102 protein-coding genes (2 of these 102 only partly in view) are annotated in these 115,343 nt (G+C 63.4%); 58 read left to right on the top strand and 44 right to left on the bottom strand.

Annotated features, from left to right (window positions below):
• Both V1283_RS24280 and V1283_RS24275 read left to right on the top strand, forming a co-directional pair.
• Positions 1-188, top strand: the 3' end of a protein-coding gene (locus tag V1283_RS24280; protein WP_334389025.1) for a bifunctional salicylyl-CoA 5-hydroxylase/oxidoreductase. 2,161 nt of this gene lie to the left of the window's left edge; 188 of the gene's 2,349 nt are visible here — the last part of the coding sequence; its start codon lies off the left edge, out of view; the stop codon is at positions 186-188.
• A gap of 208 nt (positions 189-396) precedes the next feature.
• The gene (locus V1283_RS24275) at positions 397-1,647 is read left to right on the top strand and encodes a flavin-dependent oxidoreductase (protein WP_334389024.1); all 1,251 of its coding nucleotides are present in this window, start codon (positions 397-399) and stop codon (positions 1,645-1,647) included.
• 102 nt (positions 1,648-1,749) lie between these two features.
• Here the strand turns inward: V1283_RS24275 and V1283_RS24270 are convergent, their stop codons facing one another.
• Complete coding sequence (locus V1283_RS24270) at positions 1,750-2,205, bottom strand: cupin domain-containing protein (protein ID WP_334389021.1); 456 nt, start codon at positions 2,203-2,205, stop codon at positions 1,750-1,752.
• 20 nt (positions 2,206-2,225) lie between these two features.
• Positions 2,226-3,401 carry an ABC transporter substrate-binding protein gene (locus V1283_RS24265; RefSeq protein WP_334389020.1) on the bottom strand — a complete coding sequence of 392 codons (1,176 nt, stop codon included), beginning with the start codon at positions 3,399-3,401 and terminating at the stop codon, positions 2,226-2,228.
• 226 nt (positions 3,402-3,627) lie between these two features.
• Between V1283_RS24265 and V1283_RS24260 the strand changes: the two genes are divergently transcribed.
• Positions 3,628-4,122 (top strand): MarR family winged helix-turn-helix transcriptional regulator, encoded by a 495-nt coding sequence (locus V1283_RS24260; protein WP_334389019.1) that lies wholly within the window; start codon positions 3,628-3,630, stop codon positions 4,120-4,122.
• 33 nt (positions 4,123-4,155) lie between these two features.
• Here V1283_RS24260 and V1283_RS24255 read toward each other — a convergent pair whose 3' ends face one another.
• Positions 4,156-5,175 (bottom strand): AraC family transcriptional regulator, encoded by a 1,020-nt coding sequence (locus V1283_RS24255; RefSeq protein ID WP_334389018.1) that lies wholly within the window; start codon positions 5,173-5,175, stop codon positions 4,156-4,158.
• A 253-nt stretch (positions 5,176-5,428) separates the two neighbouring features.
• On the opposite strand from V1283_RS24255, the gene V1283_RS24250 reads away from it, so the two are divergent.
• The 4 genes from V1283_RS24250 to V1283_RS24235 all read left to right on the top strand — a co-directional run bounded on the left by V1283_RS24250 (position 5,429) and on the right by V1283_RS24235 (position 9,805).
• The gene (locus V1283_RS24250) at positions 5,429-5,878 is read left to right on the top strand and encodes a cupin domain-containing protein (protein ID WP_334389017.1); all 450 of its coding nucleotides are present in this window, start codon (positions 5,429-5,431) and stop codon (positions 5,876-5,878) included.
• 78 nt (positions 5,879-5,956) lie between these two features.
• The gene (locus V1283_RS24245) at positions 5,957-7,447 is read left to right on the top strand and encodes a flavin-containing monooxygenase (RefSeq protein WP_334389015.1); all 1,491 of its coding nucleotides are present in this window, start codon (positions 5,957-5,959) and stop codon (positions 7,445-7,447) included.
• 185 nt (positions 7,448-7,632) lie between these two features.
• A complete protein-coding gene (locus V1283_RS24240) occupies positions 7,633-9,321 on the top strand; it encodes a benzoate-CoA ligase family protein (RefSeq protein ID WP_334389014.1) in 1,689 nt (562 codons plus the stop codon).
• A gap of 25 nt (positions 9,322-9,346) precedes the next feature.
• Complete coding sequence (locus V1283_RS24235; RefSeq protein WP_334389013.1) at positions 9,347-9,805, top strand: RidA family protein; 459 nt, start codon at positions 9,347-9,349, stop codon at positions 9,803-9,805.
• Positions 9,806-9,827: 22 nt separating this feature from the next.
• Here the strand turns inward: V1283_RS24235 and kynA are convergent, their stop codons facing one another.
• Both kynA and kynU read right to left on the bottom strand, forming a co-directional pair.
• Positions 9,828-10,667, bottom strand: coding sequence for a tryptophan 2,3-dioxygenase (gene kynA, locus V1283_RS24230; RefSeq protein WP_334389012.1), 840 nt, complete (start codon positions 10,665-10,667; stop codon positions 9,828-9,830).
• Entirely contained in the window at positions 10,664-11,857 is a 1,194-nt protein-coding gene (gene kynU / locus V1283_RS24225; RefSeq protein ID WP_334389011.1) for a kynureninase, read from the bottom strand. The genes kynA and kynU overlap by 4 nt, the downstream gene beginning before the upstream one ends.
• 164 nt (positions 11,858-12,021) lie before the next feature.
• Between kynU and V1283_RS24220 the strand changes: the two genes are divergently transcribed.
• Positions 12,022-12,852, top strand: coding sequence for an alpha/beta hydrolase (locus V1283_RS24220; RefSeq protein ID WP_334389010.1), 831 nt, complete (start codon positions 12,022-12,024; stop codon positions 12,850-12,852).
• A 60-nt stretch (positions 12,853-12,912) separates the two neighbouring features.
• Here V1283_RS24220 and V1283_RS24215 read toward each other — a convergent pair whose 3' ends face one another.
• Positions 12,913-14,433 carry a mannitol dehydrogenase family protein gene (locus V1283_RS24215; protein ID WP_334389009.1) on the bottom strand — a complete coding sequence of 507 codons (1,521 nt, stop codon included), beginning with the start codon at positions 14,431-14,433 and terminating at the stop codon, positions 12,913-12,915.
• A gap of 122 nt (positions 14,434-14,555) precedes the next feature.
• Between V1283_RS24215 and V1283_RS24210 the strand changes: the two genes are divergently transcribed.
• From V1283_RS24210 to uxuA, 6 genes are all read left to right on the top strand, one after another.
• Complete coding sequence (locus V1283_RS24210; RefSeq protein WP_334389008.1) at positions 14,556-15,293, top strand: FadR/GntR family transcriptional regulator; 738 nt, start codon at positions 14,556-14,558, stop codon at positions 15,291-15,293.
• Between the two features lie 162 nt (positions 15,294-15,455).
• Positions 15,456-16,364: a sialic acid TRAP transporter substrate-binding protein SiaP gene (locus V1283_RS24205; RefSeq protein ID WP_442895880.1), complete on the top strand. Its 909-nt coding sequence runs from the start codon at positions 15,456-15,458 to the stop codon at positions 16,362-16,364.
• A gap of 128 nt (positions 16,365-16,492) precedes the next feature.
• Positions 16,493-17,071 carry a TRAP transporter small permease gene (locus V1283_RS24200; RefSeq protein WP_334389006.1) on the top strand — a complete coding sequence of 193 codons (579 nt, stop codon included), beginning with the start codon at positions 16,493-16,495 and terminating at the stop codon, positions 17,069-17,071.
• A 4-nt stretch (positions 17,072-17,075) separates the two neighbouring features.
• Entirely contained in the window at positions 17,076-18,482 is a 1,407-nt protein-coding gene (locus V1283_RS24195) for a TRAP transporter large permease (protein WP_334389005.1), read from the top strand.
• Positions 18,479-19,525 carry an L-idonate 5-dehydrogenase gene (locus V1283_RS24190; protein WP_334389004.1) on the top strand — a complete coding sequence of 349 codons (1,047 nt, stop codon included), beginning with the start codon at positions 18,479-18,481 and terminating at the stop codon, positions 19,523-19,525. Before V1283_RS24195 ends, V1283_RS24190 begins: the two co-directional genes overlap by 4 nt.
• Positions 19,526-19,556: 31 nt before the next feature.
• Positions 19,557-20,747 carry a mannonate dehydratase gene (gene uxuA, locus V1283_RS24185; protein ID WP_334393155.1) on the top strand — a complete coding sequence of 397 codons (1,191 nt, stop codon included), beginning with the start codon at positions 19,557-19,559 and terminating at the stop codon, positions 20,745-20,747.
• Here the strand turns inward: uxuA and V1283_RS24180 are convergent.
• The 7 genes from V1283_RS24180 to V1283_RS24150 form a co-directional block, all read right to left on the bottom strand.
• Positions 20,700-21,833, bottom strand: a complete 1,134-nt coding sequence (locus V1283_RS24180; RefSeq protein WP_334389002.1) for an ABC transporter ATP-binding protein — start codon at positions 21,831-21,833, stop codon at positions 20,700-20,702. The two genes, uxuA and V1283_RS24180, sit on opposite strands and share 48 nt — an antisense overlap.
• Entirely contained in the window at positions 21,830-22,810 is a 981-nt protein-coding gene (locus V1283_RS24175) for an ABC transporter ATP-binding protein (protein ID WP_334389001.1), read from the bottom strand. Before V1283_RS24175 ends, V1283_RS24180 begins: the two co-directional genes overlap by 4 nt.
• Positions 22,810-24,381 carry an ABC transporter substrate-binding protein gene (locus V1283_RS24170; protein ID WP_334389000.1) on the bottom strand — a complete coding sequence of 524 codons (1,572 nt, stop codon included), beginning with the start codon at positions 24,379-24,381 and terminating at the stop codon, positions 22,810-22,812. Before V1283_RS24170 ends, V1283_RS24175 begins: the two co-directional genes overlap by 1 nt.
• Before the next feature lie 21 nt (positions 24,382-24,402).
• On the bottom strand, positions 24,403-25,965 hold the full coding sequence (locus V1283_RS24165; protein WP_334388999.1) for an ABC transporter substrate-binding protein: 1,563 nt from the start codon (positions 25,963-25,965) through the stop codon (positions 24,403-24,405).
• On the bottom strand, positions 25,962-26,849 hold the full coding sequence (locus tag V1283_RS24160; protein WP_334388998.1) for an ABC transporter permease: 888 nt from the start codon (positions 26,847-26,849) through the stop codon (positions 25,962-25,964). Before V1283_RS24160 ends, V1283_RS24165 begins: the two co-directional genes overlap by 4 nt.
• Positions 26,846-27,784, bottom strand: a complete 939-nt coding sequence (locus V1283_RS24155; protein WP_334388997.1) for an ABC transporter permease — start codon at positions 27,782-27,784, stop codon at positions 26,846-26,848. Before V1283_RS24155 ends, V1283_RS24160 begins: the two co-directional genes overlap by 4 nt.
• A 330-nt stretch (positions 27,785-28,114) precedes the next feature.
• Positions 28,115-28,861, bottom strand: coding sequence for a class I SAM-dependent methyltransferase (locus V1283_RS24150; RefSeq protein WP_334388996.1), 747 nt, complete (start codon positions 28,859-28,861; stop codon positions 28,115-28,117).
• A 185-nt stretch (positions 28,862-29,046) separates the two neighbouring features.
• Between V1283_RS24150 and V1283_RS24145 the strand changes: the two genes are divergently transcribed.
• Positions 29,047-29,373 (top strand): helix-turn-helix transcriptional regulator, encoded by a 327-nt coding sequence (locus V1283_RS24145; RefSeq protein WP_334388995.1) that lies wholly within the window; start codon positions 29,047-29,049, stop codon positions 29,371-29,373.
• Positions 29,374-29,379: 6 nt separating this feature from the next.
• On the opposite strand, the gene V1283_RS24140 is transcribed toward V1283_RS24145, so the two are convergent.
• The 11 genes from V1283_RS24140 to V1283_RS24090 form a co-directional block, all read right to left on the bottom strand.
• Positions 29,380-29,913, bottom strand: coding sequence for an NADH-quinone oxidoreductase subunit B family protein (locus tag V1283_RS24140; protein ID WP_334388993.1), 534 nt, complete (start codon positions 29,911-29,913; stop codon positions 29,380-29,382).
• Between the two features lie 11 nt (positions 29,914-29,924).
• Positions 29,925-31,436, bottom strand: a complete 1,512-nt coding sequence (locus V1283_RS24135) for a hydrogenase large subunit (protein WP_334388992.1) — start codon at positions 31,434-31,436, stop codon at positions 29,925-29,927.
• Positions 31,437-31,448: 12 nt separating this feature from the next.
• Positions 31,449-32,900, bottom strand: coding sequence for a hydrogenase 4 subunit F (locus tag V1283_RS24130; protein WP_334388991.1), 1,452 nt, complete (start codon positions 32,898-32,900; stop codon positions 31,449-31,451).
• On the bottom strand, positions 32,897-33,559 hold the full coding sequence (locus V1283_RS24125) for a hydrogenase-4 component E (protein ID WP_334393154.1): 663 nt from the start codon (positions 33,557-33,559) through the stop codon (positions 32,897-32,899). Before V1283_RS24125 ends, V1283_RS24130 begins: the two co-directional genes overlap by 4 nt.
• 5 nt (positions 33,560-33,564) lie before the next feature.
• Entirely contained in the window at positions 33,565-34,521 is a 957-nt protein-coding gene (locus V1283_RS24120) for a respiratory chain complex I subunit 1 family protein (RefSeq protein ID WP_334388990.1), read from the bottom strand.
• Positions 34,512-36,527 carry a hydrogenase 4 subunit B gene (gene hyfB, locus V1283_RS24115; RefSeq protein ID WP_334388989.1) on the bottom strand — a complete coding sequence of 672 codons (2,016 nt, stop codon included), beginning with the start codon at positions 36,525-36,527 and terminating at the stop codon, positions 34,512-34,514. Before hyfB ends, V1283_RS24120 begins: the two co-directional genes overlap by 10 nt.
• Positions 36,527-36,826, bottom strand: coding sequence for a helix-turn-helix domain-containing protein (locus tag V1283_RS24110; protein ID WP_334388988.1), 300 nt, complete (start codon positions 36,824-36,826; stop codon positions 36,527-36,529). The genes hyfB and V1283_RS24110 overlap by 1 nt, the downstream gene beginning before the upstream one ends.
• Positions 36,827-37,141: 315 nt before the next feature.
• A complete protein-coding gene (locus V1283_RS24105; protein WP_334388987.1) occupies positions 37,142-37,723 on the bottom strand; it encodes a DUF2889 domain-containing protein in 582 nt (193 codons plus the stop codon).
• A gap of 28 nt (positions 37,724-37,751) precedes the next feature.
• A complete protein-coding gene (locus V1283_RS24100; protein ID WP_334388986.1) occupies positions 37,752-38,729 on the bottom strand; it encodes an NADPH:quinone oxidoreductase family protein in 978 nt (325 codons plus the stop codon).
• 84 nt (positions 38,730-38,813) lie between these two features.
• Positions 38,814-39,887 carry an LLM class flavin-dependent oxidoreductase gene (locus V1283_RS24095; protein ID WP_334388984.1) on the bottom strand — a complete coding sequence of 358 codons (1,074 nt, stop codon included), beginning with the start codon at positions 39,885-39,887 and terminating at the stop codon, positions 38,814-38,816.
• 80 nt (positions 39,888-39,967) lie between these two features.
• Positions 39,968-40,726, bottom strand: coding sequence for a FadR/GntR family transcriptional regulator (locus V1283_RS24090; protein WP_334388983.1), 759 nt, complete (start codon positions 40,724-40,726; stop codon positions 39,968-39,970).
• Between the two features lie 154 nt (positions 40,727-40,880).
• Between V1283_RS24090 and V1283_RS24085 the strand changes: the two genes are divergently transcribed.
• The 11 genes from V1283_RS24085 to V1283_RS24035 all read left to right on the top strand — a co-directional run bounded on the left by V1283_RS24085 (position 40,881) and on the right by V1283_RS24035 (position 52,525).
• Complete coding sequence (locus V1283_RS24085) at positions 40,881-42,245, top strand: ABC transporter substrate-binding protein (RefSeq protein WP_334388982.1); 1,365 nt, start codon at positions 40,881-40,883, stop codon at positions 42,243-42,245.
• Positions 42,242-43,135 (top strand): carbohydrate ABC transporter permease, encoded by an 894-nt coding sequence (locus tag V1283_RS24080; RefSeq protein WP_334388980.1) that lies wholly within the window; start codon positions 42,242-42,244, stop codon positions 43,133-43,135. Before V1283_RS24085 ends, V1283_RS24080 begins: the two co-directional genes overlap by 4 nt.
• Positions 43,132-43,959 (top strand): carbohydrate ABC transporter permease, encoded by an 828-nt coding sequence (locus V1283_RS24075; RefSeq protein ID WP_334388979.1) that lies wholly within the window; start codon positions 43,132-43,134, stop codon positions 43,957-43,959. Before V1283_RS24080 ends, V1283_RS24075 begins: the two co-directional genes overlap by 4 nt.
• A 5-nt stretch (positions 43,960-43,964) precedes the next feature.
• Positions 43,965-44,756: a shikimate dehydrogenase family protein gene (locus tag V1283_RS24070; protein WP_334388978.1), complete on the top strand. Its 792-nt coding sequence runs from the start codon at positions 43,965-43,967 to the stop codon at positions 44,754-44,756.
• Positions 44,753-45,625, top strand: coding sequence for an aldose 1-epimerase family protein (locus tag V1283_RS24065; protein WP_442895776.1), 873 nt, complete (start codon positions 44,753-44,755; stop codon positions 45,623-45,625). Before V1283_RS24070 ends, V1283_RS24065 begins: the two co-directional genes overlap by 4 nt.
• Before the next feature lie 97 nt (positions 45,626-45,722).
• Positions 45,723-46,136 carry a DUF3830 family protein gene (locus V1283_RS24060; protein ID WP_334388975.1) on the top strand — a complete coding sequence of 138 codons (414 nt, stop codon included), beginning with the start codon at positions 45,723-45,725 and terminating at the stop codon, positions 46,134-46,136.
• A 2-nt stretch (positions 46,137-46,138) separates the two neighbouring features.
• Positions 46,139-47,077 (top strand): allantoinase PuuE, encoded by a 939-nt coding sequence (puuE, locus tag V1283_RS24055; RefSeq protein ID WP_334388974.1) that lies wholly within the window; start codon positions 46,139-46,141, stop codon positions 47,075-47,077.
• A 3-nt stretch (positions 47,078-47,080) separates the two neighbouring features.
• Entirely contained in the window at positions 47,081-48,322 is a 1,242-nt protein-coding gene (locus V1283_RS24050) for an allantoate amidohydrolase (RefSeq protein WP_334388973.1), read from the top strand.
• A gap of 135 nt (positions 48,323-48,457) precedes the next feature.
• Entirely contained in the window at positions 48,458-49,825 is a 1,368-nt protein-coding gene (locus V1283_RS24045) for a hypothetical protein (protein WP_334388972.1), read from the top strand.
• A 334-nt stretch (positions 49,826-50,159) separates the two neighbouring features.
• Entirely contained in the window at positions 50,160-50,861 is a 702-nt protein-coding gene (locus V1283_RS24040) for a cysteine hydrolase family protein (RefSeq protein WP_334388971.1), read from the top strand.
• Between the two features lie 5 nt (positions 50,862-50,866).
• On the top strand, positions 50,867-52,525 hold the full coding sequence (locus V1283_RS24035) for a regulator (protein ID WP_334388970.1): 1,659 nt from the start codon (positions 50,867-50,869) through the stop codon (positions 52,523-52,525).
• A gap of 5 nt (positions 52,526-52,530) precedes the next feature.
• On the opposite strand, the gene V1283_RS24030 is transcribed toward V1283_RS24035, so the two are convergent.
• Genes V1283_RS24030 through V1283_RS24020 form a run of 3 tightly spaced genes read right to left on the bottom strand, consistent with a single transcriptional unit; the run spans position 52,531 to position 55,606 of the window.
• Positions 52,531-53,355, bottom strand: coding sequence for a carbohydrate ABC transporter permease (locus V1283_RS24030; RefSeq protein ID WP_334388969.1), 825 nt, complete (start codon positions 53,353-53,355; stop codon positions 52,531-52,533).
• Positions 53,352-54,284 (bottom strand): carbohydrate ABC transporter permease, encoded by a 933-nt coding sequence (locus tag V1283_RS24025; protein WP_334388968.1) that lies wholly within the window; start codon positions 54,282-54,284, stop codon positions 53,352-53,354. The genes V1283_RS24030 and V1283_RS24025 overlap by 4 nt, the downstream gene beginning before the upstream one ends.
• The gene (locus tag V1283_RS24020; RefSeq protein ID WP_334388967.1) at positions 54,281-55,606 is read right to left on the bottom strand and encodes an ABC transporter substrate-binding protein; all 1,326 of its coding nucleotides are present in this window, start codon (positions 55,604-55,606) and stop codon (positions 54,281-54,283) included. The genes V1283_RS24025 and V1283_RS24020 overlap by 4 nt, the downstream gene beginning before the upstream one ends.
• 250 nt (positions 55,607-55,856) lie before the next feature.
• Here V1283_RS24020 and V1283_RS24015 point away from each other — a divergent pair, with 250 nt between their 5' ends.
• Positions 55,857-57,182 carry an LVIVD repeat-containing protein gene (locus V1283_RS24015; protein ID WP_334388966.1) on the top strand — a complete coding sequence of 442 codons (1,326 nt, stop codon included), beginning with the start codon at positions 55,857-55,859 and terminating at the stop codon, positions 57,180-57,182.
• A gap of 57 nt (positions 57,183-57,239) precedes the next feature.
• Here the strand turns inward: V1283_RS24015 and V1283_RS24010 are convergent, their stop codons facing one another.
• The gene (locus V1283_RS24010) at positions 57,240-58,094 is read right to left on the bottom strand and encodes a VOC family protein (RefSeq protein ID WP_334388965.1); all 855 of its coding nucleotides are present in this window, start codon (positions 58,092-58,094) and stop codon (positions 57,240-57,242) included.
• 74 nt (positions 58,095-58,168) lie between these two features.
• On the opposite strand from V1283_RS24010, the gene V1283_RS24005 reads away from it, so the two are divergent.
• Positions 58,169-59,473, top strand: a complete 1,305-nt coding sequence (locus V1283_RS24005) for an NAD(P)/FAD-dependent oxidoreductase (protein ID WP_334388964.1) — start codon at positions 58,169-58,171, stop codon at positions 59,471-59,473.
• Positions 59,474-59,537: 64 nt separating this feature from the next.
• Here V1283_RS24005 and V1283_RS24000 read toward each other — a convergent pair whose 3' ends face one another.
• Genes V1283_RS24000 through V1283_RS23985 form a run of 4 tightly spaced genes read right to left on the bottom strand, consistent with a single transcriptional unit; the run spans position 59,538 to position 64,616 of the window.
• A complete protein-coding gene (locus V1283_RS24000; protein WP_334388963.1) occupies positions 59,538-61,169 on the bottom strand; it encodes an ABC transporter ATP-binding protein in 1,632 nt (543 codons plus the stop codon).
• Positions 61,166-61,996, bottom strand: a complete 831-nt coding sequence (locus V1283_RS23995; protein WP_334388962.1) for an ABC transporter permease — start codon at positions 61,994-61,996, stop codon at positions 61,166-61,168. The genes V1283_RS24000 and V1283_RS23995 overlap by 4 nt, the downstream gene beginning before the upstream one ends.
• 4 nt (positions 61,997-62,000) lie before the next feature.
• Positions 62,001-62,975, bottom strand: a complete 975-nt coding sequence (locus V1283_RS23990; protein ID WP_334388961.1) for an ABC transporter permease — start codon at positions 62,973-62,975, stop codon at positions 62,001-62,003.
• Between the two features lie 24 nt (positions 62,976-62,999).
• On the bottom strand, positions 63,000-64,616 hold the full coding sequence (locus V1283_RS23985; protein ID WP_334388959.1) for an ABC transporter substrate-binding protein: 1,617 nt from the start codon (positions 64,614-64,616) through the stop codon (positions 63,000-63,002).
• 415 nt (positions 64,617-65,031) lie between these two features.
• On the opposite strand from V1283_RS23985, the gene V1283_RS23980 reads away from it, so the two are divergent.
• Complete coding sequence (locus V1283_RS23980; RefSeq protein ID WP_334388958.1) at positions 65,032-65,331, top strand: HU family DNA-binding protein; 300 nt, start codon at positions 65,032-65,034, stop codon at positions 65,329-65,331.
• A gap of 190 nt (positions 65,332-65,521) precedes the next feature.
• Here the strand turns inward: V1283_RS23980 and V1283_RS23975 are convergent, their stop codons facing one another.
• Entirely contained in the window at positions 65,522-66,289 is a 768-nt protein-coding gene (locus tag V1283_RS23975; protein WP_334388957.1) for an SDR family oxidoreductase, read from the bottom strand.
• 297 nt (positions 66,290-66,586) lie between these two features.
• On the opposite strand from V1283_RS23975, the gene V1283_RS23970 reads away from it, so the two are divergent.
• The 8 genes from V1283_RS23970 (at position 66,587) to V1283_RS23935 (ending at position 75,085) form a co-directional block, all read left to right on the top strand.
• Positions 66,587-67,687 (top strand): ABC transporter substrate-binding protein, encoded by a 1,101-nt coding sequence (locus V1283_RS23970; protein ID WP_334388956.1) that lies wholly within the window; start codon positions 66,587-66,589, stop codon positions 67,685-67,687.
• Entirely contained in the window at positions 67,665-68,693 is a 1,029-nt protein-coding gene (locus V1283_RS23965) for an ABC transporter permease (RefSeq protein ID WP_334388955.1), read from the top strand. Before V1283_RS23970 ends, V1283_RS23965 begins: the two co-directional genes overlap by 23 nt.
• The gene (locus tag V1283_RS23960; protein WP_334388954.1) at positions 68,687-69,484 is read left to right on the top strand and encodes an ABC transporter ATP-binding protein; all 798 of its coding nucleotides are present in this window, start codon (positions 68,687-68,689) and stop codon (positions 69,482-69,484) included. Before V1283_RS23965 ends, V1283_RS23960 begins: the two co-directional genes overlap by 7 nt.
• The gene (locus V1283_RS23955) at positions 69,478-70,662 is read left to right on the top strand and encodes an acyl-CoA dehydrogenase family protein (RefSeq protein ID WP_334388953.1); all 1,185 of its coding nucleotides are present in this window, start codon (positions 69,478-69,480) and stop codon (positions 70,660-70,662) included. Before V1283_RS23960 ends, V1283_RS23955 begins: the two co-directional genes overlap by 7 nt.
• A 25-nt stretch (positions 70,663-70,687) precedes the next feature.
• Positions 70,688-71,788, top strand: a complete 1,101-nt coding sequence (locus V1283_RS23950; protein ID WP_334388952.1) for an LLM class flavin-dependent oxidoreductase — start codon at positions 70,688-70,690, stop codon at positions 71,786-71,788.
• On the top strand, positions 71,785-72,726 hold the full coding sequence (locus V1283_RS23945; protein ID WP_334388951.1) for an ABC transporter substrate-binding protein: 942 nt from the start codon (positions 71,785-71,787) through the stop codon (positions 72,724-72,726). Before V1283_RS23950 ends, V1283_RS23945 begins: the two co-directional genes overlap by 4 nt.
• A gap of 186 nt (positions 72,727-72,912) precedes the next feature.
• Positions 72,913-73,758 carry a CmcJ/NvfI family oxidoreductase gene (locus V1283_RS23940; protein ID WP_334388949.1) on the top strand — a complete coding sequence of 282 codons (846 nt, stop codon included), beginning with the start codon at positions 72,913-72,915 and terminating at the stop codon, positions 73,756-73,758.
• Positions 73,759-73,837: 79 nt separating this feature from the next.
• Entirely contained in the window at positions 73,838-75,085 is a 1,248-nt protein-coding gene (locus V1283_RS23935; RefSeq protein WP_334388948.1) for an MFS transporter, read from the top strand.
• 125 nt (positions 75,086-75,210) lie between these two features.
• On the opposite strand, the gene V1283_RS23930 is transcribed toward V1283_RS23935, so the two are convergent.
• Genes V1283_RS23930 through V1283_RS23915 form a run of 4 tightly spaced genes read right to left on the bottom strand, consistent with a single transcriptional unit; the run spans position 75,211 to position 78,463 of the window.
• Positions 75,211-75,981 (bottom strand): anti-sigma factor family protein, encoded by a 771-nt coding sequence (locus V1283_RS23930; RefSeq protein ID WP_334388947.1) that lies wholly within the window; start codon positions 75,979-75,981, stop codon positions 75,211-75,213.
• Positions 75,978-76,505 carry an RNA polymerase sigma factor gene (locus V1283_RS23925; RefSeq protein WP_334388946.1) on the bottom strand — a complete coding sequence of 176 codons (528 nt, stop codon included), beginning with the start codon at positions 76,503-76,505 and terminating at the stop codon, positions 75,978-75,980. Before V1283_RS23925 ends, V1283_RS23930 begins: the two co-directional genes overlap by 4 nt.
• Positions 76,502-77,983, bottom strand: a complete 1,482-nt coding sequence (locus V1283_RS23920; protein ID WP_334388945.1) for a YncE family protein — start codon at positions 77,981-77,983, stop codon at positions 76,502-76,504. The genes V1283_RS23925 and V1283_RS23920 overlap by 4 nt, the downstream gene beginning before the upstream one ends.
• Positions 77,984-77,992: 9 nt before the next feature.
• Complete coding sequence (locus tag V1283_RS23915) at positions 77,993-78,463, bottom strand: DUF305 domain-containing protein (protein ID WP_334388944.1); 471 nt, start codon at positions 78,461-78,463, stop codon at positions 77,993-77,995.
• Between the two features lie 241 nt (positions 78,464-78,704).
• Here V1283_RS23915 and V1283_RS23910 point away from each other — a divergent pair, with 241 nt between their 5' ends.
• The 5 genes from V1283_RS23910 (at position 78,705) to V1283_RS23890 (ending at position 85,653) form a co-directional block, all read left to right on the top strand.
• A complete protein-coding gene (locus V1283_RS23910; protein ID WP_334388943.1) occupies positions 78,705-80,021 on the top strand; it encodes an aspartate aminotransferase family protein in 1,317 nt (438 codons plus the stop codon).
• A 23-nt stretch (positions 80,022-80,044) separates the two neighbouring features.
• Positions 80,045-81,712, top strand: coding sequence for a hydantoinase B/oxoprolinase family protein (locus V1283_RS23905; RefSeq protein WP_334388942.1), 1,668 nt, complete (start codon positions 80,045-80,047; stop codon positions 81,710-81,712).
• Positions 81,709-83,754: a hydantoinase/oxoprolinase family protein gene (locus V1283_RS23900; RefSeq protein ID WP_334388941.1), complete on the top strand. Its 2,046-nt coding sequence runs from the start codon at positions 81,709-81,711 to the stop codon at positions 83,752-83,754. Before V1283_RS23905 ends, V1283_RS23900 begins: the two co-directional genes overlap by 4 nt.
• Positions 83,755-83,860: 106 nt before the next feature.
• Entirely contained in the window at positions 83,861-85,093 is a 1,233-nt protein-coding gene (locus tag V1283_RS23895) for an ABC transporter substrate-binding protein (protein ID WP_442895775.1), read from the top strand.
• Positions 85,094-85,323: 230 nt separating this feature from the next.
• Complete coding sequence (locus V1283_RS23890) at positions 85,324-85,653, top strand: GIY-YIG nuclease family protein (RefSeq protein WP_334388939.1); 330 nt, start codon at positions 85,324-85,326, stop codon at positions 85,651-85,653.
• A 178-nt stretch (positions 85,654-85,831) separates the two neighbouring features.
• Here V1283_RS23890 and V1283_RS23885 read toward each other — a convergent pair whose 3' ends face one another.
• Both V1283_RS23885 and V1283_RS23880 read right to left on the bottom strand, forming a co-directional pair.
• Positions 85,832-87,052: a mandelate racemase/muconate lactonizing enzyme family protein gene (locus tag V1283_RS23885; RefSeq protein ID WP_334388938.1), complete on the bottom strand. Its 1,221-nt coding sequence runs from the start codon at positions 87,050-87,052 to the stop codon at positions 85,832-85,834.
• A gap of 177 nt (positions 87,053-87,229) precedes the next feature.
• The gene (locus tag V1283_RS23880; RefSeq protein ID WP_334388937.1) at positions 87,230-88,471 is read right to left on the bottom strand and encodes an amidohydrolase family protein; all 1,242 of its coding nucleotides are present in this window, start codon (positions 88,469-88,471) and stop codon (positions 87,230-87,232) included.
• Positions 88,472-88,623: 152 nt separating this feature from the next.
• Here V1283_RS23880 and V1283_RS23875 point away from each other — a divergent pair, with 152 nt between their 5' ends.
• Entirely contained in the window at positions 88,624-89,055 is a 432-nt protein-coding gene (locus V1283_RS23875) for a nuclear transport factor 2 family protein (protein ID WP_334388936.1), read from the top strand.
• Between the two features lie 147 nt (positions 89,056-89,202).
• On the opposite strand, the gene V1283_RS23870 is transcribed toward V1283_RS23875, so the two are convergent.
• Positions 89,203-89,964 (bottom strand): GntR family transcriptional regulator, encoded by a 762-nt coding sequence (locus V1283_RS23870; RefSeq protein WP_334388935.1) that lies wholly within the window; start codon positions 89,962-89,964, stop codon positions 89,203-89,205.
• A 201-nt stretch (positions 89,965-90,165) separates the two neighbouring features.
• On the opposite strand from V1283_RS23870, the gene V1283_RS23865 reads away from it, so the two are divergent.
• From V1283_RS23865 to V1283_RS23815, 11 genes are all read left to right on the top strand, one after another.
• Positions 90,166-91,023: an ABC transporter ATP-binding protein gene (locus V1283_RS23865; RefSeq protein ID WP_334388934.1), complete on the top strand. Its 858-nt coding sequence runs from the start codon at positions 90,166-90,168 to the stop codon at positions 91,021-91,023.
• 2 nt (positions 91,024-91,025) lie between these two features.
• Entirely contained in the window at positions 91,026-91,802 is a 777-nt protein-coding gene (locus V1283_RS23860; protein ID WP_334388933.1) for an ABC transporter permease, read from the top strand.
• Between the two features lie 45 nt (positions 91,803-91,847).
• Positions 91,848-92,873 carry an ABC transporter substrate-binding protein gene (locus V1283_RS23855; protein ID WP_334388932.1) on the top strand — a complete coding sequence of 342 codons (1,026 nt, stop codon included), beginning with the start codon at positions 91,848-91,850 and terminating at the stop codon, positions 92,871-92,873.
• Between the two features lie 106 nt (positions 92,874-92,979).
• Positions 92,980-94,422: an amidohydrolase family protein gene (locus V1283_RS23850; protein ID WP_334388930.1), complete on the top strand. Its 1,443-nt coding sequence runs from the start codon at positions 92,980-92,982 to the stop codon at positions 94,420-94,422.
• 136 nt (positions 94,423-94,558) lie between these two features.
• Entirely contained in the window at positions 94,559-97,003 is a 2,445-nt protein-coding gene (locus V1283_RS23845; RefSeq protein WP_334388929.1) for a CaiB/BaiF CoA transferase family protein, read from the top strand.
• Positions 97,003-98,082 (top strand): ABC transporter ATP-binding protein, encoded by a 1,080-nt coding sequence (locus V1283_RS23840; protein ID WP_334388928.1) that lies wholly within the window; start codon positions 97,003-97,005, stop codon positions 98,080-98,082. The genes V1283_RS23845 and V1283_RS23840 overlap by 1 nt, the downstream gene beginning before the upstream one ends.
• Positions 98,079-99,083: an ABC transporter ATP-binding protein gene (locus tag V1283_RS23835; RefSeq protein WP_334388927.1), complete on the top strand. Its 1,005-nt coding sequence runs from the start codon at positions 98,079-98,081 to the stop codon at positions 99,081-99,083. The genes V1283_RS23840 and V1283_RS23835 overlap by 4 nt, the downstream gene beginning before the upstream one ends.
• Before the next feature lie 25 nt (positions 99,084-99,108).
• A complete protein-coding gene (locus tag V1283_RS23830) occupies positions 99,109-100,656 on the top strand; it encodes an ABC transporter substrate-binding protein (RefSeq protein ID WP_334388926.1) in 1,548 nt (515 codons plus the stop codon).
• A gap of 5 nt (positions 100,657-100,661) precedes the next feature.
• The gene (locus V1283_RS23825) at positions 100,662-101,618 is read left to right on the top strand and encodes an ABC transporter permease (RefSeq protein WP_334388925.1); all 957 of its coding nucleotides are present in this window, start codon (positions 100,662-100,664) and stop codon (positions 101,616-101,618) included.
• Positions 101,615-102,499: an ABC transporter permease gene (locus tag V1283_RS23820; RefSeq protein WP_334388924.1), complete on the top strand. Its 885-nt coding sequence runs from the start codon at positions 101,615-101,617 to the stop codon at positions 102,497-102,499. The genes V1283_RS23825 and V1283_RS23820 overlap by 4 nt, the downstream gene beginning before the upstream one ends.
• A 12-nt stretch (positions 102,500-102,511) precedes the next feature.
• Positions 102,512-105,832 (top strand): carboxyl transferase domain-containing protein, encoded by a 3,321-nt coding sequence (locus tag V1283_RS23815; protein ID WP_334388923.1) that lies wholly within the window; start codon positions 102,512-102,514, stop codon positions 105,830-105,832.
• An 814-nt stretch (positions 105,833-106,646) separates the two neighbouring features.
• Here the strand turns inward: V1283_RS23815 and V1283_RS23810 are convergent.
• On the bottom strand, positions 106,647-108,275 hold the full coding sequence (locus V1283_RS23810; RefSeq protein WP_334388922.1) for a flavin-containing monooxygenase: 1,629 nt from the start codon (positions 108,273-108,275) through the stop codon (positions 106,647-106,649).
• A 165-nt stretch (positions 108,276-108,440) separates the two neighbouring features.
• Here V1283_RS23810 and V1283_RS23805 point away from each other — a divergent pair, with 165 nt between their 5' ends.
• From V1283_RS23805 to V1283_RS23790, 4 genes are all read left to right on the top strand, one after another.
• Positions 108,441-109,667 (top strand): cytochrome P450, encoded by a 1,227-nt coding sequence (locus V1283_RS23805; protein ID WP_334388921.1) that lies wholly within the window; start codon positions 108,441-108,443, stop codon positions 109,665-109,667.
• A 107-nt stretch (positions 109,668-109,774) separates the two neighbouring features.
• Positions 109,775-111,376, top strand: coding sequence for a GMC family oxidoreductase (locus tag V1283_RS23800; protein WP_334388920.1), 1,602 nt, complete (start codon positions 109,775-109,777; stop codon positions 111,374-111,376).
• 7 nt (positions 111,377-111,383) lie between these two features.
• Positions 111,384-111,830, top strand: coding sequence for a hypothetical protein (locus V1283_RS23795; RefSeq protein WP_334388919.1), 447 nt, complete (start codon positions 111,384-111,386; stop codon positions 111,828-111,830).
• A gap of 81 nt (positions 111,831-111,911) precedes the next feature.
• Positions 111,912-112,934, top strand: a complete 1,023-nt coding sequence (locus tag V1283_RS23790) for a S1C family serine protease (RefSeq protein ID WP_334388918.1) — start codon at positions 111,912-111,914, stop codon at positions 112,932-112,934.
• Between the two features lie 133 nt (positions 112,935-113,067).
• On the opposite strand, the gene V1283_RS23785 is transcribed toward V1283_RS23790, so the two are convergent.
• The 3 genes in view from V1283_RS23785 to pncB are tightly spaced (at most 45 nt apart) and all read right to left on the bottom strand, a layout consistent with a single transcriptional unit that may run on beyond the window.
• Complete coding sequence (locus tag V1283_RS23785; RefSeq protein WP_334388916.1) at positions 113,068-113,847, bottom strand: alpha/beta fold hydrolase; 780 nt, start codon at positions 113,845-113,847, stop codon at positions 113,068-113,070.
• Positions 113,848-113,850: 3 nt separating this feature from the next.
• Positions 113,851-115,146 (bottom strand): O-acetylhomoserine aminocarboxypropyltransferase, encoded by a 1,296-nt coding sequence (locus tag V1283_RS23780; RefSeq protein ID WP_334388914.1) that lies wholly within the window; start codon positions 115,144-115,146, stop codon positions 113,851-113,853.
• 45 nt (positions 115,147-115,191) lie between these two features.
• Positions 115,192-115,343 carry the final stretch of a nicotinate phosphoribosyltransferase gene (gene pncB, locus V1283_RS23775; protein ID WP_334388913.1) on the bottom strand. Its footprint extends 1,153 nt past the window's final position, so 152 of the gene's 1,305 nt are visible here — the last part of the coding sequence; the start codon falls outside the window, past its right edge — the gene reads right to left on this strand; its stop codon occupies positions 115,192-115,194.

Below are 115,343 nucleotides of genomic sequence, written 5' to 3'. Positions count from 1 at the left end.
CGATGCGAGCCGCGGCCTGGTACGGCGCGGACATTGCCTGCCCGCCACAATATCTGCCCGGCAAGGAACAAATCTTCCGCAATAGCGTGCGCGACCGGCAGGATTTCGAAGACCTCAAAATTAAGGGTAAGCCGAAAACCCGGGCCGAGCTCAAAGCGGAGGCGACAAAGCCACTTGCGGCCGAATAGGGTGAATGGCAGGCTCTCTCCGTCACCTCCCTCTCCCCGCCCTTCGCGGGGTCGAGACGGGCGAAGCTCGCTCTTGGAGGGCAGGGGTGAGGGGCTCTCTCCGCGAACTGTAACGTGGTGAGTCCGGTACCCCCTCACCCGGATCGCAAGGGCGATCGACCTCTCCCCGCAAGCGGGGCGAGGTTGAAGAAGAGAGTTGGAGTAGCGCATGAAGGCAATCATCGTCGGAGGCGGCATCGGAGGCCTCACCACCGCGCTGATGTTGCGCGCACGCGGCATCGACTGCGAATTGTTCGAACAGTCCGACACCATCCGTGAACTCGGCGTCGGCATCAACACGCTGCCACATGCCATCAGGGAATTGACCGGCCTCGGCCTGCTGGACCGGCTGGATGCCGCCGCCGTTCGCACCGATCAATTATATTATCTCAACCGCCACGGCCAGGAAGTCTGGCGCGAGCCGCGCGGCCTCGATGCCGGCCACGACGTGCCGCAATTCTCTGTTCATCGCGGCCGCCTGCAAAGCGTGATCCATCGCGCCGTCGAGGAGCGGCTCGGGCCTGAGGCGATCCACACCGGCTGCCGTCTCGGCGCATTCGCGCAGCATGAGGGCGGCGTGGTCGCGCATTTTTTCGATCGCACCGGAGCCCATGTCAAAACCGCGCGCGGCGACATCTTGATCGGCGCCGACGGCATTCACTCGCACGTGCGCGAGATGCTGTTTCCGGACGAGGGGCCGCCGTGCTGGAACGGGTTGATGCTGTGGCGCGGCGCACGCGACTGGCCGGCGTTCCTGACCGGGCGCTCGATGATCGTGGCCGGCGGGCTGAATGCCAAGGTGGTGATCTATCCGATTGCGGAAGGATCGAGCCCCACGAGCCGGCTGACCAACTGGGCGGTGATGGTGAGGATCGGCGACGGCAACGCGCCGCCGCCGCGCCGCGAGGACTGGTCGCGGCCCGGCAAGCGCGAGGAGCTGATGCCGCATGTCGAGCGGTTCTCGGTGCCTCATGTCGATGTGCGCAGCCTGATCTCGGCGACGCCGGAATTTTACGAGTATCCGTGCTGCGACCGCGATCCGCTGCCGTACTGGACCTGGGGGCGGGTGACGCTGCTCGGCGACGCAGCGCATCCGATGTATCCGGTCGGATCGAACGGCGCGTCGCAGGCGATCCTCGACGCGCGCACGCTGGCCGATGAACTGGCGCGAGCTGAGCATCCACGTCAGGCGCTGGTGGCCTATGAGAAGAAGCGGCTGCCGATGACGGCGGAGGTCGTGCGCTCGAACCGCCGCGGCGGCCCCGAGGGCGTGATCGACGCGGTCGAGCAACTCGCGCCGGATGGTTTCACTGATATCGAGAAGGTGCTGAGCCACGCCCAGCGCGAGGCGATCGTGCGCGGCTATGCCTCCAAGGCCGGCTTTGCGCCACCGCCGCTCGGGTTGGCGGCGGTGCGGTGAAGGTCCCGTAGCCCGGATGGAGCGAAGCGCAATCCGGGACGGTGGTAGCCGCATTCCGAAGGCCCCGGATTTCGCTGCGCTCCATCCGGGCTACGGGCGCCGTCACGCCCCCGGAGGCGGGGGCAGGAAATGGATGTTGTGCTCCGCCGCCAGCGCCACCACCGCGTCCGGCGTTTGCTCCTTCATGTTGTGGATCGCCCAGAACAGGTCGTAGAGCCGCCGCGTCGGCGACACCCAGAACAGCGTCTTTGCAGTACGGCCGGATTTGTTGAAGATGCCGTGCGGCTTGCCCATCGGCAGCCGCACCAGATCGCCCGGCGTGGCCTGTGTCTCGGCGCCGTCGAGGAAGAAATCGAGCTGGCCCTCCAGGATGTAGAGGTATTCGTCCTGGTCGGGATGGATGTGCGGTGGCACGAAGGTCTCGGGCGGAAACGTCGCATGCCATGAGAAGGAATGCTCGCTCACGCTCTTCGGCACATAGGTCTGGCCGAGGATGCTCCAGGAAATTCCCTGGATGCCTTCATTGGCGCGGGTGATGCCGGCGATTTCGGTCTTCATTGTATGCTCCCTCCTGATGCTTATTTGGCCGGCGCGCAATCCTTGGCGTAGCGGTCGCCGTAATTCGAAAACACCTTCTCGACGATCTCGGTCTGGAATTTCCCGTCTGGACGCTTGGCAACCTTGGTCAGGTAGAAATTCTGGATCGGATAGCCGTTGACGTTGAACTTGAAATCGCCGCGCAGCGAGGTGAACTCAGCCTTCCGGATCGCGGCCGAGACGGCTTCCTTGTTCTTGAGGTCGCCCTTGACCGCCTTCACCGCGCTGTCGATCAGCATGGCCGTGTCATAGCCCTGCATGGCGTAGGTGCCGGGCACGCTGTTGTAGGCAGCTTCGTAAGCCGCGACAAACTTCTTGCTCTGGGGATTGTCCATGTCCGGCGCCCAGTTGGCGCCGCCGAACATGCCGACGGCGGCGTCTTGCTGCGCGGGCAGGGTGGATTCATCGACGGTGAATGCCGACAGCACCGGGATTTTGTCGGCAAGGCCGGCCTGCCGGTACTGCTTGACGAGGCCGACGCCCATGCCGCCCGGCATGAAGGTGAACAGCGCATCGACCTTGGAAGAGGAAATCTTGGTCAGCTCGACCTGGAAATCCAGCGTGCCGAGCGGCGTGTAGCTTTCCTCTGCTATCTCCCCCTTGTAGTCGAGCTTGAATCCGGCCGCCGAATCCTTGCCGGCCTGATAGTTCGGTACCAGCACATACATGCGCTTGTAACCGCGATCCTGCGCGACCTTGCCGAGGATCTCGTGAACCTGATCGTTCTGATAGGAGGTTACGTAGAAGAACGGGCTGCACTCCTTGCCGGCATAGCTCGATGGCCCCGCGTTCGGGCTGATCAGGAACGTCTTGTTCTCGGTCACCGGCCGGTGAATCGCCTGCAGGATGTTGGAGAAGATCGGTCCGACCACGAAATCGACCTTCTCGCGTTCGAGCAGGCCCTTCGCCTTGGTCACGGCGCCATCGGGCTTGAGTTCGTCGTCGACGACAATGACCTCGACGTCCTTGCCGGCCATCTTGCCGCCGAGGTCCTTGATTCCGAGTTGCAGGCCGTCGCGCGATTGCTGGCCGAGGACGGCCGCCGGGCCGGACAAGGTCGTGATCACGCCGATCTTGATCTTCTCCTGCGCTGCGGCCGGAGTGGCGGCAACACCCAGCACAACCGCAAGTCCGGTCAGCGTCAACGACTGCTTCATGATTATTCCTCCATTCGGCCTCTGCCGCCGAAAAACTTAACGCCACACAAAATGCTCGGATTGCAGCTTATTCTGACCGTGACGGCACCTGCAAGCACAACGCGTCCATGCAAGCTACCATGCAAGCCATGCGCCAATTACTTGAAACCTAAAGAAATCTGGGCAATGATCGTAAGCTGCGCTCTGTTCGGATCACCGAACGCCCAAGCCGGACAATATTTGCATCATGATCCTCGATTCAGAGACCAAGGCCGTCGAACTCCCGGAACATCATGGCGATGAACTCAGGCTGTGGCTTCGCCTGCTGACCTGCACGACCCTGATCGAGGGCGAGGTGCGCAGCCGGTTGCGCGAGCGCTTCGACGTCACGCTACCGCGGTTCGACCTGATGGCCCAGCTCGACAAGGTGCCGGAGGGCATGACGCTATCAGATGTCTCCAAGCGGATGATGGTGTCGAACGGCAACGTCACCGGACTGGTCGAGCGCCTCGTCGAATCCGGACATCTCGATCGCCGCACGTCGGACGCCGATCGCCGCGTGCAGGTGATCCGCCTGACCAAGGCGGGGCGCGCCGAATTCCGCAAGATGGCCGCGGAGCACGAATTATGGATTGCCGACGTCTTCGGCGACCTGACGCCGAAGGACGTCCGCGAACTGATGCGCCTGCTGGCCAAGACCAAGGCGTCGGCACAAAAATCCGCGAAGAATCGGACGGGCTGAGGCGACGCTGCGGCTGAAGCAACTTGCCGGGCGCTAGTTCATCCCGCGCAGGGTCGCCGACGGCGTCTCGCCGAATTTGGCGCGATAGGCGCTCGCCATCCGGCTGAGATGGGTAAATCCAAGCTCGAATGCGATATCGGTGATGCTTTCGTCAGGGGAGGCGGTGGCCAATCTGACATTGAGATGCGCGAGCCGGATGCCACGCAGCATCTCCGAGATCGAGGTTCCGAAATGCCGCTGGAAGCCGAGCTGCAGCGCGCGGATGCCCGTGCCTGCGGCCGCGGCAAGCTGCTCAAGGTCGAGCGGCTCGTCTGCATGCGCATTGAGGAATTCGTGCGCCCGCCGCAACGATTGCGGCAGCGCTTCGGCCCGGCCGCCAAATCGGTCGATCGCATCGCTGGCGCTGTGGTGCTGGCCGTGGAGCAAGGCACCCAACAGCGTCTCGCGTGCATTCGCCGCCGCCATCGGCGAAAGCGGCCGTTGCGGTCCGAGGCGTTCGGCGAGATCGACGAGTTGCAAAATCTGCGACTGAAGCGCTTGGCCGCCCGCAGAAGTGAGATCGACCGCAGGCTCGAACTCGACCGCGCCCGCCGGCCGGCCCGACAGCGCCGCAGCCCGTTGCTCCAACAGGCGGCGATCGACCAGTAGAATGAGCTGGGCGCAATTGTCCTGCCAGGTCATTCGTGTGGGAATCGTCGGCGATAACAGCGAAGCGCCGGTGCCGGGAGCGGCTGCGATGTCGCGCGAGGCGGTTTGGATCCGCGACGAACCGTGCACGGGGATTTGCAACAGGAAGAAGCGCTCGAGACAGCCGGGGTCGATCGACACCGACCCGCCATAGGCGACATAGTTGACGGAGAAGCCGCCAAAGACCGCGCTGTTATGCAGTGCAAAAAAGTCGGGCGATGATCTCGCGGTGGGCTTCAGTTCGTGCGGGCAAAATATCCGCCCGATCGCGTCGGCGGCAGCGTCGACGCTGGCGGTCGAAACGCGGTTGAACGCCGCCAGCCGGACGGCAGGGTCATGCCCGACAATGCTGGTGTCCGTCGCCATGGCCCGGCCCTCCGCATTATTTGAAGCCTATAATATCTGCGGACGCCGTGGTTGGAAAGGCGATTTGGTGGTCGTTGGTGCCTGATCGAAAGGCATGCTCTCCCCCGTCATTCCGCATCGCAGCAATCCAAAAATTTTCGCGGTGGGCGCGGCGGATTCGTTTTCCGGCTAGACCGCCGTTCCGGCTCGATCCAGCCTGCGCGAACTATTCGGACCTCGCAATCATACCAACTGCGACAGAGGAGATGGCGACATGGCAGCGCTCGAAAAAGGCATCACCGCCAACGGCACCGGTTACGACGGCAAGAGCTGGAATATTCTCGGTCAGGTCTACTTCCCCAAGGCCGTGACCGATTCCACCTTTGCATTTGAGACCAACAGCGAACCCGGCCAGTTCGTGCCTGTGCACATTCATCCAACGCAGGATGAGTTCATCCTGGTGCAGGAAGGCGTACTGGACCTCAAGCTCGACGGCGTCTGGGTGCAGGCCAAGGCCGGCGATCTGGTTCGCCTGCCGCGCGGCATTCCGCATGGCTATTTCAACAAATCCGACAAGCCGGCGCGCGCGCTGTTCTGGGTGTCGCCGATACAAAAGCTCGAAGCGCTGTTCAACCAGCTCCACAATTTGACCGATCCCGCGGAGGTGGTTCGGATCTCGGCGCAGCATGAAGTGAATTTCCTGCCGCCCGAGGCCAACGAATAGTTCGAAAGAACGCGAAGGGGCGGCGTACGGAATAGCAACGCGCCGCTCCCGTGAGCCCATCCTTGCTGGAGACTTGTCATGGTCACGCAGAAACATGTTTGCATCATCGGCGCCGGCGTATCGGGGCTCGCGGCGGCAAAAGCCTTCGCCGCGCGCGGACATCAGATCACGATTGTCGAGCGCAGCGGCGATCTCGGCGGGGTCTGGGAGCCGGCGCGGTCCTATCCCGAGGTGCAAACGCAAAGCCCGAAGGATCTCTATCGCTACACCGACAAAGCGATGCCGGATTCCTATCCGGAATGGCCGAAAGGGCCGCAGGTCCACGCCTATCTGACCGAGTATGCCAAGGACAATAATCTCCTCGGCGCGATCCGCTTCAACACGGCCGTGGCGCTGATGGATCGGCGGCTCGATTCCGCCCCCGGCTGGCGGCTCGAGCTGCGCGGGCCGGATGGCGGTATCAGTCACGAGGATTTCGATTTTGTCGCTGTCTGCACCGGGCAGTTCAACGAGCCTCAGACCCTCAGCCTGCCCGGCGAAGAATCTTTCAAGGCGCAGGGCGGGCGCATCCTGCACTCCTCGGAGTACAACGATCCTGTCATCGCCAAAGGCCGGAAGATCGTCGTGCTCGGCGGTTCGAAGTCGGCGACAGATATCGCGGTCAATGCGGTGAATTCCGGCGCGGCCGAAGTCACGCTGGTGTACCGCGAGCCGGTATGGCGGATTCCCTATTTCATCGGCGGCCTGGTCAATTTTAAACGCATTCTCTACATCCGCGCCCAGGAGGAGATGTTCCGGAGCTGGGGCATCGGCGCGATGTCGCGGTTCGCGCATGCGGTTGCAAAGCCGTTGGTCTGGGCCAACTGGCGCGGGCTGGAGAGCCTGCTGAAAGTTCAGCTCAAGCTCGGCAAATGCGACATGGTGCCGAAAGAGCGGATCGAGGATGGCGTCAACTGCGCGGTGCCGATCGCCACGCCAGGATTCTTTCCGATGGTCGCCGACGGCCGCATCAAGGCCGTCAGAGGCAGCTTTGATCGCTACGATGGCAATTCCATTGTGATGACCGGCGGACAGCGCGTACAGGCCGACGTCGCCGTGCTCGCGATCGGCTACAAACTAGGCGTGCCGTTCTTGCCGCAGGCGTACCTTGAAAAACTCGTCGATCCCGACGGGCAGTACCGACTGTATCGGCTGATCGCCAATCCAGACCTGCCGGAGATGGGGTTCGTCGGTTTCAATTCCAGCTTCTGCACGGTGCTGTGCGCCGACCTCGCCGCCAACTGGCTGGTGCGTTACGCCGATGGCCAGCTCGCCCGTCAGCCGACGACCAACGAGATGCGGGACAACATCGAGATGATGCTGCATTTCAAGCGTGTCGAGCGGCCGGCGGCCGGCGTCTATGGCGGGCTGTGCGTGGCGCCCTATCACTTCAAGCACTTTGACGAGTTGATGTCGGATATCGGCGTGTCCGGACGCCGGGCCAACCCGTTGGTCGAGAAATTTACCCCGCCCGATGCCGCTGCCTATGGCCGCTTCCTGGCCTCGGCGCCGGCCTACCGTGCAGCCTGAGGACGGGTTCCCTTGGCGCTGCCGCCGTCAGGCTGATCCCGGCGGCGGGGAAGGGGTGATTCCACCCATGATTCCACACTTGCGAAAAATTGTTTTAAGCCTAAAATGATTTGCGAGATGGCGTTGCCGGGCGTCCTCGATATTGAACTCGAGCCTTTCATTGATGGAAGCGAGGGGAGATGAAGATGTCACCCAGCCGGACCCTTGGTCGGTCTCTTGGCCCGTCGGGCCATATCGATGACTTCGCGCGGCGAAATCTGCCGCCATCCGAGCAATGGCCGGACCTGCTGCTCGATCAGCCCGAGTTTCAATACCCGGAATATCTGAATGCCGCGGTCGAGCTGACCGACCGTATCGTCGAAAAAGGCTGTGGCGACCGGATCGCGCTGATCGGCAACGGCCGCCAGCGCACCTACAAGGAACTGGCTGACTGGTCCAACCGCCTCGCGCATGCGCTGGTGGAGAACTACGGCGTCAAGCCCGGCAATCGCGTCCTGATCCGTTCCGGCAACAATCCGGCACTGGTCGCGGCCTGGCTCGCAGCCACCAAAGCGGGCGCTGTCGTCGTCAACACCATGCCGATGCTGCGCGCCGGCGAGCTGGGCAAGATCGTCGACAAGGCCGAGATTGCGCTGGCGCTGACCGACAGCCGCATTGCCGATGAGCTGGTCGCGTGCGCGAAGACCAGCCGCTTTCTCAAGCAGGTGGTGAATTTCGACGGCACGTCGAACCATGATGCCGAGCTCGACCGGGTGGCGTTGAACAAGCCGGTAAAGTTCGAAGCCGTGAAGACGGGACGCGATGACGTCGCGCTGCTTGGATTTACCTCGGGCACCACCGGCGAACCCAAGGCGACAATGCATTTCCATCGCGACCTCATGATCGTTGCGGACGGCTATGCCAGGGAAGTCCTCAACGTGACCGAGGACGATGTTTTCGTCGGCTCGCCACCGCTGGCCTTTACGTTCGGGCTCGGGGGACTGGCGATCTTCCCGTTGCGGTTCGGCGCGACCGCAACGCTGTTGGAAAACGCGGCGCCGCCCGAGATGGTCAAGATCATCGAGACCCACAAGGCGACGATTTGCTTCACCTCGCCAACCGCGTATCGCGCGATGATGGCAGCGATGGACAAGGGTGCCGATCTGTCGTCGCTGCGGATCGCGGTCTCGGCCGGCGAAACCTTGCCCGCGCCGGTGTTCGAAAGCTGGACCCGCAGAACCGGCAAGACCATTCTCGACGGCATCGGCTCGACGGAGCTGCTGCACATCTTCATCACCAACCGCGTCGGTGACGCCGTAGCCGGGACGACAGGGCAACCGGTTTCCGGCTATGAGGCAAAAATCGTCGACGACAACATGAACGAATTGCCTGATGGTACCGTCGGAAAGCTTGCGGTGCGCGGACCGACGGGCTGCCGCTATCTCGCCGACGAGAGGCAATCGAACTATGTGCGCGACGGCTGGAACCTGACGGGCGATTCCTTCGTCCGCGACGCAAACGGACGGCTGTCCTTTGTCGCCCGTTCGGACGACATGATCGTCTCCTCCGGCTACAACATCGCAGGTCCCGAGGTCGAAACCGCGTTGCTGTCCCACCCTGCGGTAGCCGAATGCGGCGTGGTCGGTGCTCCCGACGAGGCGCGCGGCATGATCGTCAAGGCTTACGTGGTTCTGGCGGGTGGGGCCTTGGGCGACGCTGCGCTGACGCAGGCGTTGCAGGATCATGTCAAGCAGACAATTGCGCCGTATAAATATCCGCGTGCGATCGAGTATATTACGCAACTGCCGAAGACCGAAACCGGCAAGCTGAGGCGCTTTGCGCTGAGGCAGATGGCATCGGCCGGCTCGGCGTCACCAAGCGTCGCCGCGGAATAACGTCTAACCTGATGGAGAAAAGCCGGTGACCGCCCCTAAAGGCCCCACATTGAGTGTGGTGCCTAATCCCAAGACCGATACCCCGCCCTCCGGTCCGCAAGTGCTGCAGCCGAGCGGCTGGCCGATGCCGAAGGGCTACGCCAACGGCATGGCCGCCGATGGCCGGCTTGTCGTGACCGGCGGCGTGATCGGTTGGGATACGCAAGGTTACCTCGCAACCGATTTCGTCGCGCAGGTCCGTCAGACGCTGAGCAACATTGCCGATATCCTCGCCGAGGGCGGCGCTGGACCTCAGCATCTCGTGCGCCTGACCTGGTATGTCGTCGACATCGAGGAATATCTCGCGAGCCTGAAAGAGCTAGGCCGCGTCTATCGCGAGATTTTTGGCGCGCATTATCCGGCGATGGCGCTGGTGCAGGTGGTGCGTCTGGTCGAGAAGGAAGCCCGCGTCGAGATCGAGGCGACGGCGGTGGTGCCGCGCTGAAACCCGCTTGTCGGGTGTCGTCCTAGAGCTCTGTTCTCAGCTTCCAGAGTTCCGGAAAAAGTTCGACCTCGAGCATCTTGCGCAAGTAGGAGACGCCCGACGTGCCGCCGGTTCCGCGCTTCAGGCCGATGATGCGCTCGACCGTCGTGACGTGGTTGAAGCGCCAGCGGCGGAAATAGTCTTCGAAATCGACCAGCTTTTCCGCGAACTCGTAGAGCATCCAGTGTTTCGCCGGCGACGCATAGACGGTCTTCCAGGCCGCCAAAACCTCGTCGTTTGGCGTGCGCTTGACGCGCCAGTCGGTTCGGCGTGCGTCTTCGCCGATGTCAAAACCATTGCGCGCCAAGAGCAGCAGCGCCTCGTCATAGAGGCCCGGCTCAGCGAGAATTTCCTCGAGCTTTGCCATGATGTCGGCGCGGTGGGCGTGCGGGGCAAGCAGCGCCAAATTGCGATTGCCGGCCAGGAATTCGATGGCGCGGTACTGGTATGACTGGAAACCCGAGGACTGCCCGAGCTGATCGCGAAACTCGGTGTATTCGCTGGGTGTCATCGTCCGCAACACGTCCCAGGCGGTATTGAGCTGCTCGAATATCCGGGCGATACGCGACAGCATCTTGAAGGCGGGTTGCAACTGGTCGTGGCGGATCGCCTTGATGGCGGAACGGATTTCGTGGATGGCCAGCTTCATCCAGAGTTCGGAAGTCTGGTGCTGGATGATGAACAGCAGTTCGTCATGCGCGTCCGAGAGCGGCTTTTGCGCGTCCAGCACGCGTTCCAGATGCAGATAATCGCTGTAGGACATGCGACCTTCGAACGACATCTGGGCTCCCTCACGCGAGGGATCGTCGGGCTTGCCGGTCATGTCACGAGCGCCTTTTTGCGGTAGTCCTCGGTATCCCAGCGGCGATTGGTCAAGACGTCGGCGATGATTTCGACCGCCGCGCGAACCTCGGCTTCTCCGATGTAGAGCGGCGTAAAGCCGAAGCGCATCAGGTCCGGCGCGCGGAAGTCGCCGATCACGTCGCGCGCGATCAGCGCCTGCATGATCGCGTAGCCGTCCGGGTGACGAAACGAAACCTGGCTGCCGCGCCGCTTTCCGTCCCGCGGCGAAGCCAGTGTCAGCTCGGGACAACGTCCTTCGACTTCGTGGATGAACAGGTCGGCGAGCGCGATCGATGCATGGCGCACGTCGGTCATGCTGATGCCATCCCAGACGTCGAGGGCGGCGTCGAGCGCGGCCATCGCAATGATCGGGGGCGTACCGACCCGCATTCGCTCAATGCCCGGCCCGGCCCGATAGTCGAGGTCAAAGGCAAAGGGCGCCTGATGACCCATCCAACCGGAAAGCGCCGGCCGCGCCGTATCGGCGTGCTTCGGCGCTACATAGATGAAGGCTGGCGCGCCAGGACCGGCATTGAGATATTTGTAGGTGCAGCCAACTGCGAAATCGGCTTCGACACCTTCCAACTCGACCGGAATCGCGCCCGCGGAATGCGCCAGATCCCAGACCGTCAACGCGCCGGCGGCATGCGCCCTGCGCGTCAGCGTGGTCATGTCGTGCAGCCGGCCGGTGCGGTAGTCGACCTCGGTCAGCATCAGCACCGCGATCGTCTCGTCGATGGCCGCTTCGACGTGTTCGGGGGCCACGACCTTCAACTCGTGGCCGCGGTCGAGCGATTCGAGCAGACCGCTGGCGATGTAGAGATCGGAAGGAAAGTTGCCGCTGTCCGACAAGATTACGCGCCGCGACGGATTGAGTTCGAGCGCAGAGGCCAGCGCCTGATAGACCTTGATGGACAGCGTATCGCCCACCACCACCGTCCCTTCGGCAGCACCGATCAACCGGCCGATGCGGTCGCCGATACGCCGCGGCTGCGTCATCCACCCGGCGACGTTCCAGCCCTTGATGAGGTGCTTGCCCCATTCCTCCGCTATCATGCGGCCGACGCGATCGGCGGCTGCAACGGGCAGGGGACCGAGCGAATTGCCGTCCAGATAGATCAGGCCATCCGGGATGGCGAACAGGGATTTTGTTCGCGTGAAATCGGTCATGTCTTTCCCTGGCTCGCGCCCCCGCGGAATTATTCGCGCTGATATCAATTATTTCAAGCTTAAAATTTATGGGCGCAAGGTGCGCTTCTCGGTATAGACTAGTTGGCTGCGGGCATCGATCGGACATCCGCCCGACCCACAGAATTGGACGGAAACCGAACCGCGTGATTTTTCATCAGATTTCCGACTGGAGCGACGCCTATGCGAATGCTCCGAACATTCCGGGCGGCGAACGCTGGCCGGCGGCGTGGGTGCAGCCCGCGCAGGCCTATCGTGACGCACTTCAAGGCAGCGGCCGCGCGACGCTCGACGTCCCCTATGGCGAGCGCGCACGAAACCGCTTCGATCTCTTTGCACCGGAAGGCCGGCCAAAGGGCCTGGTCGTCTTCGTCCATGGCGGATTCTGGAAGGCGCTCGACAAGAGCTTTTGGTCGCATCTCGCGCGCGGATCGGTTGAAGGCGGCTATGCGGTGGCGATGCCCTCCTACACGCTGTGCCCGACTGTGCGCATCTCCGAGATCACGCGCGAAATTGCCGCGGCCGTCGAGCGCGCCGCCGCGATCGTCGAAGGCCCGCTTTTTCTGGTCGGTCACTCTGCCGGCGGGCATCTGGTGACACGCATGATTTCGGCGACGTCGCCGCTCCCGGACGATGTCCGGGCGCGCATCAGCCACACCGTCTCCATTTCCGGCGTTCATGACCTTCGTCCATTGATGAAGGCCGCCATGAATACGGACCTCCGGATCGACGAGGCCGAGGCGCTCGTGGAGAGCCCCGCATTGCTGGAGCCGATGCGGGATGTGCGCGTGACGTGCTGGGTGGGCAGCGCGGAGCGCCCGGAATTCGTCCGCCAGAACGCGCTCCTCGCCAACATCTGGACCGGGCTCGGTGCGAAAACCCGCACGATCGAAGAACCCGGCCGGCATCATTTCGATGTCATCGACGGGCTCGCCGATCCCTGTCACCAACTCACCAGGACGGTGTTGTCTCCGTAGCCTGCTGAATTCCGAAATAAATAGGCGGTCGCGGTGTGGCCTTGCCACCATGTGGTTCTATCATGCTGGCTGAAACGTCTGCACCGTCTGTCGTGCCCCCAGGGCGTAGAGTTTTGCGAGCGCCGCGGTGACGGCGTTGCGCATGCGAGGATCGCTGCCGAGGTTGCCGAAAATGGAGTGCACCTCCAGCAGCGCGGGCGCAAGGCGCTCCGCGTATGGGCCGGCGCGCTCGGCGATCTCAGCCAGTTCCCTGGCAAGCGGATCGCGTACGTCGATGGCGCGTCCCTGTTCGTCCTTTGCGGTGACGTAGCGCATCCAGCTCGCTACCGCGAGCGCATGCGTGTCGATCGAAAGGCCCAGTCGCAGCCGGTCCTGCATGGTGCCGAGCAGGCGCTGCGGCAGTTTCTGCGATCCGTCCATCGCGATCTGCCAGGTGCGATGGTGCAGGGCGGGATTGGAGAAGCGCTGCAGCAGCGATGCGCCATAGGCCGCAAGATCGGTCCCTTCAGGCATCGCGAGTGTCGGCGCCGCGTCCTGCATCACCTGCCGGGCAAACGCCGCAAAGCGAAGGTCGGTCATGGTTGCAGCGATGGTTTCATGGCCGGCGAGATAGCCAAGATAGGCCAGCGCCGAATGGCTGGCGTTGAGCAGCCGCAGCTTCATGTGTTCGAACGGCGTTACGTCCGAAACCAATTGCACGCCTGCGGCTGCGAAGTCCGGCCGCCCGGCCGGAAAGCGGTCTTCGACGATCCATTGCGTGAATGGTTCCGTGACGATAGGCCACGCGTCGATCATGCCGAGCGCGGAGGAAATCTCTGATCGGTCGAGGTCGGTGGTCTCCGGCACGATCCGGTCCACCATGGTCGAAGGGAAGGCCACCTCGGCTTCAATCCACTCGGCGAGATTGCGCGATCGCAAGGCGGCGAACTGCGTCACGATGCGCCCGACGGTATGGCCGTTGGCGGAGAGATTGTCGCAGGACAGAACGGTGAAGGGGGCCGCACCGGCAATCCGCCGGCGCGCCAGCGCAGCCACCAGGAATCCGATGGCCGAGCGCGGCGTGTCCGCATTTTGCAGGTCATGAACGATGTCGGGATGATGCTCGTCCAGGTCGCCGGTTTGCGGCGTGTGACAATAGCCCTTCTCGGTGACCGTCAGCGAGACGATGCGGGTGGCCGGGTGGGTCAGGCGTGCGACCAAGGGGGCGGGTTTCTCGTTGGCGACCTCGCATGCGAGAACCGAACCGATGATCCGATGATCGGTGCCCGCGCCGGAACGAACGGCCAGCGTGTAAAGGCAATCCTGCGGGGCGAGGGCATCGCGCGTTTCCGAGCTGCGCAAGCTGGCTCCGACGATTCCCCAATCCGTCGCGCCGCCGGCAAGGAGGTCGTCGATCACCACCGCCTGGTGTGCCCGGTGGAACGCGCCAATTCCGAGGTGAACGATGCCGGGCGTGACGCGCGCGCGGTCATAAGCCGGACGCCGGATCTGGCCGGGCAGTTTGTCGAGGGTGGCGTCGGACAGGCGGAAATCGCCGTCTTTCGGGCCGGAAACGTGATTTTTTGGCGTTTCGCTTGACATGGAAGTCTCGATCCATCAATCTTTGGTCAATTGGTAAGGCCAATATTGCCGATTTATTGGCTGTGGGCTGATCAAAGCAAGAAAAATCGATCACTCAAGCGATCGTCAGGGAAGGAACGAGCGTGCCGCTCGAAGCCGTGGAAGCGCGACGCCTTTATCGCCAGGTTGCCGATCAGCTCCGCGCCCTGATCGACTGCGGCGAATATCGCGTGGGCAGCCGGCTTCCGACCGAACGCGATCTGGCCGAACAGTTGAAGGTGTCGCGGCCGACGGTGCGTGAAGCGCTGATCGCGCTCGAAGTGGAGGGCCGGGTTCGGATTCGCGTCGGCTCCGGAATTTATGTCAGCGAACCGGCGGCGCTCGCGCCGCCCTTGCCGGCGGCGGCCGAGATCGAAGGCCCGTTCGAACTGCTGCGCGCCCGCGAATTCCTCGAAGGCGCCATCGCCGAACAGGCGGCACGGGTAGCGACATCCGAGGATATCGCGCGCATCGACGCTTCGCTGGACGCGATGGCCACCGTGCAGCATCCCGGCGAGGCCTCGATGATCCATGACCGCGCGTTTCATGTAGCTGTAGCCGGATGTCTCGACAACGCCGTGCTGGTCCGTGTGGTAGGCGAGTTATTCGACCAGCGGCTCAATCCCTACTTCGCCAAGCTCGCGCACTATTTCGAGAATCCCAAATCCTGGAATGCGGCGCTGGCCGAGCACCGCGCGATCCGCGACGCCATTGCCGCCCATGACGCGGAGGCGGCGCGCGTGACGATGCGCGAGCACCTGGCGCGGTCGCAGGCGCGCTTTGCGCAAAATTTCGGAACCGAAGCTTCGCCTGCCTCCCGCGTTCGCGCGAGGAGCGGCTGAACGACCAGGAAAACGACTAAGAATTCGAACGGTTCAGCGAAATGCCGGGCCGGTTGAGTAACAAAAGCAAATTGTAGCAAGGGAGGAATTCACGTGTTGAAGAAATTGACGATTGCATTTGCGGCGTCTGCTGCTGCACTGCTGGCCGCGACCACATCAGGCATGGCGCAGACCAAGCTCAAATGGGCTCATGTTTACGAGACTTCCGAGCCGTTCCACACCGCTTCCGTCTGGGCCGCGGGCGAAATCAACAAGCGCACCAATGGACGTTACCAGATCGACGTCTATCCGGCCTCGCAGCTTGGCAAGGAAACCGACATCAATCAGGGGCTTTCGCTCGGCTCGGTCGATATGATCATCTCGGGCTCGAGCTTTGCGGCCAAGAGCTTTCCGCCGATCGGCGTGACCTACTATCCCTACACCTTCCGCGATGCCGACCATCTCCTGGCCTATACCAAGAGCGACGTCTTCAAGGAGCTTACGAAGGGCTACGAGGACAAGACCGGCCATCACATCCTGGCGGTGACTTATTACGGCGTGCGCCACACCTCGTCGAACAAGCCGATCAAGACGTGCGCCGACATGAAGGGCCTCAAGATTCGCGTGCCCGATGTGCCGGCCTATCTCGCGATGCCGCGCGCATGCGGCGCCAATACCGCGCCGATTGCGTTTGCCGAGGTCTATCTCGCCCTGCAGAACGGCACCGTGGAGGCCCAGGAAAATCCGCTCACGACCATCGAGGCCAAGAAGTTCTACGAGGTGCAGAAGCACATCGTGCTGACCGGCCACATCGTCGATCATCTCAACACCGTGATGTCCGGCGCGCTCTGGAAAAAGTTGTCCGAGGAAGACCGCAAGATCTTCACCGACGTCGCGCAGGAAGCGGCAGCAAAGGCGACCGCCGAGATCAAGACCAACGAAGCCAAGCTGGTCGATTTTTTCAAGCAGAAGGGCCTGACGGTGACGGAGGTCAACAAGGACGAATTCCGCGACACCGTGCTCAAGACCGTGAGCTTTGAGAGCTTCGACTACCGCAAGGCCGACTGGGAACGCATCCAGGCGGTCAAATAGAAATGAGCTGTCATTCCGGGGCTGTGCGAAGCACAGAACCCGGAATCTCGAGATTCCGGGTTCGGCTCTTTGAGCCGCCCCGGAATGACGTGAACCAATCACGCGCCGCCAGCTTGGGGAGTAAGCGCATGTCGACGGTTGAAGTTCACAAGCAGATCACGGCGGACGAGATCGCCCACACTTTTGAGGACGAGGTCCCCAAGGGCGCCGATCTCAGCCAGTACGCCACGGAAGACTGGCTGGCGCTCGCGATCTTCTGGATCATGGCGCTGGCCGTGTTCCTGCAGTTCTTCACCCGCTATGTCCTCAACGACAGCTATGCCTGGACCGAGGAGATCGCGACCTACTGCCTGATCGGCGTGGTCTTCATCGGCTCGGCAATGTGCGTGCGGCTGTCGCGGCACATCCAGGTCGACCTGATCTTCCGCTATCTGCCGCATCTGCCGGCGCGCGCGCTTTCGACCGTCATCGACCTGATCCGGATCGCGTTCTTCGGCTACGCGATCAAGCTGGTCTGGCAATTTATCCAGATTATCGGCGACGAGCGGATGACCACGATCAAGTTTCAAAAGGGTTTTGTCTATTACGCCGTGCTGCTCGGCTTCGTGCTGATGTTCGGCCGCTCGATCCAGGTCGCGGTCGAGAACTGGCGGCGGGGCTACTCCATTCTGGAGCGACCCGGCGCATTCGACGGAACGGAAGGGTAGGACGATGCTGCTGCTGCTTGGGGGATTTCTGCTGCTGATGCTGATCGGCGTTCCCGTTGCGCTCGCCATGGCGGTGTCGTCGCTGGTGTATATTCTGGTCACGGGCATTACGCCCGATGTGACGCTGGCGCAGCGCATGATCGCCGGCGTCGAGAGCTTTCCGCTGCTCGCCGTGCCGTTCTTCATTCTCGCCGGCAATCTCATGAACATCGCCGGCGTAACCGGGCGCATCTACAAATTTGCGGTCGCGCTGGTGGGCTGGATGCGCGGCGGTCTCGGTCACGTGAACATTATCGGTTCGGTGATCTTCTCCGGCATGTCCGGTACCGCGATTGCGGATGCCGCGGGGCTCGGCACCATCGAAATCAAGGCGATGAAGGATCACGGCTATTCGACGGAGTTTTCCGTCGGCGTGACCGCGGCCTCCGCCACGCTCGGCCCGATCATCCCGCCCTCGCTGCCTTTCGTGATCTACGGCATGATGGCGAACGTCTCGATCGGCGCGCTGTTCCTCGGTGGCGTCATTCCCGGCGTGGTCATGACCTTGTTCATGATGGCAACGGTGGCCTTTTTCGCCCACCGCAACGGTTGGGGCAGCGACTCGCCGTTCTCATGGCCGCAGCTCGGCTCGGCGGCCCTGGAAATCTTCATTGTGCTGGCTTTCCCGATGGTGGTCTGGCTCCTGGTCGTCAGCGGGATGTCGGTGAACATGGCCGTCGGGATCGGTCTGGTGGCGTTGTTGGCGCTCGACTGGTATTTCGATTTCTCCGCCGTGATGGCGCTGATGGCGCCGGTCATCCTGATCGGCGGCATGACGCTTGGCTGGTTCACGCCGACGGAAGCCGCCGTCGCCGCGGTGATCTGGTCGCTGTTCCTGGGCCTCGTGCGCTACCGCTCGATGACGCTGCAGACGGTCGCGAAAGCGACATTCGACACCATCGAAACCACGGCATCGGTGCTGTTCATCGTCACCGCGGCCTCGATCTTCGCCTGGCTGCTGACGGTGTCGCAGGCGGCGCAGACGCTGACCGATGTGATGCTCGGGATCACCCACAACAAATGGGTGTTCCTGCTGCTGGCGAACATCCTGATCCTGTTCGTCGGCTGCTTCATCGACACCATCGCCGCGATCACGATATTGGTTCCGATCCTGCTGCCGATCGTTCTGAAACTGGGCATCGACCCCATTCATTTCGGCCTGATCATGACGCTGAACCTGATGATCGGCTTGCTGCATCCGCCGCTCGGCATGGTGCTGTTCGTGCTTGCGCGCGTGGCGAAACTGTCGGTCGAACGCACGACCATGGCGATCCTGCCGTGGCTGGTGCCGCTACTGCTGGCGCTCGTCGCCATCACGTACATCCCGGAGTTGACGCTCTGGCTGCCAAAATACATGGGACTCTCAAAATGACATCGATGGCTTTGGCCGCAACGCTGTTCGGCCCGGAAGATCTGCGCATGGTCGAGCGGCCGCTCGATCCGTTGGCATCAGGCATGGTGCGGATTCGTTTCGGCGCCGGCGGCATCTGCGGCTCCGACATGCATTACTATCGCCATGCCCGCACCGGAGATTTCGTCGTGACCTCACCGCTGGTGCTCGGCCACGAGATCGCGGGCGAGGTGGTCGAGATCGCAGGCTCCGCGCCTGATGTGAAGGTCGGCGACCGCGTCGCCCTCAATCCGTCGCGCTGGTGCGGGCATTGCAAGCCGTGCCGCGAGAACCGGCCCAATCTGTGCGAGAACATCTTCTTCATGGGCTCAGCCTCGAAGACCCCGCATATGCAGGGCGGCTTTGCGTCCTACTTCGACGCCATCCCAGCGCAGTGCGTGAAGATTCCCGATCACGTGACGTATCAGGCGGCTGCCTTGGCCGAACCGCTCGCGGTGTGCCTGCATGCGGTCGCCCGTGCTGGCGACGTCACCGGCAAGCGCGCCGTGCTGTTCGGCGCCGGTCCGATCGGGCTTTTGACGATGCTGGCGGCGCAGCGTGCAGGGATCGCGGAGACGACTGTGGTCGATATCGCCGCGGCGCCGCTCGCGTTCGCCACACGATTGGGCGCCAGCCATGTCGTCGATATCTCCGGCGGCGAGGAGGCGCTGAAGGCGGAAGCCGCGGCGCGTCCGTTCGATGTAGCCTTCGAAGTCTCGGGCACCGCGGCGGGCCTTGCGAGCGCCATCGGCGCCGTCAGGCGCGGCGGCGTCGTGGTCCAGGTCGGCAATCTGCCCGGCGGGCAGATTTCCGTGCCGGCGAACGCTGTCATGGCCAAAGAGATCGACCTTCGCGGCTCGTTCCGCTTCGGGATGGAATTCTTCACCGCGGTCGAACTGATCGCCGATGGCAGCGTCGACGTGCTTTCGCTGGTGACGGCTCAGCGCCCGCTTTCGGTCGCACCCGACGCGGTGCGGCTGGCGCTCGACCGCTCGCAGAGCGTCAAGGTCGTGCTGACGGCTTGATCGCAATTCAGATTTCGGGAGATCGCCCATGATGTTGCAGGGATGGCGGTGGTACGGGCCCAATGATCCCGTGTCGCTCGACGATATCCGCCAGGCCGGCGCGACCGACGTGGTGACGGCGCTGCATCAGGTGCCGATCGGCGAGGCCTGGACGCGTGCCGCCGTCGAGGAGCGCAAGAACCTGATCGAGAACAGCCAGCCCGGCCGTTCGCAGCTCACCTGGTCGGTGGTGGAATCGATTCCGATTCCTGATGACGTCAAGCGGCTCGGGGGCAATGCGACACGTTCGATCGAGTCCTGGGTCGCGAGCCTCGAGGCAGTCGCCGCGTCCGGCATCAAGATCATCTGCTACAATTTCATGCCGGTCGTGGACTGGTGCCGCACCGATCTCGAATGGGAGCTGCCGAACGGCGCCAAGGCGATGCGTTTCGACCAGGAGCGGTTTGCGGCGTTCGATCTGCATATACTGGAGCGCCCCGAGGCGCCGGCCGAGTATTCCGAGGCCGCGCGGCGTCGCGCCAAGGAAGTCTATTCGGGGATGACGCAGGCCGATATCGATGTCCTCGTCACCAACATCGCTAGCGCGCTGCCGGGCTCCACGACCGATCCGCTGACGATCCCGCAGTTCCGCGACCGCTTGCAGCAATATCGCGGCATCGATTCCGCGGTGCTGCGCCGGCACCTCAGCGAGTTCCTCGCGCGCGTGACGCCGGTCGCCGAAGCCCTCGGCGTGACGCTGACGCTGCATCCGGACGATCCGCCGCGGCCGCTGTTCGGCCTGCCGCGCATTGCATCTTCCGCGGAAGACTATCAGGCGCTGTTCGATGCCGTGCCCTCCAAGGCCAACGGCATCTGTTTCTGCACCGGCTCGCTCGGCGTGCGCGCGGAAAATGATCTGCCCGCGATGGCCAAACGCTTCGCGGCGCGCGTTGGTTTCGCGCATTTGCGGGCGACCAAGCGGGAAGCCGATGGTTTGTCGTTCTTCGAATCCGATCATCTGGATGGCGATGTCGATATGATCGCGGTCTTGAAGGCGCTGCTCACCGAGAATCGCAAGCGTTCGCCGGATAACCAGATCGTGTTCCGGCCGGACCACGGCCATCGCATGCTCGACGATCTCGCAGAAACAAAACGCACCAACCCCGGCTATACCGCGATTGGGCGCCTGCGAGGGCTAGCTGAATTGCGTGGTGCCATCCGCGCCATTGAACACGCCGGGTAATTTCGCGTCTGACGGTTTCAGCCCTTGCTTCGCCGCCTCGAAGGCCGCCAGCCGCTCGGCGAATTTGCCTTTCGCAAGACCGGCGCGCGCGAGGATGGTCGGAGCTGGTAGCGTTTCAAAAAAATGACAGGCGACGCGATGGCCGGGCGCCGCCTCGCGCAGTTTTGGCTCCTCAGCTGAGCAGCGTGGCTGCGCGTGCGGGCAACGGGTGTGGAAGCGGCATCCGGTAGGCGGTCTGAACGGACTCGGCACGTCGCCCTGCAGCATCACGCGCTTGGTGCGCAAGGCGGGATCGGGCTTGGGGATCGCCGCCAGCAGCGCCTGGGTATAGGGGTGCAGCGGACGCTCGTAGAGCGTCTTCTTGTCCGATATTTCGACGAGCTTGCCGAGATACATCACCGCGACGCGGTCGCTGATGTGTTTTACGACGGCAAGATCATGAGCAATGAACAGATAGGAGAGACCGAAGCGCTGCTGCAGATTCTGCAACAGGTTGACGATCTGCGCCTGGATCGAGACGTCGAGCGCCGACACCGGCTCGTCGCAGACGATCAGGTCGGGATTGGCAGCAAGCGCACGCGCAATGCCGATGCGCTGGCGTTGGCCGCCGGAGAATTGATGCGGATAGCGCCTGGCATGTTCGGGCGACAGCCCGACGATATCCAGAAGCTCGCGGCCGCGCGCGGCGCGCGATGCGTCGTCGCCGATCTCGTGGACACGTAGCGGCTCGGCCAAAATCTCGCCCACGGTCATGCGCGGGTTGAGTGAGGCGTACGGGTCCTGAAAAATGATCTGCATGTGCCGACGCATCCGGCGCAGCTCGCGCTTGTCGAGCTCGGCGATTTCCTTGCCCTTGAAGCGCACCGAGCCTGACGTCGGGTCCATCAGACGCAGGATCAGGCGTCCCGTGGTCGACTTGCCGCAGCCGGATTCACCGACCAGCGCCAGCGTCTCACCGCGGGCGATCTCGAAGCTGACATCCTCGACGGCCCGCACAAGACCGATGATCTTGCGGCGGATCAGGCCGCGCGTGACCGCAAAATGCTTGACCAGGCCGTCGACCTGAAGAACCGGAACATCGCTCATGCCGCCACCTCGACCGGGGCCTTCCAGCACGCCACCTGGTGGCCGGGCGCGACATCGCGGAGCGGCGGCGGCTGTTGCCGGCAGCGCAGGTCCGCGAACGGACAGCGCGGCGCGAAGCGGCAGCCGGCGGGCTGGTTATTCGGACTGGGCACCGTACCCTCGATGGTGGCGAGGCGCTCGCGGTCGACGTCGATGCGCGGGATCGAACCTAACAAGCCGATCGTATAGGGGTGTTGCGGATCGGCGAACAGGTCGTTGACGTCGGCGCTCTCGACGATGCGGCCGGCATACATCACCAGCACCTGGTCGGCGACTTCGGCGATGACGCCGAGATCGTGCGTAATGATCAGGATCGCCATGCCGAGCCGCTGCTGCAGGTCGCTCAGGAGATCGAGGATCTGGGCCTGGATGGTGACGTCGAGCGCCGTCGTCGGCTCGTCCGCGATCAACAATGCGGGCTCGCACGATAGTGCCATCGCGATCATCACGCGCTGGCGCATGCCGCCCGACATGTTGTGCGGGAAATCGTCGATGCGCTGTGCGGCTGAGGGTATCCGCACCAGGTCGAGCATCTCGATCGCGCGCGCTCTAGCGGCGCGCGGCGACATCGCGCTGTGGGCCAGGATCGCCTCGACGATCTGCTGGCCGACGGTGTGGACCGGATTGAGCGAAGTCATCGGCTCTTGAAAAATCATCGACATCTTGCTGCCGCGCAGCCTGCGGCGCTCGTCGGCCGAAAGCCGCAGCACGTCGCGATTGCCGAACAGCACCGCCTCGGCCTCGACCTTGCCCGGCGGGCTCGGCACCAGGCCCATCACGGAGAGCGACGTCACGCTCTTGCCGCAGCCGGACTCGCCGACAAGGCCGATGGTGCGTCCGCGGGGAACGCTGAAGCTGATGCCGTCGACGGCGCGGAACAGGCCGCGATCCGTCGCGAAGTGGGTCTTCAGCCCACGAACCTCGAGGAGCGTTTCCATCAGAACGAGTAATCCAGTCCCTTGTAGAAGGTGTTCTGATAGAGCATGTGCGGTCGGACGCCCTTCATCTTCTTCGAACTTGTCGTGTACATCGCGACGTTCATCACCGGCATCATCAGATGCTCGCTCGTCACCTTCTCTTGCACGCGCGCGTAGTTGAGCGCACGTTCGGCGTCGGTCAGCGCGGCGCGGCCGGCGTTCAGCCACTCGTCGGTCTCGGCGTCCTTCCAGTTCATGCGGTTGGGTGTGGGGATGTTCTTCGAGTTGAAATAGATGTTCATCAATTCGCCTGCCGACAGATAAGGCACGGTGACGGTCCACAACTCGTAGTCCTGCTTGCCCATCTCGGCTGGCGCAATCGTGGAGTCGTAGCCGACGATCTTCCAGTCGACGCCGATCTTGCGCATAAAGCCCTGGATCGCTTCCGAAACGCGCGGGAAGTAGGCTACCTGCGTGAACAGGACGCGGGGTGCGAGCTTCATGCCGTCCTTCTCGCGAATGCCGTCACTGCCGACCTTCCAGCCGGCTTCGTCCAAAAGCCTTTTCGCGCGCTCGACATCCTCCTTGATGATGCCCTTGGTCTTTTCGGCGAAGTCGAGCGCCTTGGGATCGACGAAGGTGTACGCCGGTTCGGCATTGCCCAGCATGACGCCCTTGACGATCTCGGCGCGGTTGATTGCGATGTTCATCGCCTCGCGCACACGCTTGTCCGATACCATCGGGCGCGTGATCTTGTAGCCGTAATACATCAGCTGGAAGTTCGGTTGGGCCTCCTGGACGGTCAGGTTGGGCGCGGCCTTGACCTGCTCGATGAATTGCAGCGGAACCTGGTGGGTGAGATCGAACTGCCCGCCCATGATGGCGGCGACGCGGCTGGCGTCCTCCGGCACGATCTTGATGCTGAGCTTGTCGAATTTCACCGGGCCCTTGTTCTTGTACATCGAGGGCCCCCATTTGTAGGCGTCGTGGCGCTTCAGCACGATTTCCGTGCGCGGCTGCCAGCTCTCGAAGCACCACGGCCCGGTACCGTCGATTCCCTTGATGCCGTAATCCTTGCCCAGCGTCTCCACGCTCTCCTGATTGTGGATCGCGTTGGTGTACATGGTGAGCTGCAGCAGCAGTTCGGAGTAAGGCTCGTTGAGCTCGTACTCGACGGTGTAGGGATCGGGCGCGCGCAGTTCCTTGATGTCGCCGGCGCGCCAATGGTACGGCGCCTTGGTGTCGGGATCCTTCAGACGCTTGAAGCTGTAGACGACGTCGGCGGCGGTGAACTTCTTGCCGCTGCAGAACGTCACATCGTCGCGCAGCTTGAACGTATAGGTTCGGCCGTCCTCGCTGATCGTCCACGACTTGGCGAGGTAGGGGATCGCCGTCTTGCCGTCCCAGTCGAGCGCCACCAGCGTATCCTGGAACATGTTGACGATATCAGACGTCGGCGACCAGGTCGTGCGCTGGCCGTCGTAATGCGGCGCGTCCAGCGACTTCATCACCCGCAAGGTCTGGGCCTCTGCGGCGGAGCACATCCCGGCCGCTCCGAGCAGCGCCACAACGCCGGTCAAAATGCTGCGCATCGTGTTCCCTCCCGCTTGTTCTTATCGCGTTACATCCAGCCCTTTGTAGAAAGTGTTCTGGTAGACCATGTGCGGCCTGGCGCCGGTGATCTTCTTGTTCGCGACCTGGTCCATGTTGATGTTGAGCACCGGAATCCAGAGGTGCTCGCGCGTCACCTTCTGCTGCACCAGCGCGTAATATTTGGCACGGTCGGCTTCGGTCAGCGCCGAGCGGCCTTGTTTCAGCCAGGCATCGGTTTCGGCGTCCTTCCAGTTCATCCGGTTGGGCGTCGGGATGTTGGCGGAATCGAAATAGATGTTCATGAGATCGCCGGCCGAGAGATAAGGCACCGTCACCGACCAGATTTCGTAGTCCTGCTCCATCATCTTGACGGACGAGATGGTCGAGTCCCACGGCTGCAGCCGCCAGTCGACGCCGATCTTCCGGAGATAGCCCTGAATGGCTTCGGCGACGCGCGCCGAATTGGCGTTGGCGGTAAAGTATATCTTCGGCGCCAGCTTGACGCCGTCCTTCTCGCGTACGCCGTCGGCGCCCGGCTTCCAGCCGGCTTCATCGAGCAGCGTCTTGGCCCGCTCGAGATCCTCCTTGATGATGCCTTTGGTGTTGGGATCGAAGTCGAGTGCTGCGGGATCGACGACCGTGAAAGCGGGATCGGCGTTACCCAGCAGGATTGCCTTGGCGATCTCGGCACGGTTGATGGCGATGCTCATGGCCTCGCGCACGCGGGCATCGGCCACCATCGGCCGCGTGATCTTGAAACCGTAATAGAGCAACTGGAAATTCGGTCTGGCCGGCGTCACCGTCAGCATCGGGGCGGCCTTGGCCTGCGTGATGAACTGCGCCGGAAACTGGTGGGTGATGTCGAACTGGCCGGACATCATTGCCGCCACGCGGCTGGAATCCTCGGGCACGATCTTGACGACGAGCTTTTCGAATTTCACCGGCCCCTTGTTCTTGTACATCGAGGGGCCCCATTTGTAGGCGTCGTGGCGTTTCAGCACGATCTCGGTGCGCGGCTGCCAGTGATCGAAACACCACGGTCCGGTGCCGTCAGCGCCCTTGATGCCGTAGTCCTTGCCCAACGCCTCCACGCTCTCCTTGTTGTGGATGACGTTGGTGAACATCGTGAGCTGCAGCAGCAGTTCGGAGAACGGCTCCTCGAGCTCGTATTCGACCGTGTAAGGATCGGGCGCGCGCAGCTCCTTGATGTTGCCGGCGCGCCAGGCAAACGGTCCCTTGATCGCCGGGTCCTTGAGCCGCTTGAAGCTATAGACTACGTCGTCCGCGGTGAACTTCTTGCCGCTGCAGAACGAGACGTCGTCGCGCAGCCTGAACGTATAGGTCCTGCCGTCCTCGCTGATCGTCCACGATTTGGCGAGGTAGGGGATCGGGGTGCGACCGTCCCAGTCGAGCGCCACCAGTGTGTCCTGGAACATGTTGACGATGTCGGAGGTCGGCCCCCAGCTCGTCCGCTGCGCGTCGTAATGCGGTGCGTCGATGCCCTTCATCAAGGTGAGCGTCTGGGCCGATGCCGGCCCCGCAACGCCTAGTGCCAGACATACCCCCAATGCGATCCTGATCATGTCTGCAGCCTCGGATCGAGGACGTCACGGAATGCGTCGCCCAACAGATTGGCGGCCAGCACGATCACGAAGATGGCACAGCTCGGGATCGTCGCGATGTGCGGCGCCATGAACAGGAAGTCGCGGCCTTGCGCCGCCATCATGCCGAGTTCGGCGGTCGGCGGCTGCGCGCCCATGCCGAGGAAACCGAGCGCTGCGCCGATCAGGATGATCTGGCCGAAGCGCAGGGTGAGGAAGACGAAGATTGTCGAAATGCAGTTGAGCGTCAGGTAGCGCCAGATCAGTTCGCCGTCGGAGACGCCGACGGCGCGGCCGGCTTCCATGAATTCCTGGCCCATCACGCCGATCGCCGCACCCCGCGCCACCCGCGCGACATCGGGCACGGTGGCGACGACGAGCGCGATCACCACGGCCGTCAGCCCGGCGCCGAAGATCGCGGCCACCGCAAGCCCGATCAGGATCGCGGGGAAGGCCAGCATCACATCGACCAGCCGCATGATCCAACCGTCGAGACGGCGATAATAGGCGGCGAGGATGCCGAGAACGCCACCGATGAAACCGCCGACGATCACGCCGACCAGTCCCAGCATCAGCGTGTTACGCGTGCCGTAGATGACGCGGCTGAAGATGTCGCGGCCGGTGTTGTCGGTGCCGAACCAGTGCTCCGCATCAGGTGGCCGCATCACCTTGGTAAGATCCGTAAAGTAGGGATCGTAGGGCGCGATCCAGGGCGCCAACAGCGCGGCGAGCACGATCACGGTGAGCACCAGCCCGGCCAGTGCAGCCACCCGGTCGCGCGCCAGCCGGCGCAACACCCCGGCGCGGGCGAACACGCCGGTGTCGCGCGCTTCCGCAAAGCCTGTATCGAGGGCCTCGGCGCTCATCTTCGCTGTATCCTGGGATCGAGATAGACGTAGAGTACGTCGACCAGCAGGTTGATCGACAGGAAGGCGATGGCGAGGATCATGATCGCGCCCTGAGCCGTCGGAAAATCGCTGGAGACGATGGCGCCAACGGCGAGCCGGCCGACGCCGGGCCACGAGAACATGGTCTCGGTAACGACAGCGCCGCCGAGCAGGAACGCTGCCTGCAGCCCGATCAAGGTGACGACGGGGATCATGGCGTTGCGCAGCGCGTGATGGATGATCACCACCCGTTCGCGCAGTCCCTTGGCGCGCGCCGTGCGCACGAAATCGGCGCCGAGGACTTCGAGCACGGCGGTGCGCGTCAGGCGCGCGATCGGGCCGATCAGCACCGCGCCCAGCGTCAGCGCCGGCAGGATCAGGCTCGGCAATCCGCCGTCCCATACCGGTCCGGTGCGGCCGGTGAACGGCAGCAGCGCCCATTTGAATCCGACAAACTGGATCAGGATCAGGCCGATGAAGAACACCGGCATCGACACTCCCGCCACCGAGCAGGCCATGATGACGCGATCAGCGAGGCGACCGCGATTGACCGCCGCCAGCGTTCCGAGCGCGAGACCGCTCGGCACGGCGATCAGCATCGCGCCCAGCATCAGCTCGACCGTCGGCCCGATGGTCATCCCCAGTTCCTCGCTGACCATCCGGTTGGAGATGATGGAGCGGCCGAGATCCCCGCGCAGCACGCGCAAAATGTATTCGAAGAACTGGATGGGAATAGATCTGTCGAGGCCGAGTTCCTGGCGGATGGCGGCGATGGTCTCGGCCTTGGCGTCAGGTCCCGCGATGATCATCGCCGGATCGGCCGGCACCACCTGCAACAGACAAAAGCAGAGGAAGAGAACCCCGAGCAAAGCGGGGATCGAGATCAGCAGACGATGGACAATCTGTTGTCCCATGCGACGCCAACGGACCGGTTAGGCCAAAGGAGGCGTATGCGTCCACGCCGACGCTTTTATTTCCCCCTCGGCAGCCGCGCTTCGTCCGACGTGCGCGGCTTTGATTATTCCTGGATAGTGACACTGGTCCGACGCGGCGTCACGCCTAATCTGCCAATTCGCTCCGGCTGCGTCCTTTTGCGCTGGCTGCAATGACTTCTTGCAATGCAAGAAGTCCGTATCGCGAAATTTTGGCGATTAGTTTGCGTCCAGACGCCAATCGAGGGTTGACGCCGTTCGCTGGAACTTGCGCAGACCGCGCAACAGAAGCGCGATGCGCGGCGCGACTGGTTACCTGTCAGCGCTGGAATACATCGCGCCGAGGTCGCGACCGCGCAATCTGCCGCGCCGGATCGACCATCGCTCGAGGCTGTTTTGCATCACCTCGGCGAGCGCCGGACGCGCGTTCAACTGCTTTTCCGGCATGCATGCAATGATCGCATTTCGATCCTGGACACCCTGTTCGTCGATGATCCATGTTCCCAACCGGTCGCCGGCAAGCCGCGCGGCGATGCGATCGGGTACCGGGTCGATGTCGTTTGGGACCAGCACGTTCATGACGATGCGGCCAGCGGGCGTCAACCGCGCGCGGATGGCGTCGCAGGTCTCGACGTCGAATTCATCGTCAAAGCGAAAATCCGGACCTCCGACATCGATGGCGATCCCGTCGTAAAGCAGATCGTCGTCGAGAATGAATTTCCGGAAATCAGACACGATCAGCGGCAATCCGTCCGGCAGCCCAAAATATCTTTGGGCGATCACGAAGCTGATCGGGTTGTTGTCGACGATCGTCAGCTCTTTTCCGAGACGCGCCAGCCTGGTGGCGAGATTCCCGCCGCCGCATCCCAGGACCAGAATGTTCGTCGCGCGATGCAGGAGCTCGTCCATGAGCTTGACATAGCTGAAGACGCTCTCGCCGTCGGGCGTGGCCTGACTCTGCCTGATGCCTTCCTCGAAATAGATCCGCGTTCCGTCCGCGGAGCATTCGACGATCTCGATTGCGCCGTTCCTGCCCTGATAGCGCCCCAGCAATCGCACCTGATGTCACCACGCATTAAATAGGATGTTTGATACATCGTTTATCATGTCGTGAATCGGATGCCAATCGTGCAGAGAGACCATGCGGTCTCCCGGTTGATATACTGAACCTCTGAGTTGATGCTTGAGGCAGTAATTTAGATGGGATAAATATATCCGCTTCCGAAACCGGGAGAACCGTCCCCATGATTACCGCCAATCAACTCAGGGCCGCGCGCGCGCTTCTGAGCATCGATCAGCGGCAAATGGCCGAACTGGCCGATCTTTCGGTGCCGACCATCCAGCGCATGGAAGCCAGCGACGGTGTAATCCGCGCCAACGTCGATTCGCTGATGAAACTGGTTTCCGCGCTCGAGAGCGCCGGGATCGAGTTGATCAATCCGGGCGCCGCGAGCGCGACAGGCGGGCGAGGGGTGCGCCTCCGTGAACATGTCACAAATCCCAAAACAAATCTCAAGACAAAGAGCAAGACCGTCCGCCAGCCGAAGCGGGTGCTGGAACGGGTTCGATAGCGTTCCTCACGACGTAGCGGCGCCCGTGTCCGCGCGTTCGAGCAGCGCCAGCAATCCTTGCAGCATGGCTGTGGGGGCGGGCGGGCAGCCGGGAATGTGCAGGTCGACCGGGACGACCTCGGAGACGCCGCCGACGACCGCGTAGCTGCCGGCGAAACATCCTCCGTTCCGCGCGCAATCTCCGACCGCGACCACCCATTTCGGGTTCGGCGTCGCGTGATAGGTGCGTTCGAGCGCCTCGCGCATGTTTTTCGTCACCGGTCCCGTCACCATCAGGACGTCGGCATGACGCGGTGAGGCGACAAACCGCAGGCCGAACCGCTCGACGTCGTAATAGGCGTTGTTGAGCGCATGGATCTCCAGCTCACATCCATTGCAGGATCCGGCGTCGACCTCGCGTATGGAAAGGCTCCGGCCGAGTTTCCGCCGCGCAGCCTGCCCGAGCGCGGCGGCGAGTTCGGCCACCGCGGCATCATCGGGCGATGGCGCCGGTTCGGTGAGCGGCTGGCGGAACACACTTTCAAACAGCAGCTTGCGCATCGCATGCGTCCTTACAGATCGTGGCCTGAATAGGAACAGTTGAACGACTTGTTGCAGAGCGGAAAGTCCGCGACGATGTTGTTCTCGATCACGGCTTCCAGCAGCGGCCATTGAAACCAGGACGGGTCGCGTATGTGGCATCGTTCGATCAGGCCATTGCGCAGGCGCAGCCAGACCAGAACGTCGCCGCGGAATCCCTCCACGATCGCCATGCCCTCGCGTACCTCCCCTCCAAGCGGAACTTCCTTGCATGTCGGGCCTTCGGGGAGCCGGCTCAGGATCTGGTCGATCAGCGACAGGCTTTGCTCGACTTCGCGCACCCTGATCCAGACGCGCGCATTGACGTCGCCCTCGTTGAGAACAGGCACGTCGAAACGCAGGCTGTCGTAGGGTGGATAGGCCAGCGTCCGGCGCGTGTCGAACGCGCGGCCCGAGGCGCGGCCGATATAGCCGCCGGCGGCATATTGCCGGGCCAGCGGCGGCGTGAGCGTTCCGGTATCGACGGTACGATCCTGCAGCGAAGCGGTGTTGTCATAGAGTTCGACAAGCGCGGGAAAGCGCAGGCGGATATTGTCCAGCATGGCCTGGATGGTTTCCGCCCCGCCATTGCCGATGTCGCGGCTGACCCCGCCGGGCACGACGACGTCGCGCATCAGGCGATGGCCGAAGGCGGCGCCACCCGCGCGCAGCACGCTCTCGCGCAACACCCCGCAATGCGCGTGCATCAATGTAAAGGACGCATCGTTGCAGATGGCGCCGATGTCGCCGAGATGGTTGGCGAGCCGCTCGAGTTCTGCCAGCAGCGCGCGCAGGAACACAGCTCGATCAGGCACGGCGAGATCCAGAGCGACTTCGGCCGCGCGCGAAAACGCGTAAGCGTAAGCCACGGTGCTGTCGCCCGACGTGCGGCCGGCGAGTTGAACGCCGCGCGCGAGACTGGCGCCGGTCATCAGCCCGTCGATGCCCTTATGGACGTATCCAAGCCGCTGTTCGAGCCGGACCACGGTCTCGCCGCTGGCGGTAAAGCGGAAATGTCCGGGCTCGATGATGCCCGCATGGACAGGGCCGACCGCAATCTGGTGCAGGCCGTCGCCCTCGGCGGCGAGGAAACGGTAGGGCGCCGCGTTTGGCAATGCGTCGATGCGACCTCCCAATGGAAAGCGCACGCTCCAGCGGTTGTGGTCGAGCCACCGGCGGGCATCGGGCGAACTCTCGGCGGATAGTCCGAACAGGTCGTGGATGGTGCGTTCCAGCCGCAACGCCGGAGGATGATGCTTGCCGACGGAAGGAAATTTGCGGTCGGGGCACTCCAGGCTGACGACCGCGATCTCTGCGGTCTGTCCATCCATGATCGCCATGTGCACCGTTGCGGATTCGCCCCAGAGGCCGAGCAGGCTCCAGCGTCCATGCGCCAGCTCGCTCGCCGCGAATGTCCAGACCGAAGCATCGACTGCAACGCGCGGCCACGGGCCGTATTGCCCGACCTTGCGGCCCTCCAGCGTCAGATCGATCAGCGACGGCATGTCATTTCGTTCCTATCCAAGGAGCTGAGCCACATGCTGGAACCAGACCACCAGCGGGGCGGGAAGATAAATCCCGGCGCCCAACACCAGCGCGAGATGCGCAAACATCGGAATATAAGAGGCGTCGGCCGGGGCCGTACTGCCGCGCGGCTCGCCGAAGGCGACACTCGTCAGGCGCAACGTCAGTGCGCCGAAGGCCAGCAGCAGGCCGAATACCAGCAAGATCGCGAGCAACGGCTGCCTTGCAAAGGTCGAACTCACGACCAGGAACTCGCTCATGAATATCCCGAGCGGCGGCAGTCCGGCGATTGCGACCACGCCCACCACCAGCCCCCAGCCGAGCGCCGGATGCGTCACCGTCAGGCCGCGGATCCGCGAGATTCTCTGCGTGCCCTTGATTTGCGAAATGTGTCCGACGGCGTAGAAGATTGCCGACTTGGTCAGGCTGTGCATCACCATGTGCAGCAGCCCGGCGAAATTGGCGAGCGGCCCTCCCATTCCGAACGCAAACACGATGATGCCCATGTGCTCGATCGAGGAATAGGCGAACAGGCGTTTGATGTCGCGGCGCCGGTACAGCATGAAGGCCGCGAAGATCAGCGACACCAGTCCCATCGTCACCATCAGGGGACCGGGGGCAATCGAGGCCGGGTTGGCGGCGAGCAGTATCTTGAAGCGCAGCAGCGCATAGAGCGCGACGTTCAGCAATAGGCCCGACAACACGGCCGATATCGGCGTCGGACCCTCGGCGTGCGCGTCGGGCAACCAGGCATGCAGCGGCGCGAGGCCGACCTTGGTGCCGTAGCCGAGAAACAGGAATACGAATGCAACATTGAGAAGTGCCGCGTCGAAGTTCGCCGCACGCTCGACCAGCAGCGTCCAGACCATGCCGTCCTGGCCTTCGCCCATGACCGGGCGAGCGGCCATATAGACCAGGATGGTGCCGAACAAGGCGAGCGCGATGCCGACGCTGCCCAGGATGAAATACTTCCAGGCGGCTTCGAGCGCCGCATGGGTTCGGTAGATGCCGACCATCAGCACCGTCGTCAGTGTCGCGACTTCGACTGCGACCCACATCAAGCCGATATTGTTCGACACGAACGCGAGGTTCATGCCGAACATCATGATCTGGTACATGGCATGGTAGAAGCGCAAGTAGACCGGCGTCAGCCGCTCGCTCTCGAGCTCATGCGCGATATAGCTCGCACTGAAGATGCTGGTGGTGAATCCCACGAACGTATTGAGCACGATGAAGACGATGTTGAGATCGTCGATTAGTACGTAAGGCCCGGGTGCGGGACGTTCTACCACGAACAAGGAGAGCGCAGACAGGAATGTCGCGAGGCTGGCAACGACGTTCAGGCGTGCCGTCACAAGGTAGCCGGGCAGGGCGGCCAGCAGCGCCGCCGAGCAGATCGGGATCAGCAGGACGGCGGTAACGGGATTGAAGAACGACAGGGTCATCGTCGTTCGCCCCTGAAATCGTCGAGCGCGGAGACATCCACCGAATCGAAGCGCTCGCGGATTCGGAACAGGAAGATGCCGATGACGATGAACGCGATCAGGATCGAGAAGGCGACGCTGATCTCGACGACCAGCGGCATGCCCTTGGCGCCGGTCGCCGCCAGCACCAGTCCGTTTTCAAGCGACATGAATCCGACAACCTGGCTGACCGCATTGCGGCGCGTCACCATGACCAGAAGTCCGAGCAGCACCACGGACAAGGCAAAGGCGAGATCCTCGCGCGCCAGCGGATCGGCGTCGCTCGTTACCCGCAGCATGAGAACCAGGGAGAGGGCGACGAGCCCCATTCCGGCCAGCATGGTCGGACCGATTCCGACGGCCGACTCGATGTCGCGGTGAATTCCGAGCTGCTTGACGATGCGGTGCAGCGCGACCGGAATGACGATCGCCTTGAATACCAGGGCGATGACCGCGGTGACGTAGAGATGAGGTGCGTCTTGGATGAAGGCCTGCCAGGCAACCGAGAACGCCAGCACTAGGGCGTGGAGCGCGAACACGTTGAGCAGCGAATAGAGCCGGTCCTGATACAGCATCATCAAGCTGATCAGCACCAGTCCGCCGGCCAGCGTGTGGGAGACGTCGAAGGCGAGACTGTGCATCTGCATCAGAAACTCCTCGAGACGAACAGCAGCAGGGTGCCGAGCAGGCCCAGCATGAACGCCGCGCCGAGGAATTGCGGAACGCGAAACACCCGCATCTTTGCCGTGGCGGTCTCGAACAGCGCGAGCAGGAAGCCGGCCAGCGCGAGCTTGATGATGTAGGCGCCGGCGCCGATCGCGTATGACAACGTACCGCTGCCGTACAGCGCGATCTGCCAGGGGAGGAACACGCAGGCGATCAACGAGACATACAGCAGCAGCTTGAGAAACGCGCCGAACTCGATCATCGCGAGATGGCGTCCCGAATATTCCAGGATCATCGCCTCATGCACCATGGTGAGTTCGAGATGCGTCGCCGGGTTGTCGACCGGAATGCGCGCGTTCTCCGCGATCGCCACCATGAACAGCGCGACCAGCGCCATCCCGAGCGACACTCGCAGTCCCACATAGGACGACGCCAGCAAGTGCGAGACGGTCGAGAGTTGCGTCGAACCGGCGACTAGCGCCAGGCAGAAAACGATCAGCAGCATCGCGGGCTCGGCAAGCGCCGCGATCATCACCTCGCGGCTGGACCCGATGCCGCCGAAACTGGTGCCGACGTCCATCCCAGCAAGCGCGAGGAAGAAGCGCGCACTTCCGAGCAGCGCGACGATGGCGATCAGATCCGCCGTCCAGTTGAACAACAGCCCGATCGCGAAGGTCGGCACCAGGGCGGCCGCGACCCAGATCGCGGCGAAGGTGATGTAAGGTGTTACGCGGAACAGCCATGAGGCGTTGTCGGCGAGCACCACTTCCTTGCGCATCAGGCGCAGCAGGTCGCGATAGGGCTGAAAGATGGAAGCCCCCTGGCGGCGTACCAGCCGGGCCTTGATCTTGCGCACGTAGCCGGTCAGGAGCGGGGCGAGCAGCAGCACGAGCAGCATCTGCACGCCTTGCACGATGATGTCCGAGATCACGACCATATCGCGAGCACCAGCAGCAGCGTGACGAGGGTGGCAAAGACCAGGCTGAGATATCGCCGGATGGTCAGGAACTGCAGGCGATTGAGCCGGCTGGACGAAAAGGCCACAGCATCCGCAATCGGCGCATAGATTCCGTTCCAGACCAGGTCATGCAGTTCGATTCTGAGCCGCGCCGGCCGGACATCGCCCGGGGCCGGCATCGCGACGTGATCGCGGGCGTGGAACACGAGTGTGCCGAATACGCGGCGGATCGGCTGGGCAAAGCTGACGCTGGAATATTGCGCGGCGGGCACTGCATCGGAGAAGCCGCATCCCCAAGCCGGTCCCCGTCGCAGCGCGCGGGAGGCGAAGCGATGGATAAAATAGACCGCCAGCGACGCGCTTGCCGTGATGAACACCATCACCAGCAATCCGTTGTACGAACTGCGGCCTTCCGCAATCGGCACGATCGAAAGCCAGGGTTGCGCGGCCTGGGCCGGCATGCGGCTGCCGAGGATCTCGTTCGCGACCGGCGCGAGCGCATCGATCACCAGCCCCGGCAGGATTCCCGCCAGCAGGCAAAGTACGGCAAGGATAAACATGGCCGTGAGCGAGAAGCGATCGACTTCATGTGCGGTTTCCGCCATCTTCCCGCGCGGCCGGCCGAGAAACGTCACGCCATAGGTCTTGACGAAACAGGCCGCAGCCAGTGCTGCAGCGAGCGCGAGCATCGCGCCGACTGCGGGCACCATGATCTTCAGCGCCCATTGCGGCAGGTCCGGACTTTGCAGCACGGCCTGGAAGATCAGCCACTCCGACACGAAGCCGTTGAACGGCGGCAGCGCCGAGATCGCGACGCAGCCGACGAGGACGACGAAGCTCGTGAACGGCATGCGGTGAATGAGGCCACCGAGCTTGTCCATGTCGCGCTCGCCCGTCGCGGTCAGCACGGCGCCGGCGCCGAAGAACAGCAGGCTCTTGAAGAAGGAGTGGTTGAGCGCGTGAAACAGCGCGGCCGTGAAGGCGAGCGCCGCCGCCGCCTTCAGTCCATTGGCCTGGAACGCCATGGCAAGGCCGAGGCTGGCGAACACGATGCCGATATTTTCGATGGTAGAGTAGGCCAGGAGGCGCTTCAGATCCTTCTCCATCATGGCGTAAAGGATGCCCATGACGGCGGTGATGCTGCCGAGGAACAGCACGACCACGCTGGCCGGCCAACTCGGCTGTCCCAGCAGATCGAACATGACGCGAATGAAGCCATAGATCGCGACCTTGGTCATGACGCCGCTCATCAGCGCCGACACGTGGCTCGGCGCCGCGGGATGGGCGAGCGGCAGCCAGACATGCAACGGCACCATGCCCGCCTTGGAACCGGCGCCGAGCAGCATCAGGATCAGCACCAGCGTCGCGGCATAGGGCGTGTGCTGTGCGGCGCGAATGGCCGCAAATCCGTATTCTCCCGCCGGCCCTGCCAGCAAGCCGAAGGCGAGCAGCAGCGTGAGTGTGCCGAAGCTTGCCATCACGAGATAGACGTAACCGGCCGTCGCGTTGCCCCGTTCGCGATGGTGCGCCATCACCAGCGCCCATGATGCCAGTGACATGAACTCCCAGCACAGCAGATAGGAGAAGGCGTCGTCCGCCAGCACCACGAGGTTCATGCCGGCGAGAAAGGCGGGGAAGAAGGGAAGCACGCGGTGCGGCGCAGGGTCATGATGGCCGTAGCCGAGGCCATAGAGACTTGCCGACGCTCCACCCAGATTGATGACGACGAGGAAGAACGAGGCCAGTGCGTCGAGACGGAAATGCGCGCCGAGCCATGGCAAACCGACCGGCAGGGTAAGGGTGGTGGCATCGGCGGCGCCGCCGAGCAGGAAGCGCAACGCGCCGATCAATGCAATCGCCGATACGGCCAGTGTCGCGCCGTAGATGACGGGGGTGGAGATTTTCGACCGGCTCAGAACGATCGCCAGCGCGGCCAACCCGAGCAGTCCGGCGATACAGACCATTTGCAGGGCGACGGCCGACATTATCTGCGCGCCCTCGCTCCGATCGATGTCTTGTTTTCCGGGCGATCTCCGGAACCGGCCCTGAGCCGCACGCCGCGTCCGCCGCCGTCGCTGTTTGCCCCGTCGTCGATCAATTCGATGCCGGCATCCTCGAGCGCGGTGATCAGCTTCACCAGCGAATCGACGTTGCCCCGAACCATCGTCTCACTCGCTTCCATCCGCTGAATGGTTGGCACCGAAAGCCCCGACAACTCCGCGAGCCGCCGCTGATCGATGCCGAGAAGCACCCTGGCAGCCCGCAATTGAGCCGCTGTGATCATCAGCCTGCCTCGCCAGCGACGCTCGGACCAATATGAAAGGTCATTCTTGCATCCTAAGTATTGATGCTAATATGTCAATAAGTGATATCTCAGATATCTATTCTGAGGGATGTGTCCGGGGATGATTCGTGCCCTGGACGCAAGCGGCGTGAGTGCTGCGAGCCGGGCCCATTCTACTTTGCATGGGGTTGTTTTCGCGATTTTGTGTCTAGGGCCCTGCGGTGTACCGCCGAAGGGTCTTTGCACTGCGTCCGGGACCCGAGATCGTTAGTGCTTCGCATTAGGCGAATCGATTCGACTCTAACCCATCCCGATCTAGTCCGTTGCCGCCGGCTTGGTCGCGAATTGCGGGAACATCGCGGCGACGACGGGCCCGTCGGTGCGCCAGGAATGGCAGCCGCCGACGAAGAACGGACGCTCGCCGGAGTTCTGCTGGTTCTCCAAGGTGTCGCGGCCTTCCGGCTTCTTGCCGTAGGACATGGTCTGGTACAGCGTGGTCACGGCGGGGCCGAGCAATTCCATCAGATGCGTGCAGGTTTCCAGCCGGCCGATCTTGCGCCGCACCGCTTCGCGCCAGCCCGGGCCGATGCGCTCGCCGATCAGGCGCTGCAGGATCGGCTCGACCTCGACGCAGGTCGGGTAGGGCGTCGCGCGCATCATCGTTTCCGCCTCGCGGATGGTCATGCCGTCGTCGATGGCGAGCCGCAGGCCGATATCGTGCACGGCATCGCCGGGCTTCAGTTCGCCGCGAAAACGATCGGCGCGCTGGGTGAAGGGCTTTGTGTCGCGCAGCCATGCCTCGACTTCCCAGAGCCCGTCGTCTCGCAAAAAACCTTCGCATTCGACCGATCGCGTATGCATCAGGCGACGCGATTTGTTGCTATTTTTCAGAGGCATTAGTCGTTTCCTGCATCGATGCGTCGCTTCAGCCGAATTTGACGATCATCTTGCCGAGCGCCGATCGCGACTGCATGGTCTTGAACGCCTCGCGGAAATTCTCGAACGGCACGACCTTGCCGACCACGGGCTGCAATTTGCCCGATGCCAGCCAGTCGAACAATTGCACCATCAGGCGCGCATGCGTCTCCGGCTCCTGCTTCTGGATCTGGGCAAGATCGACGCCGAGCAGCGCGCCGCCCTTCAAGAGCGGCAGGTTGAACGCCAGCGCCGGAATGGTACCCGAGGCGAATCCGACGACCAGATGCCGCCCGCGCCAGGCAATCGAGCGAAACGCCTGCAGCGCCACCTCGCCGCCGACGGGGTCGAAAATCACGTCCGGCCCGTGGCCGCCGGTCAATTCCTTCAGCGTGTCCCGCCAGTCCGCCCTGGTGTAGTCGATGGTCTGATCGGCGCCGAACCGCACCGCAAAGGCACGCTTCTCCGCGGTCGAAGCGGCAGCGATCACCCGCGCGCCCATCAATTTGCCGATTTGGACGGCGGCGATGCCGACGCCGCCGGCCGCGCCCAGCACCAACAATATCTCGCCTTCGCGTAGCGACGCACGGGCGTCCAGCGCGTAAAGCCCGGTCAGATAATTGGCCTGAAACGAGGCGCCGGCCTCGAAGGGAACCTGCGGCGGCAGGTGCTTGAGCGCCGCTGACGGTACCGAGATATATTCGGCGAGCGCGCCGGAACGCGTCATGCCGATCACCGGCATATCTGGCTTGAACGCGGCGACGTCATCGGCAACGGCGTCGACGACGCCGGCAAACTCCGTGCCCGGCACGAACGGCAGGGGATCCTTGGTCTGGTAAAGCCCTTGCACCTTCAATCCGTCGACGAAGCCGACCGCCGCGGCGCCGACCTTGACGCGGACTTCGCCTTTGGAAAGGCCGGGCGTATCGATCTCCTTGATCGAGATGCCATCGATCGAATCGTAGTTCTCGACAACCACGGCCTTCATGCAATTTCTTTCATGCGTTTTCTTCTTGGGCTCCAATGCATTACGCCGGCATCTTGAGACGTCTGCAAATTCTTCGGGTGAACTCTATTCGGCCGCTTCGGCCTGCTGGTCGATCGCAAGCGCGCCTTGCTTGATAAGCGGAATCAAGTCGCGGCCGATCGCCATCGTGTCGTGCGGATTTTCAAAACCGCGCAGCAGGAACGAATGAATCCCGAGCCGGTAATACTCCAGCACCGCCGCTGCGATCTGCTCCGGCGTTCCGACCAGACACGACGTATTGCCCGGCGCGCCGGTGGCGCGCGCGATCCCCATCCACAACCGTTCGTCATGGACGTCGCCGCGCGCGGCGTAGCCGAGCAGGCGTTCGGCAGAGCGGTTGGTCGGCTGCGGCGCGGCGCCGGTCTTGCGCTCGACGTCCGCCAGCAGGGCGTTGGCCTTGTCCCATGCCGCGCCTTCGTTGTCCGCCATGATCGGCCGCAGCGACATGTTGAAGCCGGCGCTACGCCCAAAGGCCGAGGCGCGCCGGCGGAAATCCTGCACCCGCTCCCGCGTCTCCTTGAGCGGCTCGCCGAAGACCGCGAACACGTCGCAATACTTCGCGCCCATTTCCAGAGCGCCTTCCGACGAACCGCCAAAGAACAGCGGCGGGCAGGGCTGCTGATACGGCTTGATATCGGAATAGCCGCCCTCGACCCGGTAGAACTCGCCGTGGTGGTCGATCGGGCTGTCGCTGGTCCAGAGCTTCCGCATCACGTCGAGATATTCGCCGGCGCGGCGGTAGCGGTCGTTCTTGGGCAGGAAGTCGCCTTCGCTGGCCTGGTCTGCGTCGCTGGTGCCGGCGATGATATGCAGCGCCATCCGCCCTTGCGTGAGCTGGTCGAAGGTTGCGACCTGCCGCGCGGCAAGCGCCGGCGCCACCGAGCCTGGCCGGTGCGCGATCAGGAACTTGATGCGCTCGGTGTGGTCGGCCGCGTAGAGTGCAATCGCAAAACCCTCGGCGGCGGAGGCGTAATAGCCGACAAGAACGGAATCGTAATTCCACTGCTCATGCAGCCGGGTGAAATCGACCACCCATTGCCGCGATATCTGTCCCTTGATCAGGTGAACCGCGACGCCCTCCTGTTGGGTGCCGATCATTCCGATGATTCTTGCGGGCATTGGCGTTTCCCCGATGCTTGATGTTTGACTGGAATGAAACGCACAACACCGAGGGAAAGCAAGCGTTTACAGCCGTTGTGTCACGCGCCGTGTTCACGGCTGGCATCCGCTGCCGCCATCGCTTCGCCATGCCGGCGTGACAGGGCCGAGGTAATATTGCGCTCGGTCAGGTCCATCAGGCGATGCATCGCGCGCCGCGCGCCATCGGGGTTGCGCGCCCATATCTCGTCGAGGATGGCGCGGTGATAAGGCAGGCTCTTGCGCGGCGCGCCCGGGTTCAGCGTCGAGAGATCGAACGACATCCGAAGCGCCGCTTCGACGGTGGCGCCGAAGGCGACCAGAAAGTCGTTGCCGGTCGCCGTCAGAATGCCGCGGTGGAACCGCAGGTCGGGTTCGGAATAGGCGCGGCTGTCCATGCCGGCGGCATCCATCTCGCGATAGGCCCGCTCGATGCGCGCGAGGTCGGCATCCGAACCGCGCTCGGCACAGATCGCACAGGCCTCCGGCTCGACGATCCGCCGCACCTGTGTGAGCTGCCGGGCGAATTCTTCGCTTGGGCGTTCCGCCCAGGTCCACTCCAAAAGCTCGGCGTCCAGCATGTTCCAGTTGATCCGCTCGCGCACGTGCGTGCCGGCCTTTTGCCGCGCGGCGATCAGGCCTTTCGCCTTCAGGACGGACAGCGATTCCCGGATCGAGGTGCGGCTGACGCCAAATTGCGAGGCGAGTTCGATCTCGCGCGGCAGCGTCCAGCCCTCGTGCCACGCGCCGGAGACGATGAGTTTTGCGATTTCACGCGCGACATGCGTGTTGGACTGGCGGAGTTCGACGTCCCTGGGCAAATCGTGACCCTCAAGCCTTGAAATAATATTGTCTGCTTTATTGCAGCGCGATGTCAATTGATACCGAAAAAACAGCCAAATTTGGAGAAGCCTCCTTTTGACAGCCTATTTTATGTCGGTCATATTGTCGAAAAAGACCGTCGGGGAGGGCGCCATGACCAAGAAGAATTCAAGCCATAAATCCGCAGGCTTCAGCCGCCGAACGCTGCTCCAGGCCGGCGCCGCCACAGTCGGCGCGGCGGCGTTTCCGATGCCGGTCATTGCGCAGGCAAAGCCGTTTGCCGGCGTCACGCTGCGTGGCGCGTCCTTCCAGCACCGCTTCTTCACCCTGCTGCAGAACTACATCCCGGAGTTCGAGGCGCAGACCGGCATGAAGGTCGATCTGCAGCTCTCGGCGTTTCCGGTCTACAACCAGCAGGCCAATCTCGAACTGTCGTCGGGCGGTTCGGCGTTCGACTTCGTCAACGTCACCTTCATTCTCGCCGCGCGCTGGGTCGCGGCGGGACTGCTCGCCAATCTCGATGAGTTCACCGGCGATCCCAACCTGACACCCGCGGAATGGAAGCCGAAGGATTTCGTCGAAGGCGCGCAGGTGCCTTACCGCGACGCCAAGGGCGCCACCTATGGCTATTCATGGGAAGGCGGCGCCATGGTGATGGGCCTCTCCCGCATGGACCTGATGGAGAAGAAGGGGCTGAAGATTCCAAAGACCTTCGCCGAGTTGCAGGAGGTCTGCGCCGCGATCAACGGCACCGACGGCGTCACCGGCCTCGTCAGCTTCCAGCTCCATCACTGGTGCTTGCCGCCCTACATCCAGGGCTTTGGCGGCAATATCTTCCGCAATCCGCCTACCGACATCATGCCGGCGCTGAACTCGCCGGAAGCGATCCAGGCGATCGAGTTCTACGCGAATCTGTTGAAGAACTGCGCGCCGAAGGGCGTGCTGACCTATACCGAGGATCAGGCGCGGCAGGCGCTGCTGACCGGCCGCTCCAACATCTTCATTCATTCCAGCGCGTGGATCACGCCGATCCTCATGTCCGGTGATAGCAAGGTGAAAGACACATCGCGCGTCGTGCGAATGCCGGCCGGCCCGGTGCGCGATTTCCCGGCCGCCAACAGCCAGGGGCTCGGCATTCCCAAGAACGCCAAGAACAAGAAGGCGGCCTGGGAATTCATCAAATGGGCGCTCAGCCCGGAAATCTCGATGCGGCTGGTCAAGGAGCACGGCCATTCCTCGGTCTGCCGCAGATCTGTGATCGAGAGCGAGGAATATCGCAAGCTGAACACGGTCAACGGCCAGGACCTCGGCGCGCTCTATCTCGAGGTGCTGGGGCTGCCCGCCAAGGGCGAGAACTACATGGCCTATCGCACCGTCAAGGAATTCCCGATCGTCGGCGATGTCCTCAACAAGGCGTTCGAGCAGGTGGCGACCGGGCAGCTTGCCGCGCCGGCTGCGATGAACGCCGCGCAGGAACAGGCGGTCGCCAATATGCGCCGGGCCGGGACCGCGCTTTGAGTAGAAAAGGACTGGTCGAGCGCCGCCGCTTCAACCGCCTCGCGCTAGCGCCGAGCCTGATCGTGTTGTTTGTGATCGCGGGTCTGCCCGCGATCTATCTGGTCGTGACCAGCCTGACGCCGTTTCAACTGGTCAATCCCGGCTCGTCGACCGATTTCAACGCGCCCTTGCGCAACTATCGCCTGCTGCCTGATGATCCGCGCTTCGTCAATTCGCTGTGGGTGCAGGCCAAGCTGTCGTTCTGGGGCGTGCTGTTCCAGGTCCTGCTCGGCATGCTGCTGGCGCTCCTGCTGCACACACAGTCGCGCGTCGTGGAATTCGCCCGCACCTTCTTCCTGATCCCGATGGTGCTGCCGCCGATCGTCGTGGCGATCATCTGGAAGCTGATCTATACGCCGGACATCAGCCCGCTCTACTACGCCGCTGGCCTGCTCAACATCGCGATGCCGTCGCTGACCTCCAGCGTCGATTTTGCCCTGACCGCGATCATCATCGCCGACACCTGGGAATGGCTGCCCTTCACCTTCTTGATGGTGCTGGCCGCGCTGCAGACCATTCCGGACGAGTTTTCCGAAGCGGCGCTGGTCGACGGCGCCAACCGGCTGCAGATCTTCTTCTACATCACGCTGCCCTTTATCACGCCGATCCTGGTGATCTCGGGCATGTTTCGCCTGATCGACAGCGTCAAGGCGTTTCCGCTGGTGTTTCTGCTGACCGGTGGCGGGCCAGGCAGCGTCACCGAGGTGACGAACTATTACGCCTATTTGCTGGCCTTCGATTTCAACGAGATCGGCTATTCCAGCGCAGTCACGATCGTGATGCTGCTGCTCGTCGTTGCCGTCAGCCTTGGCGTGGTGTGGATGGGCCGCCGCCGCGAGGCCATGGCATGAGTGGGCCTATCCGCCGTTCGGCCAGCGTCCGCCGGCTCGTCGCGATCGGCGTGACGCTGATCGCGCTGCTGTCGCCGTTCCTCTGGCTGCTGCAGATGAGTTTCAAATCCAACGACCTGATCCTGCAGTTTCCGCCGCCTTTGATCTTCACGCCGACCCTGCAGAACTACGCCTCGCTCTGGCAGGGCGCGTTCCCGGCATCCTTCGTCAACAGCCTGATGAGCGCCTCGTTCTCCACCGCGCTGGCGCTCATTCTCGGCGTGCCCGCGGCCTACGCACTGTCGCGCTGGGCGGGGCACGGCAAGCATGCCCTGAGCTTTGCCATCCTGGTGACGCGGATGGCGCCGCCGATCGCGTTCACGATTCCGTTCTTCCTGTTCTACCGCTGGATCGGGCTGCTCGACACCGTCACCGGACTGGTGCTGGTCTACACCAGCTTCAACCTGCCGCTGGTTATCTGGATGATGCAGCCGTTCTTCGAGACCGTTCCGTCATCGCTGGAAGAGGCGGCGCTGGTCGATGGCGCATCGACCCGCATCGTGTTTCTCGAAATCGTGCTGCCGATGGTCACACCCGGCATCGCCGCAACCGCGATCCTCTGCTTTCTCTATGCCTGGAACGACTTCTTCTTCGCGCTGATCCTGACGCGGAGCAATGCGCGCACCGCGCCGGTTGCCGTCGTCAACTTCATGAACTATGAGGGCTGGGAGTGGGGCAAGATCGCCGCCGGCGGATCGCTGGTGATGGCGCCGGTCCTGATTTTTTCTCTCGCCGTGCGCCGCTATCTGGTGAGCGGGCTGACGGCGGGCGCCGTGAAAGGGTGAGAGCGATGCAGCTTCCGACCGGCGCTTCGCGGTTCGTCTTTATCTTCGCCCATCCGGCCGGGCATGTCGGCGCGCCCCGCCATTACACGCCTTACTTCCACGGCAACGGGCTCGACTGGCACATGGTGCCGCTCGACATTGCGCCGGAGCATCTGGCCGGGACGATCTGCACGCTGGCGAAATCGCCAAGCGTCACCGGCTTCAACCTCACCATGCCGCACAAGCCCGCCGCATTCGAACTGTGCGATGCGGTCGGACCTGCCGCCCAATTCGAGGGCGTAGTCAACACCATCCGGATCGAGGCCGGCGGGCGGTTGGTCGGTGAGTCCTTCGATGGCGGTGGCTTCCTCAATGCTGCCCGCGAAGCCGGCGTCTTCAATCCCGAGCGCCGCTGTGTCGTCATCGGCGCAGGTGGGGCAGGGCGCGCGATCTGCCACGCCCTTGCGGCGGCGGGTTTGAAGCGGCTGCGAATCCTCAACGAGACGCCGGGGCCGGTTGAAACGCTGGCGGCAAAACTCCGAACCCATTTCACCGGCCTCGACATCAGCCTCGAGGAACGGTTCGACGACGCCGGCCTCGTCGTCAACGCAACCTCGCTCGGGCTGCACGCAACGGACGTTCTGCCGATGGATCCGGCGAAGCTGCCGACCGATTGCGCGGTCTTCGATATCATCGCCGCACGCCGGACCGAATTCGCGCAGGCTGCCGCCTCGCGTGGCCTCAAGGTGGTTGATGGCGTTGCCATGATCAAACACCAGTTACCGTTGCAGACTGCGTTCTGGCGCGGTGGGGCTTGAACATGGAGACCTTTGCAATCCGCAGCGACAGGGTCTCGGCGACCATCAAGTCCGATGGCGCCGAGCTGTGCTCCCTGAAAAATGCCGATGGGCTGGAACTGCTTTGGCAGGCCGGCCAGCAATGGCCGCGCCATGCCCCGGTGCTGTTTCCGATCGTCGGCCGCCTGAAGAACGACCAGCTGCACCATCGCGGCAAGGCCTATCCGATAACGCAGCATGGTTTTGCACGCGACCACCGGTTTAGCTGTCTGCAACATGAGCCGGCGTTCTGCCAACTCGTCCTTTACGACGACCCGGAAACCCTGTCCCGCTATCCGTTCCCGTTTCGGTTGGAAATCGCCTACACGGCGAAGGGCGCCGATCTGGAAGTGGCGCTGCAAATCACCAACATGGGCGACGAAAATATGCCGGCCTCGATCGGCGCCCATCCGGCGTTCAACTGGCCGCTGCTGCCTGAACTGACCAAGGATGACTACCGCCTCGCTTTCTCCGACAACGAGATCGCGCCCGTCCGGCGCCTGAAGGACGGGCTGATGCGGGCCAGGCCCGAACCCACGCCGATTCAAGGCAAGACGCTGGCGTTGTCCGAGCAGCTGTTCGACGACGACGCGGTCATTCTGGACAAGCTCGCCAGCCGTTCGGTTCGCTATGCCGCTGGTCGCGGGCCGTCGATCGAAATGGCCTGGGACGGATTTGTCGAACTCGGAATTTGGTCAAAACCAGGTGGCGCACCGTTCCTCTGTATCGAGCCCTGGCACGGCTATGCCAGCCCGGCCGAGTTCGACGGCGAATTCGCCGAAAAGCCCGGAGTGATGCATATCGCGCCGGCCGAAACGCGAAGCCTCAGCTATCGCATCCGGGTCGGCTGACCGGCGGATCCTGCCGGAATGGCCTTGCTTCCGCTTGTTCCGGCTGTAATTGATACCGCTGAACGACGTCCTGACCTATATCCAGAAGAAGAGATCGATGAGCCAACTGATTGTCCGCGCCGGTGAATTCACCTTCGAGGCCCGTTTCGAGGAGCAACTGGCGCCAAAAACGGTGGCGGCGTTTCGCAAGGCGATGCCGTTCGAGAGCCAGGCCATTCATGTGCGCTGGAGCGGCGAGGGTGTCTGGATGCCGCTCGGCGATCTCGATTTCGGCGTCTCCTACGAGAACCACACCAGCTATCCCGCGCCCGGCCAGATCATCCTTTATCCCGGCGGTATCAGCGAAACCGAAATCCTGCTGGCCTATGGCGGCGTGCACTTTGCGAGCAAGATGGGCCAGCTCGCCGGCAACCACTTCATCACTCTGACCTCGGGGTTGGAGAACCTGACCGCGTTCGGCAAGACCGTGCTGTGGAAGGGCGCGCAGAAGATCCGCTTCGAGGAGATATGAGCGTGGCCGCGCCCGCCTACCCGCGCGACTTCCGCGGTTACGGGCGCAACCCGCCCGATCCCAAGTGGCCCGGCAACGCGCGGGTCGCGGTGCAGTTCGTGGTGAATTTCGAGGAAGGCGGCGAGAACAATATTCTCGACGGCGATCGCGCCTCGGAGGCGTTCCTGTCCGACGTGCTGGGCGCGCAGCCCTGGCCCGGCCAGCGCCACGCCAATATCGAATCGATGTTCGAATATGGCTCACGCGCCGGCTTCTGGCGGCTGTGGCGGATGTTCACCGAACGCAATGTGCCGACGACCGTGTTCGGCGTCGCGATGGCGTTGAAGCGAAATCCTGATGTGGTCGCCGCCATGAAGGAGGCCGGCTGGGATATCGCCAGCCACAGCCTGCGATGGATCGAACACAAGGACATGTCGGAGTCCGAAGAGCGCGCCGAGATCGCGGCGGCGATCCGCATCCACACCGCAGCGACCGGCGCACCCCCGCTCGGCTGGTACACCGGACGCTCCTCGATCAATACGCTCAGGCTTTTGATGGAAGCCGGCGGTCTGCTTTATCTCTGCGACTCCTACGCCGACGACCTGCCATACTGGATCAGGGCGCGTGGTTCGAAGCCACATCTGGTCATTCCCTACACGCTCGACGCCAACGACATGCGTTTTGTGAATGCGCAGGGCTTTGGCGGCGGGGATGAATTCTACACCTATCTCAAGGACAGCTTTGACGTCCTTTACAGGGAAGGTGAAACGGCGCCGAAGATGATGTCGGTCGGCCTGCATTGCCGGGTCGTCGGCCGCCCCGGCCGGGCGGCGGCGCTGATGCGCTTCCTCGATTATATCGGGCAGCATGAGCGGGTCTGGGTGCCGACCCGGCTCGAGATCGCGCAACACTGGCACGCCAATCTGGTGCACCTCGCCGACAACGCATTCGATATCGGATAGGCCATGCCCGGCGATGAAATCGTAAGCCGGATCAATCAGCTCGGAGCGATTTCCGAGACGGGCGAACATCTGGCTCGGATATTCCTTTCGCCCGAGCATCGCATCGCCGCCGATCTCCTGATGTCGTGGATGAAAGAGGCCGGAATGGCCGCGCATCTCGACGCCATCGGCAATGTCTGCGGCCGCTATGAAGGCGACCGTCCGGGGTTGCCGTGCCTGATGCTGGGCTCGCACTACGACACCGTGCGCGACGCCGGCAAATGGGACGGCCCGCTCGGCGTGATCACGGCGATTGCCTGCGTCGCCGATCTGAACCGGCGTGGCGTGCGGTTGCCGTTCGCGATCGAGGTCGTCGGTTTCGCCGACGAGGAGGGCGTGCGCTTTGCCTCCACCTTGCTCGGCAGCCGGGCGGTCGCCGGAACTTTTGATGAAAGCGTGCTCAATGCGCGCGATGCGAACGGCCTCACCATGCGCGAGGCGATGGTGCAGTTTGGGCTCGATCCGGAGCATATCGGCGCGGCGGCGCGCCCCCGCCGCGAGCTGCATGCCTATGTCGAACTGCATATCGAGCAGGGGCCGGTGCTGGAACAACAGAACCTTCCCGTCGGTGTGGTCACGGCAATATCAGGTGCCACGCGGCTGGCGGCGAACTTCTCCGGCATGGCAGGCCACGCCGGCACGGTGCCGATGGGGCTGCGGCGCGATGCGCTGGCAGGCGCCGCCGAATGCATCATCGCGGTCGAGGAATTTTGCAAGACGGACGGTGCAGGACTGGTCGGCACGGTCGGCGCCATCACCGCGCTGCCGGGTGCGACCAACGTCATTCCAGGAAGGGTCTCGTTTACGCTGGACATTCGCGCGCCGACGGACGCCCACCGCAAGCTCGCCGTCGCCGAGATCGTGCGGCGGATCGAGGCCATCGCGAAACGGCGCGAACTCGCGCTGCAGATCGACGTCACCCACGAAAGCCGCACCGTGCCCTGCGCGCCATGGCTGAAAACGCAGGTGGCGGAGGCCGTTGCGGCCGAAGCCTATCCCGTGTTCGAACTGCCGAGCGGGGCAGGGCATGACGGCATGGCGATGATTGATATCGCCGATGTCGCCATGCTGTTCGTACGCTGCCGCGGCGGCATCAGCCATAACCCGGCCGAGCATGTCGAGCTCGCCGACGTCGACGCCGGCGCGCGGGTGCTGCTGCGGCTGATCGAGAATTTTAGGCCAAGGGATGCGGGTAGCTCCGTCTGATCGTAGGGATGGGTACACACCGTCCATTTGTGACAGTGAGATGACATCATGATTCATCTGACAGAAAGACGAATCTATGATGTCTGGGGTAACTACTGATACCCCATCACCACCGAACCTCGCTCCTCCAAGCACATGAATCGTCACATTCCATTTTCACCACACCGCGAATACCGATTTTACCAGGGTCTGGTTGCCACCGGTGTCGCCAACGGTATTCAGGCCTTGAATTTTCTCGGTGATCGGTTCCTGAGAAAATCTCACGCATCGGCCGGGATCGAAGAGCTGTACAGGCACTCGGTCAACAGTGCCTTTTCTCCGAACGAGGCCTTTCTGGTCACGGGGGCACCGCACGCCTCCGCCTATTATCCCCGGGACTTTGCCTGGTTTTATCCTGATGTTCTCGATCCCGAGACCATCATGGATTCCGAGGATGCCGTCCGCCGGGTTCGATTGCTCGAAAAAAGCGTTCGCCTGCTGCTGGAGGCCGTTCGCTCCGATGTCATCACGACGACCATCGTTCCCGCCGGAGGCGACCGGTACATCGGCGTCAATTACTTCTCGCAGCCCTCGGATACGCTATTGGGCATTCTCGCAGGCCTGGAACAGATCATGCGGGCGGACCAAAGGGCATCTCCATTTTTGGCGATGGCGCAGGGCGCGCACGCCGGTCGCTTGTTGCTTGCCGAGTATCGCGAGGACCTGAAGAGCGCGATATTTCAGCTCGCCCGCGCGCTGCAGCCGTCCGATGACAACGGCCTCACGGCCTTGCTGTGTGACGTGACCGCACCGCGTTCCGCGGCCACCGATACCCGCGCCGAGCGCAGGCGTTTCGTCACCAACGCATGCCTCTACGCGACTTTTGTGCGCGGCATACGATTAGGGGTGATCGACCGGATCGAGCTGGAGGGGCTGCTCGGGCGGGAGCTCTCGCAATACAAGAGCGAGTTGCTCGGTTTGTTCGGCCGGTATGGCCATATCAGGCATTCTTTGGATTCCGATAACGAGCCCCCGGCGTCCTCCATCGCGCTGGATTTCGTCAATGTGCATCAGGGATTTTGGGATCTGAGCGATGAAGGCGAACGCGCGCTGTTCGCGGCCACGACGGATCTGATACTCGGCGAGCCCCGGTTTCGAGTCCCGGATACATTTCACTTCCTGGTATCGGCAGATAATCCGCAGAACAAGATGATCCACAGGATTGCGGCTCCGGCCTACCAAGGGCGTTCCTGCTGGCCGACGTTCAATGTCGAATTCGCCGATCGCATGCTGGACCACGATGAATGTTCCGGCACCGAAAAATACAGATCCTGCGCGCAAGATATCTTGAGCGACATTCGTACCGCGACGGAAACGCACGGCGGATATCAGGAACTGCTGTCGGAGAAGGGCCTCAAGTACCGCACATGGGCCTATCAGGGAGCCGTCGCCCACTCCTGGTTTCCCCGTTTCCTTTCTGTCTGGCGAAGAGCATTTGGCACCCGGCTGCTGGATTGGAATTAGCTCGTAGCAATCATCAGGAACCAAGCGGATCTTCGACCCGCGGAGAATCTCGCTGGACGACGGTCTTGTGCGTAGCGACGGCCCTTCGGCGACGCTGCGAGCGCGCGGGTGGTGCTGCGGCTGATCGAGAATTTCCAGCCTCGGCTGCCCAGTTGGTGAGCAGATGCACGTCCGGAAAGCGCCGGACGGAGAACGTGCTGCCACCGCGTTGATACTCAACGAATTGAAAGAACAATCGATTCCGTGGCCGTTGGCCGTCTGCCGCCATTGTACACAATGGCACGCGCCTTGCTTTACCTATCTCGGGAGTTCTCTCGTTCGGGGCGCGTACGTCATGGCGAACTCAGCAAAGCTCAGAGCGGAGCCGGGGCCGATCGAGCTCGACTGGGCGGCGACCGCGCTTCTCATCATCGACATGCAGCGCGATTTCATGGAGCCGGGCGGTTTTGGCGAGACGCTCGGCAACGACGTCAGCCAGCTTGCCCGGGCAGTGAAGCCGATCGCCTCCGTGCTGAAGGCTGCGCGCGAAGCCGGCATGTTGGTCATTCACACCCGCGAGGGCCATCTGCCCGATCTCTCCGACGCGCCGCCGGCCAAGGTCGAGCGCGGCGCGCCGTCGTTGCGCATCGGCGATCCCGGGCCGATGGGGCGCATTCTCATTCGCGGCGAGGCCGGCCAGGACATCATTCCCGAATTGTATCCGCTCGACAGCGAGATCGTGATCGACAAGCCGGGGAAGGGCGCGTTCTACGCTACCGAACTCGGCGACGTGCTGCAGCGCTACGGTATCGAGAATTTGCTGGTCTGCGGCGTCACCACCGAGGTCTGCGTCAACACCACCGTGCGCGAAGCCAACGACCGCGGCTATCGCTGCGTGGTGCTGGCAGATGGCTGCGCGTCCTATTTTCCCGAGTTTCACGAGATGGGCCTGAAGATGATCAAGGCCCAGGGCGGCATTTTTGGCTGGGTCTCGGACTCGGCCGCGGTGCTGGAAGCGCTTTCACCGGAGATTCCAAGAACGGCAGCAGCGAGGTGATGACGATGAGCACGGGCACGACGGGGACTGCAGGCACATTCACTTTCAAGCCGGTATTGTGGACGCCGGGCGACTGGAACGCTTTCTTCGGTTTCGGCACCAACATCCTGGTCAACATGCTGGTGCTGACCGGCCTGTTGCGCTTCGTGCTGAAGATGCCTGATTCACTTGTGTTCGGCCGCATCCTGCCGGCGCTCGGCCTGATGATGTGCCTCTCGACGTTCTATTACGCCTGGCTCGCCTACAAGTTGGCGCAGAAGACCGGCCGCAGTGACGTCTGCGCGCTGCCGTCTGGCGTCAGCGTGCCGCATATGTTCATCGTCACCTTCGTGATCATGCTGCCGATTACGCTCAAGACCGGCGATCCCATCAAAGGCTGGTCGGCCGGCCTGGTCTGGGTGTTCTTCCAGAGTTTTATCCTGATGATCGGCGGCTTCATCGCGCCTTACATCCGGAAGATCACCCCGCGCGCGGCGTTGCTCGGCACGCTGGCCGGCGTCTCCGTCACCTTCATCTCGATGCGTCCGGCGTTAGAGATGTACATGACGCCACAGATCGGGCTGGTGTGCTTCGCCATCATTCTGGTGAGCTGGTTCGGCGGCGTGAAATATTGGAAGGGCATGCCGGCCGGCCTCGTCGCCATTGCGGTGGGCATGATCATCGCCTGGGGATCGAACCTGTTCGGCCTCGGGCTCGGCGGCCTGAGCCTGAAGGGCGTCGGCGATGCCTTTGCGAATTTCGGCTTCTCGGTCCCGTTGCCGGCCGTTGGTCACGTCTTCTCCGGCTTCGAATTCCTCGGCATCATTCTGGTCACGGCAATTCCGTTCGGCATCTATGACCTCGTCGAGGCCATGGATAATGTCGAAAGCGCGGAAGCGGCCGGCGACGAATATCCGACCACGCGGGTGCTGACGGCCGATGGCGTCGTCAGCCTGATCGGCTGCCTGATGGGCAATCCCTTCATCAACGCCGTCTATATCGGCCATCCCGGCTGGAAGGCGATGGGCGGGAGGATCGGCTATTCCGCCGCGACCGGAATCATAGTGGTGCTGCTAAGCTGGTTCGGAATCATCTCGGTCTTGCTGGCGCTGGTGCCCGTGGTCGCGATCTCGCCGATCCTGCTCTATATCGGCATGCTGATCGGCGCGCAGGCGTTCCAGACCACGCCCGTCAAGCATGCGCCCGCGATCGTGCTGGCGCTGACGCCGCATCTGGCGGCCTGGGCTAAGTTGCAGATCGACACCATGTTGGCCTCGACCATGATGGCCGCGCAGACGGTAGGCGGACTTGCGGCCGACAAGGTCGACGCGGTCAAGATCGCTGCGATCGCGTCATTGCCGCAGCAAGGCGTGATCTATCACGGCCTCGAAGTGATGGGCGGCGGCTCGATCCTCGCCGGCCTCGTGCTGGGTGCGATCGGCGTGTTCGTGATCGAGCGCGATTTCCTCAAGGCTTCGGCCTTCGCGCTGGCCGGCGCCGTCATGACCTATTTCGGCTTCATGCACGGTGAAGCCGTCGGCATCGGCGGCGGTCTCGGCGTCACGCCGGGCGTCGCGCTGGCTTACCTCGTGATGTCGGGCGGCCTGTACGCCTTGGCGAGGACGAGTCCAGGCGAGAGCTACAGTTCGCATTCGGACATGCCGGTTGCGGCACCGGCAGAGTAGGAGGCTTATCCGCCCTTGACTGCACCAGCGGTCAACCCGGCAACGATCTGCCGCTGCGCCAATACCGTCAGCAGCAGCACCGGGAACGTCACGATCAGCGCGGCCGCCGCCAGCGGTCCCCAGCTCAACTGGTCGAACGAGATCATGTTGTAGACCGCGACGGGAAGCGTGCGCGTTTCCCGTCCGGCCAGCACGATGCCGAACACAAAGTTGTTCCAGGAGAAGATCACCGCGAGGATGAAGGCGACCGCCAGTCCCGGCCGCGCGATCGGCAACGCCACATGGCGAAACACCTGCCAGCGCGTGGCGCCGTCGATCAGGGCGGCCTCTTCGAGCTCGAGCGGCGTGGTCTCGAAATAGCCGATCATGATCCAGATCACGATCGGCACCGTCACCACCAGATGGATGATGATCTGCGGCACCAGCGTGCCGAGCAATCCGAGCCACTGAAACAGCAGGAACAGCGGAATGAGATAGGACAATCCCGGCGTGATGCGGGCGATCAGGATCACGATCGCGGATTTGTGCGCCGCCATGCGCGCGATCCCATAGCCGGCGGGCACGCCGACCAGCATCGCGAGCCCGGTGGCGCTGCCCGTCACGATCAGGCTGTTGACGAAGTAGGTCAGGAAGCGGTTCGACGCCAGCACATCGGCGTAGTTTTTCCAGGCAATGCGCTCGGGGAAGAAGACCGGCGGATAGGCGGCGTTGTCGACCTCGAATTTTAGCGACAGCGAGGCCATCCAGAGGAAGAACAGGATGGCTGGCGATACGATGACGAGCACTGCGAACCAGAGCCCGATCTTGCCGAGGATCTGACGCAGGCTCATGCGCCACCGCCGATCTCGGTCCACAGGGTGCGCTGGCGCAAGTGTAGCATCATGGCCGCCATCGCAACGATGAGCAGGAAGAACACCACCGCGATCGCCGAACCATAGCCGAGGTCGTAATAGATGAAGGCGACGCTGTAGAGATAGAGATTGATGGTCTCCGACGCCGAGCCGGGCCCTCCTTGCGTGATCGCAAAGATGATATCGAAGCTCTTTACCGCGTCGATCATGCGGATCATCCCGGCGATGAACAGGAACGGCGTGATCAGCGGCAGGGTGATGTAGCGGAACATCTGCCAGACGCCGGCGCCGTCGATTTGCGCGCTTTCGTAAGGTTCGGTCGGGATCGCGGCCAGGCCACCGAGCACGATCAGCATCACCAGCGGCGTCCATTGCCAGGTCTCGACCAGTACCAGCGACGGGATAACCGTCCCCGGGTGAAACACCCAGAGCTGAGGCGCCAGGCCGACCAGCGAGAGCAGGTAATTGAGCACGCCGAGCTGTGGATGAAACATCATGGTCCACACCAGCGCGATCGCCACGGGCGTCGCCATCATCGGCATGATGAAGATCCCGCGCAGGAAGCCACGCCCGGGGAATTTGGCGTGAAACACCACGGCGGCGAACGTGCCGAAGATCAGCGGCAGCAACACGGAGAGGACGGTGTAAAGGATGGTGTGTCCGACCGCCTCGACGAAGCGGGGATCGCTCGGCAGCCGCACGTAATTGGCGAGCCCGACAAAGGTGGTCGGCGAGCCGACCTTCCACTGGTTGAGGCTCATCCAGATCGTGAACAGCCATGGAAACACGATCACGGCCAGCACGACGACCAGCGCCGGCACCACGAAGGGCCAGTAGGACGGTGGCCGCCATTCACGCTCCGGCGCGGCTTCCGCCGCGGCCGGAGTAGTCTGTGTCACAGCACTCACGCTTTTTCGCTGCGCTCCAGGATCGGCCGGAACTGCTCGTGGGCCTTCTTCAATTCGGCGGCCGGATCGGCGCCTGCGAGGGTCGAGGTGATGGCCGCGCCGACGAGGTCGCGGAATTCCGCAACCGGAATGATAACAGGCAGGCCGAGCTTGCTGATCTTGGCGGAATCAATCACCGACTTCAGCCACTCCGGCGGCATCTTCACGCCCTTCTGAATTTCGGGATCGTTGAGGATCGAGTTGCGGAACGGCACGCCGCCGCCAGCCTGCAACAGCCGCGCACCTTGCGTCTTCGAGACCGCCCACTGGCACAGCAGATAGGCAGCTTCCTTGTTCTTGCTGGCCGCCGCAATGCCGAGGCCGTCGCCATAGGTCGCCGAATATTGTCCCTTCGGCCCCGCGGGCACGACGGTGTAGCCGACCTTGCCGACGATGCGCGAGGCGGCCGGGTCTTCCAGCGGCGGCGCCCAGCCGACGCCGTCGATCCACATCGCCGAGCGGCCTTGCGTGAACGACGCCATCGACTCCATCCAGTTGAAGCCGGCGACGCCGGGAGGCGCAACCTTGGTCAGCAGCGTCTGATAGAGCTTGGTGGCCTCGATCGCCTCGGGGCCATCGGTCAGGATGCCGCCCTTGCTGTCCAGGAATTCGCCGCCGTAATTGAGGAAGAAGTTGGTCCACAGCGTCATGTTGGCGTTGCGCAAGCCGCGCCCGACGAAACCGAACGTACCTTCCTTGGCGTCGGTGAGTTTTTCGGCCGCCGCGACCATCTCGTCAAAGGTCTTGGGAACGGCGACGCCTTTCTTCTGGAACATCTCCTTGTTGTAATAGAGGATGAAGTAATCGACCGACCACGGCAGCGACAGCATCTGCCCCTTGTCGTTCTTGGCGTATTGCAGGCCCGCGGCCGAGAAGTCGTTCTCGACGAGGTCGGGTGCGGTGAGGTTCGGGTCCTTCATGTAACCGGACATGTCGGCAAGCCAGCCGCCTTTTTCGAACTGCCGCTTCTGCACGTGATAGCTCAGATGAATGACGTCGAAACTCGGCTTGCCCGAAGCGAGTTCGATCACGGCCTTCTGGCGCTGTTGCTGCTCGGGGATCTGCTCGGATTCGACCTGGATGCCCGTGAGTTCGGTGAATTCCTTGATGTACTTCTGCAGATTGTCGCCGCGCGGGCCCTTGGCGAGAATCACCTCGAGCTTGGTGCCGGCATATTTCTTCCATTGCACCTCTGCGCGCGCGGGAAAGCCGGTGAGGCCGAGCGCACCGGCGGCGGCCGTGCCAGCCAGAAGTGTGCGGCGCGAGATCGGATGATTTTTCATTGTTGTTACTCTCCCTGGAGATCGGCTTGTTTTGCGCGAATTCTAGCGCCCGGCCGCGGTCTGCATAGCCCTATTGTAGGGTATTTTGGCGCGAGGGCCGCCGCGAATGACCCGAGGGCGAACGCAGGATTGACAGTTTACGAACCAGTCCAAACGGGTTTAGCGTCGCCCAACTTCTAAAGTCTGCATCATCGACTGCGGCCAGACTGCAGCGAGCGAAGACAGACTGGCTTTCCGGGGGGTAGCGACCATGCCTGAACTTTCGCGCCGCCAGTACTTGAAACAACTCGGTGCGCTGGCTGGGACCGCTGCGATGTCCAGTCTGTCTGCGCCCGCATTCGCTGCCGATGCCGAAATTCCTCCGCAAGGAATCGGGAAGGGCATCAAGCACATTTCCTACAGCGACATCGGCGGACGGCCCGACAGCGTACAGGTGATGGTCAACAAGAAGCACGTTTACGTCGGGCACATGTTCAGCGACGGCGTCACCATTCTGGATGCGTCGGACCCACGCAACCTGAAGCCCACAGGCTTCTTCACCGCGGGCCAGTACACGCGTACCCATCACCTGCAGGTTTCGGACGATCTGATGCTGCTTGCCAACGGCGCCAACATCGTGGCGATGCAATCCTATGACAGCATGCGCGGCTACTTCGAGAACAACCTGGCCGACAGCATCACCTACCGCAAGAAATTCCGGTCCGGCCTGTCGATCCACGACATCTCCAGGCCAAACGAGATGCGCGAAATTGCATTCCTCGAAATGCCTGGCTTCGGGATCAACCGCCTGTGGTGGCCGGGAGGACGCTACGCCTATGTCTCGGCGCATTTCGACGGCTTCACCGACCACATCCTGTGCATCGTCGACCTGCAGAACACGGCCAAGCCGGAGATCGTCTCCAGATGGTGGCTGCCCGGCATGAACCGCGCCGCCGCCGAGCCTGACTTGCCCAAAGGCAAGCGCGTCGCCCTGCATCACATGATCACCGCCGGTAACCGCGGCTATGCGGCGTGGCGCGATGGCGGCTTCACTATCCACGACATCAGCGATCCCGCAAAGCCCACACTGATTTCGCGCATCAACTGGTCGCCGCCTTTCCCCGGGGGAACGCATACGCCTCTGCCATTGCCCAAGCGGGGATTAGCCGTCGTGGCCGACGAGGCGAATGCCGAAAAATGCGCCAAGGGCTTGTTCTACACGTTCATTGTCGACGTCCGCGCTCCCGAAAATCCGGTGCCGATATCGACGCTGCCGACACCACGCGAACGCGATTTCTGCAGCATCGGGACGTTCGGGCCGCACAATTTGCACGAAAACCGGCCCGGCTCGTTCCAAAGTGAAGAGACGGTGTTCGCTACCTACAATACGGCTGGGGTGCGGGTGTTCGACATCAGGGATGCCTTCGTGCCGAAGGAGATTGCCTATTGGGTGCCGCCGGTGCCCGGCAAGCTGGTGGATCCGCGGCCTAACATTTCTCTGGCCGCAAAGACCTGCGACACCTACGTCACCCCGGAGGGGTTGATGTATGTCAGCGACTGGAACGCCGGCATGCATGTGCTGCAATACGAAGGCTAAGCCTGATCCGCATCGTCAGTCGATGGCCTGCTCGTTGCCTAGGGAAGCATTGCACGCCTATGCTTTCACGAAGGCGAGCAGGGTGCCGTTGCCGGCGGCGGGCGGCACCACAACGCCGCTAGCGCCCTTCACACCGGTCGCGCCCAGCGCCTTTTCCGCCGCTGCGACGTCGGCCACGATCACGAGCCCCGCGCCGCCGCGTTCGGGCAGGCCGGCCAGCGACACGCCGGGATAGCGCTTGCCGAGTTGATCTTTGGTCAGGAATACGAAATCGGCGCGATCCCCACCAGAGGGCACCGCGATCGCGCCATCGGAATCGTTGCGCACGTCACGATCGATCAGCTTGGACATATGCGCGGCTTCCTTGGCCGGCTCCGGCGCGACGATCAGCACCTGCTTCAGGCGCTTGGCGCCGTTGGCATGCTTCATCAGTTCGGGAATCCATACCGTCTCGCGCGTCTTGTGCTGGCAGGCGAAGATGCGCACGCCGCCCGGCGCTTCCACCGTCGGCCATTGAAAGGTCCGGAACCTGGCTGCGGCTTCGGTCCCGTCAGGCATCGTCACCGGCCGCTCGAAATCGGTGGGGCCAACGGGGACATAACCTCGCGCGAGAATTTCTTCCGCGCCCCGCGCCGAGTCCACGGCGGTGAAAGCGATACGCTCGATACCTTCACCGCTTTTTTCAAGGAATGCCCGCGCCGGCTCATTATGCTCCGTCGGCCTGAGCACGCCGAGCAATTCCATATAGTCGGGATCGAACATGATGGTGTAATTGCCCGATCCCATATGCGCGCTGTGGGTGCCGCGCGGTGACACGGTGAAGCCCAGCCGCTTGTAGTTTTCGGCCGCCTTGTCGAGATCCTTCACCATGACCACGGCGTGATCGATTCCGATGACGTTTTTGAGTACCACTCTGTTATTTCCTCAGGGCTGGTTAGCGGGCTAAACTAAGCAGAACGGTCAGTTGCCTGCAAGAAAGGATACCGATGAATATGAGTAACGTCCGCTGGCCCAATTCGCTGTGGGCGGCCGTGACCCCATCAGGGCCTGATCTGCCCGAACTGACCGGCACGCAGCAGGCGGACGTGATCGTGATCGGCGGCGGCTTCACCGGCCTTTCCACCGCGCTGCATCTGCGCGAAGCGGGCGTCGATGTCGCGATCATCGAGGCCGCCGAGCCGGGGTGGGGCGCCTCCGGGCGCAACAACGGGCAGGTGATTCCGACGCTGTCGCGGCCCGATCCGGAGGACATTCTTGCGAAGCACGGCGAGGCGGGAGAACGTTTTGTCGGCATGCTGCGCGATAGCGCGTCTTATCTCTTCGACGTGACAAGGCGCTACAACATCGACGCCGAAGGGGAACAGGCCGGATGGGTTCAGCCCGTGCATTCTCCCCGCCGCATCAAGATAGCGGAGCGGCGGGTTCGGCAATGGTCAAAGTTCGGCGCGCCGGTCGAGTTGCTGTCGCGCGAGCAGACGCGGGACATGCTGGGCTCGGATGCATGGTTCGGCGGATTCTGGAACAGGACCGGCGGCCACATCAATCCACTGGCGCTGGCCCGCGGCCTCGCGCGCACCGTGCTCGGTCTCGGCGCGCGCATCTACGCGCGCTCTCCGGCGGAAAGCTTTGAGCGCCGCAACGACCGCTGGGTGGTGAAGACGGCGAAGGGCGAAATCTCCGGCCGCGCGCTGGTGGTGGCGACCAATGCCTATAGCAGCGAATTCTCCAAATCGCTGGCGCCTGATATCGCGCGCGAAGTGATGCCGGTGCTGTCCTGGCAGATGGCGACGCAGCCGCTGTCGGACAACGTCCGCAAGACCATCATCCCGGGACGGCAGGCGATGTCGGACACCCATGGCGAGCTTTATTTCGCGCGCTATGACGCGCGAAATCGTCTCGTCACTGGTGGCGCGGTGATCGGTCCCGGCAACAAGGTGGAGCGGATCAAGGCGCGCGTCACCGAGCGCCTGCAGCGGCTGTGGCCGCAAATCGGCGAGGTCTCGTTCGATTATGTCTGGAACGGTTATGTCGGCATGACCACGGATTTCCTGCCGCGCATCCACAGGCTCGGGCCCAATGCCTATGGCTGGACCGGCTGCAACGGCCGCGCGGTGGCGCTGACGATCCCGCTCGGCAATGAACTCGCCAAGGCCGTTCGCGGCGTGCCGGAAAACGAGCTGGCGCTGCCGTTCACCGAGCCGGTGCCCATTGTCGCCCACAGCATCCTGCGCAAACTGGCCCCGCTGATGCTGCTGGTCTACCGCCGCCGAGATGCGAGAGAGATAGTGTGATGCGAGCGGGGAGGTGCCGCTTCTCCCTCGCCCCGCTCTTCGCGGGGAGAGGGAGTCGATGCCGCTACACTGCTTCCGTATCATGCTCCCGCGCAAACGCGCCACCGGGAATCGAGTCGAGCAGCGCTCGCGTGTAAGCGTGCTGCGGATTGCCGAACACTTCGCCCGCCAGCCCATGTTCGACCACTTCACCGTCCTTCATCACCGCAACGAGATCGCAGATTTGCGCCGCAACCCTGAGATCATGCGTAATAAACACGATGGAAAGCCCGAGCCGAGCGCGCAATTCGGCAAGCAGTTTCAGCACCAGCGCCTGCACGGAAACATCCAGCGCCGATACCGGCTCGTCGGCGACGAGCACGTCCGGCTTCAGCGCCAGCGCGCGGGCCAGCCCGATGCGCTGCCGCTGGCCGCCGGAGAATTCATGCGGAAAACGGTCGGCGGAGGAAGGATCAAGCCCGACCAGCGAAAACAGTACCTTCGCGTCCGCAATGGCCTGGGCGCGCGGCGTGCCGTGCACGATCGGCCCCTGCGCCACCAGCTCAGCCGCCTTGCGGCGCGGATTGAGGGAAGCGAACGGATCCTGAAACACCACCTGGATATGCCGCGTCTCGCGGCGGACGTTTTCATGCGTCATCGTCGCCCAGTCGTTGCCATCGAGCACGATGGAGCCTGTGTCCGGATCGATCAGCCGCACGATGCAGCGCGCCAGCGTCGATTTGCCGGAGCCGGATTCGCCGACGATGCCGAGCGTTGCGCCGCGCGGCAGGTTGAGCGACACGTTCCTGACGGCCGGCGTCACGCGGGCTCCGCGCCCCAGAAAGCCGCCGGTGCGGTAGGTTTTCGATAAATCTGTGATCGTCAGGATGTTGTCGGCGGCCAGCGCGCGCGGTGGCGGCGCTTTCAGCGGCGGCACGGCGGCGATGAGCTGTTTTGTGTAGGCATGCTGCGGCGTGTTCAGCACGTCAGAGGCCGTGCCCTGTTCGACGATGACGCCGTGCTGCATCACCACCACGCAGTCGGCAATCTCGGCGACCACGCCGAAATCATGGGTAATGAACATGACCGCGGTCTTGCGACGCTGCTGCAGGTCGCGGATCAGTTTTAGAATTTGCGCCTGGGTGGTGACGTCGAGCGCGGTCGTCGGCTCGTCCGCGATCAGCAGTTTTGGATCGAGCGCCAGCGCCATCGCGATCATCGCGCGCTGCCGTTGACCGCCCGACAGCTCATGCGGATAGGCCTTTGCCGCGACCTTGGGGTCGGGAATGCGGACGTCGGCGAGCAGGGCCAGCACCTTCGCGCTGATCTCGGCCTTCGACAGTTCGGTGTGGATCGAGAACATTTCCGCGATCTGGTCGCCGATGGTGCGCAGCGGATTGAGCGCCGTCATCGGCTCCTGAAAAATCATCGCAATGCCGGCGCCGCGCACCTCACGCATTTCGGCAAATGTCGCTGCGCAGAGATCGCGGCCCTCGAACATGATCCGGCCGTCGTCGATCGTCACCTCGTTGGGCAACAGCCGCATGACGGCGTTGGCCATCATCGACTTGCCGGAGCCGGATTCGCCGACCACGCAGAGGATTTCGTTCGACGCGATCTCCAGCGAGACATCCCTGAGCGCATGTGTCCGGTCCGCGCCGCGGGGCAGGCGGACACTCAAGCGATCAAGTGAGAGGATGGTCTCCGTCGCGCTCATCGGCCCTTGAGCCTCGGATTGAGCGCGTCGTTGAGGCCCTGGCCGACCAGCGACACCGCGAGCACGGTGACGAGGATGGCAATCCCCGGGATCGCCGAGACATACCACTGCACGCGCAGCACGTCGCGGCCCAGCCCAATCAGATTGCCCCACGACGCCACGTTGGGATCGGACAGTCGCAGGAACGCGAGCGCGCTTTCCAGCAGGATCGCGACCGCCATCACGACGCTGGCATAGACAATCACCGGCGGCAGCGCGTTGGGCAGGATCTCGCCAAAGATGAGCTGGATATTCTTCATGCCGAGCGTCCGCCCGGCCTGAACGAATTCGCGGTTGCGCAATGACAGAAACTCGGCGCGGGTCAGCCGCGCCGGCGCCGGCCATGACACCACGCCGACCGCGATGGTGACGGTGGTCAGCGTCGAGCCGAACACCGCGACCAGCACCAGCAGCAGCACGAAATTCGGCAGCGTCTGGAACGCCTCGGTGATCCGCATCAAGACATTGTCGACCCAGCCGCCGTAATAGCCGGCAAAGGCGCCGACGAGGATGCCGATCAGGATGGCAATCGCAGTCGCCACACCGCCGATCAAGAGCGATATCCGTGCGCCATAGAAGATCTGGGCGGCGATATCGCGTCCCGAATTGTCGGTGCCGAGCAGGAAGCGCGGATTGGAGAACGGCCAGATCAGCGGACGGCCGGCCAGCGCCAGCGGATCGCGCGGATAAAGCCAGCCGGCGGAGATCGCCATTGCGATCACGACGAGCAGCAGGATCAGGCCGGCGATGGCGGCGGGGCTTCGGAAATAGCGTTTGATCGCGTCCATCGCGCTAACCCGCCGTGATGCGGGGATCGAGCCGCGCATAAATCAGGTCGACGACGAAATTGACTGATATCACCAGCAGCGCCGAGACGAACACGATTCCGAGCAGCGTATTCAGGTCGCGCTGCACCACCGATTCATAGGCAAGCCGTCCGAGGCCCGGCAGCGAGAACACGCTTTCGACCACCACCGATCCACCCAGCATGGTGCCGGCCTGCAGCCCGATCAGCGTCACCATCGGCAACAGCGCATTGCGCAGCACGTGCCGTGTCACCACGCGGGTCTCGTCGAGGCCCTTTGCGCGCGCGGTCCTGACGTAATCGAGATTGAGCACTTCCAGCATCGAGGCGCGCATGATGCGCAAGTAGATCGCGAGGAAGATCAGCCCAAGCGTCAGCGTCGGCAGCACCAGGTGGCTCGCAATATCGAACACACGCCAGATGCCGGTTCGCACGGTGCCGATGTCCTCGAACCCGCCGGGCGGCAGCCATTGCAGGTAGACGGAGAACACGACAATGGCCATCAGGCCGAACCAGAACGAAGGCGTCGCATAGAAGATCAGGCCGAGTGTGGAGATCAGCGTGTCCGGCCAGCGGTTGACGCCGCGGGCGGCAATCACGCCGAATACGAGCCCGAAGAAGAAGGCGAACGACAGCGAGGCGGTCATCAAAAGGATCGTCGGCGGCAGCCGCTCCAGAATGACCGACGCCACCGGCTTGCCGTAGATCGAGGAGAAGCCGAGATCGAGCCGCACCAGCCGCCAGAGATAATTGCCGAGCTGCGCCGGGATCGAGAGGTCGAGCCCGTAGAATTTTCGCAGCTCCCTGGCTGTCGCGGCATCGCCGCCGCCCATTTGCGCCATCATGGCGTCAACGGTGTCGCCCGGCGCGAACTGCAGCAGCAGGAACACGCCGATCAGGATCAGCACAAGGGTCGGGATCGAGGCGGCAAGCCGCCGCCCCGCAAGGGCCAGGATGCGCATGCGCCTATTCTGGCGGAGATAACGTCACGCGGAAAGCCAAAGATCGTGCCAACTTGTCGAGCCCCACCGCGGGGTATTGGAATGGTTGCGCGCCTTCGCCGTGATGACGGTGACGAAGATCTGCTCGATCGGCATCCAGACCGGCAGCTCCGTATTCACTTCCTTGACGAACTGGGCATAGAGCGCCTTGCGCTTGGCCGGATCGACTTCGGTCGCGGCATCATCGATGGTCTTGTCGACCGCCTTGTCTTCCCAGCCCCACTGGTTGGTCCAGGGCGCGCCCTTGGGCTGGCCGGAGCGATACCACACCGTGGTCGAGACGGCGGGATCGTTGCGGTACTGGTGCCAGCCGGTGGCGAGATCGAAGGCGTGTTCGTCATAGACCTGCTTGAGGAAGCCACCGCCGTCGTTGCGCACGATATCGATGGGGATGCCGATTTCACCCAGTGACTGCTGGATGAAGGTCGACCACAGCGAGATGTCCTCGCCCCAGGGCGCGGGCAGCAGCTTGAGCGAGAACCGCGTGCCGCCGCGGCCTGCCTTGAAACCGGCTTCGTCGAGCAGGGCCGCGGCCTTGGCCTTGTCGTAAGGATATTGCGGCGTGTTCGGTCCGGGGTAGAAATCGGTCGAGGTCGAGGGGATCGGCCCGGTGCCGAGCTTGGCGAAATCGCCGAGGAAATTGTCGATGAAGAACGGCACGTTGATCGCATGCGCGATCGCGCGGCGAACCTTGATGTCGGACAGCTCCTTGCGGCGGAAGTTGAACTCGATCGTGTTGGTGCGCGCGTTGCCTTCATTGCCCTTGGTCGAGACGATGAAGCGCTTGTCCTTGCCGAGCCGCGCCATGTCGGAAATGGTCAGGCCGGAGAACGGGCTGTAATGCAGCTCGCCGGCCTCCATCTGCGCCGCGGCGGCGGCACGATCGGTGATCACGCGCCAGACGATGCGGTCGAGATAGGGCGCGTTGGGCCGCCAGTAATTCTCGTTGCGGTCGGCGATGACATATTGTCCGCGTTCATATTTGACGAACTTGAACGGGCCGGTACCGACGGGGGCGAGGTTGGTTGGGTTCTGCCTGATGTCGCCGCCCTCATAGAGGTGCTTGGCCGAGATGTAGCCGAGGTCGGGCAGGGCGCGCAGCAGCAGGTTCAGCGGCATCGGCCGCTCGTATTTGAAGATCGCGGTCTCTGCGTCCGGCGTCTCGACGGCGGTCAGGAACAGCTGCAACGTCGATCCGTAATTGAGGATCTTCTTCCACATGTTCATCGCGGTGAATTCGACGTCGGCCGAGGTGAACGGCTTGCCGTCGTGCCAGGTGACGCCCTTGCGCAGCTTGAACGTCACGGTCTTGCCGTCGGGCGAGGCTTCCCAGCTTTCGGCGAGCACGCCGACCGGCTGGCCGTTGGCGTCGAGATCGACCAGGTTTTCCTGGATCTTGCCGCCGATGATGTACACGCCGGTGGAAGCCTGGATGCTCGGATTGAGCTGGCGCTGCTCGGCGCCGTAATGGACGTTGAACACGCCGCCTTTGCGCGGCGTTTCCTGCGCGAAGGCCCGCATCGGATTGATCACGTTGGCCGCGATGGCCGCCGACGTCAGCAGGGCGGTGCGGCGATTGATCTCAAGGCGCGTCAAATCCATGCGAAGTCTCCGAACGAATATTGATGGCGGACCGTTCACGCGTCCGCCTTGAAGATGAATGTACGATGGAAGGGGAACGCGAGTCATTTTCTAATCGCGACGTGAAGCGGAAAATCCTTCCTGAAAACAACGTGCTCACCGGCCAGTCGGTCTGCTCATTTTTCGCAAAGCCAGGCGGAAAACCCTGGCTCGCCACGATAGCGGCGAAGCCCGGGGCGCAGTCTAAGATTGTACTAAAGGTGCCTGATAGCCCCTAAAAATAGGGTTCGGAGGTCCCCGAAGGCCTAAAAACCAGCCAAAATTGGACGAATCAGTTCAACTCGACTAGCGAGATAGTTGTGCAGAATGTCGGAAACCCTGTTTTTTAGGCGGTTTCCGCCATATCGTCGCCTGTGCCAGAATCAATGGAGCAACCATGGCCACCCAAATGTCTAAGTCGCAGTTGATCGAGAAGATCTCGACCACCACCGAAGTCTCGAAGAAGGAAGTCAAGGGCGTGATGGAAGCGCTCGTTGACGTTGGCCACAAGGAGCTGAAGAAGAACGGGGTGTTCCTCGTCCCCGGCTTCGCGAAGTTCGTCGTGGTCAAGAAGCCTGCGACCAAAGCTCGGAAGGGCACCAACCCCTTCACGGGCGAGGAAATGATGTTCAAGGCCAAGCCGGCTCGCAAGATCGTCCGGGCCCGCCCGGTCAAGGCCGCCAAGGACGCGGTTTAAGAATCTCTCCCTCTCCCCGTTCTTCACGGGGAGAGGGTTGGGGTGAGGGGCTGCCTCCGCAAACTCTTTGAAAGAGGTGTTCGCGGAGAGTCCCCCTCAGCCGAAATTCAAGCTCCGGCTTGAATTTCGACCTCTCACCGCAGGCGGGGCGAGGCGATCTGAATGTGCTGCGCCCGTAACGCCAGATGCGCTACACCACCGGTGACCGCCCGCCATCGACATTGATGGCGGTGCCGGTGATGAACGATCCCTGCTCGGAGGCGAGGAAGCAGGCCAGGTTGGCGAATTCCTCCGCGGTGCCGATGCGCCCCAGCGGGGTGCCCTTGGCGAGGTTTTTCGCGAACACCTCGAAATCCGTGTCCGGCGCCTGCGTGGCGTGCCGCTTCACCCATTGATCGCTCATAATCAGGCCGACCAACATGGCATTGACCAGGATGTTGTGCTCGCCGCCTTCGCTGGCCATCACCTTGGTCAGCGCCATGCCGGCTGCCCGCGATACCGAGGTAGGCGCCGAGGATGCAGCCGGCGCCTTGGCGTAGGTATTGAGCACGTTGATGATGCGGCCCCATTTGCGCGCTTTCATGCCCGGCCAGACCAGCCGGCTGAAGCGGATCGCGGCAAACAGTTTGAGGTCGAGATCTTCCTGCCAGGCTTCATCGCTGATGTTCTCGAACGCCATCGTCCGCGCGGTGCCCGCGTTGTTGACGAGGATGTCAACCGGGCCGAGATCGGCTGTGACCTTGTCGTGCGCCTTGACAATGTCTGATGCCTTCGAGACGTCGCAGACATAGTCGCGAACCTCGAGGCCTTCCTTGGTGAGCAATTCCCGTGCGGCCTTGAGGTCGGCCGCCCCGCGCGCGAGAATCGCGACCTTGGCGCCGGAGGCGGCGAATTGCCTTGCAACGGCGAGCCCAATCCCCTTGCTGCCGCCGGTGACGACGGCGACTCTATCCTTCATCGTGACTTGCATGTTGTTCTGCCTGTGAATTGAGCGGGAACTGGTCGCACGAAAATCGTTCGACCGTCGGAAGGAAGGAACAGGGAGATAAACTCTCTGTCCGTTACAACATTCAAAATTCCATTTTATTGACGATCCCATTGTTGCCGCGCATCATCGTAGCGTCAACTTCGGCGGAACGAGAAGCAGGAATTCTCGTCGGGACTGAGTCCATTCAACAATTCACGGTGCCAGGCGGCAGCGCGCTTCTCGCGTTGCGCGAGCGTGGTCGCGTGCCTGCCGCAAAGGAGAAGTAGAATGTCGAAAGAAAAGCAGCCCGGCAGACCAGTGCTGGATCGGCGCGCGCTGTTGCGCTCCAGCGCGGCCGCAGCGGTGGCGGCGCCGCTCGGCGTTTTCGGCGCGCAGGCGCTTCCGTTTCGCGCTGCGACGCCAGCGATCGACTTCTCGGAATTTCCGATCTGCAGGGCGGCATCGAATGCGCCGCCGATCGCCGGCGCGCCGCGCAAACTGAAGCTTTCGTGGAACGCCGGCGCGGTCTGCCTCGCGCCGGTTCCGGTTGCCATCGACTACGGCTTCTTCCAGAAGCAAAACCTCGACGTCGAACTCATCAACTACAGTGGCTCGACCGATCAACTCCTGGAAGCGATCGCCACCGGCAAGAGCGACGCCGGGCTCGGGATGGCGCTGCGCTGGCTGAAGCCGCTGGAGCAGGGATTTGACGTCAAGATCGCGGCGGGTACCCATGGCGGTTGCATGCGCGTGCTGACGCGCACCAGCTCCGGTGTCGACAAGCTTACCGATCTCAAGGGCAAGATCGTCGCAGTCGGCGATCTCGCAGGGCCCGACAAGAACTTCTTCTCGATCCAGCTCGCCAAGCTCGGTATCGATCCCAATAAGGACGTCGATTGGCGAGCCTATCCCGGCAATCTTCTCAATCTCGCGGTCGAAAAGGGCGAGGTCCAGGCGTTCCTGGCATCCGATCCGCTCGCGCATCTCTGGCTGAAAGACAGCCAGTACAAGGAAGTTGCCTCAAATCTCGATGGCGAATACCGCGACAAAAGCTGCTGCATCCTTGGGCTGCGCGGCAGCCTGGTGCGCGACGAACCGCAGGTCGCGCGGGCCATCACACAAGCGCTGCTCGATGCCGCGATGTTCACCTCGCAGAACCCCGACAAGGCTGCGAAATCGTTCCAACCCTATGCGCCAAAGGCAGCGACGCTGGCCGATCTCGAAGCGATGGCGCGCTACCACACCCACCACCATCATCCCGTCGGCGACGTGCTGAAGCGCGAATTGAAGGGTTACGCCGACGATCTGAAGACGGTTTCGGTCTTCAAGCCCAGCACCGATACAGCCAAATTCGCGGAGAAGATCTATGTCGACGTATTCGGTGTCTGATGCGATTTCCGTCGAGGGCTCGCGCACATCCAGCTCTCGCGCGGAAGCGATCGGCGATTGGCTGAAGAGCTCCGGCATCGGGGTTGCTGCCGCCGTAGCCTGGATATCGTTCGGTTGGTCATGCCTGTGGTGGCAGGACCTTGGCGACTGGTCGCGGACATACGCGCTCGGTATTGCGGCACTTGTGGTCGCAGCAGTAGCGCTGTTTGGCACGCTGAGTGCCGACTTCCTTGGGCCCGCGGGGCCGGCCTTGCGCAGCCGTGCGCCGTGGCTTGTCGTGCTCGGCCTGTTCCTGACGGTGTGGGAACTCGCAACCGCAAAACTTGCCTGGCTGCCGTTGCCGTTCTTTCCGCCGCCTCAGGCCATCCTCGAAGTTTACACGGACGATCTGCCAAAGCTGCTCGACAGCGTTTTTGCGTCGGTGAAACTGCAACTCGGCGGTTATGTCATCGGCGCCACTGTTGGCTTCCTGACCGGTGTTTCGATCGGTTGGTCGCGAAGCGTTGGCTACTGGATTCATCCGGTTCTGCGCTTCATCGGCCCGCTGCCGGCAACGGCGTGGCTTCCGATTGCCTTCTTCACCTTTCCCTCGAGCTGGAGCGCCAGCACGTTCCTGATCGCGCTGGCGACCGGCTTCCCCGTGACGGTGCTCACCTGGTCGGGCGTCGCGAGCGTGAGCAACGCTTATTACGATGTCGCGCGCACCCTCGGCGCCAAGCCGTCGTTTCTCGTGCTCAAGGTCGCCATACCGGCGGCGCTGCCGCATGTGTTCGTCGGATTGTTCATGGGGCTCGGGTCGTCCTTCGCCGTGCTGGTCGTGGCGGAAATGATCGGCGTCAAGGCAGGGCTCGGCTGGTATCTGCAATGGGCGCAAGGCTGGGCAGCCTACGCCAACATGTATGCGGCGCTCATCGTGATGTCGCTGCTGTGCTCCGGCGCCATCACGCTCCTGTTCCGCACGCGCGATCGCTTGCTGGTCTGGCAGAAGGGGGTCGTCAAATGGTAACGCATTCTGCCGCCGAGGTGGTCGCATATCCTGCTGCCGGCGCCGAACTCGATATCGAACATGTCAGCCATGAATTCGATATCGATGGCGTCCCGCTGCCGGTCCTGGACGACGTCAGTCTCTCGATCGAGCCGGGCGAGTTCGTCGCTCTGCTCGGTCCTTCCGGTTGCGGCAAGTCGACATTGCTGCGGCTGGTCGCCGGACTGGAAATGCCGCGCAGCGGGGTGTTGCGCGAGGACGATGTCCGCATCAAGGGGCCGCACCCGTCGCGGGTCGTCGTGTTCCAGGATCCCACGCTGTTTCCATGGCGCTCGGTCTGGGACAATGTTGCGCTGGGTCTGGAGGCACAGGGCATCCTGAAAAGCCAGCGCCAGCGGGTCGATGCGGCGATCGATCTGGTCGGGCTTTCCGGCTTTCGCAACGCTTATCCGCATCAACTCTCGGGCGGTATGGCCCAGCGCGTTGCGCTCGCGCGCGCGCTGGTCAACGATCCAAAAATCCTCATCCTCGACGAGCCGCTTGGCAAGCTCGATTCGCTGACGCGGATCACGATGCAGGCCGAGATCGTCTCGCTGTGGCAGCGCAAGCGCTTTACGACGCTGCTCGTTACGCACGACGCCGAAGAGGCGTTGTTCCTCGCCAATCGCGTGATCGTGCTCAGTGACCGGCCGGCGCGCATCAAGGCTGACATCCTGGTGGAACGGCCTTATCCGCGCCATCGCGGCGATCCCTATCTCGCGGACCTGCGCAAGCAAATCCTCGGTTTGCTCGGACTGGACGCTACATGGTGACGGTATCGAACCACGTCGCGACGAGGGAGCCGCATCGGCGGGATGAGCCTGATCACGTCCGGCGCGCGACGCTGCTGGCCAAGGCGTTTGCGGAGCGGGCACCGGTCCACGACCGCGACGGCAGCTTCCCGTTCCGGAACTTTGAGGAATTGTCGGAGGCCGGCCTGCTGGCCCTGACGGTGCCGGCCGCCCTCGGCGGCGGGGGTGCAGGCGCCGCGGAGGCGGCGCGCATTCTCGGCATTATCGGTAAGGCCGATCCGTCGACCGCGCTGGTCTTGTCGATGCACTACATTCAGCACCTCGTGATGGCGCGCAGCACGCGCTGGCCCGCCGGCCTGTCCCGCAAGCTGGCCCGGGAGACGGTCGATGGCGTTGCCCTGGTCAACGCGCTTCGCGTCGAGCCCGAGCTCGGATCGCCGGCACGGGGAGGGCTGCCGGCGACGATCGTGCGGCGCACCGAAACCGGATGGCGGCTGAGTGGCCGCAAGATCTATTCGACGGGCGCACCGATCCTGAAATGGTACGCGGTCTGGGCCAGGACCGATGAGGCGGAAACGCGTGTCGGTCTGTTTCTGGTTCCAGCAGGCCTTCCGGGCACGCAAATCGTGGAGACCTGGGACCATCTCGGCCTGCGCGCCAGCGGCAGCCATGACGTCATCTTCGAAGACGTGGTCTTTCCGCTCGACCACGAGATCGACGTCCGCCGGCCGGACGATTGGCGAACGCCCGACTTCACCCAGGCGACCGTCGGCGCCATCTTCATCTCCGCAATCTACGACGGCGTCGCCCGCGCGGCCCGCGATTGGCTGGTCGGCTTTCTCAGGGAGCGCGTCCCGGCAAATCTCGGCGCACCGCTGTCGACTTTGCCGCGGGCGCAGGAAGTACTCGGCGGCATCGAAGCGCGGCTTGCGGTGAATGCGCGTCTGATCGGCAGTTTCGCCGATGGTTTCGACGACAATCTGCCGCTCAGCGCCACCGAGTCCAACATCGTCAAGATGACGGTGACGAACAACGCCGTCGCCGTGGTCGAGGACGCACTGTCGCTGGCGGGCAATCACGGCCTGTCGCGAACCAACCCGCTGCAGCGGCACTATCGCGACGTGCTCTGTGGGCGCGTCCATACCCCGCAGGACGATACCACCCGAATCTCGGCCGGCCGCGTCGCGCTCGACCTCTGAACCTTCCCCAAACTGGAGCCCCATCATGTCCGTCGAATTCATCGGATATATCTCGAACAACAATTCCTCGGAAACCATCGTGCGGTCCGGACCCGTTCTCGATGCCGTTCATATCGAAACGGTGGCGAAGGCGCATGAACTTGCCGGCTTCGACCGCGCATTGCTGGCGTTTCACTCGACGACGCCGGACGCGCTCCAGATCGGTCAGCATGTCCTGAACGTGACGAAGACGCTCAAGGTCATGATCGCACAGCGGCCGGGATTTACTGCGCCCACGCTGCTCGCACGCCAGCTCGCCACTCTCGATCAGCTTTACGGCGGGCGCGTATCGCTTCACGTCATCACCGGCGGCAACGCCACCGAGCTGCGCCAGGACGGCAACACGCTCGACGACAAGGACGATCGTTACGCCCGGACCGGTGAATTCCTCGACATCGCGCGTCAGGAATGGACCAGCGAAAAGCCATTCGACTACAACGGCAAATACTACAAGGTCGAAAAGGGCTTCTCCCAGATCAAGCCCCATCATCCCGGCGGCATCTACACCTTCGTCGGCGGCGGCTCGGATGCGGCGATCGAGGTGGCCGGCAAGCATGCCGACACGTTTGCGCTGTGGGGCGAGTCCTACGCACAGGTGCGGGACGTCACCGCGCGCGTGCGTGCCGCCGCCGCGAGATACGGCCGGCCGACGCCACGATTCAGCCTGTCCGTCCGGCCGATTCTCGCCGAGACGGAGGAAAAAGCCTGGGCCAAGGCCGACGATATCCTCGCCCGCGCCACCGCGCTGCAGGACAAGACCGGCTATCGCAAACCGGCCGACGGTCATGCGACGGCCGGCGCGCGACGTCTGCTGGCGCTGGCGGAGCAGGGTACCCGGATCGACAAGCGGCTGTGGACCGAGATCGCCAAACTGACCGGCGCCAACAGCAACACCACGGCGCTGGTCGGTACGCCCGAGCAGGTCGCCGAAGTGTTCGGCGACTATTACGAGCTTGGCATCAGCCATTTCCTCATTCGCGGCTTTGATCCTTTGATCGACGCCATTGAATATGGCCGCGAGCTGATTCCGCTGACGCGAAAACTCATTGCCGAACGCCAGTCGGCGCATGGGGTGGCCGCGCAATGATCCGCCTCGCACTTGCCGCCGGGCTGTTGCTCGGCTTTGCCATTCCCGCTTCCGCGCAAACCACGCTTCGGGTGGGCGACCAGAAGGGCAATTCGCAGGCCGTGATGGAAGCGGCCGGCGTGTTGAAGGATGTCCCTTACAAGATCGAGTGGAAGGAGTTTCCCGCCGCAGCGCCGCTATTGGAAGCGCTGGGCGCCGGCGCAATCGAGACCGGGCTGGTAGGAGATGCGCCATTCACCTTTGCGGCTGCCGCCAACGTGCCGGTGAAGGCGATCGCCGCCGTCCGGCAGTCGCGGGACGGGCTCGCGGTGCTGGTGCGGGAACAGTCGCCGATCAAGAGTTTTGACGATCTGCGCGGCAAGAAGATCGCAACCGGCCGCGGTTCGATCGGCCACCAGTTGATCCTCGCCGCACTCGAGGCGAGGGGATGGAAGGTTGATGATGTCCAGATCGCGTTCCTCGCGCCGTCAGACGCCAAGGTCGCCTACACGCAAGGCGCCGTCGATGCGTGGTCGACTTGGGAACCCTATGTCAGCCAGGAAGAGGTGCTGTTCAAATCGCGCCGGGTCATCACCGGTGAGGGCCTCACGCCTGGCCTGGGTTTTCAGGTCGCGACGCCAATCGCCATCAGGGACAAGCGCCCCGAACTTGAGGATTTCGTGCGCCGTCTGGCGGCAGCGCGGGCATGGTCCGCCGGGAACGTGGGTAGCTATGCCGAGACCTGGGGCAAGCTCATGAACATTCCCACAGCAGTGCCGCTCAATTGGCTGACGCGGGCGAAGATCAGGATCACACCAATCGATGACGACGTCGTCGCCGATGAGCAGAAGACCATCGATCTCTATTTCCGCGCGGGTCTCATCAAGCAGAACCTCAACGCGGCCGATATCGTCGATCGGTCGTTTTCTGAGGCCATTGGTAAAGGAGCCGGCCTGTAACGGCCGCTCTCGGGCGATGACGAACGTGTGAAGCGGGGAAGACTATCCGGTTCGGCCGGCGCTTCGGACAAGGATTTTCCCCATTTGTCGCGGCCGGGAATGACAAATTTGCTATTTTCGTAAGCGTCTTGTGGGACCGGTCGGCCGCGCCAAGATCAAACAGAACAAACAATGGAGTCCAGCACCATGGGCCTGCAACAAGCCAAACTCGAATCGCTTCCCTTCGTTACCGCCGAGCTGAACTATCTCGCACCGACCCCGGGAAAACCCCGCACCTACGCCTTCGATCCGCCGCCGGGTGAGCCCAAATCCACCGCGCTGCCTGAACCGCACAACGTCCCGATCTTCGATGCGCGCCTGATCGCCGGCAACCTCTCTTTGGACCGCGAAGGCTTTGCACTGGTCCGCCATCCCACCATCGTCAGGAATTTCTACGACGACAAGGAAGTGAGGAGCGTCTACTACCCCGCCGTGGAAGCCTTTCTGAAGGCGACGCTCAAAGCTGACCGCGTCCTCATCTTCGACCATACCGTGCGCAAGCGTGTGGAAGGTGCCGCCGATATCAGAGGCGCCGGTCCGCGCCAGCCAGCAACGCGCGTGCATGTCGATCAAACCGACATCTCGGGCGCCAACCGCGTTCGCGAACACTTGCCTGAAGAGGCCGACGAACTTCTGAAGGGGCGCGTGCAGGTCATCAATGTCTGGCGGCCGATCCGGGGCCCGCTGCGCGATGCGCCACTTGCGATGGCCGACGGCCAGACCGTCGAGCCCAGCGATCTCGTCGCTTCCGATCTGATTTATCCAAACCGCAGCGGTGAAACCTATTCGGTGAAATACAACCCGAACCATCGCTGGTACTACATCCCGGAAATGAGGACCGACGAGGCGCTGCTGCTGAAGTGCTACGATTCCGCAACCGACGGCCGCACGCGGTTCGGGCCGCACACCGCCTTCGTCGACCCCACTACGCCCGCCGACGCAGCCCCGCGCGAGAGCATCGAGCTGCGAACATTGGTGTTCCACAAGAGCTGATCGGGCAACCGGGCCGGATTCGCGTTTCCACCCTATTGGTGATACCTCGCCCTGAAACTATTTTGGGGCGAGGCGGTTCATGGACGGCAAGGCCGATAGCGCGGATACCAATCTCCGCGCGCTGATTTTTGCGCTTCTGGCGCTGGCCTGCGGCCACATGCTGTCAACGCTGCTGCGGACCATTCCGGCGATCAGCCTCGACGTGATGGCGGCGGACTTCCGCACGCCGCCGCAGACGCTGGCGAGCCTCACCTCGATCTATCATTTCGCCTTCGCCGCCTCGCAGATTCCGGTCGGAGCCGCGATGGATCGTTTTGGCGTCCGCCCGGTTTCGTTGAGCTTGCTGTGCGGAACCATTGTCGGCGCGCTGGCGTCGGGGCTCGCTACCGGGCCTGAGAGTTTCCTGTTCGGGCAGTTCCTGCTCGGCGTTGCCACCTCGGGCATGCTGATGTGCCCGATGACGCTCGCCGCCAAGCAGATGTCTGCGGCGCGCTTCGGCCTGTGGTCCGGGATCATCCTGTCGATCGGCAATATCGGCATGCTGCTGTCGGCGAGCCCGCTGGCCTTTGTCGTCGAACTCTGGGGATGGCGCGCGGGATTCTGGATCTCCGCCGGTTTTGGCGCTGTCGTGGCGATTGCGGTGTTTCTGCTGGTCCCGAAACAGCCGGCCGCGCAGGCCGATCCATCCTCGCCGCTCTCGCAGATGGCCGAGGTGCTTCGGATCGGGCTGTCACGCCCGCTGCGCGGCCTGATCGGGCTGGCGCTGGTCTCGCTGGCGGCCTCGCTGGTGCTGCGGGGATTGTGGGGCGGCCCGTGGCTGATGGAGATCAAGGCGCTCGGCCGCATCGAGGCGGGCAACATGCTCGGCCTCTTCACGCTCGCCTTGATCGCAGGGCCCGTGCTGATGGGGATCCTCGATCGCAGCATCGGCCATCGCCGCGAAGTGCTGGCCGCGGCGCATTCCTTTGCCGCGTTGCTGCTCGCTGTGATGGCGGCCGGCGCGCCGCATCATCCGCTGTCTGAGCTATTCGGCGTGAACGCGGTGCCGGCCCAGATCGACGGCGCGCTGTTCGTCCTGATCGGCATCGCGATCTCGACGCAGCCATTGCTCTACGGCATGACGCGGCAACTCGTCGACGCGCAAAACGCCGGCAAGGCGCTCTCCGCGATCAACCTCGCATTCTTCCTCGGCGCCGCGCTGATGCAATCGTCGACCGGCGTGGTCGCGACGCTGTACGGATTGCCCGCGGTGCTGCTGTTCATGGCGGCGGCCCTGGTCGCCGGTACGGTGGTGTTCGTGGCCTACACTCAGCCGTCGAAATCCTAGGAGCATGATCCGGAAAAGTGGACACCGGTTTTCCCTCGCGACAAACGCGGAACGCGTTTGCGCGGAGATCATGCTCAAACAAAAAGATGATCGACGAGCATGATTCAACTCTGTTGAAGCATGCTCTAGATGCTGCGCGCTTGCCTGCGGACCTCGTTGGCGATCGGCTTGAGGGCTTCGGCCGCGGCCTGTCCCACCAGGCTGTAACCCATCCCGCCATCGGCCCAGGCAAAGCCCGAGACATCGCCTCCCGAATGCGGCGCCATCGGTGCGCTCTGGTCCGAGATCATCGGGCGCGTCAACACCACCAGTCGATCGCCGCGATCGTCGTCATACATGAACATCGCGGCGGGGCCATGCGACGTCGCGATCAGCCGCCCACCCATCAGGCGATAGCCGGAAGCCGTCAGGTCCGGCAGCTTCACCGGCTGCTTCAGGCGGTTCGACACCCACTGCACCAGTTGCGCGCTGTCGGATGCCCGCATCTCGACCGGCCGGACACGGTCCGGCGCATAGACGCTGTACGAATAGGCTGCTTCCTGCGCGAGCGCGGCAAGGCCGCCGGACGAGGTCCGCAAGCTGCCGCGCATCACCCAGCCACCGAGACCGCCAATGCACAGCATCAGCATCGCCGCGACCGCCCACCAGATGGGCGAGGGTCGTCGCTGCCGCTTCTCGATCATCCCTGACAAATTGAGCCGCGACGGCAAGGGTTCGTCTGCAATCGGCGCCAGCGCCTGGCGCAGCAGATCGCGCTGATCCGAAAAGGCGGCGACGCGGCGGGCCATGTCGGGGTGGCCTTCGAGATAGGCGGCGACTTCCGCCTCCCGCTCGGGTTCCAGAACGCCATCCACATAGGCGTGGAGATCGTCTTCCGTGATGGGCCGGTTGGTCATTTCATGCTCCGCAACTGCACCACGTTTTTCGGTGCGCCGTCCGCGCTCCCTTCGATTTCCTGCTGTAATTTTTCGCGCGCCCGCGACAGGCGCGACATCACGGTGCCGATGGGAATGTCGAGCGCCCTGGCGGTGTCGGCATAGGACAGGTCTTCCACGGCGACCAGAAGCAGCACGGCGCGCTGGTCGTCCGGAAGGCGCGCAAGCTTGTCGAGGACGTCCTGGTACATCAGTTTCTGTTCTTGCACGGCGTTCTGCCCGAAATCATCTTCATTGGCCTCGTCGATGGCGATGTGCTGGCCCCGGCGCGCCGAGCGGCGAAACTGGTTGACCGCAAGGTTATGCAGGATCGTGAACAGCCACGAACGCGGATCGCCTTCGTGCCGCTCATGCCAATGGCGGACGGCCCGCTCCAGACAATCCTGCACCAGATCGTCGGCGGTGGCTCGGTTACGGACCAGCGCCCGCGCATAACGGCGCAGGGCTGGAATCACCGGCTCGACCAGGCGCAGCATGTCGTTCATGGAGCCTGGACCTGCACGGCATCACCGAATTTCGTGGGCTCGCCGGGAGCGATGACCAGATATCGCCGTTCGGCCGCGGTCGAATTCTGAACGATTTGCCGGATCGGCCCGACCGCATTGACGATGGCCGACCCTGCCGGGTTGGTCATGAAGGCGGCAAGCGGTTGCACCGATCCGGTTCCGTCGTTCTTGTCGGCCAGCGCCAGCACGTAGCGCTGCTTCGGTTGAAGTCCGGTCACCGATGCCTGTACGACCTGGATCAAGCCTTGATCGAACAGCGAGACACTGGTCGGCGATTTTTCGCCCCTCGCTTCGCCCTTTGGGCCGAGGGTAAGATGCGCGACCTGACCGGCAATGCCGAGGCTTTGCAAATTCTGCCGGTCGTCCGGATTGGGCGCCGCGCCCGGTACATAGGCGATCGCTTGCGGCGCCTGGCCGATCGGAATATTGGCCACCACCTTGTTGGTGGCGGTGTCGATCGCAGCGAGGGCGTCGGCGTTTTCGAGGCCGACATAGACGCGTGTGCCGTCGCCCGACGGCCAGACGCCGTGCGGCAGATTGCCGACCGGGATGGTCGCTACTTGCGAGAAATCGTCGGTACGAAACACCTTGACCTCGTTGGTGCCGCCGATCGTGACATAGGCGAAAGTTCCCTTCGGCGTGCGCGCGAAGTTGACATGGTTGGTGATCGGGCCGGTCTCGATCGTCTTGATCGGGTTGAACGGCGGCCTTGCATTGAACACTTGCGTCTTGCCGATGTCCTTGAGCGTAAACCACACCTGTTCGCCGTCAGGCGTGGCGGCGATGTTTGGGCAGAACGGGCTCTCCTGCTTCACCCGCGCGACAATGGCGTGGTCGGCGACTGACACCACGACCGTCTCCGGATTGAAGGACGAGCAGACGTAGCCGTACTTGCCGTCGGGCGAGAAGATCTGCATGCCGGGGCCGGCAGGCACCTCGATGCGCCTCTTCTCGGCAAAACTTGTAGCGTCGATCACGCTGATATAGTTCTCGCCGCGCACGGTGACCCAGACCTCCCTTCCATCCGGCGTGAAGAACGCCTCGTGCGGCGAACGGCCGACATAGGTGACGTGCTTGACCGCGTTGGTCGCGGTGTCGATGAAGGTCACCGAATTCGATCCGATCGAGACGACGGCGAGTGTCTTGTGGTCGGGTGAATAGCCCATGCCGTGGACCAGCACCTGTCCCTTGTAGAGCGGGCTGAAATTGCCGGGCTGGGGATCGCCAAGGCGGATCACGCCGAGCAGCTTGTTGTCGACGGGATCGGTGACGGAAACGGTGTTCGAAAATTGTTCCGCGGCGTAGACGCGGTCGCGATGGCTGATTGGAATGTCGGGGGAGGTCGCGGCGCCGGGGGGCTGGCCGGCCAAGGCCGCCGCAGGCAACATTAAGGTGGTAGTCAATGCGGCGACGATCGTGCAGGCCAGCAGGCTGCTTCTCAAGGTCGAATAGTTCATCTGTTGCTCCTACTTCTTCATGCCTGCAGACATGTTCATGTGATGATGTATCGCCGGCGCCTGGCTGGTTTCCGTTGGCGCGGGAACGGAAGCCGTGACCGGCTCGCCGACCGCCAGCTTCATCGCGGCGATCTCCTGCATCTGGCTGACGATGATTTCCTGCGCGATACGTCGGAGCTGCTCGTTCTTGCCGTAACGCAGTTCGAGCACGGCCATGTCGATCGCGCCCTGATGGTGCGGCGCCATCATGGCGACGAAGTCGCGGTCGACGTCGCCGGTCGGCTTTGCCTCCATCGCGCTCATCATCTTGCTCATCGCGGCCTCGTTTTCGGCGAGGAAAGCGTTTTCATCCGGCGTCGCAGCCTGTTGTGGTGGCTGATGCGCTTCATGCGCGAACGCCAGAGGCGGCGCGGCGAAAGCGACGAGGAGGCGCAGGCCGAAGAACGCGGCGCCCAGGCCGGGTTTGAAGAATTGCAGCATCGTCGCAGTACCTTCCGGATTCGAGTTCGAATGCTTTGCAAACAGCGTGCATGGGGATGACGCGTGGCGGCGCGCTCTATTCCGTCATCTGCGACTGTTTTGGCGGGATACCGCACACGTATTCGTGAGCTGGTTCGGTGAGCCGCGCCGCATTCTCCGGATGGCAGCCGCGACAAAGCGATGGTTTGCGAGCAGAAAGCCAGCGGCTATAAGGGCTTGCCCCACCATCTTCGGATCCCGCATGTACCCGGATTCAAATTCTTCTTCGCAGAAAATGTACGACCGCGCGCTGGCGAGCCTGCCCGGCGGCAACACCCGCACCACCGTGTTCATGAAGCCCTATCCGATCTACGCCGTGCGCGGCGAGGGCTGCCGGGTCTGGGATCTCGACGGCAACGTTTACATCGACTGCATAAACAATTTTACGTCGCAGATTCACGGCCACGCCCATCCTGCATTGGTAAGAGCGGCGACCGCGCAGCTCGCGCTGGGGTCGGCGTTCGGCCTGCCGACGGAATCCGAGGTCGATCTCGCCGAACTCCTGGTCTCGCGCCTGACGTCAGTCGAACAGGTCAGGTTTGCCAATTCCGGCACCGAAGCCGTGATGATGGCGCTGAAGGCAGCGCGTGCGCATACCGGCCGTCCAAAAATCGCCAAATGCGAGGGCGCCTATCACGGCTCCTATGACTATGCCGAGGTGAGCCTGGACCCTGTGCCGGAAGCCTGGGGCCGCAACGCGCCGGTATCGGTCGCCTACGCCAAGGGTACGCCTGACAATGTGCTGGCCGATGTCGTCACCATTCCCTTCAACGACACCGAAGCCGCCGTCAGCCTGATCCGCGAGCACGGCGAGGGGCTCGCCTGCGTGCTGGTCGATCCCATGCCCAATCGTGCCGGTCTCGCGCCGGCGGACGGGGCCTATCTGGAGGCGCTGCGAAAGGTCACGCGCGAGGTCGGGGCGCTATTGATCTTCGACGAAGTCATCACGTTCCGTCTCGGCTATCGCGGCGCGCAGGGCATCTGGAATATCGATCCGGATTTGACCACATTGGGAAAAATCATCGGCGGCGGCTTTCCCGTCGGCGCGATCGGTGGCCACAACGACGTCATGGCGGTATTCGATCCGCGCCCGGGCAAGCCGGCGCTGCCGCATGGCGGCACGTTCTCCGCCAATCCGGTGACGATGCGTGCTGGGATCGCTGCGATGGAGCTGCTCGACGATGCGGCCTTTGCGCGGCTCGACGCGATGGGCGCGGCGGTTCGGTCCGGCATCGACGCGGCGTTCAAGCGCCGCGGCGTGCCGGGCGGCACGGTGGGTTTAGGCTCCCTGCTCAAGGTTCATTTTGCGGATCGGCCGATCCGCGACTATCGCTCGGCCTATATGAGCGAGGAAGAGGGCCGGCGTCAGGCGGTGTTCTCGCGCGGGCTGCTCAATCGCGGCGTGCTGGCCGCGGGCTACGGATTGATGGCGTTGTCGACCCCGATGACGGATGCCGATATACATGCGATCATCGATGCGGCGTCGGGCGCGCTTGGGGAAGTCGCAGGCACGCTCTGACCAGCATAACAAGAACGGGTTCAATGTCCGCCAAGATCGATCCCATCACGCGCTCCGTCGTCCAGCACCGGCTCAGTTCGATCGTGAAGGAGATGGGCGAAGCGATGCTTCGCACCTCCTATTCGCAGATCCTCAATTCGAGCCGCGATTTTTCGCTGGCGATCTGCGACACCGATGGACGTTTGATCGCGCAAGCCGATCATCTTCCGGTTCACGTCGGCGCGCTGCCCTGGGCGACGCTCGCGGTCGAGGAGCGGTTCAAGGATGTCAAACCGGGCGACGTCATCCTGCTCAACGATCCCTATCATGGCGGCAGCCATCTGCCCGATCTCACCGCCTTCGTGCCGGTCTTCGCCGGTGGAAAGCGGCTGCTCTGGACCATCGTGCGGGCGCACCAGAGCGATATCGGCGGCGCCACCCATGGCGCCTATAATCCCGCCGCCACCGAGATCTATCAGGAAGGCCTGCGCGTTCCGCCAATAAAACTCTATGAGGCCGGCAAGCTGCGCGATGATCTGCTCGATCTGCTGGCGCTGAACATTCGCAACCCCCGGGAATTCCGCGGTGACCTCGCCGCGATGCTCGGCGCGGCGCATCTCGGCGAGCGGCGGCTGTCGCGGCTGTTTGCCGAATTCGGCGCGCCGGTGGTGGAGGCAGCCATGGAGGCGATCCTCGACGCGACGGAGCAGCAGACTCGCGCCGTCGTTTCGACCTGGAAGGACGGCGTGTTCCACGGCGAGGCGTTTCTCGACGATGACGGTCATGGCCGCACCGACATCCGCATCGCCGCCAAGGTCACCAAGAAAGGCAGCGACGTCGAGGTCGATCTCTCCGACTCCGATCCGCAATCGACGAGCTTTGTGAATTCCTCGCATGCCAATATGCAGGCCGCGGTGGCGATGGCTTTTGCCTATCTGATCGACGCCGAAATTCCAAAAAACACCGGCGCGCTGCGGCCGCTGAAGGTCATTGCAAAGCAGGGCACGGTGGTGTGGGCCGATCCGGGCCGGCCGGTGACGCTGTGCACCAGCCATCCCTCGAATGAAATCGTCGAAGCCATCGTGAAGGCGCTCTCGGCGTCCTGTCCGGAGCGCGCGATGGCCGGCTGGAGCCGCCGGTTCCGCATCGCGATCCAGGGCGAGGACCCGCGCACCGGCAAGAATTTCATCTGGCACCTGTTCCAGGCGCGGCCCGGCGGCGGGGCGTCGTCGGGCGGCGACGGCTGGTCGTCGATCGGCGAATGGCATTCGGTCGGCGGGCTGAAATTCGGCAGCCTCGAAGTCGCCGAGGTGCGCTTTCCCCTGCATTTCCGTACCCATGAATTCCGCCCGGGCTCGGGCGGCGACGGCCAGCATCGGGGTGGCCTCGGCGTCTCGCTCGATCTGGTGCTGGAGACGGAGAAGATCGCGAAAGGCAATACCGCCGGCGATGGCGCGCGCCACGGTCCCTGCGGCATGCTCGGCGGCGAGGACGGCAAGCCGCATCACTATCGCCTGCTGTCCGAAGGTCGCGAGCCGCGCGTGCTCCGCACCAAGGAAGTCGGCATCGAACTGCGCCCCGGCGATTGCCTGGAGATTCGTTCCTCCGGCGGCGGCGGGTGGGGACCGCCTGCAAAACGATCGGCGGTGGCGCGCCAACGCGACCGCGAGCAGGGCCTGACGGACGCGCCGGCGGAGCAGGCGTCCTCATGATGTTCAGGATAGGCGTTGACGTCGGCGGGACCTACACCGATCTCGTGGCCACGGATAAGAGCGGGCGGACTGTATTCGCAAAATCGCCATCGACTCCCGCGGATCAGTCGCTCGGTGTGATGGCGGGGCTCGATGAACTGGCACGGCGGCTCAACGTGACGCGCTCGGAAATGCTCGCCGCGACCGACCGGCTGGTTCACGGCACCACGGTTGCCACCAACGCGCTGCTGGAGCGCAAGGGCGCAAAAGTCGCGCTGCTCACGACCGAAGGCCATCGCGACGTCATCGAGATGCGGGAGGGGCTCAAGCCCGATCGCTACGATCTGCGCTCGCCGCCGCCGGAGCCTCTGGTGCCGCGCGAACGGCGCTTTGGTGTCAAGGAACGGCTGAAGGCGAGCGGCGAGATACTGCTTCCGCTGGACACGAAATCGCTCGACGACGCGATTGCCGCCATCAAACAATCGGGCGCGAGCTCGGTCGCTGTGTGTTTCCTGCATTCCTATCTCAATCCCGCGCATGAACTCGCCGCCGTCGAGCGATTGACGCAGGCGCTGCCTGATATCAGCATCTCGCGCTCCAGCGACGTGCTGCCGCAGATCAAGGAATATGAGCGCGTCTCCACCACGATCGTGAACGCTTGTGTCGAGCCGATCGTACGGCGCTATCTGACCAATCTCGAAGCGCGGCTCGGCGAGGCCGGTTTCAACGGCAGTCTGTTTGTCGTGTTGTCGCATGGCGGTATGGCGCCGGTCGAGGAAGCCTCGCGGCTTGCCGCGGGCACGGTGCTGTCAGGGCCGGCGGGCGGCATGTCCGGCGGGCGGCGCTGTTCTGATCTGGTTGGCATTCCCGATCTGGTGCCGTTCGATATGGGCGGCACCTCGACCGACATCTCGCTGATCTCGGGCGGGCAGGCCTCGCTGTCCGCCGACGGCATCCTCGCCGGCCAGCGCATCGCGCTGCGCAGTCTCGATATCGCGAGCATCGCCGCCGGCGGCGGTTCGATCGCCAGCGTCGATGCGAGCCGGACGCTGCGCGTCGGGCCGCAAAGCGCGGGCTCGGTGCCGGGCCCGGCCTGCTACGGCAATGGCGGGCAGGCCGCGACCGTCACCGACGCCAATGTCGTGCTCGGCTATCTCGATGCCACAGCTTTCATGGGCGGCAAGCGTCCGCTTGACCGCGCGGCGTCGGAAGCCGCCGTCGACCGTATCGCAGCCGCGATGGAACTGTCGCGCGTCGAAGCCGCCGCCGGCATCTACCGCATGATCAATCTGAACATGGCCGACGGCATCCGCCTGATGACGCTGCGCCGCGGCGTCGATCCACGAAAATTCGCGCTGTTGAGTTTTGGTGGCGCGGCGGGGCTGCATGCGGCGGAAGTGGCGCGCGAACTCGAGATCAAGCGCATCATCGTGCCGACGGTCGCTTCTGTGCTGTCAGCCTGGGGCATGCTGACCAGCGACCTTCGCTACGAAGTCAGCCGCACGCACTATGGCGCCGGCGCGCGCATTACGGCCGACGAGGTGCGCGAACTCTTTGCCGGTCTGGAGCAACAGGCCGCGGGTCGGCTGCGCGCATGGTTCAACGGAACGGTTTCAATCGAGCGCTCCGCCGAGATGCGCTACGGTGAACAGATCTTTGAGATCGATGTCTCGCTCGACGGCCTCGACTGGAACGCGGTCAACCTGGTGGACCAGATCGAGGACCGCTTTCACGTCAGGCACGAGGAATTGTACACCTACGCCTCGCGCGGCCAGGAGGTCGTGTTCGTCAACGCCCGCGTCGCCGCCGTGGGTGAAGTGGCGCGGCTCGATTCAGGTGCAAAGCCCGCGTCGTCGTCGTCCGCCTGCTCGCCACGCAGCAAGCGGCAGGCCTACTTCGGCGGCTGGCGCGAAGTCCCGGTCTACGCGCTCGACGAACTCCGGCCCGGCCATAGCCTGACCGGCCCCGCGATCATCGAGGCCGAGACCACGACCGTGCTGGTCGATGCCGGCGATCGCGTGACGGTCAATGCATTGGGATGGTTGGATATTTCGTTGCGCTGACCGGCTTCAATATTTAATTTCAACAACCCCGTTTCCGGCGCTATCATCGCGATCGCTGGGATAGGCGTCACAAGCTCGTGCTAGCTTGGTGTTCGAGGCCGTGTCGATGCAAATAACAAAAAAAGCCAGACGTATTGTATCTTTTCTAGCCGCGGCGCTGATGTGGGCGTCAGCGGCTACGCAGCCGGCTCAGGCTGCCGGTGTGACCGACACCGAAATCCGCATCGGCAACATCATGCCTTATACCGGGCCGCTGGCCGCGTTCGCTTCGATCGGAAGGGCGGAGGCCGCCTATTTCGACATGATCAATGAGCGTGGCGGCATCAATGGGCGCAAGGTCAGGTTCATCTCGCGCGACGACAGCTCCAATCCGAGAACCGCGGTCGAGCAGACCCGTGAACTGGTCGAGCAGGAGCGCGTGCATCTGATGTTCGGATCGTTCGGCACGCCGAGCAATCTGGCGACGCGATCTTATCTCAATGAAAGGAGTATCCCGCAGCTCTTTGTCGCCTCCGGCGACGAGGAGTGGGCGCACCCGAAGCGGTTTCCGTGGACGATGGGATGGCAGCCGACGTTCCGGTCCGAAGGCCGGATCTACGCCAACTACGTCCAGGCCTCCTATCCGAGCCGGAAGATCGCCGTGCTCTGGCAGAACGACCAGTTCGGCCGCGATCTGTTCCGCGGATTGCAGGAGGGGCTTGGCATCACCGCCAACATGATCGTCGCCGACATCGCCATCGACGCGGACATGTCCATCGATACCCAGGTTGACATCCTCAAGAACTCCGGCGCCGAAGTGCTCGTGCTCAATTGCGCGCCGCCGATCTCGGCCCGCGCCATCCGAAGGGCGGCCGAGTTGGACTGGCATCCCGTCCTGCTGCTGGTCAACGCGGCGGCTTCGATCGCGAATGCGCTGAGACCGGCGGGGCTTCAGAATTCCGTCGGCGTGATCTCTACCTCGTTTTTGAAGGACGCCAGCGATACCACCTGGAAGGAAGACGCCGCCGTCAAGGACTGGCTGGCGTTCATGGACAAATATTATCCCGACGGCGACAAGGAGGATGGCAACGCGATCTTCGGCTATGCGGCGGCCGAGACCTTGGCGCGGGTGCTGACCCAGTGCGGCGACGACCTCTCGCGCGAGAACATCATGCGGCAGGCGGCATCGCTGCGGAATTACCAGCTCGGCGTCACATTTCCGGGCATTGCGATCAACACCGGACCGGCCGACTTCCACCCGATCAAGCAGATGCGGCTGGTGCAGTTCGACGGCAACGCCTGGCAGCCGATCGGCGACGTGATCGAGAGCGCGTTCGCGAGCAGGCCGAATGATAATTGATTGCGGGGCATCATCACTCCTTCTTCGTCACCCTGAGGAGGCCGCAACGCGGCCGTCTCGAAGGGCGACAGCCACCAGCGGGGGCCGCTCATCCTTCGAGACGCGCTTCGCGCTCCTCAGGATGACGGGGATAGAGTTGGGGTTGAGGCGCCGCGATCGCATTCTATTGACCGAACGGCGTTTGCGTCATCTTAATGTGCGCGCACTCCATACCTGGATAGAAGATCGCGATGGGTATCTTCGTCTACATGCTCCGCTGCTCCGACGGCTCTTTCTACGTCGGGAGCGCGACCGGTGATGATCTTTCACCCCGCATCGTTCAGCATAACGCAGGCTATTACCGGGGTTACACGTTCACACGGCGGCCGGTTGTTCTCGTCTGGTCCGAGCACTTCGATCGGATCACAGATGGTATTGCCGCAGAACGACAAATCAAAGGTTGGAGCCGCGCCAAGAAGGAGGCGTTGATACGGTCGGATTGGGCCGCCATCAGTCGGTTGGCCCAACGCCGAGGAGGTCTGGCGAATACACCGAAAAATCATCCTTCGCAGAAGGGCTAAGCATGCGAAGAAAGGTTCAGCATGATCGCGCTCTCTTTCACCGTCATCCTGAGGCGCGAGCGCAGCGAGCCTCGAAGGATGAGCGGCCCGGCTGGTGGCCGTTCATCCTTCGAGACGCGCGTTCCGCGCTCCCACGGGTGAACGCAATTGCGTTCATCCCGGGGATGACGGGCTCTACTTAGCGTTTCGCCGCCTGCCCGTAATTCAACAGCCCGCCCTTGCTCTTCGGCGGATGGGCGCGCAGGCCCTCCTCGTTGGGTTCGGTGCCCCAGCCCGGGCGGTCCGGCATGATGAGATGGCCGTCGACGATGTCAGGCACATGGGTGAACAGTTCATGGTCCCATGCGAGGCGGTCGATGTCGGTTTCCATGATGCGTAAATTCGGCACGGCGGCCGAGAAATGCGCATTCTGCATGGTGCAGAGATGGCCATAGAAATTATGCGGGGCGACGTTGACTTCAAAGTGCTCGGCGGCGGCGGCGATCTTCATCGATTGCCATACCCCGTTCCAGGGCGTGTCGATGATGGCGACATCCATCGCCTGTTCGCTGAAGTAGGGCAGGAATTCGCGCAGGCCCAGCAGCGTCTCGCAGGATGACACCGGGTGCGGGCTCTGGCGGCGGATGTAGCCAAGTGCCTGCGGATTGAAGGTGTCGATCTCCACCCAGAACATGTCCATGTCTTTGATCGCCCGCAGGATCTTCAGGTAGCCCTCCGTCTTGGCGTTGAAATTGAGGTCGAGCAGCAGGTCGACATCGGGGCCGGCGCCGTCGCGGATCGCTTCCAGATGCATGCAAAGGTTTCGCAGCACCTTGCGGTCGACGTTGATCTCCGGCTCGAACGGCGAACCGAAGCCGGGCCGCCAGCCCTGCGGCTTGCCGTCGGTATAGACGAAGATGTTGGTCTTCATCGCCGTAAAGCCTTTTTCTCGCACCTCGCGCCCGATCGATTTGACGCCGTCGAGATCGGTAATCGCCGGCTTGAACCAGTCGGGATGGTTGATGCGCCAGGTCGCGCAGTGCGACCAGTAGACCCGGATGCGGTCGCGGATCTTGCCGCCGAGCAGTTCGTAGCAGGGCACGCCCAGCGCCTTGGCCTTGACGTCGAGCAGCGCGTTCTCGATGGCGCCGAGCGCCAGCGCCACCACGCCGCCTGCGGCCGGCCGCGTCGCCGCAAACAGTTCCGCATAAATCCGCTCATGCTGGTAGGCGTTCTTGCCGACCACGCGTGCGCCAAGCCGCTCGATCGCCGTGGTGACGCCCGGCGCACCAAAACCCTCGTCGTATTCACTCCAGCCGACGATGCCGTCCTCGGTCATGATCTTGACGAAGTGGTAGTTCCGCCAGCCGGCGTCGCAGGCGAGCGTTTCGACGCTTCTTACAGTGGTGGCTTTTTTCATATTTCCTGCCCCGGGCTTGTTGTTGTGGTTCAGCTGATAACAACAATGGATTGGCGGGGCCGTCAATTGCAGGGCTGCGCATAAGGCAGGGCACGGCCTGCATGGTTCGCCCCGGTGAAGCATCTCGTCGTGCCGCTGCGCTCCCCGTCAGGGCCGGGCATGACGACGTCGTGAATGCTAAGCCGTCGGCGGAAACAATTTCGGCTTCTGCCGTTCGAACACCTGCCGCCCGTTCTTGAAACCCATGAGCATGTCGGGCAGTTCCGCAATCGCGTTCAGGCCACTGTCGGTGTCGAGGACGATCAGGTCGGCGGGATTGCCAGGCGCGATACCGTAGTCCCGCAAATTCATCAGGCGCGCCGGCAACTCCGTGACGAGGTCGAGGCAGGCGTCGAATTCGCTAATGCCGGCATGCGCGACATTGGCGTAGAAATTCGCCATCCGCAGCAACGAGGCATCGCCGAACGGCGTGAAGGGATTGAGCACATTGTTGGTCGCGATCGAACACACGACGCCGTTCTCAACGAGCTTGTGTGCCACGGTCAGCCCGCGCGGCGCATTATGCGTGGCGTCGCGGCCCATCAGATAGAGATCGGTCGCGGGCAGCACGGTGACGGCGACGCCTGATTTGGCCAAACGCGCCGTCGCCGCCTTCAGCCGGTCCGGCGGCAGCGCGGACAGTTTCGTCGCATGGCCGATCGCGACGCGGCCCTGGTAATTGCGCCGTTCGGTCTGCCGGCAGACCTCTTCGAGATGCCACCAGGACGGATCGAGATCGAAATCGAGGTGCAGGTCGACATCGACATCGAATTGCTGCGCCAGGTCGAACAGCTTTTGGACATGCGCGTTCGGGTCGGTGTCCATATAGGGGCAGCCGCCGATCGCGTCGCCGCCGTCGCGCAGCGCCGCAATCAAGAGTTCCTCCGCGCCGGGATCGTTGGTCAGGCCTTCCTGCGGAAACACGCAGATCGAAAGATCGAGCGCCCAGGAATAGTCGCGCTTCAGCGCCTTGACCGCCTCAAAGCCGCGCAAGCCTATGCGCGGATCGATTTCGACATGGGTGCGCATGCGGGTGGTGCCATGCACGATGGCGCGCTCGATCACTCTTGCTCCGCGCGCGTAAACGTCCTCGACCGTAAATTCGCGCTTCATGGCCGCGACCGCGGCGATAGCCTCTGCCACGCTGCCGTGGTCGTGCCCGCAGCGGCCGAGCAGGCAGGCCTTGTCGAGATGAATATGCGTGTCGACGAAGCCGGGCAAAGCGAGCCTGCCGCTGACATCGATCTCGGCCGCTTCACAGGCAAGCCGGGGTTCGATGGCGGCGATACGCCCGCCCGCGACGCCGATATCGACCGGGATGGGTGAGAACCGGGTTCTGGCGTTACGGAAGATGAGGTCGAAGGCCGTTTTCGCGTTCATGGGTCCGAGCGGGCTGGAGCTGATCCGAACCTAGCGGAAGCGCGCGCGCCGGGCAGCTCCAGATTGTGTGCAGTTCTGAGGCTCAATTGTTCAAAATATGTGCATGCAGTTTGACGGTCCGATTGTAGTATTATCGATCAGGAGAAACCGCCATGTCCGTTGCCGCCAAAGCCGAACCCAACGACGACGTTGAACGAATGTCCGACGCCGAGGTGGTCGAGGCCTATCTCACGGCGTCGATGATCCCGGATCCCGATGCCGCCGCGGCCTACATGAAGCCCGGCACGATCATCACCTTCACTGGCGGGCGTGAGTTCGACCATCCGCGCGGGCCGACCGGCTTCAACGCGCGGCGCTATCGCTGGGTCAAGAAGAAGATGGACCGCTTCGACGTCTGTCCCGGCGCGGCCGAGACCGTCGTCTACAGCATCGGCACGCTCTACGGCGAATGGATCGACGGCGCGCCGTTCGAAGGCAACCGCTATGTCGACCGTTTCGTGGTGAGGGGCGGCCAGATCGTGAAGATGGATGTCTGGAACGACAGCGCCGAGCGCATTCTGGTGCAGCGGGGGATTGAGGCGTAGCACGCATCTCACCCTTGCCCCGTCATCCTGAGGTGCGAGCGCTTGCGAGCCTCGAAGGATGAGCGGCCCGGCTGGTGGCCGTCGATCCTTCGAGACGCGCGCAAGAGCGCGCTCCTCAGGATGACGGAGATAGAGCGGCGGCCGCGACTACCTCGCCCTGACCACCTTCGGCAGTTTCACCACACGGCTGCCGTCGCCGCTTTCCTCCGCATAAGGCGCCAGAATATCCAGCAAATCGCGGCCGCGCTGCGGGGCAGGGGCGACCAGCGCGCGATTGGCGACCGAATCCAGATGGCTGTGCATCAGGCCCATCACCTTGCTCTCGTCGCCCTTGACCAGCGCCGCGATGATCGCGCGATGCTCGTTGATCGCGCATTCCGAGGAATGCGGGCGGCTGTACAGCGACAGTGTCAGGCAGCAGCGGTAGGCGACCTCGCTGACGTAACGCACCAGGATCGGACTGTTCGTCATGTTGGCGAGCAGGATGTGAAATTCTGTTGCCAGCCTGAGCGACACCGCGTCCGAGCCGTCGCGGGCGCGGTCCTCGGCATCGACATGGGCGTTGAGCTCGGCGACCTGGCTCTTGGTCAGCTTGCCGGCGAGCTGACGCACCACGAGGCGTTCGAGCTCGATCCGGATATCAAAGGCATCGCGGGCTTCCTGCCAGCTCGGCGTCGCCACGACGGCGATCCGGTTGCGGCGAAGCTCGACGAGGCCTTCCGCGGCGAGTTGTCCCAGTGCATGGCGGGCGATGGTGCGGCTGACGCCGAACCTTTCCCCAAGCGAATCCTCCGGCAGTTTTGCGCCGGGCTCCAGCGCCTGCTCAATGATGGCACGGCGAAGCGCGCGGCAGATCACGCCGACCTTGTCGGATGGTACGGCTGACTTGCTGGCGGAACGAGGCGCCATCGGCGAAATCCTGAGGGAAGTGCTTCGGATGGCGTTTCCTATCACAATTGGCCAACAATTGAGCGCCTCAATTGCATGCAGTTTGATCGGGTAATTGCACAAAAGGAATCCGTTGGATCTGTGGGCTTGCCGCGATCCCATTGATTTGGCGCACGGGTTTTGCTGGCATTCGGCTTGCATGCACTTCCAGCCATGATGCGCATGCAACCAAATTCAGAATTCTCTGGCCTGCCGGTTCCGGCTTCTGCCGCACCCATTGCCATCGAGCTCTCTGAGGCCTCGGTCACCTTCGGCCGCGGCGCCCGCGCGGTGCCGGCCCTTGCCACGACGACGCTGCGGATCGCCGATGGCGAGTTCGTCGCCCTGGTCGGGCCTTCCGGATGCGGCAAGTCCACCATCCTGCGGCTCGTGAGCGGGCTGGTGCAACCATCCACCGGCGTGGTCATCGTCGGCGGCCGGGAAGTCGCGGCGCGCGCCTTGCGCGTCGGCATGGCGTTCCAGAACCCGACCATGCTGCCCTGGATGACGATCGAGCGGAACATCATGCTGCCGCTCAAGATCGTCGAACCGTTCCGTTCGCAATTCCGAAAACTCCGCAAGACCGAATTCCGCGACAAGGCCAATGCGCTGCTGGAGCAGGTCGGCCTCAAGGGCTTTGGCAACCGCTACCCCTGGCAACTCTCGGGCGGCATGCTTCAGCGCGCCAACCTGTGCCGCGCGCTGATCCACGAGCCGCGCATGCTGCTGCTCGACGAGCCCTTTGGCGCGCTCGATCAGTTCACGCGGGAAGAGCTGTGGTCGATCCTGCAGGATCTTTGGATCGCCCACCAGCCGACCGTGCTCCTGGTGACGCACGACCTGCGCGAGGCGGCGTTTCTCGGCAGCCGCATCTGCGTGATGAGCGCGCGGCCCGGCCGCATCCTCGATGACAGCCACGTCACCTTCGCCCGCCCGCGCACGGTCGCGATGACGTTCGAGCCGGATTTCGTCGCACTGAACCAGAAGCTGCGCGCCTTCATTGTCGATGCCAGAACGGCCTCAGCGCAGGGAGCGGCCTGACCATGCCCGATCTCGATTATCGCCAGAAGGCCTGGTCGGCGGCACTGATCGTGCTGTTCTTCGTCGCCTGGGAATTGTTCTGCCTGATGACGGGCATGTCCGATCTCGTGCTGCCGCGCCCGTCGCAGGTTTTCGTGACGCTGTTTGAAAAATTCCCGATCCTGTTGCCGCACATTCTGCAGACGCTAGCGACGACGATGATCGGTTTCGTGCTCGGCGTCGGCCTCGGCGTCGTACTCGGTGCGGTAATCGGCGTTTCGAAGACCGCCTATGACACGGCTTATCCGCTGCTGGTCGGTTTCTCCTCGATCCCGAAGGTCGCGGTGGTGCCGATCTTCGTGTTGTGGTTCGGCTCCGGCTCGGTGCCGGCGGTGCTGACCGCGCTCTCGATCTGCTTCTTTCCGATCGTGGTCAACATCGCGACGGGGCTCGCGACCACCGAACCCGAACTGGAGGACGTGCTGAAGGCGCTCGGCGCCAGCAAGTTCGATATTCTCTGGAATGTCGGGCTGCCGCGGACGATGCCGTTCTTCTTTGCCTCGCTGAAGGTCGCGATTTCCTACGCCTTTGTCGGCGCGGTGCTGTCGGAGACCGTCGCATCGAACCGCGGCATCGGCAACGTGATGATGACCGCGTCCTCCAATTTCAACGTGCCGCTGGTGTTCGCAGGCCTGTTCGTGCTCGCCGGCCTCGGCGTTGCGCTCTACGTGATCTTCTCGGCGATCGAGGGCCGCGTCACCGGCTGGGCCACCCGCAAGAACGACGTGATCGCGACATGAAGATTTTCACCAACCGCCATCCAACCCTTAATCGAGGAGACCACGATGTTAGCCAGAGTAAGTGCCGCGCTGTTGGGAGTTACCTTGTTCGCCGGCTCGGCATGTGCCCAGGAAACCACGATCAAGTTCACCCTCGGCTGGAAGACGCAAGGCTCCGACGCCGCGTTCTTCTATGCCAAGGACAACGGCTATTTCAAAGAGGAGGGCCTCAACGTCGTGATCGACCAGGGCGAGGGCTCCGGCGCCACGGTCACGCGCATCATGTCGGGCGCCTATGACGCCGGCTTCGGTGACGTCAACGCCATCATCCAGAACGCCTCGACCAAGCCGCAGGATGCGCCGGTCATGGTCTACATGATCTGGAACCAGCCGCCGTTTGCGATCGTGACCAAGAAGACCAGCGGCATCAACACCATCAAGGACTTTGAGGGCCATACGCTCGGCGGTGCGCAGGGCACGCCGACCACGCGGCTGCTGCCGGTGTTCGCGCAGAAGAACAAGCTCGAGGGCGAGAAGATCAAGATCTCCAACATGGCGCCGAACCTGCAGGAGCCGATGCTGATCAAGGGCGACATCGACGCCGCGCTGGTGTTCAACATCACGAGCTACTTCAATCTCGTGCTGAACCGCCAGGATCCCGACAAGGACTACAAATGGTTCCAGTTCGGCGATTACGGCCTCGATCTCTATTCCAACGGCGTGATGGTCTCGCGCAAGCTTTTGGCGTCCAATCCGAAGGCCGTCGCCGGCCTCGTTCGCGCCGTCAACAAGGGCATGATCGCGATCGCCAAGGACCAGAACGCCGGGATGAAAGCCGCTGTCAATTACGACAATTTGATCAATGTCGAGGTCGAAAAGCGCCGCCTGCAATATTCCTTCGACAAGCTGATCGTGTCGCCCGAGATGAAGGAAATCGGCGTCGGCGACGTCAAGGACGACCGCATGGCCCGCGCCATCGGCATCATCGTCGAAGGCTATCAGCTCGCCCGCGCGCCCACGCCCGCGGAGATTTTCTCGCGCGAATTTTTGCCGCCGCGCGCGGAGCGCGAGCTGGTGTACACTGCAAACTGACGCGTCCTCGTCATTGCGAGGAGCAGAGCGACGAAGCAATCCATTCTTTCTTTCCGCGGCGGGAAGGATTGCTTCGCTTCGCTCGCAATGACGGAGAGGGTACGTCATGACGATGGAAGTTGCGGCACATAACCTGTTCTCCGGCCCTGACCGCGGCCTGCTCGAAAACGTCGTGCTGCGGCACGACAACGGCGTCATCACCTCCATCTCAGAGACAACGCCGCCCACAACCGGTCCGCGCTCCCTCGTGCTTCCCGCCTTCGTCAACGCCCACGACCATGCGCGCGCGCCAGCGTCATCGTTCGGCGCGCTCGGCATGCCCCTTGAAAGCTGGATCCTGCGCTCGGCGCTCGGCACGCCGGTCGATCCCTATCTGACCGCGGCCTCGGCGCTGGCGCGTTCGGCGCGCGCCGGTTGCGCGGCGATGATGATCCATTACACCCGTCCGAGCGGCGGCATGCCGCTGGTGGAAGAGGCCAGCGCTATCGCGCGCGCGGCGTCCGACGTCGGTATCCGCATCGCCTTTGCGCTTGCGGTGCGCGACCAGAATCCGGTGGTGTACGGCGATGAAGAACCGGCTCTCTCCGGCCTCTCCAAGGACGATCGCGGCACGATCGAGCAAATGTTCGTCCGCGCGCCGATGTCGCCCAAAGGCTATATCGAGCTCACCGATGCGATTGCGGCGGCCATCGCAGGTCCCAAGGTCGATGTGCAGCTTGGCCCGGCCGGCGTGCAATGGTGCTCAAAGCCGTTACTGGAGGCGGTCGCGGAGAATTCCGCGCAGACCGGCCGCCGCATCCACATGCACCTGTTGGAGACCATCTATCAGCGCGGTTGGGCGGACCGGCATTTTCCGGACGGTATCGTCCGCTACCTCCGCGACATCGGCTTCCTGTCGGACCGGCTGACGCTGGCCCATTGCATCCATGCCCGCCCTGACGAAATTGAGATGATCGCGGCCTCCGGCGCGCGCATCGTCACCAATTTCTCCTCCAATCTCCATCTGCGCTCCGGCCTTGCGCCGATCGCCGCCGCGCACGAATGCGGCTGCGCCATCGCAGTCGGCGTCGATGGGCTGGCGCTCGACGAGGACGACGACGTGCTGCGCGAGATGCGGCTGGTGCAGATGATGCACGGCGGTCTCGGATTCCGGCGGAACTGGACCTGTTCCGAATTCCTCGGCCTCGCCATCGCCAATGGCCGCAAGGCGACCGGTGCGCCCGGCACAGGGGCGCTCGTGCCCGGTGCGCCGGCCGATTTCGTCACCATCGATCTGGACCGGCTCGACCGGGACCAGATCATGCCGGTCGACCCGATCGATCTCCTGTTCGCGCGCGGCAATGCCTCTCTCCTGCGCGATGTGGTTGTGGATGGGCGGAAGATCGTCAGCGAAGGCCGCTGCGCCGGGGTCGATCTCCCTGCGATCGAGCAGGAATTGCGCGGAATTTATCGCGCCAATGTCAAGCAGCTCTCGCACTTTCAACGCGCCTGGCCGCCGCTGTCGGCGTCGCTGCAGAACTGGTTCGAAGCGCAGCTTGATTGCCGCTAACGCATAAGCGCTTTTCGTATTCCGTAATGCGGAACAAAATTCCGCTTGCATCGGAATCTCATCAAGGTTTCATGTCCGCACAACAAGAATAAAGTGCCGGCGGCCGTCATGCGCTGGTGATGGGCATGAGGAAGCGATGGGCGCGTTGTCGCATCTGCGGATTGTCGAGCTCGGAAGCAGTGCTGCAACGAGCTATTGCGCGCGTCTGTTCGCTGATTTCGGCGCCACCGTTCACAAGATCGAGCCGCCTCAGGGCGATCCGCTTCGCCACGCCACGCCGCTGACGCCGGCAGGACATAGTGCGTGGTTTGCGTTTCTCAATTTCAACAAGTCGAGTGTTGCGCTCGATCCGAACCATCAGAACGCAAGCGCGCGCCTCGTCGAACTGATCGGCGGCTGCGACATTTTGCTCGACGGCCGCGATGTCGATGCGGCGGATTGCCCGGCATTCGATCTCGCTGACATCATGCAGCGTCATCCCGGCCTGATCCATCTCGAAACAAGCTGGTTCGGCGGCGAGGGACCTTACGCGAAGTTCGCCGCGACAGACTCGACCATTCGTGCGCTGACGGGCCTCGTAAAACTGGTCGGGCCGGCCGAGGGGCCGCCGCTGCACGCGCCGGATTTCCAGACCGGAATCCTCGCCGGCCTCTGGGGCTTTATCGCTGCCGCGTCGTCGGTGCTGGGCCGCATGCAGGACGGGCGCGGCCGCAGCCAGCGCCTGAGCATCTTCGAATCTTCCATCGCCGTCACCGAATACATCATGTTCGAGTCGTTCTCGCGCGGCGACATCATGCGGAGGATCGGGGTTAATCGCTTCTGGCCGACCTTTCCGGTCGGCATCTACGAGACCAGACAAGGCTGGCTTGGCGTCACCACGGTGACCCCGGCACAATGGCGCGCCTTCTGCGAGATGCTGGGACTGACCGGGCTGCGCGATGACCCGACGCTGTTCATGGGCACCGATCGCCTGCAGCGCATGGAGGAAATCGAAAGCCAGTTCATTCCGAAACTGAAGCAGCGTACGGCGCAGGAATGGTTTGCCGAAGGCTTGCGGCGAAAAATCCCGATCGTGCCGGTGCCTGAAATCGGCGATCTCATTGCGGACGAGGAGAAGCACGCGCGCGGCGCCATCGTTCCCATCATGATCGGCGACGAGACCGGGTTCACCCCCGGCTCAATGCAGCGCCTGACCGGCACGCCGCCGCGGCGCGGCGGAGCGGTTCCTGACATCGGCGAGCAGATGCTTGGCAGCGCACATGGCGCCGAACGGCCCGTGCGCGCACCGGTGCCTGCGTCCAATGGCCAGAACAGCCTTCCGCTCGAAGGCGTCCGCGTCGTCGATTTCTCGATGGGGTGGGCCGGGCCGATCTGCACGCGTACGCTCGCCGATCTCGGCGCCGATGTGATCAAGATCGAGGCCACGCAATATCCCGACTGGTGGCGCGGCGTCGACCGGCGGCCGGCCTATGTTCTCGAACAGATGTACGAGAAGGCGGTGCGTTATTGCATCATGAATCGCAACAAGCGCGGCATCACGCTCGACCTCACAAGGCCTCAGGGGCTGAACCTTGCCAAGCGGCTCATTGCCGATGCCGACATCGTGGTCGACAATTATTCGGTCGAGGTGCTGCCGAAGCTCGGCCTTGGCTATGACGTCCTGAGCAAGCTCAATCCAAAACTCGTGATGATGTCGATGTCGGCGTTCGGGGCGGGAAGCGTGTATCGCGACTGCCGCGCCTATGGCTCGACGCTGGAGCAGGGCTCCGGCCTTCCGAGCGTGACGGGCGATGCGGGCGGCCCGCCTGTCATGAGCCATACCGCGTTCGGCGACGCCGTCGGCGGCCTCAATGGCTGCGCCGCCGTTCTCACCGCGTTGATCCACGCCAGGCTGACCGGCAAGGGGCAGTTCATCGATCTCGCGCAGATCGAATGCATGATGCCGTTCGCGGCGCCCTGGATCATCGCGCATTCGATCGACGGCAAGGCGCCGGTGAAGTACGGCAACCGCCACCCGGATTTTGTGCCGCATGGCTGCTTCGCCTGTGCCGGCGATGACAACTGGATCGTGGTCGCGGTTGCTAGCGATGCGATGTGGCCGAAGCTCGCGACGCTGCTCGGCCGCGCCGGCTGGGCTTCCGATCCCGGTCTGAAGACCGCGGCCGGACGGCGCGCCATTGAAAGCGAGATCGAGGCGGCGGTTTCGGCCTGGACGTCCGCGCGCGATCCGGAAGAAGCGATGACCGCGTTGCAATCCGCGGGCGTTGCCTCGGGCGTGGCGCGGCTGCCGATTGAGTTGCTGAAGGACAAGCAACTTGATGCGTGCGGCTTCATCCAGCAGGTCGACCGCGCTTTCATCGGTCCGCACCCGCAGCCGTCGATGCCGTTCCGCGAAACGGAGGGGCCGTATCCGATCCGGAGCGCGCCGCCGACGCTCGGCGAGCATAACCGCGAAATCCTCGGCGGCGTTCTCGGGCTGTCCGATGCTGACATCGATCAACTGGCGCGCGACGGCATCATCGGCACGGAGATGCTGATGGAGGAGCAGCTCGTAAAAGAAAAGAAGCGGGCGACGGGCTGATGACAGCAGGGCCGGCACAGCGCAAGGCGGAGACGGTTGCGGTCCAATCGCCGCAGCCGCTGATGTCGGTGCGCGGCCTCGGCATCCGTTTCAAGACCTCGCGGGGCGTTTGGCAGGCGACACGCAAGATCGATTTCGACATCGCGCCGGGCGAACGCGTCGGCATCGTCGGCGAAAGCGGCTGCGGTAAGACCATTACCGGTCTCTCCATCCTGCGGCTGCTGCCGAACAATCTTTCCGGCCTTGACGGCTCGATTCTGTTCGACGGCGTCGATCTCGCCAAGTGCAGCACCCGCGCCATGCGCGCGATCCGCGGCCGGCGCATCGCCATGATCTTTCAGGAGCCAATGAGCGCGCTCGATCCGGTCTTCACCGTGGGTCACCAGATCGGCGAGACGCTGCGCGTCCATACCGGCGTCGGCCGGGAGGAGGCGAGGGAGCGTGCGCTCGGCATGCTCCGCCGCGTCGGCATCGCATCGCCCGAGCGGCGCATCGACGACTATCCGCACCAGCTCTCGGGCGGCATGCGCCAGCGCGTCATGATCGCAGCCAGCCTGATTTGCGGCCCGCAACTGTTGATCGCGGACGAGCCGACCACGGCGCTCGACGTCACGGTGCAGGCGCAAATCCTGGAACTGCTGCGCGATCTCAGCGAGACCTCAAACACCGCGCTGATGCTGATCACGCACGACCTTGGCGTCGTCGCCGAGACCTGTACGCGCATGATCACGATGTATGCCGGCGAGGTGATCGAGGATGCCGCGGTCGATGACGCGCTGGTACGGCCGCTGCATCCCTACACGTCGGGGCTTTTACGCTCGCTGCCGCATTTGAGCCCGCGCCACGGCAAGCTGCCGTCGATCCCGGGGAGGGTGCCGTCGATCGCCGACATGCCGAATGGTTGCCGGTTCAAGGCGCGATGCCCGCATGCGGTCGCCGGTTGCGACGCTGAACAGGAACTGCGCGATGCCGGAGGCGGCCGCAAGGTGCGCTGCTGGCGTTTCAATGAGCTGGATCTGCCCGGCGCGCTGCAGCACGAATCATCAGCGCCGATCGCGGCCATGGTCGGTCACCCATGAGCACGCCGGCCGCCGAAATTGCCAAAGACGCCATCGTCTCGGTGCGCGATCTCCAGGTCCAGTTCCAGACGTCAGATCGCCGGGCCACCGTGAAGGCGGTCGATGGCGTCGATTTCGACGTCCGCCGCGGCGAGACCTTTGGCATCATCGGGGAGTCCGGATCGGGCAAGACCACGATCGGCCGCGCGCTGGTGTTTCTGCTAAAGCCCAGCGCCGGCGCCATCCTGCATAATGGCGTCGATCCGCTGGCCCTGCCGCGCAAGCAGTTTCAGAACCACCGCCGCGACTACCAGATCATCTTTCAGGACCCGAACGCCGCGCTGAATCCGCGGATGACCATCCTGTCCTCGGTGCTGGAACCGCTGGAGCTGGCGCGTGTGGGCAGCAAGGCCGAGCGGTTGAGGCGGGCGCACGAAGTGCTCGATCGCGTCGGTCTGCCGCAGGATATCGGCGACCGCTATCCGCATCAATTGTCCGGCGGCCAGAAGCAGCGCGTGGTGATCGCGCGTGCGCTGACGCTGCGCCCAAAGCTGATCGTCTGCGACGAGGTCGTGGCCGCACTGGATATGTCGATACGTGGCGACGTGCTCAATCTGTTTGCCGAGCTGCAGCGCGATCTCGGGCTGACTTATGTCTTCATCACCCACGATCTCGCCGTGGTCTCCCATATCAGCGAACGCATCGCGGTGATGTATCTCGGCCGCTTCGTCGAGTTGGGCCCGACCGAAGCAGTCAGCGAGCGGCCGCTGCATCCCTATACCCAGGCGCTATTATCTGCCGAGCCGCGGCCATTGCCGTCTTCGATGCGCGGCGGTCAGCGTATCGTGCTGCAGGGCGAAATCCCGAGCCCGATCGATCCGCCATCGGGCTGCCGCTTCCGCACCCGCTGCCAATACGCGCAAAACCTTTGCGCGGAGAAGACGCCGGAATGGCGCGAGTTGATGCCGGATCATTGGGTCGCCTGCCACTTTGCGGATCGCCCGAACTTTTCACCGAACTGACCCAATCGCCGACGGAGGATAGAACATGACACACACGACCCGGCGCGAGGTAATGGCGCTGATATCTGGCGCCTTGGCCGGCACGGCGCTCGGCGGCAACGCGTTCGCACAAGCCGCGCCGAAGCGCGGCGGAATCTTGCGCATCTCGGCGCCGGCCAACCCGTCGAGCCTCGACCCTGCCACCGGCGGCGCCGGTTCGGACCACGCCTTCCTGTTCACGATGTACGACACGCTGACCGAGTGGGACTTTGAAACCTTAAAACCCAAGCCGGGCCTCGCCGAGAGCTGGAGCTTTACGGATCCCGCCACCCTGGTGCTCAACATTCGTTCCGGCGTCACCTTCCACGACGGCACGCCGCTCGACGCTGAAGCCGTGAAATTCAATCTGGAGCGCAACAAGTCCGACCAAAAATCCAACATCAAGGCCGACCTCGCTTCGATGGCGTCTGTCGAAGTCACCGGCCCGATGCAGGTGACGCTGAAGCTGAACACCCCGGACGCGGCGCTGCCCGGCATTCTTTCCGACCGCGCCGGCATGATGGTGTCGCCGACGGCGCTCAAGGCCGCGAGCGCCGGCAATGTCGCGCGCACGCCCGTTGGCGCCGGGGCCTACGCCTTTGTGAGCTGGGCCGACGGCGAGAAGATCGTGGTCAAGCGCTACGACAAATACTGGAAACCCAATCGCCCCTATCCGGATGGAATCGAATTTTCCATCATTCCGGAACTGACCACCGGCTCGCGCTCGGTCACCGCCGGCCAGAACGACCTGATGTATCAACTGCCGCCACGGCAGAAAGCAATCATGGATCGGGTGCCCAGCGTGAAGATCGCTAACGGGCCGACGCTCTACGTGTTCCAGATCTTCCTGAACTGGGCGAAGCCGCCGTTCGACAACATCAAGGTTCGCCGGGCCTTCAATTTCGCGATCGACCGCGAGACCTTCGTCAAGGCCGCGCTCGCAGGCCTCGCCGAGCCGGCCTACATGAACCTGCCCAAGGCACACTGGGCCTACGACAAATCGGTTGCCGGGCTCTATCCCTATAATCCCGACAAGGCGAGGCAGTTGCTCGCTGAAGCCGGCTTCAAGGACGGCCTCTCGATCGACCTGATCGGCTATCCCGATCAGGATTCGGTGCAGCGGCAGGAAATCCTGATCGAACAGTTCCGCAAAGCGGGAATGAACGTCAAATTCTCCAACGCGCCGATTGCGGAAGCCTCCGCCGCGTTCTTCGGCGCCGAGAAGCGCGGATCTGGTTTGCTCGCGGCCTGGACCGGGCGGCCCGATCCGAGCCTGACCTATTCGCTGATGTTCACCAAGGACGCCTATTACAATGGCGGCCGCGCGCCGGTGCCGCCGGAGCTCGAAGCCGCGATCAAGGAATCGCGGGCGTCGGAAGACATCGAGATGCGCCGCAAGGCGTTTGCGTCAGTGCAGCGGCTGGTGATGGAGAACGCCTTTGTGGCGCCGCTCGCCTTCCAGTTCGAACTGGTCGCCATGAACAAGAAGGTGCAGGGTTACAAGCCGAACCTTCTGGGCAAGCCGAAATACGACGACGTCTGGCTGGAGAGCTGAAGCGCATGGCGCGACGAAGTCCGGCGCGAGTGATCGGCGGCCGCCTGTTGCAGGCGTTGCCGGTGATCCTGCTCGCGACCTTCATGGTGTTCGCGCTATTGAAACTGGTGCCCGGCGACATCGCGGTGACGCTCGCCGGCGACAACGCCACCGACGCACGTATCACCGAGATCCGGAAGATCTACGGCCTCGACCGGCCGTTCCTGGTGCAATACGGCGCCTGGCTCGCCAACGTCGTGCAGGGCGATCTCTCGCAGTCCCTGCTGACGGGAGAGAAGGTCGCCACGTCAATCGCTCGCGCATTTCCCAACACGCTGTTGATCGTCGCCATCGCTCTGGTGCTGGCGCTGCTCACGGGCATTCCGATGGGGGTGTTGGCTGCGATCAAGCCGAACGGCTGGGTCGACAAGACGGTCAGCATGATCGCTTCGCTCGGCGTCGCCATTCCTGGCTTCTGGCTGGCGATGATTTTGGTGGCCGAGATATCGCTGAAGCTGAACTGGCTGCCGGCGACCGGCGCCAAATCCTTCAGCGTGTCGCCGGTCGAGGCGATCCGGCATGCGCTGTTGCCCGGCATCGCGATTGCGGCCTACGGCATGGCGGAGGTGGCGCGGCAGTTGCGCGGCTCGCTGCTGGAAGTGCTGTCGTCGCAATATGTGCGGACGCTGCACGCCAAGGGCCTCTCCATGACGCGCATCCTCTGGCAGCACGGCCTGAAGAATGTCAGCGTCAACCTGTTCACCATTATCAGCCTGCTGGTCAACCGCATGCTGGCGGCAACCGTCGTGATCGAGGCGGTGTTTGCCATCCCCGGCCTCGGCAGCCTGATCGTGCGCGGCGCGCTGCAGCGCGATTTTCCGATTGTTCAGGGCGTGGTGTTCGCCATGGTGATCGTGGTCATCACGGTCAATCTGATCGCCGATTTACTCTGCGCCGCCGTCGATCCGAGGATCGAGCAATGACGGACCTCAGCCTCGCCACGCCGAAATCTCCGGCCGAGCCGGGCAGGATGCGCCGCCTGTTCCGCTGGCTGGCCGGCGATCTTCGCGCGGCGCTGGCGATCCTGGTCCTGCTGGTTCTGGTGATCGTCGCCATCGGCGCGCCCTGGATCGCGCCCTATGCGCCCACCGCGCAGGACGCCAACAGCATGCTGGCCGCGCCCGGGCCCGGACACCTGCTCGGCACCGATGACCTCGGCCGCGACATCTTCAGTCGGCTGATCTATGGCGCGCCGGCCACCGTCTATGCCAGCCTGCTCGCAGTCGGCGTCGCCATCCTGATCGGCCTGCCGGTCGGCCTCGCCGCCGGCTTCTTCGGCGGCTGGACCGACGACATCATCAGCCGCGTCATCGACACTTTCCTGTCATTCCCGGCGATCGTGCTGGCGATCGCGGTCACCGGCGCGCTCGGCATCGGGCTCACCAACGGCATGATAGCGGTCGGCATCGTGATGTTCCCGGCGCTGGCCCGGATCGTCCGGGCGCGTACGCTGATCGTGCGGCAGGAACTCTATGTCGATGCCTCCAGGTGTTTTGGGGCGCCGGCCTGGCACATCCTGTGGAAGCACGTGCTGCCGAACGCGCTGCAGCCCGTCATCGTGCAGGTGACCTTGCTGCTGGCGGCGGCGCTGCTGGCGGAAGCCAGCCTCAGCTTCCTCGGCCTCGGTATCCAGCCGCCCAACCCGAGCTGGGGCGCCATGCTGGCCCGCGCCTACCAGTATATGGAGATCGCGCCGGAGCAGATGTACGCGCCGGGGCTTGCCATTTTGGTTGTATCCTTGGCATTCAATGCGCTTGGCGAATCCCTGCGGATCGTGCTCGATCCGACCATGAAAGACCGTTAGGCGGGAACAAGCATGTCTTTCCATAAACTGCTGATCGCCAACCGCGGCGAGATCGCCATCCGCATCGCCCGCGCGGCTGGAGACGCCGGCCTTGCCACTGTCGCGATCCATTCCGCCGACGATGCGCAGTCGCTGCATGTCCGCGCCGCCGATGCGGCCTGCGAAATCCCCGGGCGCGGCGCGCGGGCCTATCTCGATATCGAGGCGGTGATATCGGCCGCCAAGGCGACCGGATGCGAGGCCGTGCATCCGGGCTATGGCTTCCTCAGCGAGAATGCCACGCTCGCCCGGCGCTGCATCGAGGAGAGCATCGTCTTCGTCGGGCCGTCGCCGGAAGCGCTCGACCTGTTCGGCGACAAGGCGCAGGCCAAGGCGCTGGCAAGAAAATGCGGCGTGCCTGTTATCGAGGGCACCAGCGGACCGACCAGCCTGGACGAGGCAAGGGCCTTCCTGGAATCCTTGGGAGCCGGTGGCGCCATCATGATCAAGGCGATCGCCGGCGGCGGTGGCCGCGGCATGCGCACCGTCGACGACGCCAGCAAGCTGGAGGAAGCTTATGCGCGCTGCCAGTCCGAGGCGATGGCCGCCTTCGGCAGCGACGGCGTCTATGTCGAGCGTCTGATCCGCAACGCCCGCGACATCGAGGTGCAGATCATCTGCGACCATTTTGGCGCGATCAGCCATTTGTGGGAGCGCGAATGCACCATCCAGCGCCGTAACCAGAAGCTCATCGAGGTCGCGCCAAGCCCGTCGCTGAACGACGCCTTGCGCGGGCGCATCATCGACGCCGCCAAGGAACTCGCCGCCGCCGCCAACTACGACAATCTCGGCACCTTCGAATTCCTCGTCGATAACGACGCCAGAACAAGCGACCAGGCGTTCGCCTTCATCGAGGCCAATCCGCGGCTTCAGGTCGAGCATACCGTCACCGAGGAGGTGCTCGGCCTCGATCTCGTGCAGTCGCAGCTCGCGGTCGCGGCCGGCGCCACGCTCGGTTCGCTCGGTCTGGCGCAGGCCTATATCCCAAAGCCACGCGGCTTTGCGATACAGCTCCGCGTCAACATGGAGGTGATGGACGAAACCGGCGGGACCCGGCCGACCGGCGGGACGCTGGCGATGTTCGACCTGCCGTCCGGCCCCGGCGTTCGCGTCGATACATTTGGTTACTCCGGCTATCGCACCAGCACCGCCTTCGACTCGCTGCTCGCCAAGGTCATCGTGCATTCGCCGGGCGGTAACTGGACCGACGTTGTGCACAAGGCGTCGCGCACGCTGCGCGAGTTCCGGATCGGCGGCGTCGCCACCAACATCCCCTTCCTGGCGGCGATTTTGGCGCATCCGGATTTTGTCGAGAACCGCGTCAGCACCGGCTTCATCGAGGCCCATGTCGCCGATCTCGTCGGCGACGCCAAGGCGACCGCCGAGACGGCGCTGATCGAATCCGGCGAGGCGGCCGACGACGGCGCACCCATGACGGAAGCCGCGGCTGGCGGACCGGGGCCGGAAGGTTCGGAGCCGGTTCCTGCGCCGCTGCAAGGCACGATCGTGGCGGTTCACGTTAGCGAAGGGGACCTCGTCCGCCCCGGCCAGCAGATCGCCGTGCTCGAATCCATGAAGATGGAGCATCTGGTGACCGCGCCGCATGGCGGCCGGGTGACGAAGGTCGCCGCGGAAGCCGGCATGACGCTGATGCAGGACGAGGCGATCCTCTATCTGGAGCCTGCCGAGATCGACGCCCATGATGTGGCCGAGGAGGAGGACGTCGATCTCGATCACATCCGTCCCGATCTCGCCGAACTGATCGAGCGCCACGCCATCACGCTGGATGAAAACCGCCCGGCCTCGGTCGAGCGCCGCCGCAAGACCAACCAGCGTACGGCGCGGGAAAACATCGCCCAGCTCGTCGATGAGGGCTCCTTCGTCGAATACGGCTCACTCGCCATCGCCGCGCAGCGCCGGCGGCGCGCGGTCGACGACCTCATCCGCAACACGCCGGCCGACGGCCTGATCTCCGGCGTCGCCACCATGAACGCGGATAAATTCGGCGCGGATGCCGCCCGCTGCATGGTCATTTCCTACGACTACACCGTGCTGGCCGGCACCCAGGGCCACATGAACCACAAGAAGATCGACCGCATGCTGGGCCTTGCCGAGCAATGGCGGATGCCGCTGGTGTTTTACGCCGAGGGCGGTGGCGGCCGGCCCGGCGACACCGACCGGCTCGGCATGACCGGGCTCGACGGGCCGTCCTTCGTTCAGTTCGCCAAGCTGTCGGGTCTCGTGCCGGTCATCGGCGTTGTCTCCGGCTATTGCTTTGCCGGCAATGCCGCGATGCTCGGCTGCTGCGACGTCATCATCGCCACGATGAACGCCTCGATCGGCATGGGGGGACCTGCGATGATCGAGGGCGGTGGCCTCGGCGTCTACCATCCGGCCGAAGTCGGGCCGGTGTCGTTCCAGTCGCCGAACGGCGTCATCGACATTCTGGCTGAGGACGAAGCCGAAGCGACCGCTGCTGCGCAAAAATATCTGTCGTACTTCCAGGGTGCGGTCGCGGAATGGAAGGCGGCCGACCAGCGTCTGCTGCGGCGGGCGATCCCGGAAAACCGCCTGCGGGTTTACGACATCCGCAACGTCATCGATCTTCTCGCCGACGAAGACTCGATCCTGGAAATCCGCCGGGATTTTGGGATCGGCATGATCACCGCCTTCATCCGCATCGAAGGAAAGCCGTTCGGCCTGATCGCCAACAATCCAAAGCACCTCGGCGGCGCGATCGACGCGCCGGCCGGCGACAAGGCCGCGCGCTTCATGCAGCTCTGCGACGCCTTCGACATTCCCATTATCTCCCTGTGCGATACGCCAGGCTTCATGGTCGGCCCTGAAGCCGAAAAGACCGCGATCGTGCGCCATGTCGCGCGCATGTTCGTGACCGGCGCGAGCCTCACCGTGCCGCTGTTCGGCATCGTGCTGCGCAAGGGCTACGGCTTGGGCGCGCAATCCATGATCGGCGGCGGCTTCCACGCCTCGTTTTTCACGGTAGCCTGGCCGACGGGCGAGTTCGGCGGCATGGGGCTGGAGGGCTACGTCCGGCTCGGCTTCCGCAAGGAGATGGAAGCGATCGAGGACCCGGTCGAGCGCGAGGAGTACTACCGGGCCAAGGTTGACGAGCTCTACGCCAACGGCAAGGCGGTCTCGATCGCCTCCGTGCTGGAGATCGACGAGGTGATCGATCCCGCCGACACGCGCCAGTGGATCATGGCCGGCCTGCGCTCGGTACCGAAGCCGGAGCCGCGCGCGACGAAGAAGCGGCCGTGCATTGATGCGTGGTAGCCACCGCCGAGGCGCGCGTAGACTTCGTAGCCCGGATGAGCGAAGCGACATCCGGGGCTGCTCTAACACCGTCCCGGATATCGCTTTGCTCATCCGGGCTACGAACTGATTTGCCTCGCGCGCAAGCGCAATCTCGATGCACAACTGCGACAAAACAACACGACGGGCAAATCAGTCAGAACCTGTCCAGCCCCTCGCTCAAAAATATTCCGCTTTCGTTCTCACCCAAATCAGCCGCATAACTCCGCCCGTCTCACGGCGGATGAGGGGCGTTGGCCATCGTCACGAACGCGCGGTGAGATGCGATGGACGCGAAAGGCGCGATAGACGTACGCGCCGGATGCGTACGGCGAAGTCGTGTGGTTCGGGCGCCGCGGTGCCGGCGTTAAGTTGGCGGGATCTGTCTCGCTGGCGACGGAGGCAAAAGAGCCGTTCTCCGGGAAGAGCACGAAGTAAGCCGTAAAGCCATTGCGCAGGGAAGGCCGGAATGCTCCCGCTGCCCTGTATGCTCGTGTGCACTTTTGTTTGCGCAAATCGCACGCGAGACCGCGGGTGCAGCAAGCACCCGGTCTTCCCTGCGCCCTCTGTTTCTAAGAGGGCAAACGAAATTGCAAGCCTCGGGCGATCAGCGCCGCGAGATCGCGAAGTCATATTCAGTCGTCATCACCCACCTTGTGCGCAAATTGCGCACTGGGGCGGGTGATCCAGTATTCCAGGGACGTCAGTGATGGAATCGATAGGTCGCGGCGTACTGGATGCCCGCCTTCGCGGGCATGACGATCACGGGACGAACGTGGCCCGCGCGCATCAACTGCTACCCCAGCCGCAACTCCTCATACCGCTTCGCCGCTACCTCGTCGCACCTTGCGCGGTAGGCCGGTGCGCTGCCGCTGTAGCGGGCGACGATGCGGGTCTGCTTGCCTTCGACGTTGGAATTGATGCCGGTCATCCAGGAATTGACCTCGTTGGACAGCAGGCCTTCGCCGAGCGCCTTGACGTGGTCGGTCCAGGATTGCACGCCCTCCGGCGTCGCCTCCAGCCGCGTCAAACCCTTTTCCATCGCAAAGCGAACAAGCCCGGTGACCCAGTCGACGCTGTATTCGATGCTGCGGGGAATGTTGCCGAGCGCGGTGTGCGGTCCCATCAGCATCAGCATGTTGGGAAATTCGTGGACCATGATGCCGAGATAGGTCTCCGGTCCGCTTTTCCATTTGTCCCTGAGACGCACCCCGCCAAGCCCACGAAAATCGATCTTGTCAAAACTGCCGGTGATGGCGTCAAAACCGGTCGCGTAGACGATGATGTCGAACGCGTACTCCTTCTCGCTGGTCCTGATTCCGTTGGGCGTGATCCGCTCGATCGGCGTTTCCGTGATGTCGACGAGTTCGACATTGTCCTGGTTGTAGACCTCGTAATAGAAGGTCTCGAGCGGCAGCCGGCGGGTGCCAAAACCGTGATTCCTTGGAATCAGCTTCTCCGCCACCGCCTGGTTCTTCACCCGCTGCCGGATCTTGCGCGCCACGAAATCGGAGATCGTCGCATTCGCCTTGCGATCGATCAGTATGTCACGGAAATTACCCTGCCAGATGCCGAAGCCGCGCTCGCTATAAAGCTTTTCGTAGTTTGCCTCGCGCTCCTCGTCCGACACCTCGAAGGCGCCGCGCGGGTCCGGCGTGTGCAGGAAACAGGCGAAAGTTTCCTGGCAGCGGGCGAACATCTCGGGATATCCCGCCTTGATCTTCACTTGCGTCTCGGCGTCGATCTTGCCGTTGTGCAGCGGCGCGCACCAGTTCGGCGTGCGCTGGAACACGGTGAGATGGCCGACCTGTCCTGCAATGGTCTGGATGGTCTGCACGCCGGTCGCGCCGGTGCCGATCACGGCGACGCGCTTGCCGGCGAAATCGACAGGCTCCTTCGGCCATCGCGCGGTATGAAAGGAGGCGCCTCTGAAATCGTCGCGACCCTCGATCCTCGGCAGCGTGGGGGTCGAGAGGGGCCCGATCGCGGTAATCAGGAATCGCGCGCTGTGCTGGCTGCCGTCTTCGAGCGTAATGCTCCAGCTCCGCGAGCCTTCATCGTAAACCGCCGCCGTCACCCGGCTTCGAAACTGGATATCGCGGCGCAGGTCGAACTTGTCGGCGACGTAATTGAGATAGCGCAGCGTCTCCGGCTGGCCGGCAAAGTGCTCCGACCACTCCCATTCCTGCAGCAACTCCTTGGAGAACGAATAGCCGTAGGAATAGCTCTCCGAATCGAATCGCGCGCCGGGATAGCGGTTCCAGTACCAGGTGCCGCCGACATCGGTGCCGGCCTCGAACACGCGCACGCGAAAACCCCGTTCGCGCAGCCGGTAGAGCTGGTACAGGCCCGACATGCCCGCGCCGATAATGATGGCGTCGTAGTCCGGAATTGGCGTCGCTCCCTCGCTTGTGGTTTGCGCCAAGGCTATCCGGTCTCGCGGCAGTGGACAAACCCTGCATGGACGCGTGGCAGGGTTGCAGGTTTGCCGCTAGCCGGTCTCGGTCGGCTTTACTCACAACCGCATCTGCCCCTATCGTCCGGATCAGGATCGCCCATCAAGCGGCGAAAGAAGGAGGGGAGGGAAGCGATGGCCCGGGCGCTGCAGCGCAAGCTGACGTCGATCGACGTCAGCGATCCCCAGCTTTATCAGGAGGACACCTGGCGGGCGTTGTTTGCGCAACTGCGCCGTGACGATCCGGTGCATTTTTGCGAGGCCTCACCGTTCGGGCCGTACTGGTCGGTGACGCGTTACGACGACATTTTTGCGGTCGAGCTTGATCACGATACCTATTCGTCGAGTTCGGAACTCGGCGGTATTCAGGTGGCTGACCAGGCCAAAGGGCGCGAGATCTCAAATTTCATCCGTATGGACCCGCCCGGCCATACCGCGCAGCGACGCACCGTCGCGCCGATCGTGGCGCCGTCCAATCTCGCCAATTTCGAACCACTGATCCGCAAGCGCACATGCGATGTGCTGGACGCGCTGCCGCGCAACGAGACCTTCGATTGGGTCGAGCGGGTCTCGACCGATCTCACCAATATGATGCTGGCGACGCTGTTCGATTTTCCTTGGGAAGACCGTCAAAGGCTGACCTGGTGGTCCGACGTTGCGATCGCCAATGTCAATTCGCCTGATGCCGTCGTGCATTCGGAAACCGAACGTTTCGATGAGCTGGTCAAGATGGGCGAATATTTCCGCAAATTGTGGGAAGCGCGGGCCGACGCGCCGCCGACCTTCGACCTGATCTCGATGCTGTCGCATTCCGAGGCCACGCGCCATCTGCAACCGCGCGAATTCATCGGCACGATCGCGCTGCTGATCGTCGGCGGCAACGACACCACCCGCAATTCCATGAGCGGCGGGCTGACGGCCCTGGTGGAAAATCCCGGGCAGTTCGAGCTGGTCCGCGCGCGGCGCGAACTGATCCCGAACCTGGTTTCCGAAATCATCCGCTATCACACGCCGGTGCTGCACATGCGCCGCACCGCGCGCCGCGATACCGAACTCGCCGGCCGCCGCATCACCAAGGGCGACAAGGTCGTGATGTGGTACATCTCCGGCAACCGCGACGAGAGCAAGATCGACCGCGCCGATGAATTCATCATCGACCGTGCCAAGCCGCGCCAGCATCTCGCCTTCGGCGCCGGCATCCACCGCTGCGTCGGCGACCGCCTCGCCGAACAGCAAATCCGCATTCTCTGGGAGGAAATATTGAACCGCGACCTTCGCTTTGAGATTATGGGCCCGCCGCAACGGCTCTATTCGAATTTCATCCGCGGCATCCGTAGCCTTCCGGTGAGGATTGTTAATTAGGCCGTCATTCCGGGATGGTCCGAAGGACCAGACCCGGAATCTCGAGATTCCGGGTTCGATGCTGCGCATCGCCCCGGAATGACGGAAGGAAACATCAAGGAACAAGAATGAAGCACGATCCCGTTGACGTCCTGATCATCGGCGCCGGCGCGTCCGGCGCCGCGGTGGCGTGGAGCCTGGCCGAAACCAAGATGCACATTCTCTGCCTCGATCAGGGCGGCTGGATGAACCCGTCCGACTATCCGAGCACCGGCCGCGACTGGGAAGCGAAGTTCTACGGCGACTGGTCGACCAGCCCGAATATCCGCGGCCGGCCCGAGGACTATCCGATCAATGACGACAACTCGCCGATCAAGGTCGTGAACTTCAACGGCGTCGGCGGCTCGACGGTGATGTACACCGCGCACTGGCCGCGGCTGCATCCCTCCGACTTCAAGGTGAAGACGCTCGACGGCGTCGCGGACGACTGGCCGATCGATTACGACGCGCTCACGCCGTTCTTCGAGGAGAACGACCGGATCATGGGTGTATCGGGCCTGTCAGGCGATCCGATGTCGCCGCTGACGCACCCGCCGATGCCGCCGCAGCCGCTCGGGCTGTCCGGCCCGCTGATCGGCAAGGCCATGAACAAGCTCGGCTGGCACTGGTGGCCGTCGGATACGACGGTTGCGACGATGGATTACGAAGGGCGGGCGCGCTGCATCAACCTCGGCCATTGCACGCCGGCCTGCGCACAGGGCGCAAAGGCCTCGACCGACATCACCTATTGGCCGCATGCGCTCCGCGCCGGCGTCGAACTCAAGACCCATTGCCGCGTGCGCGAGATCCTGACCAACGAGGACGGCATGGCCTCGGGCGTCGTCTACTACGACAAGGATGGCGTCGAGCAGTTCCAGCCGGCCGAGGTCGTCATCATCGCCTGCAACGGTGTTGGCACGCCGCGGCTATTGCTGAATTCGGTCTCCGGCCGTTTCCCGAACGGGTTAGCCAATTCATCCGGCCTGGTCGGCAAGAACCTGATGTTTCATCCCTATGCGCAGATCTACGGTTTTGTGAAGGAGCCGACCGACAGCAACCGCGCGCCGCCGACCTGCCTCTGGAGCAAGGAGTTTTACGACACCGATCTCTCGCGCGGCTTCGTGCGCGGCTACGGTATTCAGTTCGTTCGCGGCGCGGGACCGGTGTTCGAAGCCGTCGCGAGCGAGCAGAAGGGCATTTTGCCGTGGGGCGCGGAGCATCACCGCGTGTTCCGCAAGCTCAACGGCCATCGGCTGGGCGTCTCCGCCATTTGCGAGGATCTCCCGGAAGAGCATAACCGCGTCACGCTCGACCCCGTCTTGAAGGACAGCCACGGTATCCCGGCGCCGAGGATCGACTACACGATCAGCGAGAACAGCCGGAAAATGATGGAGCACGGATTGGCGCGCGGCCGAGAGATTCTCGAGGCCGCCGGCGCGACCGACATCTGCACCAACAGTCCTATCCCCTGGGGCGGCTGGCATCTACTCGGCACCGCGCGGATGGGCACTGATCCTGCACGCTCCGTGGTCAACGAATGGGGCCGGTCGCACGACGTGAAGAACCTCTTCATCGTCGACGGCAGCGTGTTCGTGACGTCAGGCGGCGTCAACCCGACCTCTACCATTCAGGCGATCGCGCTCTACGTCGCCGACCAGATGAAGCAACGCCTTGCCAACCTTTTCGATTGAGACCGCCATGTCCGCAAATGAACTGACCTCAGCCCAACGCGACGATCTCCGCACCGTCGCTGCGATGATTGTTCCCGCCAGCGAAGAGTACAAGGTGCCCGGCGCGGACGATCCGGCGATCCAGGCCGACATGCTGACGACGCTCGGCCGCGACGCCGCGCTGGTTGCGCAGGCGCTCGATCATCTGGCGCGTCTCGCCGGCCAACCGCTGGCTGAACTCGATACGGCCAAACGCGATGGCGTTGCGAATGAGTTCCGCGCCACGGGGCGCGCTGCGGCGGCGACGCTCGTCCGCGTCGTCCTGCAATGCTACTACCGCGATGAGCGCGTGCTGCGCTCGCTCGGGCTCGAGTTGCGCGCACCGTTCCCCAAGGGCTACACGCTGAACGAGGGCGACTGGTCGCTGCTCGATCCCGTCAGGGTGCGGCAGGCGACGCTCCGGCGGGCGCCCTAGCAGGCCAGCCCTGCGCGGGCTGCGGGCATCTTGCACCGGCGGTTCCCGGCCACCATCTGATGAAGCCGAAGGAATCTCGCCATGTTGGATTTTACCTCAGATATTGCCGATGACGGGCTGTCATCGGCCGCGGAACCCACCCCTGCAAACGACCAGGTTCTGCTCGATGCCTATTCCAATGCCGTGATCGACGTGACCGAACGCGTCGGTCCTGCCGTCGTGCGCGTCGAGACCGGGCCGAAGGTGCGCAGCGTGCGTGAGCGCGGCGGACTTGGCTCGGGCATCGTGATCTCGCCGGACGGCCTGGTGCTGACCAACAGCCATGTGGTCGGATCGTCGAAAGAAATCCGCCTGCGCGACATCGAGGGCTTCGTCACCGATGCCCACGTGCTCGGCGTCGATCCCGATACCGACCTCGCGCTGCTGCGGGCCGATGGGGCGCGCGATCTGCGTTACGCCTCGCTCGGCAATTCCAAGAGCCTGCGCCGCGGCCAGTTGGTGGTGGCGATCGGCAATCCGCTCGGCTTTGAATCGACGGTAACGGCCGGCGTGGTGTCGGCGCTTGGCCGTTCGATCCGCTCGGTGAGCGGGCGGACCATCGAGGACGTGATCCAGACCGACGCCGCGCTCAACCCGGGCAATTCCGGCGGGCCGCTGGTGTCGTCAGCGGCGGAAGTCATCGGCATCAACACCGCCATCATCAACGGCGCGCAAGGCATCTGTTTTGCGGTCGCCAGTAACACCGCGCAGTTCGTGCTGTCCGAGATCATCCGCCACGGCTATGTCCGCCGCGCCTATATCGGCGTTGCCGGCCAGACCGTGCCGATCCCGCGTCGGCACGCCGTGGTCGCCGGCGTCGACAACAAGATGGGCGCACTACTGGCGCAGATCGAGCCGGATAGCCCGGCCGAGAAGGCCGGCCTGTTGCCGGGCGACGTCGTGATCAAGCTCGACGGCGTCGAGATCAACGGCGTCGACGACCTGATCCGCGCCCTCGATCGCGACCGCATCGGTCGCACGCTGGCGATGGACGTGCTGCGAATGGGAAGGCTGCGTGCGATCGATATTCATCCCATCGAGCGCAAGCCGGCCGCGCGGCAGTAATATCAAACCCTCATGGTGAGGAGCCGCGAAGCGGCGTCTCGAACCATGAGGCCACAGACCGGCCTGCATCCTTCGAGACGCAGGCTCGCGCCTGCTCCTCAGGATGAGGGGTGAGAGCGGAGTTCGATTGCTGCTACCGCAACGCCGCCAGTAACTCGTCAGGCGCCTCGGCCATGATCATGTGGCCGGCGCCGGGCACCACGACAGTGCGTGAATTCGGCGTCGCTGCCGCGAGAGTCTTGCCGGCCTTCGCTGGCGTCATCATGTCGCGCTCGCCGAGAATGAAGGTGGCGGGCACCTTGACCTGCGCGGCGGCAGCGAGCGCGCCCTGATAGGCGTTGCAGGCATTGAGGTCATTGTACAGCACACCCGGCCGCGTCTGCTGCAGCACGCGCTGCGCGCCCTGATGCATCCAAAGCCCCGGCGCGAGGCTGCCGCCGAGTTCGGCCTTGAAGCCGAGACCCCAGATCGAGACCATGTCGATGGCATCGGGATTGTTGAACTCAGCGGCCTTGAGCAGATCGGGCCCCACCGTCATCGCGGCGGCGGTGCCGATCAAGCTCAGGCCGGAAACCTTGTCGGGATGCCGCGCCGACGCCTCCAGCGCGATCAGCGATCCCATCGAGTGGCCGACCAGTCTTGCCTTGGGTGCGCCGGCCGCATCGAGCAACGCGGCGGTCCAGTCGGCCATGTCGGCAATGGTCGGAAGCGGCGCACCCGACGAGCGCCCGTGCGCCGGCAAGTCCGGCGCCAGCACGGAATAGCCGTGATGGGCGAACCAGCGGCTGTGCAGCGCCCAGGTCGAATGGTCGAACCCTGCGCCGTGCAGCATCACGACCGCAGGCAGCGCCGGATCGAACGGACGGCCGCCGGTAGCAACGAAGACATCAGCACCATTGACGGAAAGCTGCATGGCTCAAACCTTCTGCGATGCGCGAAGCGCCTGGCCGAGATCGTCGATGATGTCGGAAACGGTTTCGATGCCGACCGACAGCCGAACCAGTTCTTCGCCGACCCCTGCGGCCTTCAACTGCGCGGCGTCCATCTGCTGATGCGTGGTGCTGGCGGGGTGAATCACCAGCGTCTTGGCGTCGCCGACATTGGCGAGGTGGCTGATCATCCGGAGGGACTCGATGAATTTTTTGCCCGCCGCGCGTCCGCCCTTGATGCCGAAAGAGACGATCGATCCTGCGCCGCGCGGCAGCAGCCGTTTTGCGAGTTGATGATCGGGATGGCTCTCCAGTGCCGGGTGCAGCACCCAGTCGACCGCCTTGTTGGCGGTAAGTGCCTCGAGCACCGCGAGCGTGTTGCTCATGTGGCGCTCCATGCGGACGCCCAGCGTCTCGACGCCCTGCAACAGCTGGAACGCATTGGTCGGCGACAGGCAGGCGCCAAAGTCGCGCAGTCCCTCGGTGCGCGCGCGCATGATGAAGGCAGCCTGGCCGAACTGCTCGTCGAAGACAATGCCGTGATAGCCGGCATAGGGCTCGGTGAGCTGGGGGAATTTGCCGGAGGCATGCCAGTCGAACCGGCCGCCATCGACGATGACGCCACCGATCGCAATGCCGTGGCCGCCGATCCATTTGGTCGCTGAATTCATCACAATATCGGCGCCGAGCTCGATCGGGCGGCTCAGGAACGGCGTCGCAAAGGTGTTGTCGATCAACAGCGGAATCTTCGCGTCATGCGCGATCTGCGCGACATCAGGGATATCCAGCACCTCAAGCCCGGGATTGCCGATGGTCTCGCCGATCACCAATCGCGTATTCGGCTTGATCGCCGCGCGGAATTCATCGAGCGCACGCGGTTTTACAAACGTGGTCGTGATGCCGAAGCGCGGCAGCGTATGCGCTAGAAGATTGATGGTGCCGCCATAGAGCGAAGCCGAGGCGACGATGTGGTCGCCGGCATTGAGTAGGGTTGCGATCGCCAGATGCATCGCGGCCATGCCGCTCGCCGTGCAGATCGCGCCGACGCCGGCTTCCAGCGCGGCGAGGCGCTCCTCGAGCACGGCGGTCGTCGGATTGGAAATCCGCGTGTAGATGTGCCCGGCGCGTTCCAGGTTGAACAGCGCAGCGGCATGGTCGGAATCCTGGAACACGTAGGACGTGGTCTGATAGATCGGAACCGCGCGGGCGCCGGTCGCGGGGTCCGGGCGCTGGCCCGCGTGCAGGCTCAGGGTCTCGAAAGCAGGCGGCTTGGGTGCGGGCATGCGGGGCTCGTCAAATCGGTTGGTCTTGGATGGATATTTCGCAGCTCAGACGTGCACGGGAGTGCGGACGCGGCCGGCATTGCCGAACACGCGCAGATAACGCTCGACTTCGGACGCGGAGCCGGTCGCCTTCTCGGGATTGTCGGACAGCTTGACCGCCGGCCGTCCATCGACCGAGGTCACCTTGCAAACCAGCG

The sequence above is a fragment of the Bradyrhizobium sp. AZCC 2262 genome, assembly GCF_036924535.1.
Lineage (GTDB): Bacteria > Pseudomonadota > Alphaproteobacteria > Rhizobiales > Xanthobacteraceae > Bradyrhizobium.
Note: the sequence above shows the minus strand (reverse complement) of the source record. Positions and strands in the feature narration are given on the sequence as shown.

Bases quoted from the DNA above. Each gene is read 5' to 3' on its own strand.
- V1283_RS24275 (WP_334389024.1), top strand. From the start codon at position 397: ATGAAGGCAATCATCGTCGGAGGCGGCATCGGAGGCCTCACCACCGCG.
- V1283_RS24270 (WP_334389021.1), bottom strand. From the start codon at position 2,205: ATGAAGACCGAAATCGCCGGCATCACCCGCGCCAATGAAGGCATCCAG.
- V1283_RS24265 (WP_334389020.1), bottom strand. From the start codon at position 3,401: ATGAAGCAGTCGTTGACGCTGACCGGACTTGCGGTTGTGCTGGGTGTT.
- V1283_RS24260 (WP_334389019.1), top strand. From the start codon at position 3,628: ATGATCCTCGATTCAGAGACCAAGGCCGTCGAACTCCCGGAACATCAT.
- V1283_RS24255 (WP_334389018.1), bottom strand. From the start codon at position 5,175: ATGGCGACGGACACCAGCATTGTCGGGCATGACCCTGCCGTCCGGCTG.
- V1283_RS24250 (WP_334389017.1), top strand. From the start codon at position 5,429: ATGGCAGCGCTCGAAAAAGGCATCACCGCCAACGGCACCGGTTACGAC.
- V1283_RS24245 (WP_334389015.1), top strand. From the start codon at position 5,957: ATGGTCACGCAGAAACATGTTTGCATCATCGGCGCCGGCGTATCGGGG.
- V1283_RS24240 (WP_334389014.1), top strand. From the start codon at position 7,633: ATGTCACCCAGCCGGACCCTTGGTCGGTCTCTTGGCCCGTCGGGCCAT.
- kynA (WP_334389012.1), bottom strand. From the start codon at position 10,667: ATGACCGGCAAGCCCGACGATCCCTCGCGTGAGGGAGCCCAGATGTCG.
- kynU (WP_334389011.1), bottom strand. From the start codon at position 11,857: ATGACCGATTTCACGCGAACAAAATCCCTGTTCGCCATCCCGGATGGC.
- V1283_RS24215 (WP_334389009.1), bottom strand. From the start codon at position 14,433: ATGTCAAGCGAAACGCCAAAAAATCACGTTTCCGGCCCGAAAGACGGC.
- V1283_RS24205 (WP_442895880.1), top strand. From the start codon at position 15,456: ATGGCGCAGACCAAGCTCAAATGGGCTCATGTTTACGAGACTTCCGAG.
- V1283_RS24200 (WP_334389006.1), top strand. From the start codon at position 16,493: ATGTCGACGGTTGAAGTTCACAAGCAGATCACGGCGGACGAGATCGCC.
- V1283_RS24195 (WP_334389005.1), top strand. From the start codon at position 17,076: ATGCTGCTGCTGCTTGGGGGATTTCTGCTGCTGATGCTGATCGGCGTT.
- V1283_RS24190 (WP_334389004.1), top strand. From the start codon at position 18,479: ATGACATCGATGGCTTTGGCCGCAACGCTGTTCGGCCCGGAAGATCTG.
- uxuA (WP_334393155.1), top strand. From the start codon at position 19,557: ATGTTGCAGGGATGGCGGTGGTACGGGCCCAATGATCCCGTGTCGCTC.
- V1283_RS24180 (WP_334389002.1), bottom strand. From the start codon at position 21,833: ATGAGCGATGTTCCGGTTCTTCAGGTCGACGGCCTGGTCAAGCATTTT.
- V1283_RS24175 (WP_334389001.1), bottom strand. From the start codon at position 22,810: ATGGAAACGCTCCTCGAGGTTCGTGGGCTGAAGACCCACTTCGCGACG.
- V1283_RS24170 (WP_334389000.1), bottom strand. From the start codon at position 24,381: ATGCGCAGCATTTTGACCGGCGTTGTGGCGCTGCTCGGAGCGGCCGGG.
- V1283_RS24165 (WP_334388999.1), bottom strand. From the start codon at position 25,965: ATGATCAGGATCGCATTGGGGGTATGTCTGGCACTAGGCGTTGCGGGG.
- V1283_RS24160 (WP_334388998.1), bottom strand. From the start codon at position 26,849: ATGAGCGCCGAGGCCCTCGATACAGGCTTTGCGGAAGCGCGCGACACC.
- V1283_RS24155 (WP_334388997.1), bottom strand. From the start codon at position 27,784: ATGGGACAACAGATTGTCCATCGTCTGCTGATCTCGATCCCCGCTTTG.
- V1283_RS24145 (WP_334388995.1), top strand. From the start codon at position 29,047: ATGATTACCGCCAATCAACTCAGGGCCGCGCGCGCGCTTCTGAGCATC.
- V1283_RS24140 (WP_334388993.1), bottom strand. From the start codon at position 29,913: ATGCGCAAGCTGCTGTTTGAAAGTGTGTTCCGCCAGCCGCTCACCGAA.
- V1283_RS24135 (WP_334388992.1), bottom strand. From the start codon at position 31,436: ATGCCGTCGCTGATCGATCTGACGCTGGAGGGCCGCAAGGTCGGGCAA.
- V1283_RS24130 (WP_334388991.1), bottom strand. From the start codon at position 32,900: ATGACCCTGTCGTTCTTCAATCCCGTTACCGCCGTCCTGCTGATCCCG.
- V1283_RS24125 (WP_334393154.1), bottom strand. From the start codon at position 33,559: ATGCACAGTCTCGCCTTCGACGTCTCCCACACGCTGGCCGGCGGACTG.
- V1283_RS24120 (WP_334388990.1), bottom strand. From the start codon at position 34,521: ATGGTCGTGATCTCGGACATCATCGTGCAAGGCGTGCAGATGCTGCTC.
- hyfB (WP_334388989.1), bottom strand. From the start codon at position 36,527: ATGTCGGCCGTCGCCCTGCAAATGGTCTGTATCGCCGGACTGCTCGGG.
- V1283_RS24110 (WP_334388988.1), bottom strand. From the start codon at position 36,826: ATGATCACAGCGGCTCAATTGCGGGCTGCCAGGGTGCTTCTCGGCATC.
- V1283_RS24105 (WP_334388987.1), bottom strand. From the start codon at position 37,723: ATGCCTCTGAAAAATAGCAACAAATCGCGTCGCCTGATGCATACGCGA.
- V1283_RS24100 (WP_334388986.1), bottom strand. From the start codon at position 38,729: ATGAAGGCCGTGGTTGTCGAGAACTACGATTCGATCGATGGCATCTCG.
- V1283_RS24095 (WP_334388984.1), bottom strand. From the start codon at position 39,887: ATGCCCGCAAGAATCATCGGAATGATCGGCACCCAACAGGAGGGCGTC.
- V1283_RS24085 (WP_334388982.1), top strand. From the start codon at position 40,881: ATGACCAAGAAGAATTCAAGCCATAAATCCGCAGGCTTCAGCCGCCGA.
- V1283_RS24075 (WP_334388979.1), top strand. From the start codon at position 43,132: ATGAGTGGGCCTATCCGCCGTTCGGCCAGCGTCCGCCGGCTCGTCGCG.
- V1283_RS24070 (WP_334388978.1), top strand. From the start codon at position 43,965: ATGCAGCTTCCGACCGGCGCTTCGCGGTTCGTCTTTATCTTCGCCCAT.
- V1283_RS24060 (WP_334388975.1), top strand. From the start codon at position 45,723: ATGAGCCAACTGATTGTCCGCGCCGGTGAATTCACCTTCGAGGCCCGT.
- V1283_RS24050 (WP_334388973.1), top strand. From the start codon at position 47,081: ATGCCCGGCGATGAAATCGTAAGCCGGATCAATCAGCTCGGAGCGATT.
- V1283_RS24045 (WP_334388972.1), top strand. From the start codon at position 48,458: ATGAATCGTCACATTCCATTTTCACCACACCGCGAATACCGATTTTAC.
- V1283_RS24040 (WP_334388971.1), top strand. From the start codon at position 50,160: ATGGCGAACTCAGCAAAGCTCAGAGCGGAGCCGGGGCCGATCGAGCTC.
- V1283_RS24035 (WP_334388970.1), top strand. From the start codon at position 50,867: ATGAGCACGGGCACGACGGGGACTGCAGGCACATTCACTTTCAAGCCG.
- V1283_RS24030 (WP_334388969.1), bottom strand. From the start codon at position 53,355: ATGAGCCTGCGTCAGATCCTCGGCAAGATCGGGCTCTGGTTCGCAGTG.
- V1283_RS24020 (WP_334388967.1), bottom strand. From the start codon at position 55,606: ATGAAAAATCATCCGATCTCGCGCCGCACACTTCTGGCTGGCACGGCC.
- V1283_RS24015 (WP_334388966.1), top strand. From the start codon at position 55,857: ATGCCTGAACTTTCGCGCCGCCAGTACTTGAAACAACTCGGTGCGCTG.
- V1283_RS24005 (WP_334388964.1), top strand. From the start codon at position 58,169: ATGAATATGAGTAACGTCCGCTGGCCCAATTCGCTGTGGGCGGCCGTG.
- V1283_RS24000 (WP_334388963.1), bottom strand. From the start codon at position 61,169: ATGAGCGCGACGGAGACCATCCTCTCACTTGATCGCTTGAGTGTCCGC.
- V1283_RS23995 (WP_334388962.1), bottom strand. From the start codon at position 61,996: ATGGACGCGATCAAACGCTATTTCCGAAGCCCCGCCGCCATCGCCGGC.
- V1283_RS23990 (WP_334388961.1), bottom strand. From the start codon at position 62,975: ATGCGCATCCTGGCCCTTGCGGGGCGGCGGCTTGCCGCCTCGATCCCG.
- V1283_RS23985 (WP_334388959.1), bottom strand. From the start codon at position 64,616: ATGGATTTGACGCGCCTTGAGATCAATCGCCGCACCGCCCTGCTGACG.
- V1283_RS23980 (WP_334388958.1), top strand. From the start codon at position 65,032: ATGGCCACCCAAATGTCTAAGTCGCAGTTGATCGAGAAGATCTCGACC.
- V1283_RS23975 (WP_334388957.1), bottom strand. From the start codon at position 66,289: ATGAAGGATAGAGTCGCCGTCGTCACCGGCGGCAGCAAGGGGATTGGG.
- V1283_RS23970 (WP_334388956.1), top strand. From the start codon at position 66,587: ATGTCGAAAGAAAAGCAGCCCGGCAGACCAGTGCTGGATCGGCGCGCG.
- V1283_RS23965 (WP_334388955.1), top strand. From the start codon at position 67,665: ATGTCGACGTATTCGGTGTCTGATGCGATTTCCGTCGAGGGCTCGCGC.
- V1283_RS23960 (WP_334388954.1), top strand. From the start codon at position 68,687: ATGGTAACGCATTCTGCCGCCGAGGTGGTCGCATATCCTGCTGCCGGC.
- V1283_RS23955 (WP_334388953.1), top strand. From the start codon at position 69,478: ATGGTGACGGTATCGAACCACGTCGCGACGAGGGAGCCGCATCGGCGG.
- V1283_RS23950 (WP_334388952.1), top strand. From the start codon at position 70,688: ATGTCCGTCGAATTCATCGGATATATCTCGAACAACAATTCCTCGGAA.
- V1283_RS23945 (WP_334388951.1), top strand. From the start codon at position 71,785: ATGATCCGCCTCGCACTTGCCGCCGGGCTGTTGCTCGGCTTTGCCATT.
- V1283_RS23940 (WP_334388949.1), top strand. From the start codon at position 72,913: ATGGGCCTGCAACAAGCCAAACTCGAATCGCTTCCCTTCGTTACCGCC.
- V1283_RS23935 (WP_334388948.1), top strand. From the start codon at position 73,838: ATGGACGGCAAGGCCGATAGCGCGGATACCAATCTCCGCGCGCTGATT.
- V1283_RS23930 (WP_334388947.1), bottom strand. From the start codon at position 75,981: ATGACCAACCGGCCCATCACGGAAGACGATCTCCACGCCTATGTGGAT.
- V1283_RS23925 (WP_334388946.1), bottom strand. From the start codon at position 76,505: ATGAACGACATGCTGCGCCTGGTCGAGCCGGTGATTCCAGCCCTGCGC.
- V1283_RS23920 (WP_334388945.1), bottom strand. From the start codon at position 77,983: ATGAACTATTCGACCTTGAGAAGCAGCCTGCTGGCCTGCACGATCGTC.
- V1283_RS23915 (WP_334388944.1), bottom strand. From the start codon at position 78,463: ATGCTGCAATTCTTCAAACCCGGCCTGGGCGCCGCGTTCTTCGGCCTG.
- V1283_RS23910 (WP_334388943.1), top strand. From the start codon at position 78,705: ATGTACCCGGATTCAAATTCTTCTTCGCAGAAAATGTACGACCGCGCG.
- V1283_RS23905 (WP_334388942.1), top strand. From the start codon at position 80,045: ATGTCCGCCAAGATCGATCCCATCACGCGCTCCGTCGTCCAGCACCGG.
- V1283_RS23900 (WP_334388941.1), top strand. From the start codon at position 81,709: ATGATGTTCAGGATAGGCGTTGACGTCGGCGGGACCTACACCGATCTC.
- V1283_RS23895 (WP_442895775.1), top strand. From the start codon at position 83,861: ATGCAAATAACAAAAAAAGCCAGACGTATTGTATCTTTTCTAGCCGCG.
- V1283_RS23890 (WP_334388939.1), top strand. From the start codon at position 85,324: ATGGGTATCTTCGTCTACATGCTCCGCTGCTCCGACGGCTCTTTCTAC.
- V1283_RS23885 (WP_334388938.1), bottom strand. From the start codon at position 87,052: ATGAAAAAAGCCACCACTGTAAGAAGCGTCGAAACGCTCGCCTGCGAC.
- V1283_RS23880 (WP_334388937.1), bottom strand. From the start codon at position 88,471: ATGAACGCGAAAACGGCCTTCGACCTCATCTTCCGTAACGCCAGAACC.
- V1283_RS23875 (WP_334388936.1), top strand. From the start codon at position 88,624: ATGTCCGTTGCCGCCAAAGCCGAACCCAACGACGACGTTGAACGAATG.
- V1283_RS23870 (WP_334388935.1), bottom strand. From the start codon at position 89,964: ATGGCGCCTCGTTCCGCCAGCAAGTCAGCCGTACCATCCGACAAGGTC.
- V1283_RS23865 (WP_334388934.1), top strand. From the start codon at position 90,166: ATGCAACCAAATTCAGAATTCTCTGGCCTGCCGGTTCCGGCTTCTGCC.
- V1283_RS23860 (WP_334388933.1), top strand. From the start codon at position 91,026: ATGCCCGATCTCGATTATCGCCAGAAGGCCTGGTCGGCGGCACTGATC.
- V1283_RS23855 (WP_334388932.1), top strand. From the start codon at position 91,848: ATGTTAGCCAGAGTAAGTGCCGCGCTGTTGGGAGTTACCTTGTTCGCC.
- V1283_RS23850 (WP_334388930.1), top strand. From the start codon at position 92,980: ATGACGATGGAAGTTGCGGCACATAACCTGTTCTCCGGCCCTGACCGC.
- V1283_RS23845 (WP_334388929.1), top strand. From the start codon at position 94,559: ATGGGCGCGTTGTCGCATCTGCGGATTGTCGAGCTCGGAAGCAGTGCT.
- V1283_RS23840 (WP_334388928.1), top strand. From the start codon at position 97,003: ATGACAGCAGGGCCGGCACAGCGCAAGGCGGAGACGGTTGCGGTCCAA.
- V1283_RS23835 (WP_334388927.1), top strand. From the start codon at position 98,079: ATGAGCACGCCGGCCGCCGAAATTGCCAAAGACGCCATCGTCTCGGTG.
- V1283_RS23830 (WP_334388926.1), top strand. From the start codon at position 99,109: ATGACACACACGACCCGGCGCGAGGTAATGGCGCTGATATCTGGCGCC.
- V1283_RS23825 (WP_334388925.1), top strand. From the start codon at position 100,662: ATGGCGCGACGAAGTCCGGCGCGAGTGATCGGCGGCCGCCTGTTGCAG.
- V1283_RS23820 (WP_334388924.1), top strand. From the start codon at position 101,615: ATGACGGACCTCAGCCTCGCCACGCCGAAATCTCCGGCCGAGCCGGGC.
- V1283_RS23815 (WP_334388923.1), top strand. From the start codon at position 102,512: ATGTCTTTCCATAAACTGCTGATCGCCAACCGCGGCGAGATCGCCATC.
- V1283_RS23805 (WP_334388921.1), top strand. From the start codon at position 108,441: ATGGCCCGGGCGCTGCAGCGCAAGCTGACGTCGATCGACGTCAGCGAT.
- V1283_RS23800 (WP_334388920.1), top strand. From the start codon at position 109,775: ATGAAGCACGATCCCGTTGACGTCCTGATCATCGGCGCCGGCGCGTCC.
- V1283_RS23795 (WP_334388919.1), top strand. From the start codon at position 111,384: ATGTCCGCAAATGAACTGACCTCAGCCCAACGCGACGATCTCCGCACC.
- V1283_RS23790 (WP_334388918.1), top strand. From the start codon at position 111,912: ATGTTGGATTTTACCTCAGATATTGCCGATGACGGGCTGTCATCGGCC.
- V1283_RS23785 (WP_334388916.1), bottom strand. From the start codon at position 113,847: ATGCAGCTTTCCGTCAATGGTGCTGATGTCTTCGTTGCTACCGGCGGC.
- V1283_RS23780 (WP_334388914.1), bottom strand. From the start codon at position 115,146: ATGCCCGCACCCAAGCCGCCTGCTTTCGAGACCCTGAGCCTGCACGCG.